This is a genomic window from Actinoallomurus sp. NBC_01490, assembly GCF_036227085.1.
Lineage (GTDB): Bacteria > Actinomycetota > Actinomycetes > Streptosporangiales > Streptosporangiaceae > Actinoallomurus > Actinoallomurus oryzae.
Genome location: NZ_CP109433.1, coordinates 7,501 through 120,572 on the forward strand (window position 1 = coordinate 7,501; position 113,072 = coordinate 120,572).

General features: G+C 70.0%; 109 protein-coding genes (2 of these 109 only partly in view). 58 read left to right on the forward strand and 51 right to left on the reverse strand.

Going from position 1 to position 113,072, the window contains the following annotated elements; translation table 11 throughout:
* On the forward strand, window positions 1–1,751 hold the 3' portion of the coding sequence (locus OG417_RS00025) for an FHA domain-containing protein (protein WP_329247807.1). Its footprint begins 583 nt before the window's first position; only the last 1,751 of its 2,334 coding nucleotides appear in the window; its start codon lies beyond the left edge, outside the window; it ends in the stop codon at window positions 1,749–1,751.
* Between the two features lie 39 nt (window positions 1,752–1,790).
* Here OG417_RS00025 and OG417_RS00030 read toward each other — a convergent pair whose 3' ends face one another.
* The 3 genes from OG417_RS00030 to OG417_RS00040 form a co-directional block, all read right to left on the reverse strand.
* On the reverse strand, window positions 1,791–2,918 hold the full coding sequence (locus tag OG417_RS00030) for a hypothetical protein (protein ID WP_329247810.1): 1,128 nt from the start codon (window positions 2,916–2,918) through the stop codon (window positions 1,791–1,793).
* Between the two features lie 66 nt (window positions 2,919–2,984).
* Window positions 2,985–4,199 carry a PP2C family protein-serine/threonine phosphatase gene (locus tag OG417_RS00035; protein WP_329247813.1) on the reverse strand — a complete coding sequence of 405 codons (1,215 nt, stop codon included), beginning with the start codon at window positions 4,197–4,199 and terminating at the stop codon, window positions 2,985–2,987.
* Window positions 4,200–4,285: 86 nt separating this feature from the next.
* Window positions 4,286–5,173, reverse strand: a complete 888-nt coding sequence (locus OG417_RS00040; RefSeq protein WP_329247817.1) for a sigma-70 family RNA polymerase sigma factor — start codon at window positions 5,171–5,173, stop codon at window positions 4,286–4,288.
* 113 nt (window positions 5,174–5,286) lie between these two features.
* Between OG417_RS00040 and OG417_RS00045 the strand changes: the two genes are divergently transcribed.
* The gene (locus tag OG417_RS00045; RefSeq protein ID WP_329247820.1) at window positions 5,287–5,994 is read left to right on the forward strand and encodes an FMN-dependent NADH-azoreductase; all 708 of its coding nucleotides are present in this window, start codon (window positions 5,287–5,289) and stop codon (window positions 5,992–5,994) included.
* Here OG417_RS00045 and OG417_RS00050 read toward each other — a convergent pair whose 3' ends face one another.
* The gene (locus tag OG417_RS00050; RefSeq protein WP_329247822.1) at window positions 5,995–6,174 is read right to left on the reverse strand and encodes a hypothetical protein; all 180 of its coding nucleotides are present in this window, start codon (window positions 6,172–6,174) and stop codon (window positions 5,995–5,997) included. It lies immediately after the preceding gene.
* A gap of 81 nt (window positions 6,175–6,255) precedes the next feature.
* Between OG417_RS00050 and OG417_RS00055 the strand changes: the two genes are divergently transcribed.
* Window positions 6,256–6,711: a MarR family winged helix-turn-helix transcriptional regulator gene (locus OG417_RS00055; protein ID WP_329247824.1), complete on the forward strand. Its 456-nt coding sequence runs from the start codon at window positions 6,256–6,258 to the stop codon at window positions 6,709–6,711.
* A 79-nt stretch (window positions 6,712–6,790) separates the two neighbouring features.
* Here OG417_RS00055 and OG417_RS00060 read toward each other — a convergent pair whose 3' ends face one another.
* Entirely contained in the window at window positions 6,791–8,386 is a 1,596-nt protein-coding gene (locus tag OG417_RS00060; RefSeq protein WP_329247827.1) for an ABC transporter permease, read from the reverse strand.
* On the reverse strand, window positions 8,383–9,300 hold the full coding sequence (locus OG417_RS00065) for an ABC transporter ATP-binding protein (protein ID WP_329247830.1): 918 nt from the start codon (window positions 9,298–9,300) through the stop codon (window positions 8,383–8,385). Before OG417_RS00065 ends, OG417_RS00060 begins: the two co-directional genes overlap by 4 nt.
* 83 nt (window positions 9,301–9,383) lie before the next feature.
* On the opposite strand from OG417_RS00065, the gene OG417_RS00070 reads away from it, so the two are divergent.
* Entirely contained in the window at window positions 9,384–9,869 is a 486-nt protein-coding gene (locus OG417_RS00070; RefSeq protein WP_329247833.1) for a GbsR/MarR family transcriptional regulator, read from the forward strand.
* Between the two features lie 188 nt (window positions 9,870–10,057).
* On the opposite strand, the gene OG417_RS00075 is transcribed toward OG417_RS00070, so the two are convergent.
* The 4 genes from OG417_RS00075 to OG417_RS00090 form a co-directional block, all read right to left on the reverse strand.
* On the reverse strand, window positions 10,058–10,819 hold the full coding sequence (locus tag OG417_RS00075; RefSeq protein WP_329247835.1) for a C40 family peptidase: 762 nt from the start codon (window positions 10,817–10,819) through the stop codon (window positions 10,058–10,060).
* 659 nt (window positions 10,820–11,478) lie between these two features.
* A complete protein-coding gene (locus OG417_RS00080) occupies window positions 11,479–13,155 on the reverse strand; it encodes a SpoIIE family protein phosphatase (protein ID WP_329247838.1) in 1,677 nt (558 codons plus the stop codon).
* Window positions 13,156–13,432: 277 nt separating this feature from the next.
* Entirely contained in the window at window positions 13,433–14,059 is a 627-nt protein-coding gene (locus OG417_RS00085) for a GOLPH3/VPS74 family protein (protein WP_329247840.1), read from the reverse strand.
* Between the two features lie 65 nt (window positions 14,060–14,124).
* Window positions 14,125–14,313, reverse strand: a complete 189-nt coding sequence (locus OG417_RS00090) for a hypothetical protein (protein ID WP_329262038.1) — start codon at window positions 14,311–14,313, stop codon at window positions 14,125–14,127.
* Between the two features lie 246 nt (window positions 14,314–14,559).
* Here OG417_RS00090 and OG417_RS00095 point away from each other — a divergent pair, with 246 nt between their 5' ends.
* A complete protein-coding gene (locus tag OG417_RS00095) occupies window positions 14,560–15,774 on the forward strand; it encodes an RNA-guided endonuclease InsQ/TnpB family protein (protein ID WP_329247843.1) in 1,215 nt (404 codons plus the stop codon).
* On the opposite strand, the gene OG417_RS00100 is transcribed toward OG417_RS00095, so the two are convergent.
* A complete protein-coding gene (locus tag OG417_RS00100; protein WP_329247845.1) occupies window positions 15,775–16,668 on the reverse strand; it encodes an SPFH domain-containing protein in 894 nt (297 codons plus the stop codon).
* Window positions 16,669–16,795: 127 nt separating this feature from the next.
* A complete protein-coding gene (locus tag OG417_RS00105) occupies window positions 16,796–17,689 on the reverse strand; it encodes an NAD-dependent epimerase/dehydratase family protein (RefSeq protein ID WP_329247848.1) in 894 nt (297 codons plus the stop codon).
* A 144-nt stretch (window positions 17,690–17,833) separates the two neighbouring features.
* Here OG417_RS00105 and OG417_RS00110 point away from each other — a divergent pair, with 144 nt between their 5' ends.
* The 3 genes from OG417_RS00110 to OG417_RS00120 are packed head-to-tail and all read left to right on the forward strand — an operon-like array spanning window position 17,834 to window position 19,498.
* On the forward strand, window positions 17,834–18,685 hold the full coding sequence (locus tag OG417_RS00110; protein ID WP_329247852.1) for a helix-turn-helix transcriptional regulator: 852 nt from the start codon (window positions 17,834–17,836) through the stop codon (window positions 18,683–18,685).
* Between the two features lie 55 nt (window positions 18,686–18,740).
* A complete protein-coding gene (locus OG417_RS00115; RefSeq protein ID WP_329247855.1) occupies window positions 18,741–19,199 on the forward strand; it encodes a hypothetical protein in 459 nt (152 codons plus the stop codon).
* Window positions 19,196–19,498: a transcriptional regulator gene (locus OG417_RS00120; RefSeq protein ID WP_329247857.1), complete on the forward strand. Its 303-nt coding sequence runs from the start codon at window positions 19,196–19,198 to the stop codon at window positions 19,496–19,498. Before OG417_RS00115 ends, OG417_RS00120 begins: the two co-directional genes overlap by 4 nt.
* 13 nt (window positions 19,499–19,511) lie before the next feature.
* Here OG417_RS00120 and OG417_RS00125 read toward each other — a convergent pair whose 3' ends face one another.
* Window positions 19,512–22,649, reverse strand: coding sequence for a S41 family peptidase (locus tag OG417_RS00125; RefSeq protein ID WP_329247860.1), 3,138 nt, complete (start codon window positions 22,647–22,649; stop codon window positions 19,512–19,514).
* 176 nt (window positions 22,650–22,825) lie between these two features.
* Here OG417_RS00125 and OG417_RS00130 point away from each other — a divergent pair, with 176 nt between their 5' ends.
* Window positions 22,826–25,336 carry a DEAD/DEAH box helicase gene (locus tag OG417_RS00130; protein WP_329247862.1) on the forward strand — a complete coding sequence of 837 codons (2,511 nt, stop codon included), beginning with the start codon at window positions 22,826–22,828 and terminating at the stop codon, window positions 25,334–25,336.
* Window positions 25,337–25,375: 39 nt separating this feature from the next.
* Here OG417_RS00130 and OG417_RS00135 read toward each other — a convergent pair whose 3' ends face one another.
* Window positions 25,376–26,575, reverse strand: a complete 1,200-nt coding sequence (locus OG417_RS00135; RefSeq protein ID WP_329247865.1) for a methyltransferase domain-containing protein — start codon at window positions 26,573–26,575, stop codon at window positions 25,376–25,378.
* A gap of 421 nt (window positions 26,576–26,996) precedes the next feature.
* Between OG417_RS00135 and OG417_RS00140 the strand changes: the two genes are divergently transcribed.
* The 3 genes from OG417_RS00140 (at window position 26,997) to OG417_RS00150 (ending at window position 31,306) form a co-directional block, all read left to right on the forward strand.
* The gene (locus OG417_RS00140; RefSeq protein WP_329247868.1) at window positions 26,997–29,924 is read left to right on the forward strand and encodes an AfsR/SARP family transcriptional regulator; all 2,928 of its coding nucleotides are present in this window, start codon (window positions 26,997–26,999) and stop codon (window positions 29,922–29,924) included.
* Window positions 29,925–29,986: 62 nt separating this feature from the next.
* The gene (locus OG417_RS00145) at window positions 29,987–30,169 is read left to right on the forward strand and encodes a hypothetical protein (protein ID WP_329247871.1); all 183 of its coding nucleotides are present in this window, start codon (window positions 29,987–29,989) and stop codon (window positions 30,167–30,169) included.
* Window positions 30,170–30,268: 99 nt separating this feature from the next.
* Complete coding sequence (locus tag OG417_RS00150; RefSeq protein WP_329247873.1) at window positions 30,269–31,306, forward strand: hypothetical protein; 1,038 nt, start codon at window positions 30,269–30,271, stop codon at window positions 31,304–31,306.
* Here the strand turns inward: OG417_RS00150 and OG417_RS00155 are convergent.
* Both OG417_RS00155 and OG417_RS00160 read right to left on the reverse strand, forming a co-directional pair.
* The gene (locus OG417_RS00155) at window positions 31,275–32,732 is read right to left on the reverse strand and encodes an alpha,alpha-trehalose-phosphate synthase (UDP-forming) (protein WP_329247876.1); all 1,458 of its coding nucleotides are present in this window, start codon (window positions 32,730–32,732) and stop codon (window positions 31,275–31,277) included. The two genes, OG417_RS00150 and OG417_RS00155, sit on opposite strands and share 32 nt — an antisense overlap.
* 143 nt (window positions 32,733–32,875) lie before the next feature.
* Complete coding sequence (locus OG417_RS00160) at window positions 32,876–33,490, reverse strand: DUF1349 domain-containing protein (protein WP_329247880.1); 615 nt, start codon at window positions 33,488–33,490, stop codon at window positions 32,876–32,878.
* 352 nt (window positions 33,491–33,842) lie between these two features.
* On the opposite strand from OG417_RS00160, the gene OG417_RS00165 reads away from it, so the two are divergent.
* From OG417_RS00165 to OG417_RS00180, 4 genes are all read left to right on the forward strand, one after another.
* Window positions 33,843–35,216: an RNA-guided endonuclease InsQ/TnpB family protein gene (locus tag OG417_RS00165; RefSeq protein ID WP_329262041.1), complete on the forward strand. Its 1,374-nt coding sequence runs from the start codon at window positions 33,843–33,845 to the stop codon at window positions 35,214–35,216.
* Between the two features lie 84 nt (window positions 35,217–35,300).
* Complete coding sequence (locus tag OG417_RS00170; RefSeq protein WP_329247883.1) at window positions 35,301–35,783, forward strand: GNAT family N-acetyltransferase; 483 nt, start codon at window positions 35,301–35,303, stop codon at window positions 35,781–35,783.
* Window positions 35,784–35,891: 108 nt separating this feature from the next.
* Window positions 35,892–37,073: an NAD(P)/FAD-dependent oxidoreductase gene (locus OG417_RS00175; RefSeq protein ID WP_329247886.1), complete on the forward strand. Its 1,182-nt coding sequence runs from the start codon at window positions 35,892–35,894 to the stop codon at window positions 37,071–37,073.
* 27 nt (window positions 37,074–37,100) lie between these two features.
* Window positions 37,101–37,982, forward strand: a complete 882-nt coding sequence (locus tag OG417_RS00180) for an RNA polymerase sigma-70 factor (RefSeq protein ID WP_329247889.1) — start codon at window positions 37,101–37,103, stop codon at window positions 37,980–37,982.
* A gap of 54 nt (window positions 37,983–38,036) precedes the next feature.
* Here OG417_RS00180 and OG417_RS00185 read toward each other — a convergent pair whose 3' ends face one another.
* From OG417_RS00185 to OG417_RS00195, 3 genes are all read right to left on the reverse strand, one after another.
* On the reverse strand, window positions 38,037–38,525 hold the full coding sequence (locus tag OG417_RS00185; protein WP_329247892.1) for a YbjN domain-containing protein: 489 nt from the start codon (window positions 38,523–38,525) through the stop codon (window positions 38,037–38,039).
* Window positions 38,526–38,910: 385 nt separating this feature from the next.
* On the reverse strand, window positions 38,911–39,075 hold the full coding sequence (locus OG417_RS00190; protein ID WP_329247894.1) for a DUF397 domain-containing protein: 165 nt from the start codon (window positions 39,073–39,075) through the stop codon (window positions 38,911–38,913).
* Between the two features lie 16 nt (window positions 39,076–39,091).
* Complete coding sequence (locus OG417_RS00195) at window positions 39,092–39,940, reverse strand: helix-turn-helix domain-containing protein (RefSeq protein ID WP_329247895.1); 849 nt, start codon at window positions 39,938–39,940, stop codon at window positions 39,092–39,094.
* Between the two features lie 352 nt (window positions 39,941–40,292).
* Here OG417_RS00195 and OG417_RS00200 point away from each other — a divergent pair, with 352 nt between their 5' ends.
* A complete protein-coding gene (locus OG417_RS00200; protein WP_329247898.1) occupies window positions 40,293–40,709 on the forward strand; it encodes an ATP-binding protein in 417 nt (138 codons plus the stop codon).
* Window positions 40,710–40,720: 11 nt separating this feature from the next.
* Here OG417_RS00200 and OG417_RS00205 read toward each other — a convergent pair whose 3' ends face one another.
* On the reverse strand, window positions 40,721–41,131 hold the full coding sequence (locus OG417_RS00205) for a MarR family winged helix-turn-helix transcriptional regulator (protein ID WP_329247900.1): 411 nt from the start codon (window positions 41,129–41,131) through the stop codon (window positions 40,721–40,723).
* A 78-nt stretch (window positions 41,132–41,209) separates the two neighbouring features.
* On the opposite strand from OG417_RS00205, the gene OG417_RS00210 reads away from it, so the two are divergent.
* Window positions 41,210–41,995, forward strand: coding sequence for an SAM-dependent methyltransferase (locus OG417_RS00210; RefSeq protein WP_329262044.1), 786 nt, complete (start codon window positions 41,210–41,212; stop codon window positions 41,993–41,995).
* Between the two features lie 3 nt (window positions 41,996–41,998).
* Here the strand turns inward: OG417_RS00210 and OG417_RS00215 are convergent, their stop codons facing one another.
* The 4 genes from OG417_RS00215 to OG417_RS00230 all read right to left on the reverse strand — a co-directional run bounded on the left by OG417_RS00215 (window position 41,999) and on the right by OG417_RS00230 (window position 44,623).
* Window positions 41,999–43,048 (reverse strand): tartrate dehydrogenase, encoded by a 1,050-nt coding sequence (locus OG417_RS00215; protein WP_329262047.1) that lies wholly within the window; start codon window positions 43,046–43,048, stop codon window positions 41,999–42,001.
* 352 nt (window positions 43,049–43,400) lie between these two features.
* Entirely contained in the window at window positions 43,401–43,775 is a 375-nt protein-coding gene (locus OG417_RS54180) for a MerR family DNA-binding transcriptional regulator (protein WP_442875641.1), read from the reverse strand.
* A gap of 54 nt (window positions 43,776–43,829) precedes the next feature.
* On the reverse strand, window positions 43,830–44,255 hold the full coding sequence (locus tag OG417_RS00225) for an ATP-binding protein (RefSeq protein ID WP_329247903.1): 426 nt from the start codon (window positions 44,253–44,255) through the stop codon (window positions 43,830–43,832).
* Window positions 44,252–44,623: a hypothetical protein gene (locus tag OG417_RS00230; protein ID WP_329247905.1), complete on the reverse strand. Its 372-nt coding sequence runs from the start codon at window positions 44,621–44,623 to the stop codon at window positions 44,252–44,254. Before OG417_RS00230 ends, OG417_RS00225 begins: the two co-directional genes overlap by 4 nt.
* Before the next feature lie 579 nt (window positions 44,624–45,202).
* Between OG417_RS00230 and OG417_RS00235 the strand changes: the two genes are divergently transcribed.
* Window positions 45,203–45,457, forward strand: a complete 255-nt coding sequence (locus OG417_RS00235) for a hypothetical protein (RefSeq protein ID WP_329247906.1) — start codon at window positions 45,203–45,205, stop codon at window positions 45,455–45,457.
* A gap of 129 nt (window positions 45,458–45,586) precedes the next feature.
* Here the strand turns inward: OG417_RS00235 and OG417_RS00240 are convergent, their stop codons facing one another.
* The 4 genes from OG417_RS00240 to OG417_RS00255 all read right to left on the reverse strand — a co-directional run bounded on the left by OG417_RS00240 (window position 45,587) and on the right by OG417_RS00255 (window position 51,532).
* Window positions 45,587–46,411: a hypothetical protein gene (locus OG417_RS00240; RefSeq protein WP_329247908.1), complete on the reverse strand. Its 825-nt coding sequence runs from the start codon at window positions 46,409–46,411 to the stop codon at window positions 45,587–45,589.
* Window positions 46,412–46,968: 557 nt separating this feature from the next.
* Window positions 46,969–48,204, reverse strand: coding sequence for a helix-turn-helix domain-containing protein (locus OG417_RS00245; RefSeq protein WP_329247910.1), 1,236 nt, complete (start codon window positions 48,202–48,204; stop codon window positions 46,969–46,971).
* A 58-nt stretch (window positions 48,205–48,262) separates the two neighbouring features.
* Complete coding sequence (locus OG417_RS00250) at window positions 48,263–49,483, reverse strand: restriction endonuclease (RefSeq protein WP_329247913.1); 1,221 nt, start codon at window positions 49,481–49,483, stop codon at window positions 48,263–48,265.
* A gap of 723 nt (window positions 49,484–50,206) precedes the next feature.
* Window positions 50,207–51,532, reverse strand: a complete 1,326-nt coding sequence (locus OG417_RS00255) for a DNA cytosine methyltransferase (RefSeq protein WP_329247916.1) — start codon at window positions 51,530–51,532, stop codon at window positions 50,207–50,209.
* A gap of 126 nt (window positions 51,533–51,658) precedes the next feature.
* Between OG417_RS00255 and OG417_RS00260 the strand changes: the two genes are divergently transcribed.
* The 3 genes from OG417_RS00260 to OG417_RS00270 all read left to right on the forward strand — a co-directional run bounded on the left by OG417_RS00260 (window position 51,659) and on the right by OG417_RS00270 (window position 54,415).
* Entirely contained in the window at window positions 51,659–52,096 is a 438-nt protein-coding gene (locus OG417_RS00260) for a very short patch repair endonuclease (RefSeq protein WP_329247918.1), read from the forward strand.
* A 377-nt stretch (window positions 52,097–52,473) separates the two neighbouring features.
* Complete coding sequence (locus OG417_RS00265; RefSeq protein WP_329247920.1) at window positions 52,474–53,337, forward strand: NgoMIV family type II restriction endonuclease; 864 nt, start codon at window positions 52,474–52,476, stop codon at window positions 53,335–53,337.
* A 946-nt stretch (window positions 53,338–54,283) separates the two neighbouring features.
* Entirely contained in the window at window positions 54,284–54,415 is a 132-nt protein-coding gene (locus OG417_RS00270; protein ID WP_329247922.1) for a hypothetical protein, read from the forward strand.
* A 155-nt stretch (window positions 54,416–54,570) separates the two neighbouring features.
* Here the strand turns inward: OG417_RS00270 and OG417_RS00275 are convergent, their stop codons facing one another.
* Window positions 54,571–55,677, reverse strand: coding sequence for a hypothetical protein (locus OG417_RS00275; RefSeq protein WP_329247926.1), 1,107 nt, complete (start codon window positions 55,675–55,677; stop codon window positions 54,571–54,573).
* Window positions 55,678–56,112: 435 nt separating this feature from the next.
* Between OG417_RS00275 and OG417_RS00280 the strand changes: the two genes are divergently transcribed.
* From OG417_RS00280 to OG417_RS00290, 3 genes are read left to right on the forward strand one after another with little or no spacing between them, the layout of a single operon-like run.
* Window positions 56,113–56,832: a trypsin-like serine peptidase gene (locus tag OG417_RS00280; protein ID WP_329247929.1), complete on the forward strand. Its 720-nt coding sequence runs from the start codon at window positions 56,113–56,115 to the stop codon at window positions 56,830–56,832.
* Window positions 56,833–56,846: 14 nt separating this feature from the next.
* Complete coding sequence (locus OG417_RS00285) at window positions 56,847–58,163, forward strand: dihydrolipoyl dehydrogenase family protein (protein WP_329247932.1); 1,317 nt, start codon at window positions 56,847–56,849, stop codon at window positions 58,161–58,163.
* A 56-nt stretch (window positions 58,164–58,219) separates the two neighbouring features.
* Entirely contained in the window at window positions 58,220–60,265 is a 2,046-nt protein-coding gene (locus tag OG417_RS00290) for a WD40 repeat domain-containing serine/threonine protein kinase (RefSeq protein ID WP_329247934.1), read from the forward strand.
* Between the two features lie 36 nt (window positions 60,266–60,301).
* Here OG417_RS00290 and qcrB read toward each other — a convergent pair whose 3' ends face one another.
* The gene (gene qcrB / locus OG417_RS00295; RefSeq protein WP_329247937.1) at window positions 60,302–61,915 is read right to left on the reverse strand and encodes a cytochrome bc1 complex cytochrome b subunit; all 1,614 of its coding nucleotides are present in this window, start codon (window positions 61,913–61,915) and stop codon (window positions 60,302–60,304) included.
* A gap of 142 nt (window positions 61,916–62,057) precedes the next feature.
* On the opposite strand from qcrB, the gene OG417_RS00300 reads away from it, so the two are divergent.
* From OG417_RS00300 to cydC, 9 genes are all read left to right on the forward strand, one after another.
* Window positions 62,058–63,176, forward strand: a complete 1,119-nt coding sequence (locus OG417_RS00300; RefSeq protein WP_329247938.1) for a sensor histidine kinase — start codon at window positions 62,058–62,060, stop codon at window positions 63,174–63,176.
* 2 nt (window positions 63,177–63,178) lie between these two features.
* Window positions 63,179–63,862, forward strand: coding sequence for a response regulator (locus OG417_RS00305; protein ID WP_442875642.1), 684 nt, complete (start codon window positions 63,179–63,181; stop codon window positions 63,860–63,862).
* Between the two features lie 82 nt (window positions 63,863–63,944).
* Window positions 63,945–64,475, forward strand: coding sequence for a PadR family transcriptional regulator (locus OG417_RS00310; RefSeq protein ID WP_329247941.1), 531 nt, complete (start codon window positions 63,945–63,947; stop codon window positions 64,473–64,475).
* Entirely contained in the window at window positions 64,472–65,140 is a 669-nt protein-coding gene (locus OG417_RS00315) for an ABC transporter ATP-binding protein (RefSeq protein ID WP_329247944.1), read from the forward strand. The genes OG417_RS00310 and OG417_RS00315 overlap by 4 nt, the downstream gene beginning before the upstream one ends.
* Complete coding sequence (locus tag OG417_RS00320) at window positions 65,140–66,462, forward strand: FtsX-like permease family protein (protein ID WP_329247947.1); 1,323 nt, start codon at window positions 65,140–65,142, stop codon at window positions 66,460–66,462. Before OG417_RS00315 ends, OG417_RS00320 begins: the two co-directional genes overlap by 1 nt.
* Before the next feature lie 406 nt (window positions 66,463–66,868).
* Window positions 66,869–68,050, forward strand: coding sequence for a cytochrome ubiquinol oxidase subunit I (locus OG417_RS00325; protein WP_329247949.1), 1,182 nt, complete (start codon window positions 66,869–66,871; stop codon window positions 68,048–68,050).
* 19 nt (window positions 68,051–68,069) lie between these two features.
* A complete protein-coding gene (locus tag OG417_RS00330; RefSeq protein WP_329247951.1) occupies window positions 68,070–68,918 on the forward strand; it encodes a cytochrome d ubiquinol oxidase subunit II in 849 nt (282 codons plus the stop codon).
* Window positions 68,919–68,923: 5 nt separating this feature from the next.
* Window positions 68,924–70,426: a thiol reductant ABC exporter subunit CydD gene (gene cydD / locus OG417_RS00335; protein ID WP_329247954.1), complete on the forward strand. Its 1,503-nt coding sequence runs from the start codon at window positions 68,924–68,926 to the stop codon at window positions 70,424–70,426.
* Window positions 70,423–72,159, forward strand: coding sequence for a thiol reductant ABC exporter subunit CydC (gene cydC / locus OG417_RS00340; RefSeq protein ID WP_329247957.1), 1,737 nt, complete (start codon window positions 70,423–70,425; stop codon window positions 72,157–72,159). Before cydD ends, cydC begins: the two co-directional genes overlap by 4 nt.
* Here cydC and OG417_RS00345 read toward each other — a convergent pair.
* Together OG417_RS00345 and OG417_RS00350 are read right to left on the reverse strand one after the other, a co-directional pair.
* Window positions 72,132–72,380, reverse strand: a complete 249-nt coding sequence (locus tag OG417_RS00345) for a TFIIB-type zinc ribbon-containing protein (protein WP_329247959.1) — start codon at window positions 72,378–72,380, stop codon at window positions 72,132–72,134. The two genes, cydC and OG417_RS00345, sit on opposite strands and share 28 nt — an antisense overlap.
* 75 nt (window positions 72,381–72,455) lie before the next feature.
* Window positions 72,456–73,796, reverse strand: coding sequence for a hypothetical protein (locus OG417_RS00350; protein ID WP_329247962.1), 1,341 nt, complete (start codon window positions 73,794–73,796; stop codon window positions 72,456–72,458).
* Window positions 73,797–74,022: 226 nt separating this feature from the next.
* Between OG417_RS00350 and OG417_RS00355 the strand changes: the two genes are divergently transcribed.
* The 4 genes from OG417_RS00355 to OG417_RS00370 all read left to right on the forward strand — a co-directional run bounded on the left by OG417_RS00355 (window position 74,023) and on the right by OG417_RS00370 (window position 77,975).
* Window positions 74,023–74,751: an IclR family transcriptional regulator gene (locus OG417_RS00355; RefSeq protein WP_442875734.1), complete on the forward strand. Its 729-nt coding sequence runs from the start codon at window positions 74,023–74,025 to the stop codon at window positions 74,749–74,751.
* A 63-nt stretch (window positions 74,752–74,814) separates the two neighbouring features.
* A complete protein-coding gene (locus tag OG417_RS00360; RefSeq protein WP_329247967.1) occupies window positions 74,815–75,687 on the forward strand; it encodes an NAD(P)-dependent oxidoreductase in 873 nt (290 codons plus the stop codon).
* A gap of 98 nt (window positions 75,688–75,785) precedes the next feature.
* Window positions 75,786–76,799, forward strand: coding sequence for a MarR family winged helix-turn-helix transcriptional regulator (locus OG417_RS00365; protein ID WP_329247969.1), 1,014 nt, complete (start codon window positions 75,786–75,788; stop codon window positions 76,797–76,799).
* A gap of 69 nt (window positions 76,800–76,868) precedes the next feature.
* Window positions 76,869–77,975, forward strand: a complete 1,107-nt coding sequence (locus OG417_RS00370; protein WP_329247972.1) for a ferritin-like domain-containing protein — start codon at window positions 76,869–76,871, stop codon at window positions 77,973–77,975.
* 51 nt (window positions 77,976–78,026) lie between these two features.
* On the opposite strand, the gene OG417_RS00375 is transcribed toward OG417_RS00370, so the two are convergent.
* Entirely contained in the window at window positions 78,027–79,022 is a 996-nt protein-coding gene (locus tag OG417_RS00375) for a CU044_5270 family protein (RefSeq protein WP_329247977.1), read from the reverse strand.
* Window positions 79,019–79,612, reverse strand: a complete 594-nt coding sequence (locus OG417_RS00380; protein ID WP_329247980.1) for an RNA polymerase sigma factor — start codon at window positions 79,610–79,612, stop codon at window positions 79,019–79,021. Before OG417_RS00380 ends, OG417_RS00375 begins: the two co-directional genes overlap by 4 nt.
* Window positions 79,613–79,923: 311 nt before the next feature.
* On the opposite strand from OG417_RS00380, the gene OG417_RS00385 reads away from it, so the two are divergent.
* The 9 genes from OG417_RS00385 (at window position 79,924) to OG417_RS00425 (ending at window position 88,025) form a co-directional block, all read left to right on the forward strand.
* Window positions 79,924–80,511 carry a septal ring lytic transglycosylase RlpA family protein gene (locus OG417_RS00385; protein ID WP_329247982.1) on the forward strand — a complete coding sequence of 196 codons (588 nt, stop codon included), beginning with the start codon at window positions 79,924–79,926 and terminating at the stop codon, window positions 80,509–80,511.
* Between the two features lie 416 nt (window positions 80,512–80,927).
* Window positions 80,928–82,064: a sensor histidine kinase gene (locus tag OG417_RS00390; RefSeq protein ID WP_442875643.1), complete on the forward strand. Its 1,137-nt coding sequence runs from the start codon at window positions 80,928–80,930 to the stop codon at window positions 82,062–82,064.
* Window positions 82,061–82,732 (forward strand): response regulator transcription factor, encoded by a 672-nt coding sequence (locus OG417_RS00395; RefSeq protein ID WP_329247988.1) that lies wholly within the window; start codon window positions 82,061–82,063, stop codon window positions 82,730–82,732. The genes OG417_RS00390 and OG417_RS00395 overlap by 4 nt, the downstream gene beginning before the upstream one ends.
* A 72-nt stretch (window positions 82,733–82,804) precedes the next feature.
* Entirely contained in the window at window positions 82,805–83,317 is a 513-nt protein-coding gene (locus OG417_RS00400) for a SigE family RNA polymerase sigma factor (protein WP_329247990.1), read from the forward strand.
* Entirely contained in the window at window positions 83,314–84,444 is a 1,131-nt protein-coding gene (locus tag OG417_RS00405; protein ID WP_329247993.1) for a hypothetical protein, read from the forward strand. Before OG417_RS00400 ends, OG417_RS00405 begins: the two co-directional genes overlap by 4 nt.
* Window positions 84,445–84,561: 117 nt before the next feature.
* Entirely contained in the window at window positions 84,562–85,443 is an 882-nt protein-coding gene (locus tag OG417_RS00410; RefSeq protein WP_329247995.1) for an ABC transporter ATP-binding protein, read from the forward strand.
* 29 nt (window positions 85,444–85,472) lie between these two features.
* Window positions 85,473–86,216: an ABC transporter permease gene (locus tag OG417_RS00415; RefSeq protein ID WP_329247998.1), complete on the forward strand. Its 744-nt coding sequence runs from the start codon at window positions 85,473–85,475 to the stop codon at window positions 86,214–86,216.
* Entirely contained in the window at window positions 86,216–87,391 is a 1,176-nt protein-coding gene (locus tag OG417_RS00420; RefSeq protein ID WP_329248001.1) for a sensor histidine kinase, read from the forward strand. Before OG417_RS00415 ends, OG417_RS00420 begins: the two co-directional genes overlap by 1 nt.
* Before the next feature lie 28 nt (window positions 87,392–87,419).
* Window positions 87,420–88,025 carry a response regulator transcription factor gene (locus OG417_RS00425; RefSeq protein WP_329248004.1) on the forward strand — a complete coding sequence of 202 codons (606 nt, stop codon included), beginning with the start codon at window positions 87,420–87,422 and terminating at the stop codon, window positions 88,023–88,025.
* A 33-nt stretch (window positions 88,026–88,058) separates the two neighbouring features.
* Here OG417_RS00425 and OG417_RS00430 read toward each other — a convergent pair whose 3' ends face one another.
* The 5 genes from OG417_RS00430 to OG417_RS00445 form a co-directional block, all read right to left on the reverse strand.
* The gene (locus tag OG417_RS00430; protein WP_329248007.1) at window positions 88,059–88,532 is read right to left on the reverse strand and encodes a MarR family winged helix-turn-helix transcriptional regulator; all 474 of its coding nucleotides are present in this window, start codon (window positions 88,530–88,532) and stop codon (window positions 88,059–88,061) included.
* 78 nt (window positions 88,533–88,610) lie between these two features.
* Window positions 88,611–91,091: an MFS transporter gene (locus OG417_RS00435; protein WP_329248010.1), complete on the reverse strand. Its 2,481-nt coding sequence runs from the start codon at window positions 91,089–91,091 to the stop codon at window positions 88,611–88,613.
* Between the two features lie 305 nt (window positions 91,092–91,396).
* Window positions 91,397–91,828: a TIGR03667 family PPOX class F420-dependent oxidoreductase gene (locus OG417_RS00440; RefSeq protein WP_329248013.1), complete on the reverse strand. Its 432-nt coding sequence runs from the start codon at window positions 91,826–91,828 to the stop codon at window positions 91,397–91,399.
* 120 nt (window positions 91,829–91,948) lie between these two features.
* Window positions 91,949–92,044 carry a DUF397 domain-containing protein gene (locus OG417_RS54185; protein ID WP_442875644.1) on the reverse strand — a complete coding sequence of 32 codons (96 nt, stop codon included), beginning with the start codon at window positions 92,042–92,044 and terminating at the stop codon, window positions 91,949–91,951.
* The gene (locus tag OG417_RS00445; protein WP_329248015.1) at window positions 92,041–92,925 is read right to left on the reverse strand and encodes a helix-turn-helix domain-containing protein; all 885 of its coding nucleotides are present in this window, start codon (window positions 92,923–92,925) and stop codon (window positions 92,041–92,043) included. Before OG417_RS00445 ends, OG417_RS54185 begins: the two co-directional genes overlap by 4 nt.
* Window positions 92,926–93,110: 185 nt before the next feature.
* Between OG417_RS00445 and OG417_RS00450 the strand changes: the two genes are divergently transcribed.
* The 3 genes from OG417_RS00450 (at window position 93,111) to OG417_RS00460 (ending at window position 94,602) form a co-directional block, all read left to right on the forward strand.
* On the forward strand, window positions 93,111–93,536 hold the full coding sequence (locus tag OG417_RS00450) for an ATP-binding protein (protein ID WP_329248017.1): 426 nt from the start codon (window positions 93,111–93,113) through the stop codon (window positions 93,534–93,536).
* A 3-nt stretch (window positions 93,537–93,539) separates the two neighbouring features.
* A complete protein-coding gene (locus tag OG417_RS00455) occupies window positions 93,540–93,902 on the forward strand; it encodes a MerR family transcriptional regulator (protein ID WP_329248020.1) in 363 nt (120 codons plus the stop codon).
* 118 nt (window positions 93,903–94,020) lie between these two features.
* Complete coding sequence (locus OG417_RS00460) at window positions 94,021–94,602, forward strand: biotin transporter BioY (RefSeq protein WP_329248023.1); 582 nt, start codon at window positions 94,021–94,023, stop codon at window positions 94,600–94,602.
* A 60-nt stretch (window positions 94,603–94,662) separates the two neighbouring features.
* Here OG417_RS00460 and OG417_RS00465 read toward each other — a convergent pair whose 3' ends face one another.
* Window positions 94,663–96,825 carry a hypothetical protein gene (locus OG417_RS00465; RefSeq protein ID WP_329248027.1) on the reverse strand — a complete coding sequence of 721 codons (2,163 nt, stop codon included), beginning with the start codon at window positions 96,823–96,825 and terminating at the stop codon, window positions 94,663–94,665.
* 230 nt (window positions 96,826–97,055) lie between these two features.
* A complete protein-coding gene (locus OG417_RS00470) occupies window positions 97,056–97,607 on the reverse strand; it encodes a TetR/AcrR family transcriptional regulator (RefSeq protein ID WP_329262053.1) in 552 nt (183 codons plus the stop codon).
* 146 nt (window positions 97,608–97,753) lie between these two features.
* Here OG417_RS00470 and OG417_RS00475 point away from each other — a divergent pair, with 146 nt between their 5' ends.
* A complete protein-coding gene (locus OG417_RS00475) occupies window positions 97,754–99,139 on the forward strand; it encodes a GH1 family beta-glucosidase (RefSeq protein WP_329248029.1) in 1,386 nt (461 codons plus the stop codon).
* On the opposite strand, the gene OG417_RS00480 is transcribed toward OG417_RS00475, so the two are convergent.
* On the reverse strand, window positions 99,056–99,979 hold the full coding sequence (locus OG417_RS00480) for an AraC family transcriptional regulator (protein ID WP_329248032.1): 924 nt from the start codon (window positions 99,977–99,979) through the stop codon (window positions 99,056–99,058). The genes OG417_RS00475 and OG417_RS00480 overlap by 84 nt on opposite strands.
* A gap of 113 nt (window positions 99,980–100,092) precedes the next feature.
* Between OG417_RS00480 and OG417_RS00485 the strand changes: the two genes are divergently transcribed.
* Window positions 100,093–101,049, forward strand: coding sequence for an alpha/beta hydrolase (locus OG417_RS00485; RefSeq protein ID WP_329248034.1), 957 nt, complete (start codon window positions 100,093–100,095; stop codon window positions 101,047–101,049).
* Here the strand turns inward: OG417_RS00485 and OG417_RS00490 are convergent.
* Entirely contained in the window at window positions 101,014–102,093 is a 1,080-nt protein-coding gene (locus OG417_RS00490) for a CapA family protein (protein WP_329248038.1), read from the reverse strand. The genes OG417_RS00485 and OG417_RS00490 overlap by 36 nt on opposite strands.
* 110 nt (window positions 102,094–102,203) lie before the next feature.
* On the opposite strand from OG417_RS00490, the gene OG417_RS00495 reads away from it, so the two are divergent.
* From OG417_RS00495 to OG417_RS00505, 3 genes are all read left to right on the forward strand, one after another.
* Window positions 102,204–103,358: an aminotransferase class V-fold PLP-dependent enzyme gene (locus tag OG417_RS00495; protein WP_329248041.1), complete on the forward strand. Its 1,155-nt coding sequence runs from the start codon at window positions 102,204–102,206 to the stop codon at window positions 103,356–103,358.
* Between the two features lie 144 nt (window positions 103,359–103,502).
* Window positions 103,503–103,958 (forward strand): Fur family transcriptional regulator, encoded by a 456-nt coding sequence (locus OG417_RS00500; protein ID WP_329248043.1) that lies wholly within the window; start codon window positions 103,503–103,505, stop codon window positions 103,956–103,958.
* Complete coding sequence (locus OG417_RS00505) at window positions 103,951–105,408, forward strand: catalase (protein WP_329248046.1); 1,458 nt, start codon at window positions 103,951–103,953, stop codon at window positions 105,406–105,408. Before OG417_RS00500 ends, OG417_RS00505 begins: the two co-directional genes overlap by 8 nt.
* Window positions 105,409–105,540: 132 nt before the next feature.
* On the opposite strand, the gene OG417_RS00510 is transcribed toward OG417_RS00505, so the two are convergent.
* Window positions 105,541–105,756 carry a hypothetical protein gene (locus tag OG417_RS00510; RefSeq protein ID WP_329248049.1) on the reverse strand — a complete coding sequence of 72 codons (216 nt, stop codon included), beginning with the start codon at window positions 105,754–105,756 and terminating at the stop codon, window positions 105,541–105,543.
* A 268-nt stretch (window positions 105,757–106,024) separates the two neighbouring features.
* Here OG417_RS00510 and OG417_RS00515 point away from each other — a divergent pair, with 268 nt between their 5' ends.
* Window positions 106,025–106,933 (forward strand): Rieske 2Fe-2S domain-containing protein, encoded by a 909-nt coding sequence (locus OG417_RS00515; RefSeq protein ID WP_329248052.1) that lies wholly within the window; start codon window positions 106,025–106,027, stop codon window positions 106,931–106,933.
* A 2-nt stretch (window positions 106,934–106,935) separates the two neighbouring features.
* Here OG417_RS00515 and OG417_RS00520 read toward each other — a convergent pair whose 3' ends face one another.
* Genes OG417_RS00520 through OG417_RS00530 form a run of 3 tightly spaced genes read right to left on the reverse strand, consistent with a single transcriptional unit; the run spans window position 106,936 to window position 108,724 of the window.
* The gene (locus OG417_RS00520) at window positions 106,936–107,979 is read right to left on the reverse strand and encodes an esterase-like activity of phytase family protein (protein WP_329248055.1); all 1,044 of its coding nucleotides are present in this window, start codon (window positions 107,977–107,979) and stop codon (window positions 106,936–106,938) included.
* A 58-nt stretch (window positions 107,980–108,037) separates the two neighbouring features.
* On the reverse strand, window positions 108,038–108,289 hold the full coding sequence (locus tag OG417_RS00525; protein ID WP_329248057.1) for a hypothetical protein: 252 nt from the start codon (window positions 108,287–108,289) through the stop codon (window positions 108,038–108,040).
* Window positions 108,290–108,310: 21 nt separating this feature from the next.
* Window positions 108,311–108,724: a hypothetical protein gene (locus OG417_RS00530; protein ID WP_329248059.1), complete on the reverse strand. Its 414-nt coding sequence runs from the start codon at window positions 108,722–108,724 to the stop codon at window positions 108,311–108,313.
* Window positions 108,725–108,811: 87 nt separating this feature from the next.
* Between OG417_RS00530 and OG417_RS00535 the strand changes: the two genes are divergently transcribed.
* Window positions 108,812–109,612, forward strand: a complete 801-nt coding sequence (locus tag OG417_RS00535) for a helix-turn-helix domain-containing protein (protein ID WP_329248062.1) — start codon at window positions 108,812–108,814, stop codon at window positions 109,610–109,612.
* Here OG417_RS00535 and OG417_RS00540 read toward each other — a convergent pair.
* Both OG417_RS00540 and OG417_RS00545 read right to left on the reverse strand, forming a co-directional pair.
* Window positions 109,599–110,342 carry a sulfite exporter TauE/SafE family protein gene (locus OG417_RS00540; protein ID WP_329248064.1) on the reverse strand — a complete coding sequence of 248 codons (744 nt, stop codon included), beginning with the start codon at window positions 110,340–110,342 and terminating at the stop codon, window positions 109,599–109,601. The genes OG417_RS00535 and OG417_RS00540 overlap by 14 nt on opposite strands.
* Window positions 110,343–110,370: 28 nt before the next feature.
* Entirely contained in the window at window positions 110,371–111,162 is a 792-nt protein-coding gene (locus OG417_RS00545) for an ABC transporter ATP-binding protein (protein WP_329248067.1), read from the reverse strand.
* Between the two features lie 114 nt (window positions 111,163–111,276).
* Between OG417_RS00545 and OG417_RS00550 the strand changes: the two genes are divergently transcribed.
* Window positions 111,277–112,050 (forward strand): hypothetical protein, encoded by a 774-nt coding sequence (locus OG417_RS00550; protein ID WP_329248070.1) that lies wholly within the window; start codon window positions 111,277–111,279, stop codon window positions 112,048–112,050.
* Window positions 112,051–112,133: 83 nt separating this feature from the next.
* Here the strand turns inward: OG417_RS00550 and OG417_RS00555 are convergent, their stop codons facing one another.
* Together OG417_RS00555 and OG417_RS00560 are read right to left on the reverse strand one after the other, a co-directional pair.
* Window positions 112,134–112,880, reverse strand: a complete 747-nt coding sequence (locus OG417_RS00555; RefSeq protein WP_329248072.1) for an RDD family protein — start codon at window positions 112,878–112,880, stop codon at window positions 112,134–112,136.
* A gap of 73 nt (window positions 112,881–112,953) precedes the next feature.
* Window positions 112,954–113,072 carry the 3' portion of a DUF2752 domain-containing protein gene (locus tag OG417_RS00560; RefSeq protein ID WP_329248075.1) on the reverse strand. 262 nt of this gene lie beyond the right edge of the window, so 119 of the gene's 381 nt are visible here — the last part of the coding sequence; its start codon lies beyond the right edge, outside the window; the stop codon is at window positions 112,954–112,956.

Here is a 113,072-nt window from a genome sequence, read left to right on the forward strand (position 1 = left end):
TCGGTCGCGCAACTTTTCGCCTCGTCGAGGATGAACTTCGCGAATTCGATGACACCGGCGATATCTCGCTGATCGCCCAGGATCTCCTCGTACGGACCGCCAAGGGCAAGGTTCTGCTCGACCACGTGAGCTTCCCGATCCCGGAGCGATGCCTCGTCGGGGTCATCGGTCCGAGCGGCGCGGGCAAGTCCACCCTGCTCGGCGCGGTGACCGGCACCCGCCCGGCCACCGAGGGCAGCGTCCAGTACGACCACCGCGACCTCTACACGCACTACCCGGAGCTGCGGCACCGCATCGGCCTGGTGCCGCAGGAGGACATCCTGCACACCCAGCTGCCCACGCGGCGGGCGCTGCGGTACGCCGCGGAGCTGCGGTTCCCGGGCGACACCAGCGCGGCCGAACGCGACCGCCGGGTGGACGAGGTCCTGGAAGAACTGGGCCTGACGCCGCACGCACGGACGCGCATCGACCGGCTGTCCGGCGGCCAGCGCAAGCGCGTGAGCGTGGCGCTCGAACTCCTCACCAAGCCGTCGCTGCTGTTCCTGGACGAGCCGACGTCCGGCCTGGACCCCGGGCTCGACAAGTCCGTCATGGAGATGATGCGCGACCTGGCGCACGACGGCCGCACCATCGTCGTCGTGACGCACAGCGTCGCCAACCTCGACACCTGCGACCGGCTGCTCGTGCTCGTCCCCGGCGGCCGGGTCGCCTTCTACGGGCCGCCGTCGGAGGGGCTGACGTTCTTCGGCAAGCAGAGCTGGGCGGAGGTCTTCCAGGCGTTCGACCGCGAGCCGGACCGCGACTGGGCCACCGAGTTCCAGGTCTCGCCGATGTACGCCCAGTACGTCGTGTCCGGTCTCGACGGCGGGGTCGGCGGGCGGAGGCGCGAGGTGCCGGCGCCGTCCAAGCCGCCGCGCCGGCAGGGCCGTCTGGCCCAGCTCGGCACGCTGTGCCGCCGCTACCTGGCCGTCATCGGCTCCGAACGCAGCTACCTCGCGGTGCTCGGCATCCTGCCGGTCGTGGTCGGCGCGCTGATCCGCGCGGTGCCGGCGCAGTACGGCCTGGCCGGGCCGCCGGGCAAGAACGCCGACGCCGCCTCGCTGCTGCTGACGCTGGTCATCGGCGCGGTCTTCGTCGGCGCCGCCAACGCCGTACGCGAGCTGGTCAAGGAGCGCGCCATCTACCGGCGCGAACGCGCGGCGGGACTGTCGTCGGGCGTCTACCTGCTGTCCAAGATCCTTATTCTCGGCCTGATCACCGGCGTCCAGGCCGTGCTGCTGGTCGTCATCGGCATGACGGGCCGCAGGATGCCCGCGCACGGCGCGGTGACCTCACCGCTCCTCGAACTGATCCTCGCGATGGCCGGGCTGGCGATCGTGTCGATGGCGATGGGCCTGCTCATCTCGGCCGCGGTGAGCACGTCGGAGAAGACCATGCCGCTGCTGGTGCTGGTGTCGCTCGCGCAGGTCATCCTGTGCGGCGCGCTGGTCGCACTGCCGGGCAAGCTCGGGCTCGAACAGCTGGCCTGGCTCGCACCGTCACGCTGGGGCATGGCCGCCACCGCCGCGACCGTCGACCTGAACCACCTGCAGCCGCCGCTGCACAACACGCCGCCCGACGCGCTCTGGCGGCACTCGCGGGCGGCGTGGGTGAAGGACATGAGTGTCCTGGCCGGCCTCGGCGTGGCCTTCCTCGCCATCGCCTGGTGGTGCCTCGAACGCCTGCGCCCCGGGCGCCGTACCCGGCTCTGACCGGCCCTCGACGGAGACCCGGCCCGGGCGGGGTCGCGGTCAGTGGCGCATCCAGGCGTAGCCCATGTTGTCCTCCTCCATGTCCGGCGTGTCGACGACGGCGACGGCGCGATTCGTGTTCGGCAGCCACGCCATGTCCTCCACCCACGCGCCTGGCGGGTTGCCGGGGACGGTCTCGCTCAGCCAGGTACGGCCGTCGAAGTGGGCGATCGGCGTCCGCACGTCCGAATCCCCGCTCCGGTCGTCGGGCTTGATGCTGGTCCAGACACCGCCGTGCCGGTCGGCCGCCAGGACGGTGAACGCGCTGATGCCCGACGGAATCGGCTGCGGACGCCAGGCCCGGCCGTCCCAGCGGAGGAGGATCGCCTGGGAGGTGCGCCCGCCGGTCGAGCCTGCCGCCCACACCTCGTTCGCGCTGACGGCGACGACCTTCTCCAGCGATCCCCAGGCGGCCGAGGGCGGCGCCGGCACACTGGTCCAGCGGTCGCCGTCCCAGTGCATGGTCATCACGCGGCCGTCGGTCGTGCCCACGGCCCACGCGTCGTCCGGCGAGCGGGCGTCCATGGCATGTATCTCGGCCTGAGGCGGCAGCGGGACCGGCGACCACTTCCCGCCCGACCAGTGGAGGAGGAAGGCCGGCTTGCCGTGCCGGGTGCCGCCTCCGGCCGCCCACGCCGCGTCCGGGCCGGCCACCGCCGCGGCGTCCACCGGGTTGTTCGAAGCGCCGACCGTACCGCCCACGCTCGACCATCCGCCGGTCCAGCGCCACGCCCGCCCGCCGGCGAACGTCCACACCTGCCCCGCCCTCGACGCGGCCAGCAGGTCGACGTGATCGCTCGCGCCGGAGGGCAACGGGGCCTGACTCCACCGCTCGCCGGTCCAGCGCAGGATGAGCGGATCGATCTCGTGGTGCCAGCCGGACGCCCAGACCTCGGCCGGACCGACCGCGATGACGCTGTTCAGGCTCGACTGGTCGCCCGCCTCCGCGGCCTGGTCCCACTTCGCCGGCCCGGGGCTCAGGGACGGCGTCGGCAACCCGCCGTCCGGCACCCCGTCACTCGGCGCGGAGCCGTGCGGTGAGGCGACCGGGCGCTCCGAGCCGCCCTCGTCCGCGCACGCCGTCAGGGCCGCCACGGCCGCCGCCGCCACGAGAATCCGAACGATCATCACGCGATCGTATAAGCGACGTTTCCCCACTTATCGACCAGCGATGAACATCGACGCGAGCGGCGACTACGCGTCCAGGCGGCGCAGGGCGAGCAGGGCGACGTCATCCGGGACGATGTCGCGACCGACGAGGGACGACATCACCGCGGCGCAGACCGCCTCGGCGGGACCCGGCACGATCGAGTCGCACAGCCGGCGAAGGTTCGTGTCGATCGAGACGTCCCGGCGCTCGATGAGCCCGTCGGTGTAGAAGCACAGCAGGCCGCCGGCGGGGATCTTCACCGTGGCCGCCATGCGCTGCGGGTCGGGATCGAGTCCGATGAGGACACCGGACGGCAGATCGACCGGCACGGCGGGTCCGCCCGGGGCGGCCAGGACCGGCGGCCAGTGCCCGGCCGAGGCGATCCTTGCCCACTCCAGCCGCGGATGGCACACGGCGTACGCCACCGTGGCGATGGCGCCGGGTTCGAAGTGCTGCATCTTGCGGTCGAGCTTGTCCAGGACCTGCGCCGGATCGCTGAACTCCAGCGCGTACGCCCGAAGGGCGCTGCGCATGCGGCCCATCACCACCGCGGCGTTCAGCCCGTGCCCGGCGACATCGCCCATCACCACTCCCAGATCACCGGAGGGAAGGGTGAACACGTCGTACCAGTCTCCGCCGACCGTGGAGACACCCGGGCTGTAGCGCGCCGCCATCTCGACGCCGGGGATGTCGGGAAGGGCCGTGGGTACCAGGCTCCGCTGGAGCGCGCCCGCCGCCGCGCGTTCCCCGCTCGTCCTCAGGGACTGTGCCGCCTGCGCGGCCCGGTCGGCGGCGAGCCGCAGCAACTCGACCTCGTGGTCGGTGAAGCGCCCGGCGCGGAACCTGCCGATGTGAAGCACGCCCACCAGGTCGCCTCCGGCCACGAGGGGCACACCGAGCAGCGAGCGGAGACCGCGCTGCACCAGCAGCGGGTTGACCACGTGTGCGGTGTCGACCGTCTGGAGCTGGACAGGCCTCCGCTCGGCCGCCACCCGTCCGGCGAATCCTCGGCCGACCGGGACGACCGCGCTCTGGCGTACCTCTTCCTCCAGCCCTCTCGCGGCGGTCGCGACGAGCCGCGTACGGGACGGGTCGAGCAACAGGACGACCGCCGTGTCGGCGTCGAGGATCTCGCGTACGCGCTCCAGCAGCTCGTCCAGCAGCTTTTCACTCGTCATCAGGGACAGAGCCGTGTCGGTGATCGACTGGATCTGCCGCAGCCGCTCCGCCTCAGGCCCGATGCCGGGAGAAGTTGTCACCTGACAAGCGTAAGTGGTGCGCATACGTACCGTTGCGCCCTGCCCTGCGTTTTGATACTGGTCGACAATCGAGTCGTCACCGTCCGCTATCGACTGTTCTCGATGTCGCGTCCGGGCGGCGGGGCGATCCGCAGCCCACGCAGCCGAGCCGGGTCGCCGATGACGTCGACGAAGGTGACGCGGTCGCCGTCGACCTTCGGCCGCAGGACGAGCAACAGCCGGCCGCGCGGGGCGACGACGAGGCCCACCTCGCCGTCCACCAGCGCCAGGGCGGCGACGCGTGCCCGGGCCGTGTTGGTGAGCGTCTCCTCGGCGATCCGCCGCGCTCCCCGTACCTCGGCCTCGCCACCCGGCGCCACGCGGTCCGTCCGCCGTACGACGTCGGGGGCCAGCACCGCGAGAAGGGCCTCCAGGTCACCCGCGCGGGAGGCGGCGAGGAAGGCGCCCACGACCTCGCGTTGCCGCATGAGGTCGGCGGCGGGGACGGCCGGAGTGCCGCGCACCCGCCCGCGGGCGCGGCTCGCCAGCTTCTTGGCGGCCACCGGCGACCGCTCCAGGATGGCGGCGACTTCGGTGAACGGCACGGCGAACAGGTCGTGGAGGACGAACGCGACCCGTTCGGCGGGTCCGAGCGTGTCGAGCACGACGAGGAGGGCGAGCCCGACCGACTCGGCCAGCACCGCCTCCTCCTCCGGGCCGGCGCCGGGCGCGGTCGCCGCGAGCGGCTCGTCCGTGAACTCCTCGCCCCGGCGGCGCCGCGCCCGGAGCATGTCGAGGCAGATCCGGCCGATGATCGTGGTCAGCCATCCCGTCACGTTGGCGATCTCGCCGATGTCCGTACGGGAGGCCCGCAGCCAGGTCTCCTGAACCGCGTCGTCGGCCTCGTCGAGCGAACCGAGCATGCGGTACGCGACCGCCCGCAGATGGCCGCGGTCGGCGTCGAACCGCTCCGCCAGCCGTACTTCGGTCTCCATGGGTCACCTTTCCGCGTCGGGCGTCGTCATAGCGGTGACTGGAGAGGAGAAACACTGATGATCCGCTGTGAGAACGTCGCGGCGCGGCGCAGCCCATCCTATGGGGGACCCCGATGAGCGAGCGAAGCGCGGGAACCAAGAACGTGAGCGGCCTGCTGCACCTGGACTCCAGCCACTCCGGCGACTCGGTGAGCAGACGGCTGAGCTCGCTGTTCGCGCGGACCTGGCGGGAGCGGCACGACGGGGCCGAGTACCGGTACCGCGACCTGGCCGCCGATCCCGTACCGCTGATCACCCCGGCCTACTGCGCTCTGGGCCGGCGGGTGGAACGGCACGGCTACGTCTCCCCCGCCAAGGTCCCGTCGCTGGTGGAGAGCGCGGCCGAGGAACGCGAGTGGGCGCTGACCCTGCCGCTGGTCGAGGAGCTGCTGGCGGCGGACACCGTGCTGGTCGGCGGCCCGATGTACAACTTCTCGGTGTCGGCCTCGCTCAAGGCGTGGATCGACCGCGTGACCTTCCCGGGAGCGTACGCCGACCCGGACAGCGGGGAGAGCCTGCTGCGCGGCACGAGGGTCGTCGTGGTCACCGCGCGGGGCGGGGCGTACGGGCCGGGCACGCCGCGCGAGGGGTTCGACTTCCAGGAGCCCTACCTGCGGACCTACTTCACCAACCTCGGTGTGGCCGAGAAGGACCTGGCGTTCGTGCACGCCGAGATGACGCTGGCCGGGCTCGTGCCGGACCTGGCCCACCTCCAGCCGGTGGCGGACCGCTCGCTGGCGGCGGCACGGGCGGCGGTCACCGAGCTGGCGGAGCGGGCGTGATCAGTGCATCCCCATCGCCATCATGACGATGAGGCCCCCGATGTGGATCACGAAGATGAAAATGATCAGCGTCACGAACAGGAACTTCGCCGGACCGTGCTCGAAGACGCGGCCCTCCTTGAGCGGGCCCTGAGCGGCCTGCCGCGCGGCGATCCGCTCCTCGAACGACCTGCGAGCCATGGGCCCTCCGAGCGAATTTGTACCCTAATGATTTGTGCACCAACTATAGTAGGGAACATTCCGCCGTACCCGGAGGCCTCCGTGAGTGACGTTCGCGACATCGATGACCCGCTCGCGCTCGAACGCCAGGTCTGCTTCGCGCTCGCGGTGGCGTCGCGCAACGTCATCGCGGTCTACCGGCCGCTCCTGGAGCCGATGGGGCTGACCCACCCGCAGTACCTGGTGATGCTCGCGCTGTGGGAGCGGTCACCGCTGTCGGTCAAGGAGCTCAGCGGGCTGCTCCAGCTCGACCCGGGCACACTGTCTCCGCTGCTCAAGCGGCTGGAGGCCAGTGGATACGTCCGGCGCGGGCGCGACAGCGGCGACGAGCGCGTGCTGGCCGTCACGCTGACCGACGCGGGCCGCGCGCTGCGCGCGGAGGCGGAGAAGATCCCGCCCACCGTCGTGCAGCGGCTCGGCATGGAGATCACCGAGCTGGAGCACCTGCGCGGCGTCCTGACCCGGCTCATCGCCGCCGCGAAGAACGCCGTACGCTGACCGGCCGGCCGCGCGACCGGACCAGCGCCGTACGCCCGGTGGGCCGGCCGCACCCGCGACCGGCCCACCGGCGGCACCCTCAGCTCAGGTCGCGGCGCCGGAAGGCGACCAGGCCGGCCGCGGTCAGCAGCCCCGCGACCGCCATCAGCCATACGACCGGCATCGTCCGCATCGGCGCGCCCGGCAGCTTCGGCACGTGGGTGAACGGTGACAGGTCCATCTCCCACTGCTTGAGCTCCAGCAGCGGGCCGAGCTCGCCCAGCAGCAAGAACACCCCGAGCAGGCCCCAGGCCGCCACGGCGAGGCGCGGCGCGAAGCCGAACAGCGCCACCGTGATCCCGGCGATGACCCAGACCGCCGGCAGCTGCACGATCGCGCTCCAGAAGATCCGCGGGAACTGGTCGCCCAGGTCGTGGCTGCGCAGCCCGTGGACCAGGCCCACCATGACGCCCTCCAGGGCCATGAGGACCGCGGGCCCGACGACGGCGAACAGCACGTGGCCCAGCGCCCAGCCGACCCGGCCGACCTTCGTCGCCAGGATGGGCTCGGCGAGCCGGCCGGTCTCCTCCGAACGCAGCCGGAGCACGGCCTGCACCGCGTACGCCGAGGCCAGCAGCGCCATGAGGCTCATCGCCGCGTTCGTGAAGGCGTCGACCATCCCCTGCCCGCCACCGAGCTTCTCGAGCACGTCGCGGCCGCTGCTGCCACCGATCATGTCCTCGACGTTCTCGGTGACACCGCCGATCGCCGCGCCGTACACGGCGAAACCGGCGGCCCAGGCGAACAGGGAGCCGCGCTGCAGCCGCCAGGCGAGCCCGAGCGGACCGCCCAGGCCGGCGCCCGCCTCGGCCGGCCCGAGCCGGTCGGGCAGCAGCCCGGCGCCGATGTCACGCCGGCCCACCAGCGCGAAGGCCACCGCGACGCAGACGGCGGAGAACGCCACCGGAAGGACGATCACCCACCAGTCGTCTCCCGCGTACGGCCGCAGGTGGGACATCCAGCCGAACGGCGAGAGCCACAGCAGCCAGGTCGGGCCGTCGTGGCCGCCCACGTCGCCGCCCGCGCGGATCAGGTAACACAGGCCCAGGAACGCGATGGCCAGCCCGCTCGCCGTACGGGAGGTCGTGGTGAGCTGCGCGGTGACGGCCGCGACGGCGGCGAACACCAGGCCGATCGTGAACCAGCCGAGCGCGAACGCGATCGACCCGGCGGTGGGCAGGCCCAGCGCGACAAGGCCGATGCTCACGAGCACCGCGAGCACCAGCTCGGTGGTCACCACCGTGATGAGTCCCGCGGTGAGCGCGGCGTAGCGTCCGATGACGCCGGCACTCACGAGTTCGAGGCGGCCCGACTCCTCGTCGCCCCGCGTGTGCCGCACGGTGAGGAAGAGGCTGACCACGCCGACGAGGGCGGCGGCGATCCCGCCGACCTTCCACAGGCTCACCGAGCCGATCGACGCGTCCTGCACCGGGCCGTACAGCGCCAGCATCGAGGGGTTCTTGTTCACCGACGCGGCGAAGTCGGCGCGCTTGGCCAGTGTGCTGAAGGCCGCCCGGCTGGTGTAGGCCGTACCGATCGCGGTGATGCCCAGGAGGTAGATCCAGAAGGGCACCACGACGCGGTCGCGGCGGAACGCCAGCCGGGTGAGCAGGCCGGTGCCCGCGAGCGCGTTCATTTGGCCGCCACCGATTCGTCTGCCGCGACCGATTCGTCCTCGTAGTGGCGGAGGAACAGCTCCTCCAGCGTCGGCGGCCGGCTGATCAGGCTCCGCACGCCGGCCTCGGTCAGCCGCGCGAGCACGCCGTCCAGCTGGGAGGTGTCGACCTCCAGGCTCACGCGCCTGCCCTCGATCTTGGCGTTGTGGACGCCGGGCAGGTCGGCCAGGCCGTCCGGGGGGTTGGCCAGCTCGACCGAGATCGAGGTGCGCGTGAGGTGGCGCAGGTCGGCCAGGGAGCCGGACTCGACCGTACGGCCCTTGCGGATGATGCTGACCCGGTCGCAGAGCGCCTCGACCTCGGACAGGATGTGGCTCGACAGCAGGACGGTACGGCCGCTGTTCCGCTCCTCCTGTACGCACCGCTGGAAGACCTCTTCCATCAGCGGGTCCAGCCCGGAGGTCGGCTCGTCGAGGATGAGGAGCTCGGCGTCGGAGGCGAGCGCCGCGATGAGCGCGACCTTCTGGCGGTTGCCCTTGGAGTACGCCCGGCCCTTCTTGCGCGGGTCGAGTTCGAACCGCTCCAGCAGCTCGGCCTTCCTCTTGGCGTCCTGCCCGCCCCGCAGCCGCCCGAGCAGGTCGATGACCTCGCCGCCCGACAGGTTCGGCCACAGGGTGACGTCACCGGGGACGTACGCGATGCGGCGGTGCAGCGTGGCGACGTCGCGCCAGGGGTCGCCGCCGAGCAGGCTCACCTCGCCGGCGTCGGCCTTCAGCAGGCCCAGCAGCACGCGGATGGTGGTCGACTTGCCCGCGCCGTTCGGGCCCAGGAAGCCGTGCACCTCGCCCGTCTGGACGGAGAGGTCCAGCCCGTCCAGCGCACGGGTCCGGCCGAAGTTCTTCACCAGGCCGGATACGGATATGGCGTCTGTCATGTTGCTGAAGGTACACTAGTTTCACAACTTCGTGAAGACAGTGAAACCGTATAGGATACTTGCGTCTACTAAGGAGTTACGGTTTGGCAGAGCGGGATCCCGAGGCGGTACGGCAGTTCGTCGAGCGGTTCGCGTCCGCCCTGGTCGACGCCGGATTTCCGCGCATGGCCGCTCGCGTCTTCGCCGTGCTGCACGGCACCGACTCCGGTCGGCTCACGGCCGCCGAGATCGCCAAGCTTCTGCAGGTCAGCCCCGCGGCCGTGTCCGGCGCGGTGCGGTTCCTGATCCAGTTCAACATGATCCGGCGCGAGCGCGAGCCGGGGTCGCGGCGTGACGTCTTCGTGGTCGAGAACGACTCCTGGTACGAGGCCATCGTCAACCGCGACGAGATCATCATGCGCTGGATCACCAGCGCCCGCGACGGTATCGAGGTCCTCGGCGCCGACACTCCGGCCGGCCGGCGGATGGCCACCTCACTGGCGTTCTTCGAGTTCATCAACGAGGAACTGCGGGATCTCATCGACAAGTGGCAGAAGGCCAAGGCCGAACGCCTCCCCGCCGACGGCTGACCTCCCCACGGCCCTCCCGAGGCTGACCCGCACGGACCGGTTTCCACCGGCCCGACCCACCCGAGACCGACCCACCCGAGACCGACCCACACGGGACGGCCCGTACGAGGCCGGCCCGTACGAGGCCGGTCCGTACGAGGCCGGTCCGTACGAGGCCGGTCCGTACGAGGCCGATCCGCGTGGTGGGTTCAGCAGTTCGGGATGACGGCGCCGTTCACGTCCTTGGCCTCGTCGTTGCCCCAGCGGGCGAGGTAGTAGGCCGAGACGTACGCGCCGCGCCCGCTCTTGCCGGGGAACGCGTGGTCCAGGTCGGTCCGCAGCCACCAGTGGTTGTACTGGCGGTCGTTCCCGACCCTCGCGCCCCGGACCTTGCAGTAGACGTAGTTGCGGCCCTTGTTCAGCACGCCCCGGGGCTCGGCGGTGTTGGGCCCGGCGTAGCCGGTCGCCGCCGCGAACGTCTCCACCCAGTGGCGGCCCGCGGCCGGAGGTGGCGTTCCGCCGCCCCCGCCGATCCGCACGGCGCCGGCGTAGTCACCGCCCAGCCGAACCGGAGCCGTACGGACGTGGGTGCCCGACTCGTAGGCCTCCACCATCTGCCCGGCGCCGAGGTAGATCGCGACGTGGTGGATGTGCCCGCGGCCCCAGAACATCAGGTCACCCGGCAGCAGCGGCCCGGTCCCCTGCCCCGGCGAGAACCGCGCGACCGCACGGCCCGTGTGGAACTGGGCGTCGGCGACACCGTTCAGGATGTCGCCGCCGGTCGCCCGGTAGTAGGCGTAACGCACCAGGCCGGAGCAGTCGAAGCCCCGGCGCTGCCCGTCCTGCCTGCTGTCGGGATCGTGGCCGTCGTAGTGGCCGAACGTCGGGCCGGGGCCGCTGCCGTGACCACCGCCCCAGGAGTACCAGACCCCGATCTGACCGCAGGCGGCGGCAACGGCGCGCTGCGCCACGGCGGAAGCACCCGGCGCGAGCACCCGGCACGCCGGCGCGGTTACGTGAGCGGCCGGCGCGGCTGCCGAAGCGGCCGACCTGGCTACCGGAGCGGCCGATGCGGGCGGCCCGATCGCCGCCACTGCGGCGCTGATCCCGGCGGAGACGATGACAAGACGAACGAACACGAAATCCCCCGAATGGTCGCGTGAAATGACCGGGGAGCGACGGTCGCTCCCGGCGCCGATCAAAGCGCGGAACCGTTCCCGCGATCTTCGACACCGAGACGTCACCGTAAGTGAACAACCGCAGGCCCAAGCGTCGCCACGCCCGCACCACGACGATCCGCCGAGCCGGGCAGACCGCCAGCTCACGGGCTGTGAGGGTCACCCTCACCGTGCCAGGCCCAGCTGAGGGGACCCTTCACCACGACACATCCCGCTGAGGGGGCCTTTCCCTTCACCATGACAGACCCCGGTGACGGTCACCCTCACCATGCCAAGCCTGCTGAGGGGCCCTACACGGGGCGGCTGCCCCTCCAGCTCGAAGAGGATCTCGCCCTGGGTCACATGGCCGAAGACCGGCCCGGGGTGACGATGCGGCGGAGCGCCGGGGTCACTGGGCGGCAGGGTGACCCGGATGGTCCTGGCCTCGGCGCCGGCCGGGGTCCGGGCGTGGATCAGCGGGCCGTCCCGGCGGTGGTGCGAGCGAGCAGCAGGGCGATGTCATCCCGGGCGCCGGCTCCGAGGCCGGCCAGGACGCTGTCGCACAGCTGGTCCAGTGATCGTGCGGAGCTGGCGGTCAGGGTGCGGGCCAGGTCGGACATGCCGGTGCCGATGTCCTGGCCGGGGCGTTCGACGAGCCCGTCGGTGTAAAGGGCCAGCACACTGTCTTCGGGGAGTTCGATGTCGGTGGCCGGGTAACGGCTTGGACCGACGCCGAGCATCATTCCGCCCGGTACATCGATGAATTCCACGCTGCCGCCGGGGTGGCGGAGTGCGGGCGGGAGGTGCCCGGCGCTGGTGAAGCGACAACGCCGGGATTCCCTGTCGTACAGGGCGTACAGGCAGGTGGCGCCGATCTCGTCGTCGTGGTCGGCCGCCACGCCGCTGAGTTGCCGCATGATGTCCTCCGGTGGGCACCCGCGGCGGGCCAGGGCCGCGGTGGTGGTGCGGAGCTGACCCATGAGCGCTGCGGCGTGGATGCTGTGGCCGGTGACGTCACCGACGACCAGCGCGACCTGCCCAGTGTCCAGCGGGATGACGTCGAACCAGTCGCCGCCCACCTCCGCGGTCTGGGTGGCGGGCTCGTAGCGGTGGGCGATCCGCAGCCCGGGCACCTGCGGGATGTGCTGGGGCAGCAGGCTGCGCTGCAAGGTGACCGCCGTGTTGTGCTCGCGGGTGTACAGGCGGGCGTTGTCGATGCACACCGCGGCGCGTGAGGCCAGGTCGCCGACCAGCCGCACATCGGCCTCGCCGTACGGCTCTGGGTGTTCGGCCCGGAAGAACGAGGCCACCCCCAAGGTGACGCCCCGGGCGACCAGCGGCACCACCATCAACGTGTGCACTCCCCGGGCGAGGAAGGCTTCCACCACGGCGGGCGTGTCGGAGAAACGCCCGCGCACCTCGGCAGGGTTCCGCACCAGGAGGGACGTTCCCCGCAGGAGCGCCACGACGAGTGGACTTGTGACCGGCACGGTGACCAGATCGCCCACCTCGTACCTGATCTTGGCGCTCGCTGCGGAGTCGCGCGCAGCCACCCGGCGAAACCGCAGGGCGTCCGAGCTGGTGCGGGGAAGCGTCTCCCCCTGTAGAACCTGGTCGAGCAGGTCGATGGAGATGCGGTCGGCGAGTTCGGGCACGGCCAGGTCGGCGAGTTCCCGGGCCGTGTGGTGAATATCGAGCGTGGCCCCGACCTGGCTGCCGGCCCGCTCGAGCAGGTCGAGCCGGGCATGCGTCTGCGTGATCGTCTGCGCATGGTTGGTGAAGTCGAGGAAGCAGAGCAGCGCCCCGAGCACCCGGCCGTTCTCTGTCACCCGGTACCCCGACCAGGAGAGGATTCGGCGCTTGCCTGCTCTGATCCACTCCACATGCATGTTGATCACGGGAACGCCTCTGTCTATCACCTGCTCGCCGAGAGTGCGCTCGTCCCAGGCCGTACCGTCCGAGGTCCGCCAGTGTATTGGTCGAGTGGTTGCCCAGTACCTGATCGACAGGTCGTCGACCTCCGAAGGCCGGCGGCCGATGATCGCCTCGTCCGGGAGGCCGATCAGCTGGCGGAACGCCGCGTTGGTGCGCCTGGCGCGCAGTTCGCGGTCGAGGAAGACCATGCCGACCGGTGACTGGTCGAACAGCACGTCCAGCTCGGGGTTGATACGAGGAGAAGATTCAAGAAGCGACGGCTCGGTCGCTCTACGCGTCGAATCATGGTCTTTTCCCATGCCTGGTTTCGGTCTGCCCACCGACGCCCCCCTCGGCCGGACATGCAGTAATCAATGCAGAAAATCGGGATTGACCTGCGAGTTTATATCCAGACGCGGGTGACGGTCCTCGGCGTGCCGTCCGGCTACGCTCGGACTTGCGCGGGTGCCGGCGCACTGCGGCGGCCGGCACCGGCCCGAGGCGGCCCCTCGGTCAGCCTCCCGCGCTTGCGGTGGCGGCGCGTTTCGTCCGTACCGCCTTGCGCAGGGCGTCGGCGACCGGGCCGGTGTAGACCGCCAACTCGTCCAGCTTTCGGCTGTACTCGCGGCGCTCACGGCGGGATACCACCGTCCTGACCTCGCCGCGCGCGGCGAGTGCGAGCACCGCGGCGGTGCGCGGGTCGGTGCGGGCGGACGAGCGGCGCAGGGCGCCGCGGACGGTCTCCGCGTACTGCTTGACCGCCCGCCGGTCGCGCGGCTCCACCCGGTCGGGCAGGAGCGCCCGGTGCTCGACCTTGAGGTGGCGATCGGCCTCCAACTGCTCGCGTACGGCGCGGACCGTGGCGCGCTCCTGCCGGCCGATCCAGCGGTGCCATGCCCGCGGCCGGTGGGCGGCGATCTGGTCAGCCAGGTCGTCGAGCACGGGATCGCCGGTGGGCCGGGCGCCCGCGGCGGCCTCGGCCCGGCCGTCGGTGTCGGTCACCCGCTCGGTCAGGTACAGCTCGGCGAGGGCGGCTGCACGCAGCACAAGCCCGAGCTGTGAACGCGAGGTGAGCCGGTTCTTGTCGGTGTCGAAGGCCAGCAGGTACATCAGCGCGGGCAGTGACTCGGGAAGGCTCACGAGTCCTCCTTCGTCGGAGAGTGATCCTGGGGGAACTGTGCCGTTGATTCGGCCACTCCGCTCATTCATGGGCCGGACTCCTCCTTCGGCGGTCGGCCCGGCCGGCGCATGCGGCCGGCGTTGCCGGGCATCCGGCCCGCGTCGCTGAGGGCGCGCCGGAGCAGAAACTCGATCTGGGCGTTGGTGCTGCGCAGCTCGTCCGAGGCCCAGCGCGCGAGCGCGTCGTGGACGGCGGGGTCGAGGCGGAGCAGCACCTTCTTGCGCTCGCCTCGCCCCGCCGGCCGCGCGTCGTCGCCGCCGGCGTCGGGACGCGGCTCGCGATCCGTCACTGGCAAGTCCGGAGGAGGACCGGTCCTTGGGAGCTGGGATGATTTCGGGCCATGGCAGGGGCGGCCCGACATAGCCGGAACAGCCCTGAACACAAAGCGTTCATAACCGTCTTTCCGTCCTGTTCTTCCGTTCGTCGTTACTGCGCTTGTGGCACTGCGAGACTTTCGAACATGCGTACGAGCTACAAGGTGCGGGCCTACCCCACCCCGGAGCAGGCGGCGGTGCTGAACCGCACGTTCGGCTGCGTACGCCTGGTGTGGAACAAGGTCCTGGAATGGCGGAAGACCCGTTACCGCACCGAGGGGCTGAGGACCTCCTACGCCGAGACCGACCGCTATTTGACCGAGCTGAAACGCGATCCGGACCTGGCGTTCTTGTCCGAGGTTTCCTGCGTGCCGCTCCAGCAGGGGCTGCGGCACCAGCACACCGCGTTCGTGAACTTCTTCGCCGGCCGTGCCCGCCACCCCAGGTTCAAGTCCCGGCAGCGTAAGCAGTCGGCGACCTTCACCCGGTCGGCGTTTCGCTGGCGGGAAGGCCGTCTGTATCTGGCCAAGATGATGGATACACCCCTGGAGATCGTCTGGTCCTGGCCGGAGGTTGATCCCGCCTCGATCGAGCCGACGTCGGTGACGGTCTCGCGTGAGTCGTGCGGACGCTGGTACCTCTCCCTCGCCGTCGAGGCTCCAGACCCCGAACAGGCACCGCCCACTGGCGCGATGGTCGGTGTGGACCTGGGCGTCAAGGACTTCGCGGTCACCTCCGACGGTGAGAAGATCACCAATGCCCGCCGTCTGGCCAGGCGGGAACGTAACCTGGCCCGCTACCAGCGGCGGATGGCCCGCAAACAGCGCGGGTCGAACAACCGGGCGAAGGCGAGGGCGAAGGTGGCCCGCGCGCATCGTAAGGTCGCCGCGTCCCGTGCGGACTTCCTGCACAAGACCAGCGCCCGGCTGGTCCGCGACCATGACGTGATCATGATTGAAGACCTGGCCGTGAAGAACATGGTCCGTAACCGGCGGCTCGCCAAAGCGATCTCCGACTGCGGCTGGGGGGAGTTCCGTCGCCAACTGGAATACAAAGCAGCCAAATACGGTCGCCATCTGGTCGTGATCGATCGCTGGTATCCCAGCTCCAAAACCTGCTCGGTGTGCGGGCATCTGCTCGCCGAGCTTTCGCTTTCTACTCGGGCGTGGTGTTGCCCGGCGTGTCGCACCCTGCATGACAGGGACATCAACGCGGCCAAGAACATCCTGGCGGCAGGTCTTGCCGTGTCGGCCTGTGGAGGTGACGTCAGACACCCGGGGTCCCCTCGGGTGCAGTCGCCACAGAAGCAGGAACCCCAGCCCGCGAGGGCCGGAATTCCCGTTCTTCAGGGCGGGGAGTAGTCAATGGTAAAGGGATCCGGTGTTGACGACGGGCTGGGCGTCACGGTCGCCGCAGAGCACGACGAGCAGGTTGCTGACCATGGTGGCCCGCCGCTCCTCGTCCAGGTCGACCACGTCACTGTCGGCGAGCCGGGTGAGAGCCGACTCCACCATGCCGACGGCGCCGTCGACGATCCGCTGGCGGGCGGCGATGACCGCACCGGCCTGCTGGCGGCGCAACATCGCCTGCGCGATCTCCGGCGCGTACGACAGGCGGGTGATGCGGGACTCGATGACCCGTACGCCGGCCGACGCGACGCGCTCGGAGATCTCGCTCGACAGCTTGCCGGTGATCTCGTCGGCGTTCTCCCGCAGGGAGAGCCGCTCGTCGCCGTGGGCGTCGTAAGGGTAGCTGCCCGCGATGTGCCGTACGGCGGTCTCGGTCTGGATGGCGACGAACTCCACGAAGTCGTCCACCTCGAACACCGCCTTGGCCGTGTCCTCCACCTGCCAGACGACGACCGCGGCCATCTCGATCGGGTTGCCGTCGGCGTCGTTGACCTTGGCGACGTCGGTCTCGTGGTTGCGGATCCGGGTGGAGATCCGCCGCCGGGTGGTCAGGGGGTTCACCCACCGCAGCCCGTCCGTACGGATCGTGCCGGCGTACCGCCCGAGCAGCTGCACAACGCGCGCCTGCCCCGGCGCGACGGCGGTCAGTCCGGGCAGGGCCAGCGCGGCGAGGATGACGATCACGACCCCGATGCCGGCGACCACGTCCGCACCCGAGTTCACCCCCGTGGCGATGAGCACGAACCCGACGATCAGGGCGACGATGACCCCGCCCAGCACCGGCCACCCCGGCAGCCCCCGTACGTCACGCTCGGCGACGTGCGCCCTCGGCATCTCCACATTCATGACCCTCATCCTCTCGGGAAGCTCAGGCAAGAATCTAGCATAGTGATATCACTTTTCCTAGAGCCGCCGCCCGATACGCGAAGAGAGCCGGACCCGCCAGGTTCCGGCTCTCTCGGGTCGGTCGATGTCAGGCGCGGCCGGCGGCCGTGTAAGACCCCGTGCGCAGGTCGTCCAGGAGACCCGGCTCGGCCGGCTTCCAGCCGAGCACCCGCTCGGCGCGAGAAGAGTCCAACGGCGAGGATCGGGTGAGCGCCCCGGCGGCCGGGCCGAACGTCCGCCGGGCGTCCTCCACGCTGATCGACCGCACGCGGGTCCCGGTGACATTGGCCACCGCCTCGGCGATCCGCCGCATGGGGATACGGCTGCGGGACGCCGCGTTGACGACGAGGCGCTGCTCGGCCCGGGTCAGCGCGGCGACGTACAACCTGGCGAGGTCATCGACGTGCACCGAGCTCCACTCGTTGCCGCCGTCGCCGATGTACGTGGCGACTCCCGTCTCACGGGCGTTCGCGATCATGCCTTGGAGCAGCCCGGAACCGCCTCGCCCGTAGATCAGCGCCGCCCGGATGACGGTCACCGCCGGCCCTTCGGCGGCCAGTACCTGCCGCTCGCCCAGCACCTTGTACGGCTGGGGCGAGTGTTCGGGTGCCACCGGGGTTTCCTCGTCGACCGTCCGGCCCTGGGTGTCCGGGTAGACCAAACCGGTGCTGGTGTAGATGAACGGACCGCCCGGCTTCAGCCCGGCGAGCATGGCCGCCAGCGCGGGCCCTTCCACCTCGCGCATGGCCGGGTCGGTGAAGTCCACCGCCGCGTGCACGACGGCGTCGGCCCCCTCGGCGGCGAGACGGAGGGTCTCGGCGTCCGCGAGACTCCCCGGCACCGCCTCCGCGCCCAGCTCCGTCACACGGTCCCGAGCCGCGTCCGATCGGGCCAGTGCCCTCACCCGGTGGCCCGACGCGATCAGGTGCTCGGTGAGAACGCCGCCGAGATATCCGCTCGCGCCGGTCAAGAAGATCCGCATGGTCATGTCCTTCGTCGTCGACGGCGACCGCCGGTTGTGCGGCCACCTCGCCATCAGCGTTGGCGCGCGGCGAGGGTCAAGCCAGGGACCGTCGGTCCATGGCTGGGTGCCGACCGTGCCGCGGCGAGCCCATAGCGTGGGGTCATGGACAAGCACGCGCTCGCGGCGTTCCTGCGCAGCAGGAGAGAGCAGATCCGGCCGGAGGACGTGGGCCTGCCGCAGGGGTCACGGCGCCGCACCCCGGGGCTGCGGCGCGAGGAGGTCGCGCAGCTCGCCCACATCTCCACCGACCACTACAGCCGTCTGGAGCAGGCCCGCGGACGGCACCCGTCACGCCCGGTGCTCCAGGGCATCGCCCGCGCACTGCGGCTGTCCGAGCAGGAGCGGTCCCACCTGTTCACGCTGGCCGGCGAGTTGGAGCACATGCCGGGCCGGCTGCCGTCGCGCGAGGTCTCCCCCTCCACGGCCGCCCTGCTGGACCGGCTCGCCGACACACCCGCGCTGCTGGTGGACGACACCTGCCGGGTGCTCGCGTGGAACCCGCTGGCCGCCGCGCTGTTCGAGGACTTCTCGGCTCTGCGGGCGGCGGACCGTAACTTCCTGCGCCGAATCTTCCTGCACGGGGACGGCGACCGCGCCATGTACGGGATCACCGATCACCGGCGCCTCGTGACCACCGCCGTCAGCTATCTGCGGGTCGCCACCACCCGCTACCCGGACAGCGCCGAGCTGCGCTCGCTCATCGCCGAACTCCTGGCCGACAGCGCGGACTTCGCCCGGCTGTGGAACTCCCAGGAACTCCGGATCGACCACCACGCCCGGCAGGTATTCCAGCACCCGCAGGTGGGCCCGATCGAGTTGGACTTCGACATCCTCACCGTCCCGGACCTGAACCAGCAAGTAGTGATCTTCACCGCCCAGCCGGGCTCCGACTCGTACCAGAACCTCCAGCTCCTCAAGGTGATCGGCACCCAGCGCATGGACGTGCCGACCTGAGAGCGCATTCCGGCATCTTGTTTCCATTTGGCAACAAGATGCTAGAGTGCAACTCATGAGCGATCATCCCCTGAGTCCGCAGGACACGCTGCGCGCCGCCGAGTCGGCGCACGCCGCCGCGGCGGCCTCGTCCGCGCCCCGTTGGTATCCCGCGACCAGCCTCGCCCTGTTCACCGGCGCCGTCGCGGTGGCCGGCGTCGCGGCCTTCACCGACGGCGCCTTCCGCCGGATCGGCGGCGTCACCGGGATCGGGCTGTTCGCCGTGTGGGTGCTGGTGTCGCTGGCGGTCTGGCGGGTCTGGCGGCGGCGTGGTGTGATCCCCCGCGACGCCGCGTCGCCGGGCCTTCTCGCCTCGCTTCCCCGGGTCCGGAGGATCGTCACGGTGCCGTTGCTCGTGCTGGCCGTCGTCGCCCTGGTCCTCGGTCTCGCGGGCCACGACTGGGCGCTCGGTGCCGCATCGCTGTTCAGCGCCCTGTCCGTGCTGTTGTGCGGGTTCCGCAGGGCGCCGCGGTGAGCGGGTTCGACGAGCTGCTCGCGACGCTGCCCCGCCTGAAGGTGGCCGCGTTCCTGTCCGGCTGCGAGCAGGCCGACTTCACCACCGTCGCGGAGGCCTGCGAGCTGAGCAGACCGACGCTGTCCAAGACCGTGGTCACCCTGGAGGAGGCCGGATACGTACGGGTCCGCAAGGGACACGTGGGCCGACGGCCACGCACCTGGCTGAGCCTGACCGAGGAGGGCACGGCGGCGTTCGACGGGCACATGTCCGCCGTCCGCCTGCTCGCCGAACACGCCGCACAGGATCTGCCCGGCTGAGACGAAGATGCCGTCAGGGACGAGGCGGTGGCGTGGCGGCCGGACGGTCGGCGAGGCGTAGGAGCGCGATCCGTACGGCGGTCTCCAACTGCGGGTCGCGGCCCGCCGCCCAGCCGTCCGGTCCCATCTCCACCTCGACGTCCGGGGCGACACCCCGGTTCTCCAGGTCCCAGCCGTGGCCGTTGAACCAGGTCGCGTAGCGCGGCACCGTGATGACGGTGCCCTCCACCAGGCGGTGCCGGTGGATGCCGATGACGCCGCCCCAGGTGCGGGTGCCGACCACGGTGCCCAGCCCGAGTTCGCGCACGGCGGCGGTCAGGATGTCCCCGTCCGAGCCGGTGTGCTCGTCGGCGAGGAAGACGACCGGCCCGCGGGGAGCGTCGGCCGGGTAGCTCATCGGGCCGCGGTGCCGGCCGACATCCCAGCCGACCACGCGCCGGGCCAGCTTCTCCACCACGAGTTCGGAGACGATGCCTCCGGAGTTGCCGCGCACGTCGACGAGGAGCCCTTCCTCGGCCATCTCCCGTCGCAGGTCGCGGTGGAACTGCGCCCAGCCGCTCGCCTGCATGTCGGGGATGTGGAGGTAGCCGAGCCGTCCCCCGCTGAGCACGCGCACCCGGTCCCGCTGCTCGGCCACCCAGGTCTGGTAACGCAGCCGCTGGTCGTCCCACAGGGGACGCACGACCACCCGCCGCGCCTGGCCACCCGAGCTCGGAACGACGGTCAGCTCGGTGAGCTTGTCCGCCGAGCCCAGAAGCAACGGGCCGGGTCCGGTGAGGTCGTCCACCGGCCGCCCGTCCACGGCGACCACCGCGTCGCCGAGTCCGATACGCGTGCCCGGGGCGGCCAGGGGTGACCGGGCTCCCGGGTCGGACGTCTCGGTGGGCAGGACACGGGTCACCCGCCAGAGCCGGTCGTCGTCGCGTTCGAGGTCGGCGCCGAGCAACCCCAGGTACGGACCGTTCGAATGGCCGCCACCTCCCACGTACGCGTGCGAGGTGCCCAGCTCGCCGAAGACCTCCCGCAGCAGGTCGGCGAAGTCGTCCGCGCTCGCGATCCGATCCAGCAGCGGACGGTACCGGTCCAGCACCGCGTCCCAGTCGACGCCGCCCAGGCCGGGGGTCCAGAAGTAGTCGCGGATGACCTGCCCGGCCTCGATGTACGCCTGCCGCCACTCGGCGTCCGGGTCGGCGGTGATCCGCAGGCGGGACAGGTCGATCTCGGCCTCATCGGCGCTGCCGTCGTCCGAGCCGTCCGTCGCCAGCACCTTGAGATCGCCGTCCGAGACGATCACCATGCGCTTGCCGTCGCCGCTCACGTCCAGCTGGTCGACCCCGGTCGTGATCTGCTCGCAGGTGCGTTTGGCCAGGTCATAGCGCTCAAGTGTGTTCTTTGGCGCGTCGCCGTCGTGGCCGAGCGTGCCGGTGAGCGGGGTCCGCAGCCACACGAGGCCGCCCTTGACCGGCAGCAGGCACGAGTACCGCGCGTCAGGCACCGGGAAGGGCACGACGCGCGAGGCGATGCCGTCGAGCGTGACCGAGGCGGAGTCCTGCTCGTCCTCCTTCTTGTCGTCGTCGCCGTCCGCCGAGGGCGCGCGGCCCTCCGGCGTCGGCTCGAACGGTGAGGGCGTGGCCGCGTCCAGCGGCACGAGATAGGGCCGGCACCCGAAGGGGAACGACAGGTCGAAGAAGTGGGAGTCGAAGACGGGGTCGAACCCCCGCCACGACAGGAACACCAGGTAGGAACCGTCGTCGCTGAACACCGGCTCGCCGTCGTCGAACCTGCCGTCCGTGACATCGGTGACCGTGCGGTCGGCCATGCGGGCGAGGCGGATCCGCGACAGCTGTTCCGGGCCCGGGTGGGTCCAGGTGAGCCACGCCGAGTCGGGCGAGAAGGACAGGTCGGCGGCCGGACCGTACTCGCCGGCCGCCAGTTCGGTGACCTCTCCCGTCGCGATCTCCACCAGCAGCAGCCGTCCGTCGTGGGCGGCCACCGCGACCGTCTTCCCGTCGGGCGCCGCGGCGAGTTCCTCGACCCGCCCGAGCCGGCCGGCGGCGAAACGGCGTCGCGTGGGGGGCTGCTCGGCTCCGGTCGCGGCCGAGACCTCCAGGCCGTCGCCGTCGCCCGCGTCGGTGACCCACACGACCTGACCGGTGTCGCCGAGCGTGCGGGGCAGCCGGGCACGCTGCCCGGGCGTCGCCGCGAGGGCGCGGGCGGGCCCGTCGCGGTGGGTGAGCCAGTAGACGCCGCCGCGTACCTCGACCGCGCTGGCCCGGCCGGTGTGGTCGCAGGACAGATCCGTGACCCGTGGGGCGGCCGGGCGACGGCGCCGCCCCGTACGCGGACCGGCGAGGCGTACGTCGAGGCGGACGGGTTCCGCGTCGAGCCCGTCCACCAGCCACAGGTCACCGGCGGCCTGGTAGACCACCCGATCGCCGTCGCCGGCGGCGTGGCGCGCATAGAAGTCCGGGTCCGCGGAGTGCCGCCGCAGATCCGTGCCGTCGGGCGCGGCGGAGTAGAGACGGCCCGTTCCCTCATGGTCGGACAGGAACGCCAGCCGTCCGGCGAACCACACCGGGCAGTCGAGGTTTCCGTCGAGGTCGGCCAGGACCCGCCGGAACCCCTCGCCCTCCCGTACCCACAGCCGCCCGGTCGCTCCGCCCCGGTAGCGCTTCCACGCGGCCGGTTCCTGACCGGCGACGGTGACCAGGGCCACGGCCCCGCCGGGCGCGACGTCGGCGCCGCCCACCGGCCCCCAGCCCATCGGCTCGGCGGGCTCGCCGTCCACCGGCACCGCGTACGCGTGGGTGCGGTGGTAGAAGGGCTGCCGCCAGGAGGTCACCGCGAGGATCCGTCCGTCGGGGGTCCAGCCGCACACCCGAGTGCCGGGGGCGCCCCAGTAGGTGAGCCGGCGGCTCTCGCCCCCTTCGGCCGGGGCGACGTGGACCTCCGGCTCGCCGTCACGCCTGCTCGTCCAGGCCACCCACTGCCCGTCGGACGAGAACCGCGGGTGGGAGACCGGAACCCCGTCGGCGGACAGGCGCCAGGCGCGCCCACCGGACAGCGGAGCGATCCAGACGTCGTCCTCGGCCACGAAGGTCAGCAGATCGCCACGGACGTGGGGATAACGCAGATATCCAGACGCTGTCACGGGCGTCGATGTTAAAGGGTGCCGCGCGGTGCCGTACCGATGTCCGCGGCAGGCGTACGCGGCTCGCGGCCTCCCGTGGAGGCCATGGGCTCGCCGGAGGGGTTCGTTTTCCATCCTCACCCGTGCCGGGGTCATTCGCCCGCGGTCGGGTCCGGGCACTCCGCACGAGGGGCAAGATGGAAGACGTGCGCCTCATCGACCGCCTGCCCGCCGCCCCCGACCCCGACGCCGTCTTCGACGCCTTCAACGCGTGGGTCGGCGAGCGTGGCATCACGCTGTACCCGGCGCAGGAGGAGGCGCTCATCGAGGTCGTCTCCGGCTCGAACGTCATCCTCAACACCCCGACCGGCTCCGGCAAGAGCCTGGTCGCGGCGGGCGCGCACTTCGCGGCGCTGGCCCGCGACGAGGTCACCTTCTACACCGCGCCGATCAAGGCGCTGGTCTCGGAGAAGTTCTTCGACCTGATCGCCATGTTCGGCAGCGAGAACGTCGGCATGATGACCGGCGACGCGAGCGTCAACGCCGACGCCCCGATCATCTGCTGCACCGCCGAGGTGCTGGCGAGCATCGCGCTGCGCGACGGCGCCGACGCCGACATCGGCCAGGTCGTGATGGATGAGTTCCACTTCTACGCCGAGCCGGACCGCGGCTGGGCGTGGCAGATCCCGCTGCTCGAGCTCCCGCAGGCGCAGTTCCTGCTGATGTCGGCGACGCTGGGCGACGTCTCGCGCTTCGAGGAGGACCTGACCCGCCGTACGGGACGGCCGACCGCCGTGGTCACCTCGGTGACGCGGCCGGTGCCGCTCAAGTACGAATACCGGGTCACGCCGCTGCACGAGACGATCGAGGAGCTGCTGGAGGACCAGAAGGCCCCGATCTACATCGTCCACTTCACCCAGGCCGCGGCGGCCGAGCGCGCCCAGGCGCTGACCAGCATCAACGTCTGCTCACGCGCGGAGAAGGACGAGATCGCGGCGCTGATCGGCAACTTCCGGTTCACCACGAAGTTCGGCCAGACGCTGTCCCGGCTCGTACGCCACGGCATCGGCATCCACCACGCCGGGATGCTGCCGAAGTACCGCCGCCTGGTCGAACGCCTCGCCCAGGCCGGGCTGCTCAAGGTCATCTGCGGCACCGACACGCTCGGCGTGGGCGTCAACGTTCCCATCCGTACGGTGCTGTTCACGGCGCTGAGCAAGTACGACGGCAGCCGGGTGCGCCGCCTGCGGGCGCGGGAGTTCCACCAGATCGCCGGGCGGGCCGGGCGGGCCGGGTTCGACGTCGTCGGATTCGTCGTCGTGCAGGCGCCCGAGCACGTCGTGGAGAACGAGAAGGCCCTCGCGAAGGCGGGCGACGACCCGAAGAAGCGGCGCAAGGTCGTGCGCAAGAAGGCGCCCGAGGGGTTCGTGAGCTGGGACGAGGAGGTGTTCAACAAGCTCATCGCCGCCGAGCCCGAGCCGCTGCAGTCGCGTTTCCAGGTCAGCCACGCGATGCTGCTCAGCGTCATCGGCCGGCCCGGCAACGCCTTCCAGGCGATGAAGAAGCTGCTCACCGACAACCACGAGGACCGCGCCCGGCAGCGCAAGCACATCTCCCAGGCGATCGCGATCTACCGCAGCCTGCTGGCCGGCGGGGTCGTGGAGCAGCTGGAGGAGCCCGACGCCGAGGGCCGGTACGCCCGCCTGACCGTCGACCTGCAGGAGGACTTCGCGCTCAACCAGCCGCTGTCGACGTTCGCGCTGGCGGCGTTCGAGCTGCTCGACCCGGCATCGCCGTCGTACGCGCTGGACGTGCTGTCGGTGATCGAGTCGATCCTGGAGAACCCGCGCCAGATCCTCGCCGCCCAGGAGAACAAGGCCAAGGCCGAGGCGGTCGCGCAGATGAAGGCCGACGGCGTGGAGTACGAGGAGCGGATGGAGCTCCTCCAGGACATCACCTATCCCAAGCCGCTGGAGGACACGCTCTACGGCGCGTACGACGTCTACCGCCGCGGGCACCCCTGGGTGGCCGACCACCCGCTCCAGCCCAAGTCGGTCGTACGCGACATGTACGAGCAGGCGATGACCTTCACCGAGTACGTCGCCAACTACCAGCTCGCCCGCGCCGAGGGCATCGTGCTGCGCTACCTCGCGAGCGCGTACAAGGCGCTCCAGCAGACCGTGCCCGACTCGGTGAAGACCGAGGACCTGCACGACCTGATCGAGTGGCTCGGCGAGCTGGTCCGCCAGGTCGACTCCAGCCTCCTGGATGAGTGGGAGCAGCTCCAGAACCCCTCGGCGGAGCCGTCCCAGGAGCGGATCGAGGAGACGCCCAACGTCGTCACCGCGAACGAGCGCGCGTTCCGCGTGCTGGTCCGCAACGCGATGTTCCGCCGGGTCGAGCTCGCCGCGCTGGAGCGCTACGACGACCTGGGCGAGCTGGACGCCGCGGACGGCTGGGACGCCGACCGCTGGGCCGACGCGCTGGACGCCTACTTCGAGGAGCACGAGGAGATCCAGACCGGCCCCGACGCCCGCGGTCCGAAGCTGCTGCAGATCGAGCAGGAGACCGAGCTCTGGCGGGTGCGCCAGGTGTTCGACGACCCGGCGGGCCACCGCGACTGGGGCATCAGCGCCGAGGTCGACCTGCGCGCCTCCGATGAGGAGGGCCGCGCCGTCATCCACGTCACGTCGGTCGACCGCCTCTGACCCAACCGGCGAAGGGAACCTGATGCGTTTCCTGCCACCTCACCGACCCGGCCCGGGCACTACGCCTGGCGCGACTCGTGCCAGCACGTTGCTCGGCGAGTCCAGCCACACCGCCTGGCCGTCTGGTGAGACCGTCAGCCCGAACCTGTCACGTTCCGGCCGCCCCCAGCCGTTCCAACGCCAGTAGGCGGCCTCGACCTCGTCCCACAGACGCCGGTCCCCATACTGCTCCACCACGAACTCGGCTTGTCCGGGAACGTAGTCCACAGACGCCCACGACCCCCGCTTCGTCTCCCGCTCAAGCACCCAGAACGTCGCCTCGCCCGTGTCGCCGTCCTCGTCGAAGTACAGACGGGTCTGCACGCCGGGCACCTGCGCGGCGACAGCGAGATCTGCCGCGTCCGAGTCCGCGACCAGCCGCCGTGGATCCAGCCTGGTCACCGTCTCGTCCGGTGTGCCGTGAACGAAGTCGAACGCCGCCCCGAGCACCGGCCGTTGCGCGCGCATGAACATGTAGCCGGCGCGGCCGGGGAACCCGCCCACCGCCGACCCGTCCGGCATCACATGCAGCCGGGTCTGCCAGCCGTACCCATAACCCGGTGACCACGGCAACACGATGATCCCGCCCGGACGGGTCTGTTGCACCCAGGAGTACGGGATGTCCGCGACCGCACACGCCACGTGCACCCGGTCGAACGGTGCCGCCTCCGTGCACCCGACCGCGCCATCACCGACGACCAGCCGCGGTTCGAACCCCGCTGCGGCGAGATTCTTCGCCGCCTGCTCCGACAGGCCCTGGTCGATCTCGACACTCGTGACGTTCACATCGCCGACCCGCCACGACAGCAGTCCCGCCGTCCACCCGGTGCCCGTACCGACTTCCAGCACCCGGTCATGGTCTTCCAGCCGGAGCTCCTCAAGGAACACGCATACGACACCGGGCGCCGAACAGGACGACGACGCGAGCCCCTCTCCGGTCGTGACATCGCCGGCGCCGTCATTCATCTGGGTGATCAGAGAGGCGTCCGAGTAGACCGCACTCCACCAGCGGTCCTCCCCCGTAGCCCGGTTGACCGGGTAGCCGTCCGCAGGGCCGTCAGGGTTCACCCACGCGACCGGTGGTGCGAACAGGTGCCGCGGAACAGCGTGCAGTGCCCGCCGCCACACAGGATCGTTCAACTCGCCCTGCGCCGCGAGCCGGGCGGCGAGACGGTCCGCCAGCACGTCCGGATCGGTCACGGTTACTTGCGGCCGTCGCTGGAGTTGCCATTCGTCTTGTTGTCACCCGACCCGCGAGATCCGCCCTGCGGCTTCGCACCGTCCGTTGGGGTCTTGTTGTCGCTGTTACCGCCGCCGTGGTCCCCCATGGTGCCCTCCATGACCATTTCGGTGAGCACCACGGTAGCGACGCAGGAAGATCGTCGGCTGTATCCGCGCGGTCACGTCGAAGTAACGGCGCTTACTCGCGTGGCGTCGCGAGAAGGCACGATCCTTGTCGCGGGACAACGGGTGGCGAGGACTCCTCGCCCGGCGACGGCGGGTGGCGGGGCGGCTCGGGAAGACGGGCACCGAATGTCGTGGATCTCACGGATGGCGCTCGATCCGTAAATCCCTATTCTCGGGAAATAATCATGTTTTGGCTTCCCCCTGAGGAACGGGTATGCACGGGCTTCGCTTCGCGGTTCTGGGCCCGGTCCGCGCATGGCGTGACGACACCGAACTCGATCTCGGTACGCCCCAGCAGCGGGCCGTGCTGGCCGTGCTCCTGCTGCGGCGTGGCCGTACGGCGACCGCCGAGGAGCTGGTCGACGCGTTGTGGGGCGAGGAGCCGCCGGTACGCGCGATGACCGCCCTGCGCACGTACGCCTCGCGACTGCGGGCCGTGCTGGAGCCCGAGCGCGCGGCGCGGCAGAAGGCGACCGTGATGGTCTCGGAGGCCGGCGGGTACGCGCTGCGGGTGCCGCGGGCCGCGCTCGACCTCAGCGTGTTCGAGGATGGGCTGGCCGACGCCGACGAGGCGCGGCGCGCGGGTGACCTCGCCGGCGCCGCCGCCGCTCTGCGCTCGGCACTGGAGGTCTGGGACGGCGAGCCGCTGTGCGGCATCCACGGCGACTGGGCCGAGGCGCAGCGCGTGCACCTGGAGGAGCAGCGGCTCACCGCGCTGGAGACCCGGTACGCCATCGACCTGGAGAGTGGCCGCGCCGCGGAGTCGGTGGCCGACCTGACCGAGCTGACCAACGCCCACCCGCTGCGCGAGCGGCTGCGCGGGCTGCTCATGCTCGCGCTGTACCGGTGCGGGCGGCAGGCCGAGGCGCTCGCGGTGTACGCCGACACGCGCCGGGTGCTCGTCGAGGAGCTGGGCATCGACCCCGGACCCGAGCTGGCCGAGCTGCACGCGAAGGTCCTCGCCGGCGACGCCTCCCTGGCCGGCAGGCCGCCCGAGCCCGTACGCCCGGCGGAGCCCGCGCGTCCGCTGCCGGTGCCCGCGCAGCTCCCGGCGGACGTCGCCGACTTCACCGGACGCTCGGCCATCGTGGCCGAGCTGACCGGCGTGCTCGCCGAGGCGGACCGTACCGCGATGCCGGTCGTGGCGGTGGCCGGCATCGGCGGGATCGGCAAGACGACCCTCGCGGTCCACGTCGGGCACGCGGTACGGCCGCACTACCCCGACGGCCAGCTGTTCGCCGAGCTGCGCGGAGCGGGACCCGACCCGGCCGGGCCCGCGGCGGTGCTCGGCGCGTTCCTGCGCGCGCTCGGCACCCCCGACAAGGACGTGCCCACCGGGCTGGAGGAGCGGGCGGCGCTCCTGCGCAGCCGCCTGGCCGACCGGCGGATGCTCGTGGTGCTGGACGACGCGCGCGACGTCGACCAGGTACGCCCGCTGTTGCCCGGCTCGGCGGGCTGTGCGGTGATCGTGACCAGCCGGTCGCGGCTCGCCGGCGTGCCCGCCGCCCGTACGGTCGACCTGGACGGCCTGGTCACCGACGAGGCCATCGCGCTGTTCGGCCGCATCGCCGGTGAGCAGCGGGTCGAGGACGAGCGGGAGATCGCGGCCGAGGTCGCGGCGGCCTGCGGGCACCTGCCCCTCGCCGTACGCATCGTGGGCTCGCGGCTGGCGTCGCGGCGGAGCTGGTCGATGGCGACGATCGCCGAACGCCTCACGGACGAGAGGCGGCGGCTCGACGAGATGCGGGTCGGCAACCACACCGTCTCGGCGACGTTCGAGCTCGGCTACGGCCAGCTGTACGACGAGCAGGCGCGGGCGTTCCGGCTGCTGGCCCTGCCGGACGTGCACGACGTACCCCTGCACGCGGCGGCGGCCGTCCTCGGCCTGCCCGCGCCGGCCACCGAGGACCTGCTGGAGTCGCTGGTCGACGCGAGCCTGCTGGAAACCCCCGCGCCGGGCCGCTACCGCTACCACGACCTGCTGCGGCTCTTCGCCCGCCGCCAGGCCGAGAAGTACGACTCGGAGGTCGCGCGGGCCCAGGTGCCGCACCGGATGCTCGACTTCTACTTCGCCTCCGCCCGCAACGCCTACCTGGCCGCCGAGTCCGCCGACGGCGGCCGGCTGAGCACCCCGGAGACCCGCGGTATCGAGTTCGCCACGGCCGAGGAGGCGCTGGCCTGGCTCGGCGGCGAGACCGCGAACCTCTGCGCGGTGATCGCCGAGTCGACTCGCGGCGGCGCCCCCGACCTGGCGGTCGCAGCCGACCTGCTGCTCAGCCTCGAACCGCTCATCATGTCCGGCACCCACCTGTGGGAGTTCGAGCAGACGGCGCGGCTCGTGGTCACCGCCGCGCTGGAGAAGAACGACGCTCGCACCCGCGGCCGGGCCGGCTACCTGCTCGGCCTCATCCTCCACGTCGCGTTCCGGCTGGACGAGGCCGAGGCCAGCCTCCGTACGACGGTCGAGCTGGCCGAGGCCTCCGGCGACGACCACGTACGCGCCGAGGCTCTCAACGGGGTCGGCGTCGTCACCTTCGAGCACCGGCGGTACGAGGACGCGTTCGCGTTCTTCGAGCGCGCGGCCGGCGTCTTCGCCGAGCTGGGCTCCCCCGAGGGCGAGGCCAACTGCCTCAGCAACATGGCGCGCGCCGCCGCCGAGCTGCACCGCGACAAGGAGGCACTCGACGCGGCGGAGCGGAGCCTGGAGCTGTTCCGCGCGCAGGGCAGCGCGATGGGCGCGGCCAAGGCGATGCAGTACCTGGGGACGATCCTCGACGGCATGGGGCGGCCCGACGACGCGATCCCGTACTACCTCGACTGCCTGGCCGTCTTCCGCTCCACCGGGCAGCGCCTGCGCGAGCACCACACGCTGTACCGGCTGGCCGAGAGCCACCTTCGGGCCGGCCGCCCCGCCGAGGCGGTCGCCCAGGCCGAGGAGGCCCTCGCGATCGCCCGCGAGATCGGCCAGCGGTTCGGCGAGGGGCGCGCCCTCGACGTCCTCGGCCGGGCGCTCACCGCCGACGGCCGCCCGGACGACGGGCGTGCCTGCTGGGAGCAGGCGCTCGCGGTGTTGCAGGCCCTGGGAGCCCCGGCCGCCGAAGACGTACGCGCCCTGCTCGACCGCGCGCCCGCACCACGTTGATCAGATGTTGATCCGGCGTCACTAGGCTCCCCGCCATCACTCGCGAAGAAAGGTGCGGAACGATGGCCGACCAGCCCGAGACCACCGACGAGACGACACCGACGAACGACGACAACGACCACCTCGTCCACCCGGACGGCATGAACCCGCACATCGTGCCGGAGAACACGTCCGACGAGGACGACTCCGTCCACACGGACAGCATGAACCCGCACGTCGCGCCCGAGCAGGCGTCCGGCGAGTAGCGGGACGCCGCGAAAGCGGGCGTGTCCTCCCGGAACAGCCCACATCCGGGAGGACACCTCCGTTCCTCACCCGGGCGGCATCTGTGCAAAAGTGATCACATGTTCGAACAGACATGTGCGGACCTGACGCGTGCCGCGATCGAGCAGGATCAGGCGGCGTTCGGCGGCCTCCTCCAGGCGGTGCAAGGTGCGGCCGGCACGGTGCCCCAGGCGGAGCTCACCGCGGGCGCGCGGCAGCTCGCCCAGGGCATCGAGCGGGCATCACTGGACCAGGCCGCCTGGCTCGCGCTGATGAGCGGGGCCCTGGTGGAGAACGGAGCCGACGCGCAGGCGCCGGGAGTCGCGGTGATCGGCCGCCTGCCCGACGTGACGACCGGCGCGCTCGCCTTCGCCGACGCCTGGGAGAAGGCCGGACGCGGCGAGCCGCCGGATCCGGAGCGGCACGAGCCGTCCCGGGAGATCTGGGAGGCCGTACGGCCCGCGCTCGGCGAGGGCGCCGGACCGGCCATGGAGGCGTGGTGGTCGCTGCCCAGGTTCGGGATGGCGGCGTTCACGGTTCTGACGTTCTCTCCCCTGGTGCGGGCCTCGGTGCCGGACCGGGAGTCGCTCGCGGCCGTGGTGGACCGCGCGGCCGGCCACTGCGAACAGCTCTCGTGGGTCGGCGACCTCCTGCGGATCCTGGAGGGCGAGCGGCTGCTCGTGCTCGACCGCGCCAGCGGCCGTGGCTGGACGGTCGTCATCGGCGGGATCGGCGACAACTTCCAGCTCCACACGCTGCTCGCGGGCGAACTCATCCGGCCGGGCGGGCTGCCCGGCGAACCCCCCGACCCGCGCTGGGTGGCCTCCTCCCGCGACCAGGACGTGCCGCCCGGCACTCCGCCGGTGGTCGGCCAGTGGAACCTCGTGGACGCGAACGGCGAGTGGATCTGGAACGAGGGCGTTCCGGCCGACATCCCCCAGGTCGGCGGCACACGCGTCGTGGTGCTCGACCCGCCCGCGTACCAGCGGTCGTGGAATCCGGGGCGTCGCTTCCCGATGGTGCCCGCGTCGATCTCGATCGAGGCCGCGTACGGCCCGGCCGACCTGCACGACTGGTGGCAGCGGATCAAACCGGCGACGGCGCGCCCGGCGAGCTGACCGCGTCCGGCCGATCGGGCGCGCCCACCGTACCCGACCGGCCGTTCTCCAGCGCGTCCAGAAATTTCTTGGCCCACAGGTCGACGTCGTGTTCGATCACCCGCCTGCGCATCGAGCGCATGCGGCGGGCGCGTTCCGCCGGGCTCGCGTGCATGGCCTCCCACATGCGGTTCTTCGTGCCGCCGATGTCGTACGGGTTGACCAGGAAGGCGCGGTGCAGCTCCTGGGCCGCGCCGGCGAACTCGCTGAGCAGCAGGGCGCCCCGCAGGTCGGACCGGCAGGCGACGTACTCCTTGGCCACGAGGTTCATGCCGTCGCGCAGCGGCGTCACCACCATCACGTCCGCCGCCAGGTAGAGCGCGGCCAGCTCCTCGCGGGTGTAGGACGTGTGCATGTAGTTGATGATCGGCGCGCCCAGCTCGGCGTACAGGCCGTTGGCGCGGCCGACCTGGAGCTCGATCTCGTCGCGCAGGATGCGGTACTCCTTGACGCGTTCCCGGCTCGGCGTCGCGACCTGGACGAACACCGCGTCGCCGCTCTTGAGCCGCTCGTCCTCGAACAGCTCGATGAACGCTTCGAGCCGCTGCTGGATGCCCTTGGTGTAGTCGAGGCGGTCGACGCCCAGCAGCACCGACGCCGGGTTGCCGAGGTCCTCGCGGATCTGCGCCGCGCGGTTCTGCACCTTCGGGTCGGCGGCCAGGGTGATGAGCTCGTTCGCGTCCACCGAGATGGGAAAGTGGTCGGCGCGTACGGTGCGGTCCGCGACCATCACCTCGTGGCCCTGCGTCCGCAGGTCGCAGAAGCGCCGGCACAGCCGGACGAAGTTGGACGCCGCGTCGCGGCTCTGGAATCCGACGAGGTCGGCGCCCAGCAGACCGTACAGGATGTCACGTCGCCAGGGCAGCTGCTGGAACAGCTCCATCGGCGGGAACGGGATGTGCAGGAAGAAGCCGATGCGCAGGTCGGGGCGGAGCTCGCGCAGCATCTGGGGGACGAGCTGGAGCTGGTAGTCCTGCACCCAGACGATCGCGCCCTCGGCCGCGACCTCGGCGGCGGCGCGGGCGAACCTCCGGTTGACCCGCTCGTAGACCTCCCACAGGCTCCGCCGGTAGACCGGCTGGGCGATCACGTCGTGGTACAGCGGCCAGAGGGTCGCGTTGGAGAATCCCTCGTAGTAGTACTCGACGTCCCGGGCCGACAGGCGCACGGGAATCAGCGACAGACCTTCGGCCTCGAACGGCTCGAGTTCCTCATCCGGCGAGCCCGGCCAGCCCACCCACGCTCCCTGACGACGCTGCATGACCGGGACGATGGCGGTGACCAGCCCGCCAGGGCTGCGCCGCCACGACGCCTCGCCGTCACCGTCGGTGACCCGATCGACCGGCAGACGGTTGGCGACAACGACGAACTCACTCTTCTTGGACACATCCACGCCTCATACTTCCCCCAAATATCGGGTCTTGACCCTAATGGGCGATTTATGTGGCGATGGTCATGTCGACGCCCTCCTGCCGCCATCGACGCGTCACTCGACGGTCACGGACGGCAGGATCCGCGCGCGGTCCCGGCTCAGGACCCGTCGATCAGCTCGGTCAGCCTCCTCGGCTCGAACGTGATCTGGTCGAAGGTCGCCGAACAGCCGTCCCCGACGGGCGACTGGGCGAAGAAGCCGTACGAGGGGGCACCGGAGGCGTACAGGGCGAAGTGACGGATCAGCCGCCAGTAGCGCCCGTCGAGCGAGGCGTGGAAGGCGTACGCGGAGTCGACGCGGGCGACGCGGAGCCAGACGTGCCCGCCGGTCACCACGAAGCCGCTGGCGCGGTCGGAGGCGCCGCGGGTGACGACCGAGACGGTCTCGGGCTCGCTCTGCGCGGACATCTCCAGGCCCAGCTTGGCCCACGCGCGGTCGTTGAGCCACACGAGCAGCCCGCCGGCGTCGTGCGGACGGCCGTGGTTCACCGTCACGCGGGCGCTGAGCAGGAAGTCGCCCTGCGCGTGTGCGAACAGGCGCGGCGCGTCGAGCGCCTCCGCGGTGCGCTGCGGGCTGATGAACAGGTCCGTACCGGGTCTGGCGTCGATCACGAGACCGTCGTCCTGCTGGAGGTAGGAGCCCGCGGCCCCTCCGCCCCACCGCAGTGACACGGGAACGCGCGGAAGTCCGACCTGCTCCGCTGCCTGCGTCACGCCCGTCTCCTTCACGTCCGTGGAACGACGTCCGGGAACGCTCCAAAAATACGGTGCAAACAGGCAGTTCGTACATAGTGAACTCGTGGTGAGCCGCGCCGGTTTCTCGCATCAGGGGCCGGACCGGGCATACCGCCGCAGCGGCTAGTGCTGCGGCAGGCAATGTTTGCTTTGTGGTGTGTGCGTCGGAACCGGTTGGGGGAGCGCGGGGCTTGTCCCGGGGGCTTGGCCGCCGTGTGTCTTGGTCTGGAGCGGTGTCGATCAGATGTTGCGGGTTGGGGGACCGAAGTTTGTCGTAGGTACTTGCTGTAATCGCCTGGTGCCTCGACGTGATGATGGTGGGCGGGTGGTCATGCGGACCGCCCGCATCGGTCTGCGGGTCTCGCCCGGGCAGCGGCGCCGGTGTTTCGCCTTGCTGGTCGCGGCCGGCGACGTGTGGGCGTGTGTGCTGGACATGAACCGGTGGCGGCGGCAACGAGGACTACGACCGATCGTGGGCTATCAGGCGTTGTGTCGGGAGTTGTCGGCGGCGGGTCCGGGCACGGTCGGGGAGTTGGACTCGGTCGGGGCACGGTCGGTGCTGCGGCGCTACAGCGACGCCTGGTTCGCCACCGCCAAACGCCGCAAAGACGGCGAAACGGCGGCGCGGTACCCGCGGCGGAAACGCCGGTTGATGCCGGTGCGTTACTATCACGGCACATTCACCCTCGATGGACGGCGGTTGCGGCTCCCGGTCGGTCGTGGGTGTGCGTCGTTGTGGGTGCGGTTGGCCCGGCCGGTCCCGTATGAGGCGGGACAGGTGCGGTCGGTGACGTTGGTGGCCGAGGGCGGCCGGTTGTTCGTCGACGTCACCGCCGAAATCCCCATCACCACCTATCCACCAGACCAGGAACCGGACCCACACCGTGTGGCGGGAGTCGACCCGGGAGTGATCCATCCGTTCGCGGTGGCGGGCCCGGACGGGGAAGGGCTGGTGGTGTCGGGACGGGCCATCCGCGCCGAAACCCACCTCCACCTGCGTGACACCAAACACCGGCAGCGCGCGATAGCACGGCGGGCACCTAAACCCGGACAGGCCGGGTCACGCCGATGGCGTAAGCAGCGAGCCCGGCAACGCAAGATCGAAGCCCGCCACAAACGTCGGGTCCGCCAAGCCCAGCACGAGGCCGCCCGTCAGGTCATCGACTGGGCGACCGCACGCCGGATCGGCACACTCGTGGTCGGCGACCCGCGCGGCGTCCTCGCTCTCAAAACCGGGCGAAGGCACAACCAGCGGATCCAGGCCTGGCGGATCGGGCACCTGCTCAAGTGTTTGACCGACAAGGCCGAACAAGCCGGAATCGACCTGGCACTGGTGGATGAACGGGGCACCTCCTCGACCTGCCCTGCCTGCCACCGGCGGGTTCCCAAACCTGCGAATCGGAACTTCACTCGTTGCGGGTTCAGTGGGCACCGCGACCTGGTCGGCGGCGCCAACATCGCCCGGCGCGGCCCGGGCGGCACCATCACCACCAACATGTTTCCGGTGGTGATCACGCACCGTCGAGCCGGACGGCACCTGCCCGGTGCCGGCCGCTCCCGGCGTGACCCCCGACGGTCCCTTCATCACGGCACCGCACCCGGGGTCCCATGGCCGGCCGTGGCCCGCCCCACACCACGTGGGGAGTCGCTCGCCCACCACAGCGAGGATCAGCCAATTTCACCTCCCCCACGAGGCAAACGTTGACTGACACGGCACTAGTCTTCGCTGATACGCGACGGGGCCGTGACCTGCGGTCCTCAGCGCGCCGACGACGGAGGGAGCGACGGCGTGGATCCTCGGATTCGCCGGGTACGGGAAGCCGATATCAAAGCCGTGGTGGAACTGGTGCACGCGCTGGCCGAATACGAGCGGATGTCCGACGAATGCACGATGACCCCGGCCCAGCTCCACGCCGCCCTGTTCGCCCCGGAACCCGCGCTGTTCGGGCACGTGGCGGAGGTGGACGGGGAGATCGTCGGCTTCACGCTGTGGTTCCTGAACTTCTCGACCTTCCACGGGGCGCACGGCATCTACCTGGAAGACCTGTTCGTCCGCCCGAACCACCGGGGTACGGGCCTCGGACGCGCCCTGCTGACGGCCCTGGCCGAGGAGTGCGTGACGAAGGGCTACTCCCGGCTGGAGTGGTCGGTCCTGGACTGGAACACACCCTCGATCGGCTTCTACGAGTCGCTGGGCGCCTCCCCGAGAGACGGCTGGACGGTGTACCGCCTGACCGGTGACGCCCTGACCGCCGCGGGCAAGGACGCATAAGCCGCACTTGTGGTGCGCGTCACATCGAGGAGGTGTCACGCCGGGCCCGAGCTGTTTGTCCCCTGAGCGTCACCGGCACCACGGTGACGTGAGCTCGGGAGGGAAGCAATGGAGCACGACCACCGCGTCGTCGTCCTCGGCGCCGGCTACACGGGCATGATGACCGCGATCCGCCTGGCCCACCGGACCCGGCGCGCTAATGTCCGAATCACCCTGGTCAACCCCTCGGCGCGGTTCACCGAGCGGCTGCGGATGCACGAGATCGCCGCCGGGCGGCAGCTGGCCGACCACCGGATCCCCGACCTGCTCGCCGGAACCGGCATCTCCTTCGTACGGGGCACGGCCACCGCCATCGACGCCGATGCCCGTACGGTGACGGTCGACGATGGTGCGGCGACACTGGACTACGACACCCTGGTGTACGCGCTGGGCAGCTCGGCCGACACCGGCCGGGTGCCGGGCGCCGGCGAGCACGCCTTCACGCTCAACAGCCCGCAGGCCGCCGTCCGCCTCGCCGGCCGGCTCAAGGAGATCGCCGCGACCGGCGGCACCGTCACGGTCTGCGGTGGCGGCCTGACCGGCGTGGAGGCGGCGACCGAGATCGCCGAGGCCCACCCCGGCCTGCACGTCACGCTGGTCGGCCTCGACGAACCGGGGGCGATGATGGGCGCCAAGGCCCGCGCCCACCTGCGCCGGGCGCTCGACCGCCTCGGCGTCACCGTCAAGGCGGGCGCGCGGGTCACCAAGGTGCTGCCCGACGCCGTCGAGCTGGAGACCGGGGAGCTCCTCCCCTCGGACGCGTGCCTGTGGACCGCGGGCGTCACCGTGTCCTCGCTCGCCGCCGACGCCGGGATCGGCGTGGACGACCGCGGCCTGGTCGTGGTCGACGCGACGCTGCGCTCGGTGTCGCACCCCGAGGTCCACGCCATCGGTGACGCCGCCGCGGTCCGGCTGGCCTGGGGGCGGATCCACGGCACCTGCCAGAGCGGCCTGCCCACCGCCCAGTACACCGCCGACACGATCGCGCGGCTGCTGCGCGGCAGGCGTGTCAGGCCGTTCCGGTTCGGCTACATCCATCAGCCCGTCAGCCTCGGCCGCCGTGACGCCGTCATCCAGTTCACCCACGCGGACGACACGCCGCGCCGGGCGTACCTCAAAGGCCGCGCCGCCGTCCTGTACAAGGAGACCGTCAGCAGCAGCCCGGTCAAGGTGTACCGGCTCAGCAAGCGCATGAACGTCACCGCGACGCTGTCCAAGGGCGGTCGCGCCACCCGCGAGCCCGCCGCGTGACGGGACGCCGCTTGAGAGTATGAGGCGATGACCGACACGACGCCTGATCCGTACCTCGAGCATCGGCGGCTGCTGTTCGCGACCGCCTACCGCATGCTGGGCAGCGTCGCCGACGCCGAGGACGTCCTCCAGGACGCGTGGCTGGCCTGGAACGCGACGGACCGCGCCACGGTCCGGAATCCGCGGGCCTACCTGGTGCGAGCGGTCACCAACCTGTCGCTGAACCGGCTCACCTCCTCCCAGGCGACCCGCGAGAAGTACGTCGGCCCGTGGCTGCCCGAACCGCTGCTCACCTCGCCCGACGCGGCCGTGGAGACCGAGGTCGCGGACACCGTCTCGACCGCGATGCTGGTCGTGCTGGAGACCCTCAGCCCGGTCGAACGCGCGGTCTTCGTGCTTCGCGAGGTCTTCGGCTACTCCCACGGTGAGATCGCCGACGTGCTGGACCGCCCGGAGCCGGCCGTCCGCCAGATCGCCCACCGTGCCCGCGAGCACGTCCAGGCCCGCCGCCCCCGCTTCGACGCCGACCCCGCCGAGCGGGAGAAGGTCACCGCGCGGTTCATCGCGGCGTGCGCGGGCGGCGACCTGAACGCGGTGATGGAGCTGCTCGCGCCGGACGTGACCGCCTGGACCGACGGTGGAGGCAAGGTCACCGCCGCCCGCCGCCCCCTGCACGGGGACAGCCAGGTCGCCCGCTGGATCCTCGGCGTGCTGGCCAAGCCCGAGTCGTCCGGCATCGTCCCGGAGCCCGCGGTCATCAACGGCGAGCTGGGCATCCTGTGCACGGTCGACGGCGTCCCCGTCGCCGTCCTCACGTACGGCATCGCCGACGGTCGCCTGCACGATCTCTGGTTCCAGGTCAATCCGGACAAGCTCCACGGGCTGCGCGCCGACAACGGTCCGGCCTGAAGGACGTGGGGCCGCGGCCGTTCAGACGGGTCGCGGCCGGTCAGACGCGGCCGGTCAGACCGGGTCGCCGGGAAGGCCGGCGAGGGACAGGCGTGGACCCAGCCACAGGTGGAAGGAGCCGGCCGCGTTGAGCCAGGCCGTCGTCGTGGCGGCGAACTGCTCGCTCGTCACGCCACCGCCGATGTGCATCGTCGCCTCGCTCACGATGATGACCGTGCCGTCGTCGTCGGTGGCGGTGTAGACCTTCAGGCCCACGGTGTCGCGGTTCCACTCGTCGAGGACGGCGCGCAGGGCGGGCTTGTCGTCCACGGTGAAGAAGCGGTCGTAGATGGTGCGGGCGGCGTAGACCTCGCCTTCCCCGTCGAAGGTGAAGAAGAGGCTGTAGCACTGCCAGCGCGTGGCGAGGCGGCCACGCGCGTCGCGCACGCTGGAGACTTGGAGTCGCTCGAGAATCCGCTCAATGCGGTCGAGATCGGGCCTGATCACGCCGGACTGGGGCGTTTCAGGCGTCGGACTCGGAGGGTCGGCTCCCACCCTTGTCACTCCCCTTCTGCTGACGGCAATGAGATTGTGCCGTACGTAAAGCAGTGTCGCGCCCGCGCTGCACTATCTGTGGAAAAGCCCCGGGCTATCTATCCGAAAATTCCGGGCGATCTGCCGTCACTCAGTACGAAGTATGTCGTTATAGCGACTAACTGGACATAATTCGCGATGTGCATTTATCGGGAGCTTCGCGAGTGGGGCGCGGGTCTGCGGGTGGCCGTCGCCCGAGGACGGCCGATGAGGGGATCGCGAATCCCGCGTCGAGCGCGAGACTCGGAGGCGATGGTACGCCCCGGTGGCGCCTGGAGCTCCGATCGTTGAGACCGGCCCTGCCCCAGCACGGGGCGTACCCCTAATTGGCTGTCATGCGCTACGGCACAGCAGGTCAGGCGTCCGCGGCGGCCAGCTCGATGCGCGCCACCTCGACGCAGTTGCCACCATTGCCGCTGCGGCTGCTCTTCTGCCATGTGATCATGGTCTCGACGCAGTTGCCGCCGTTGCCGCTGTGGCTGCTCTTGCGCCACGAGGACGCAGGCCGTGGGTTCGTCATGTCGCGAACACCCTTCTTATCGTGAGAGTTCCTTCACCTTCTCGCGAATCAACACCGCAGAGTCGCTGGTGTTGAACGCGGCCGAGCGGAGATGGTCGAAAATGAGGCGCCCTTGCTCTGTGTCGGCGGGCTTCTCCAGATAGACACACCCCACCAGGTGTTCGATGTATAGCAGGTCCGGATAGCCGTCGAAGGTCAATAGAACAAAAGGTCCATCAATCGCAGCATGAATTCCGGCCCGGTATGGGAGCACTTGGAGCGACACATTCCCGAGTTCACCGAGGTAGAGCAGGTGCTCCAACTGCTTGACCATCACCGAGTCGTCTTCGACGACACGGTGGAGGACGGCCTCGTCGATCACCGCCCACACGTGGAGCGGGTCCTTGGACTGGGTCACGCGCTTCTGCCGCGCCAGGCGTACCTCGACGCCGGCGTCGACCTCATCCTCGGGACGTGACTGGGCGCCGAGGAGGATCGCGCGGGCGTACTCGGCGCACTGGAGGATGCCGGGGATCACCTGAGCCTCGTAACCGCGGGAGGTGCGGGCCTCGGCCTCGAACGCCAGGAAGTCGATGAAGCCCTTCTTGACCTTGTCGCTGTACTCGCGCCACCAGTCGCGCTGGCGGGCGCTGCGGGCGAGCAGCACGAGTTGATCGCGCTTGTCGCCGTCGACGCCGTACGTCTCGCACAGCTCCATGACCTCGCCGGAGGTGATCCGCATCTTGGCGGTCTCCATGCGGCTGATTTTCGATTGCTCCCAGCTCATCTTCGCCGCTACCTGCTCGCCGGTCATTCCAGACTGTTCCCGCAGGTGACGAAGCTCTCGGGCGAGCTGACGCCCGCGGACCGTGGGGGTGTACGGCATTGCTTCCTCACATAATGCGCTGAATCACTTGCACTGGATCATCATTCTGGGCCAGAGTGTAATCGCACGACTACAGAACGCTTCAATATCCGCGTTATCCACCAGGGGCTGGGCGGGCCGGCGTGACCGTCCGGTGATCGGCAGCAGTCGACCACGCCGAGGCGCACCGGCGCAGCCCGCACACCGCGGCGAGGAGGGTCTCCCTCCGAGCCGCTCCGCGGAGCCGCGACCCTGGGCTCCGCTTGGGGAGAGCCGAGTCCAGGGTCGCGGTTCCCGACCAGACCGAGAAAGGGTCGCCATGGAGGAGTATCCGGACGATCGCGTACTCATATGGCGACGATCCTTTCCCGGCTTGGCCGAGCACGTCCGCCAAGCGCGCGAATTCGCCGGTTTTCTCCTGGCCGACCTACCGCGCGTGGACGACGTCATCCTGGTGGTCAGCGAGTTCGCCGCCAACGCCCTGCGCCACACGGCCTCGGCCCGGCCCGGGGGCCGCTACGTCGTGGAGGTCCGCCGCTGGCGCGACGGCGCGTCCGTGGCACTGACCGACGAGGGCAGCCACAAGGTGCCCCGCGTCCCCGACCTGGGCGACCTGGCCGAGTGCGGGCGCGGCCTGCAGACCGTCCAGGCCCTGGCCACCGAGTGGCACTGGACCGGCGACCGCCGGAGCCGCACCTTCACCGCCACCTTCCTCACCCACGCCGTGATGGTGACCTCGATCAGCCCGTCAGAGGCCTTCCACGACGACCTCCGTACGGCCGTCCTGTAGGCCCTGCGGCTTCAGAGCAGCAGCTCGGCGAGCTCGTCGAGCAGAGCCGCCACCCGAACGGCCCGCGTGTGATCCTCGACGACACGCGCGATGACCTCGTCCGCCGACCGCCCCGCCCGCGCGAGCACCGCCCGCCGCGCCGGCTCACTCAGCCGCACCCGGGTACGCCGCCGGTCCGCCGCGTCCGGCGGCGTCTCGATCAGACCGCGCTCCCGCAGACGCGCCACCGACTCCGAGACGTGACTCTGCGCGAACCCCGTCCGTACCTTGATCTCGCTCACCGCGCTGTCCGGGTGCTTGAGCACGTCCTCGATCACGGCGATCTCGGCGGGTGTGAGCTCTGCGTCACCCGCGGAGGTGGTGACCTCCCGGGACAGATCGATCAGCCGCTTCCCCAGCCGGTGCATTCGCACGCCGTCCATGTCTCGGAGAATATATCGGCACAGATGCATCGGTACCGATGTAATGTGTGCGTCGAGCGGAGGGAGTGTCCTGTGGGCATGCTTGAGGGAGTCGGCGGTACGTCACTGGGCGTGGCACGCGTGAGAGCGTGGGAGAGCCGCCGCCCGGACCGCCTGTTCGAGGACCCGTACGCCGCCGCGTTCGTCGCCGCCGATGGTTCCGGTGGCCGGGGGCCTCTCTCTCCGGCGCGGGCCCGGCTGGCCTTCCACGTCATCATCCGCACCCGCTTCTACGACGACTTCCTGCTCGCCGCCTGCGACAGCGGCTGCCGCCAGGTCGTACTCCTGGCCGCCGGCCTGGACACCCGCGCGTACCGCCTGCCGTGGCCGCCCGACGTCAGCCTGTACGAGCTGGACCTGCCGGAGGTGCTCGCCTTCAAGGACCGGGTGCTGGCCGGCGCGGGAGCCGAGCCGCGCTGCGCACGCACCGCCGTACCGGTCGACCTGCGTGACGACTGGCCGCGACGGCTGACCGACGCCGGCTTCGACGCGTCGGCGCCCACGGCGTGGCTGGTCGAGGGCCTGCTGGTCTACCTCAGCCCCGAGGACGCCGACCGGGTGCTGAGCCGCGTCGGCGCGCTGTCGGCCCCCGGCAGCCGGATCTCCTTCGAGCGCAGCAACGCCGCCTCGGTCATCGCCGAGGAGGACCGCGGCGGCATCGAGGAGTACGCCGAGCTGTGGCAGGGCGGCATCGGCGACACCGCCGGCCGCCTCGACGCCGACGGCTGGCGGACCGAGGTGCACGAGCTGACCGACGTGGCCGCCTCGTACGGCCGGCCCGCCCCGAACTCCTCCCTGAGCGGGTTCGTCACCGCCACCCGCTGACCGTCACGGCAGGGCGTCGACCAGGGCGGAGGTGACGTCCTTGGTGGTCGCCCTGCCGCCGAGGTCACGGGTGCGCAGGGCCGGGTCGGCGGTGACCGTCTCGATCGCGGTGAGGACGTCGGCCGCCGCCTTCTCCCGCCCCAGGTGGTCGAGCATCAACGCGCCGCACCACACCTGCGCGATCGGGTTGGCCACCCCGCGCCCCGCGATGTCCGGGGCCGAGCCGTGCACCGGCTCGAACATCGAGGGGCACCGCCCGGTGGGGTCCAGGTTGGCCGACGGAGCCACGCCCAGCGATCCGGACACCGCCGCGGCGATGTTGCCGAGGATGTCGCCGAACAGGTTCGAGCCCACGACGACGTCGAGATCCTGCGGATGGGTGATGAACCGCGCGGTGAGGGCGTCGATGTGCATCCGCTGCCACTTCACGTCCGGGTGCGAGGCCGCCACCTCGGCGGTGACCTCGTCCCAGAACGGCATCGTGTGCATGAGCCCGTTCGACTTGGTGGCCGAGACCAGCGCCCCACCACGCTGACGCGCCAGGTCGAAGGCGTACCGCAGCGCCCGCTCACACCCGCGCCGCGTGAAAATCGACTCTTGTACGGCCACGTCACCGTCCGGGGTGGCGAACCGCCCGCCGACGTCGGAGTACTCCCCTTCGGTGTTCTCCCGCACGATCGCCACGTCGAACGCCTCGCACTCGCGCAGCGAACTGGCCAGCCCGGGCAACAACCGCACCGGCCGCAGGTTCACGTACTGGTCGAACGCCCGCCGAATCGGGATGTGCAACCCCCACAGCGAGATATGGTCGGGCACGCCGGGCGAGCCGACGGCGCCGAGGAAGATCGCGTCCGTCTCACGGAGCCGGTCGATGCCGTCGGGCGGCATCATCGCGCCGTGCTGGGTGTACCAGGAGCAGCTCCACGGCAACTCGCACCAGCTCAGCACGAAGTCGTGCCGTACGGCGACCGCGTCGAGCACCCGCTGCGCCGCGGGCAGCACCTCCTTGCCGATGCCGTCACCCGGAATCGCCGCGATGAGATGCCCGTCCACGCCGCTCACATGACCACCGCCGGCGCGCTCACCCGGGGCACGATCCGGGCTCCTTCAGGTGGAGGCCACACGCGATGGTCACTGTCGGTACGAGCGGGATGAACTCCTCACCGGACCACGGCCGCCACCGCCCGTACGCCGCGGCCAAGTCCGGGTTGCTATTGATTTTCCAGGTCACGGTTGCACTCCAGGGGGGACTCGCATCTCGGCGACCGGGGCAAGTCACCATATCTTGCCCCCTCACCTCTTCACCAGAGTTTCCGCAGGCCAGAACGTTGCACCGACGCTCACAGGGGCCACAAAGGCACCGCCGACCCCGCACGCCATCCGTCCCGAGCGGCGCGATCGGGGGTCAAGTGCTGTCTTCGCCGGTGTAGGTTCCGCCTCGGTTGCGCAGGGCGACGCGCGTGCGGAGGGCGCGGCGCATGACGCCGTAGCCGCAGTCGAATTTCTCGGCGACCTGGCGAATGCTCCAGCCCTGGTCGTACAGGCGGGCGGCGTCTTCGGCCCACTGCCGTTCGTCCTCGGCCTCGTCCGATGTCGTGTCTTGGGCGAGTAGACGGACCACCGTGTCCCAGCGGTAGCGGCGATGGCCGCCCGGCGTACGGAGTGGGGTCAGTTTGCCTTCGCGGGTCCATCGAGCAATCGTCGTGGTACGGACGCCGAAGATCTCGGCCACTTCTCGTGGTGTGAGCAGCTGTTCGTGGTGGGGATGGTCGGTGGGCATAGGGGGACCGTGATCTTTCGTGGGGTCGTTCTGGCCGGTGACTGGACCGCCTCGTCACATCCGTGCGGCCGGCGGCGTCGCCGTAGGTGTGTGTGGCTCGGTTCCGGGGTCGGCGCAGACAGCCCAGACGGTCTTGCCGCCCTGGTCTTCCAGTCGCCAGCCCCAGTCCTTTGAGCACGCCTCGACGAGCAACAGGCCGCGTCCGTCCACCCGGTTGAGGGATTGCCGCTGGGGGTCGGGCGAGGCTTCGCTGCTGTCGGAAACCTCGATGAGGACGGTGTCGCCCTGGCAGGACAGCGTGAGGTGGAAGACGTCGCCGATTTTCGTGGCATTCGTGACGAGTTCTGCGGTGACGAGCAGAGCGTTGTCCGCAAGGTCGGCCATGTCCCATTCGGCGAGCGCGAGACGCGTCACGATGCGCGCCTGTTCGGCGGCGATCGGGTGCGGGGGAAGAGGGAACCGGTACGTGCGGCCCGTCACGCCTGCTCACCGCCTTTGACGGTCTCGGCCAGCCGGCGCTTGCTCAAGCGGGGCAGTGTGACCGGGTTGCTGACGCAGATGCCGGTGTCGCTCCGGCTCGCGAGCCAACGCCCTGAATCGAACGCCTGCGATCTCTCCGCCTGGTCCATGAGCGCGCGGAGTCGCTCCACGCTCGAATCGTCGATGATCAGGCGCTCGTTCGTGCAGGAACCGAACGCGGTGAACATCCGACGCCACGGCGACCAGATGACGACCCAGCCCGCGTACGCCGCTTGAAGCCGGAGCGCGACCTCGGCCGCGTGCGTATCGGCCGCCGACCGACGCTTCTTGCACGCCCGCGGGCCACGCGGCCGACGTCGGTCGATCACTCGTCGACTCCCGCCGGATCGTCGCGCAGCGCGAGGACCCGCCATGTGCGCGACAGCGAGGGGGTCGGACGGGCCCGCGTCGACGATGACCTTGAAACCGCGGGCTGCCAGCGTCTTCCTAATGCACGGAGTCGCCGCGGCACCGCCTCCCTAACGGCATCCGGCGTTTCGGTCTCTGATCGCACGTGGCGCTCCCATCTGTCGGCTGCGACATGACTACCGACAGTGAAGTTCCCGTAACGTATTCGTACCAGAGACGCCACGTACCACCCGCTGCGCCGGGCCCGGCCGCGGTGGTACGCCTTGTCCTACTTCACACGGCCAAGCTCTTTGCCAGGGACCGAATCGCCGGAGATGGGCGCGTTTCCTCTTCGCGGATATCCCGCACCAGCGACCGCGCGACCCCCTGGTGCCGAAACCACACGGGCGACAGATCTCGTGCCTCCTGCAGACACTCGACCGCCGCGCAGCGTAGCTCGCGACCTCTTTACCGTCCTTCGAGGCCATCCTCTGGACTTTGACATCAGAAAGCAGGATCGCCTCCTTAATGCCTGGGCCGTTGACGTCGGCTGCGACATCATGACCGCCCCCTCAGGACCCGTCGCGATCTACAGTAACGTCTGGGGCAGCGGCAACAAGCTAGCCGCCATCCCCAAGCACCCTCTGGAAGCCTCCGACTACGCCGCCGGTCCCCGCCTGACCCGGACGTTGGACGATGCCCGGGCCGCTGCTCCCCACGCCGCCGCCATCATCGCGATCGATACGTTCCTCCTAGACAGGTCCCCGACTACAGTCACCACCCACCTCGAAAAGCTCGACGGCTTGCTCACCTGAGCAAAAGGCAGATATCAGCCCTTGCCGTCGACCTTGCGGTAGATATCCATAAGGGCCTGCTTTGGCTTATTTGAACTTTCCTTTGATCACAAAATCTTCAGGAGCAAACGATAAGACTCTCTGCCTCTGTCATGACTCGCTCCTCCCCGTTACCGCTTTCAAACGTTCCGCTTCCTGACGTATTTCCTTCTCTGAGACCAAATGCACAACACCAAACTTATCCGCAGGCGCAAGCTCGACCGAATCAAATACAAAGGAAGGGACCGCGCCCGAAAGGATGGCATCTGGAGGGAACTTCCTGCCGTGGCCACCCTTTCTATATTTCTTGTTTCCAACGTAAAGGCTAAGAGCGACCCGTCCACACCAGGCATCAACTCGAAACAACGCGTCGGCTAGAGGATGGAACTGGACATCGACGCCGTTAGCCCGGAGCTGCGAGATGACATGTATCTCTCGAATAAACGAGTAGTAAAAGTTACCTATGCGCCATCGCATCGCCTTACGCGCATCCAGCAAAGACCAGCATCCTTCGCCCGCAACCTCGGCATTCTTTTTACTCGCTGGATCATAGAGCATCGCCCGCGCTTTTGAATCCGTGCGACAGAATTCGCCAAACTCTTTCCAGGTAAATACTCGGCCGATTGCCTCGAGTACATAATGGAATACGTGAGAAAAGGCGAAATCAGGCTCCCAATCTACGATCTGCTTAACCCGTTCACCCTCATAGCGTCTTACTTTGCCGAGTGCATGATTATCAGGATCTATTTGATCCCTAATCGCATAGATCTCTTCGGGCGTTACGGTGTAGAGCACCTTCGTGCGGTGAGCCAGCACATGAGGGACGACGGTGTTCCGCCGCTTCGGGTCGTCTCTCCACGCAGTGAACCTACTCCTGGCTTCATCTGTGACGTTGAACAGGCTTAGCACGTCATCCGCGGTAGTCTCCGAGATCACAAGTCGAGCATAGGACACAGGTACGACAAATCGTGACATGACAGTCGGGGTGCCCGTCTGCCAGCCCGGCGGCATAGCCGCTACAGAGGCAGAGACGGGTGACACCAGTTAGTGTTGCCCGCATGCCCGCATCGTTCGCTTCCTCCTTGCTCGGATGACACAGCCCCAGAGGCAGCGATGAAATAATTGCGAATTGCGCAGACTCTGCCAACCCTGAGTTAATCCGAATCTTCGAAGGTATGCTTTTGGCGATACCGTTGCCAGTACCGGCGCAGGTCGCCGGTGTCGTCGACGGCGAGATACACGCTCTCCGCGAGCTTGTCCGGGCCATACTCGACAGCGAGGGTGCCAGACGGGTCATCCGGGTGCAGCCGCCTGGTTGACCGCAGCCAGGAACCAGCGATCCGCGTCAATGATGACCTTGAAACCGCGAGCTGCTAGCGTCAGTCCTAATGCGCGAAGCCGCTGCGGCGAATGCCTCGTAACACGCTCGTACCAGAGACGCCACGTACCCCCGCTGCGCCGAGCCCGGCCGCAGTGGTACGTCTTGTCCTAGTTCACACGGCCAAGCTCTTTGCCAGGGACCGAATCGCCGGAGATGGGCGCGTTTCCTCTTCGCGAATATCCCGCACCAGCGACCGCGCGACCCCCTGGTGCCGGAACCACACGGGCGACAGGTCTCGTGCCTCCTGCAGACACTCGACCGCCGCGCGGCGGTGCCGGGCGTCGGTGTGCGCCTGGGCGACGTCGAGGAGGTGCCGACCGCGGGAGATGCCTTGGAGGTCACCCGGGCGAATTCGACGTGCCGCCTCGAGCGCACGGGCAGGCTCACGCCGGACGGTGTGTGCGTGAGTGGCCTGCATCGCCGCCGACGCAGGCCCGAACGACGTTTGATAGACGCTGACCCGGCCGCCGAGCCGCTCGCCAGCCGCACCGGCCATGGAGATGTATTCGGTGACGTCTCGCCGTGCCGCGGCAGCCGGCGCCAGAGCGGTCACAAGGAGATTGCCCCATGCCGCGATGCGCTGGGGATCGGCCGAGAAGGACGGCTCGATGCGGTCGGCCATGCGCGCGGCGAGGTCTTCGGCCTCGGCGAGCCGGGCCTGATGGAGCAAGATCCATGAGTACGTGGCATGCAGCGTCGCCCAGAGTAGTTCGTCATCGCCGTCGCGTGCGGTGACGATCGCTCGCTCGGAGGCGAGCGCGGCGAGGTCGTCGCGGCCAAGGTGAACCAAGAGCGACGCACCGAGATCGTAGGCGAGCGCGAGCGGTCGCACGGCCGCCGACCCAGTAGCCGCGTGTGCGTGGCGAGCCTCACCGATCAGACCGGGAAGGCGGGCGAGGAGCCCGCCGAAGTCGCCCTTCCAATAGACGTCGGTCGCCGCGTCGACGGCGCGCTGCAGCTCGGCCGCTGGCGTCGGCTCACGGTCATCTTGGCTGTCGATCCCGGGAAGGAACGTTGGGGAGACCAGGACATCCCGGAGCGCGAGCACTCGCCCGCCGTCGCGGTCAGCACCGATGCGGTCGCGCTTCCCAGTGAGCTCGGACAGGTCGACGTCGAGGGCATCGGACAGCTTCATCAGGGTTGTCGTACGCGCTGACTGGCGGCGCCCCTGCTCAAGCTTGGCGACAATCTCCCTACTGACGCCGACCGCTTCCGCCAGCTCCTCCTGCGTCAAGTTCCGCTCGCGCCGGATGACCCGAAGCCGACTTCCGATCGTGCCACTTTCGGACAAGCCACTCGCCTCCCTGATGAGGTCGCAGTCACAGGGTATGGCGGGTGGCTTTGTCATGTCAGAAGAACACAACCGGCGCCATAGATGTCAGTTCTAGGCCTAGCCCTGTGGGGCGCTACGGGAGCGGGAAGCTTTGATCGAGCCAGGCCCGGACATCGCGAGGGGTTTTGTAGCCGTGTTGGCGCAGGACATCGGTGATGTCACGTCCGCAGACCAAGGCAATCGGGTGCCCATCCTCTCGCACCTCCTCCTGGACTTGCTGAGCGAAGTAGGAGGTCGTGACGAAGACTCCGAAGTTGCGGTGGCGCAGCCTTGAGATCAGCCGGGAAACCTCACGCACGCCCACAGTGTTCGTCGGTGCGTAGCACTTGGCCTCAAGAGCAAAGTCGATGGCGATGCGGTCGGCCGGCGGGCCAATGATGTATTCGCCCACAGCGTCTCGCCCGCCGTCCCGGCTGGGGCGGGTGACCTCACAGCGTCCCGTGGCAGGAGCCAGCAGCCGCCATAGGGCCACAGCGCAGGCCTCAAACTCATGCTCACGATCGCGGAAGTGCTCTCGAATAGCACCCAGGATGGCCTTGCCTTGCAGGTCATCGGGCATCTGACTGGCCTTCGACCTGATCACGGTCGTGGCCGGCGCCAACACCGGGGTGTAGGTGCGGCTTTTGACCCAGGCGCTCCAGGCCGGAGGGCACCCTTCGGAGAGCGGATCGCCGCCCGAAAGCACGTGCCGAATCCATGTGCGGCTGATCTTCGCCTGGTCGAGGACGGTGAAGCGCGCGCGATAGTTCTGGAAACGTCGGCCGCCAGTGGCCCGCCAAACAGCGGCCAGCTCATCGTCTACGGTCATGGTCGGGCCGCCCGGTGCCAAGAGGCCACGGAACCGCACGTCCCGGCCCCTACCCCGACTAGCCTTCTCGAAGAGCAGGAAAGGTGGCACCTTCGCGCGGTCTGCCGCAGAGCCGTGCGCGGCAGCAAAGACATCTTTGAGCAGGAGATTGCCGTAACGCGGCGTGTCATGCAGTTCACGGCCCGGCGTGCGGTTATCCCCGAAGTAGGTGAAAGTACCAGTCTGAAGATCAAGGTAATCCGGCCAGTCCAGCTCACCACCAGTGGTGTAGAGCACCGAGATACGGACCGTGCCCTTGGCCGGCGAGCCACAGTGCCGGAAGCCCCCTTGATTCCCAACGCCCGGTATGAGCTTCGCGATGGGATCGTCACCTGCATGGCCGCTCGAGCCTCCCTCGTAGACGGAGTCAAGAAGCAGATCAGCGGCGCCAAGGTCAGCGAAGGGAACACGTGACTCCGCCGACGCAGTCGGAAACATAAGGGGCATGAACCCAGTTTTAGCACCACATAGTGGGATCAGATGGTATGTCGGATTCTGTCCGGGTCAGGCGCTCGGGCGTGCACGAACCGCGTAGTTCGCCAGGTCAGCTGCGACGTTGGTGCGCTTGCGCGTCGCGGACGGCATCGACGTCCACGGCCACTGCGGCGAGCCCTTCCTGTCTGCTCGGCGTACCGGCGGACGACTCCGAACCAGTCCCCGATCGACATACGGGGCGCAGGTCGATCGTCTTATCCTTTGGCCGGTCTCTCACCTACCGACCGGACTATGTGCAAGCGCGAGACGCTTTCCGGAACGCAAGGCACCCATGGTCACCTTGATGAACCGACGCAGCGCCAGAATGTGCGGGTACTGCCACCGAGCACGCAAGTAACACGGCCAAAACCGAGATGTGCTCCACGTGGGTCAACCACGTGGAGCACATCTGATCGGGGTCGCCGCCGAGACGTCGGGCCAGGGATCGGCCTCTCCTCCGGGATCGACCAAACGGGCGTGACTGCAGCCAGCGATATGTCGCATCTGCCTCTTAACCGGCCTCCCCGCCGACGAGGTCAGTTTCATGCATGTCGGCCGAGGCAGCGCCGACGTCGGTCAGGGCCAGCGTTAGACGTCGCCACCCTGAGCCTGCACCGTCCACCACGCCTTGGCTCGGCCAGTGGCCGCGCCTGTTAGCTCCTCAGACAGGAGGCAGATGTCGGCCTTGCCGATCTTTCAACTGATCTTATTAGGCTTAATGAATGCCTCGTGACGCAAGTGATCCTCCTGGCCGACGAATGCTTTAAAGGATTCAAGCCGGTATGCGGCTACCTTCCCGTCTTCGACCTCGATCTTGAAGTCTTGCTTCAGGTGATTTATATGACGCTCGAATACCGAAGCGTCGAGAGGCTGATCGAGCCTGCGATTGATCTCTTCCATGGTCAGAAAGCCGCTCGCGCTGCGCAGGACAGCGTAGAGAGGGTCGTGGGTGGTATTTGTCAGCTCGACGAGAGGCTGAGGATCGCCCTGGTGGGAGAGCGCGCGGTGGATCTGCTCCCCGATCGCACGAGCTACTGGAGGCGGGAAGGCGTTGCCGATCTGCCGGTAGTTGGAGGTCTTGCGCCCTGTGAACTCCCATTCGTAGTCCGGCCCGTTCCAACCCTGCAGCCGGGCGACCATCTCGCAGGTCAGTGGGGGCCTGAAGCCCTCCTGTTTTCCCTTAACCGGTTTCGGAGATTCCTCCGAGGGAGGGCCGTCGCCGAGTACTCGCGCATTCACGCCTAGTTCAGCCCAGGCGCGTTTGGCTCGTGTCGGCCCCAGATCAGCGCCACCGTGCTTCTTGGAGCCGCCGACGATCGTCGGAGCGATGTCATTGGCCCCGGCAGCCCAGTGCGAGGCCCATCTCCAGCCGCCTTCAGCCATCAGATCTTGGAGAGTCTCGCCCACGGTCTTGGCCTGGCCTTGCTTCTGGGGCCACTGGAAGTATTGAAAGTCGTCTGGCTTCATCGCGACCAGGACGAACCGAGGTCGGAGCTGGGGCACGCCGTAGTCTGAGGCATGCAGTAGTTGCCAGTCTCCGATGTAACCGAGTTCTCTGAGACGATCTAGTACATGTTGGCGGTAAGCGGAGAAGCGCGGCATGCTCAGCCCCCGTACGTTCTCCAGCATGAGCGCGCGGGGCTCCATGATCCCGCAGAGCTCGATCGCCCACGCGAACAGATCCCGCTCATCGGTAGCGCCGAGTTGCTTGCCTGCGATGGTGAACGGCGGGCACGGTACTCCGCCAGCGAGCAGGTCTATGCCTTTGTAGTCGGCGGGGTTCCAGATGTCAGGGTTGGCGACGTCCCCTTCGGCGATCTTCCAGTCTGGCCGGTTGTGACGGAGGGTGTTGGCTGCGTTGGCATCCAGTTCGACGGCCAGCTCGTGCTTGAACCCAGCCAGATCCAGTCCCAGAGACTGCCCGCCAGCGCCGGCGCAGATCTCGACGACCTTGAAAGTATGCACGGAATCCCCCTGCTCGTTCCACAGCGACGGTTGCAGGCCAGACGAGGAGGGACTCATGGGAGCTATCTTCTCTCATGAGACCCCCCTGCTGGCGAATCGAAGGAATCAGGCAAGATCGTGTCGAACGTTCCAGGTACCGATCCTCGCGAGGCAGCGTGGGCCAAGGGCGCCTATCCGCGTCCCATGAACGAAGGCCGATCGCGCAACATGCGGGCGAACCGCCGCGCGGACACCAAGCCAGAAGTAGCTCTGCGTAAAGCTCTTCACGGCCTGGGCTACCGGTATCGGAAAGACCTCCGTCTTGACTTGCCTGGCGGTGTCCGGGTGCGGCCTGACATCGTGTTCACGGCCAAGAAGGTCGCAGTCTTTGTTGACGGCTGCTTCTGGCACGTCTGCCCCGAGCACGGGCGCCAGCCGACGACGAACGAGTGGTACTGGACCCCGAAGTTGAGGCGGAACATAGAGCGGGACCGTGCAGCAGACGCTGCGCTCACCGCCTCTGGGTGGCAAGTCGTGCGCCTCTGGGAACATGAGCCCCTCCCTTCCGCGATCGACACGGTGGTCGAGGCGCTACGCCCCGCTCCGCCCGAACACCGGTTCGAAGGTACCGAGGGGCAGTGACAAACCAGGGGCGCCCGAAAGTTAGGTTCTGGAGCGCCCGGGTTGCGTGGAGGCCCGAGGTCGATGCCGACATGCGTCCGGGGACCACGAGCAGCGACGCGGCCGCGAGGGCCAAAGTACAAGCGTCACGCTGTGAGCCTGGGCGGCCCTCGAGGAAACCCCGCTACGGCGAAGCTACCCGACGTGCGAGGGACTCCGAACTCACCCGGAACGCTGCGTGCAGTGCCAGAGCGTCACCGCGATCAGTTAAACCTCATTGATCTCAGAGCAGCCTGCATCTACGATCAAGCCGAGATCCTTACCCATAACGGGCGAGCCGACCTCATGACACCCGCATAAGCAATTTGGCAAATATCGCAAGTAGAGGCGTTTCTCGCGTGACAGCAGCGCTTACCGCAGCAAGAGAACGATTCCACAAGAATCTTGTCGACAGGCACACTTTGTCCCTGTCGTTTGACGATGTGGCTTCAAATGCCGACGGTAGCCAGAAAACCAGCATCGCCATCGCATTGCACATAGCGCAGGATCTTGCTGCGCAAGCCGTTCCGAAAAAACTCGATGGCCAGAGAGCCGGGAAACAATTTGAGGAGGCCATAGAAAGGTTCCTAATAGAGACCTTTCCCTTCTTCCACTCTCTCCGCCCGGGCAACTGGACCATCGAGAACGTCGGCGGCTCGCGCAGCGAGTATCAGATTTCCAAGTACGAGCCTTACAGACACCTGACTGACCTGGCTCGCGCTATTGAGAACGACCGAACTCTAGCCTCCGTGCTTGGAAACTCATATGAAATCAGCCCCGACATCCTGGTACTGCGGAACCCTGAACCAGACGAGACAATAAATCGCGATCACGAGCTCGTAGACGCGGATTCCGGCCAGTATGCTGTCATCAGGTGGGCTAACCAGGACCGTCCGATCGTCCACGCCATAGTCTCGTGCAAGTGGACGCTGCGCAGTGACCGCGCCCAGAACGCACGCTCAGAGGCTCTAAACGTGATCCGGAACCGGAAAGGACGCACGCCACACATCGCGGTCGTCACCGGAGAACCCACGCCCTCCAGGCTGGCGTCACTGGCCCTGGGGACTGGCGATATCGATACGGTATATCATTTCGCTCTGCCGGAACTAATCAAGGCGGTCGACAAAACAGAAAACGACGAGGCGATCAGCATGCTCCGCACCCTGGTCGACGGGAAACGTCTCCGCGACATCAGCGACCTGCCGCTGGATTTGGCAGTATAGCGGCATGTGCTTCGCTTACCGGACCGCCTACTGATGCTTCGATCTCCCTCCTTTCGTCCCACTGACCCGATGGTCGCGAGCCGGGGCATAGCCTTATTCGGGTGCGGTGAGCAAGAAGGCCCGTTCCGATTCGACCGCATCGGGTATCGCTCGGGTGAGCGCTATGTATGACCCTCACCCACGAACACTCTTCGACCCTCCACTACCGTTCGGGAAGTGAACCATCCGCAGTGAGGTGGAAGAAGTAGCGCCATTGGAACGAATGATCACTACCGGGCGTGGCCGGAGAATCATGGTTTTAGCTTCGGGTGAGTGTTCGGCCTCGATCGTGCGGTTGATTCTGTGGCGATGACGACCGACGGCAACTGCGGCAGAGGAGCAGCCATGGAAGTAGAGCACCGGGGCGCGGCCGAGACTGATAAGCCGCCCCGACGGCGGGCAGCCCCAGCCTGATCAGAGCCCGCCGCCTGACCGGCCAGGAGCATTAGGAGCCCCATCCAGGGCCGAAAGTCACCGTGTGGCGATGGAGGCCAACCACAAGGTGCCCGAAGCCCCGACAGGCACCACCGATGACCGCAACCCCAAAGACACTCCGACAACGGCGCAGGAATTCTCAGGGCAGCAGGAGTCAGACACGGAAGACCAAGGCGAGCAGAGGCCCCCAGAGATCCGGGAAATCGAGACCACGCCACCGGATAGCACCGAGCAAACACCTTACTCTCCCTCCGACTCGCTTGAACAGCGCCCGTCGTACGGTAATTTCGCTAATCTCTCCGAAGAGTTCGAGGCTCGAGCTCAAAGTACCGCGATCGAGCCGTCAGCCCGACCGAGTTCCAATAGGACTCACAACACACGACCGCAGAGACGTCAGCGACCGGCCAGCGATACATCCACCACGTCGCGCGGCAGTCGACCGTTCATCTATTCATTCGTGAGAACAAGGGAGATGCCATACACCTACGCCGGCCCGATGCACTACCAAGACCACGAGGGTGTACGCCCCATGCGTATTCGCTGGAAGTTGGCCAACGAGCTTCCCGCTGACGTCTTCCGGTACGCCAAGGTCACGGTCGGCTGACCTACCGAGCGAGGACGTGCCGATCGCAGCCACAGCGAGCCTCCCGCATGTCCGATTGACGACCGTGGCTGTGCGGCGTGTGCGCCCGGTGCTTAACGCTCTTTCGCTGCGGGCCGCGTGTCACGCGAGATCGGCGATGGCCGGGCCTCATTGCCTCATCCGTCGAAGCGGGACCAGCGGAACCCGTGTTCGAGCAGCGGTGTCAGGATCCCGCGGTGAAGCGCGCCGAAGCTCACAACCGCCTCGTTCTGAGAGCTGCTGACCTGCGTGAGCAATCCCGGGGCCACGAAGAACCTTTCGGCGGTGAAGGTCGGTAGGAAAGGACTCAGAGGTACAGGACGCAGCATGCTCCACAACGCGTCAAGACGCGCGGGCGGCATGCAGTAGGTCCATGCGTGGTAGGGGGCGGCATTCATGGCTTCGTAGAGGGTGAACTGCAGGAGGAAGCGGCTCAGCGGTTCCTCTTCCAAGATCGTCTCTGGGGTCGCAGCATAGGGATCTTCAGTGAGCCACACGCGGGGGTCGGTTTCGCCTGATTCCTCCAGTGGCCACGGGATGGACCAATCCATTCCGGCCTCGTTCCACAGGGCGAAGACCAGCCGCTCGCCGAGCGGTCCAGAAGCGCGTTCAGGGTGCTTCAGTACGGGATCGTGGAATCTGTGAATTGCCGGACGGATGCGGGCCAGGCGATGGAAGGCGGCCAACGCCTCGGGCAGGTTGTTCAGCTCGTTCGCCGTGCTCTCTCCCTCAGCCGGCTCAGTCTCCTCGGCAGGAAACCAGCCGAGCACGAACGACTCCAGGGCCTTGATCGGATCCGTTTCCACGTGGTCGACCCAGTCCACCGCCGGCACCGGCCCGGGGACCGGGACCGGTCGGACCGCGTCCAGCATCTCTCGGGTCAGCGGCTGGTCGAGCACCAATTCGGCGCGATCAAAACTGCCCGGTTCCGACGGCCGTCCCCTGCACAGCGCGGTGCCCAAGGGGAGGCACCCCGAGCCCAGGCGGGCGAAAACGTGGATTGGAGGTGAGCCCCGGAATTCGAACCGTGAGTGGAGGTCCGGAATCCTGTCCCCGCGCAGGAGCACCTTGGTGGAGTCCTGGACGCCGCTGACTCCGGGGTTGTCTCCGGACGCGACGATGACAACGGTCGCGCCCACCCCCGCCCCGATCAGGGCCGGGCCCATCTCGTACCGGTGGAGCCCGGTCCCGGCGACGGAGAGTGCCGCCGCCTCGGTGAGCAGGGGCGGAAGCACTTGCGACACGTGGTCACCCTATCGAGGAAGACGAACAGGGAGGGCCGGTCACAATCCAAACGCGCCCTGACCGGGAGACCCCCGGAGGGGATGGATTCAGCCCTCTTGGGTTACGAGGGGTGATCTTGTCAGTGCTCGCCCTGCAGCGCGGCGCGCCGGCACCCCAGACGTACGTCTGCGGTGAGCCTCCCACGGCAGCGAGGTGGGCCGTGACAGCAACGCAGTCATCGGTACCTCGCCGTCTCTGGAGTAGCTTCGGATCGAGCGAGCACCTGCTGCGGCGAGCAAGGTCAACACTCAGGCAATCCGTAGTTTGCCGAGTTATTTCTCACGGGAAGAACCCGCTGAGGGGTGGTGATGCGCAGGGTTCTGGTGGCGGTTGGGTTGCTCGTGGCGCTGTGCGGCGGATGTGCCGGCTCCGGCATGCCGCGGCCCGTGAGCAGCATGAGCACCTGGAGTCGGGAGCGGTTTCTCCGTGCTCACCCGCCCACCGGGACGCCGACCGCCGAGCCGGCCAGCTTCGGGAAGCGCGTCGGGGCGCTCTTCTCTCACGACACCAAGGGTGATCACTTCTGTACGGCCAGCGCCGTCGACAGTCCTGCCCGTAATCTCATCATCACGGCCGCTCACTGTGTGCACGCCGGAGCGGGCGGGGGTTACCTCAGTGACCTCGTCTTCGTCCCCGGCTACCGCAACGGGAACGCGCCGTACGGGATCTGGAAGGTCAAGACGCAGTTCGTCGACGATCGGTGGGCCAAGGGGTCCGATCCCGACCTCGACGTCGGGTTCGCCGTGCTCGAACCGCTCAACGGCAAGAACATCGCCGACGTCCTCGGGGCCAACCTGCTCGGGATCAACCAAGGGTTCACCAACCTCGTCCGGGTCACCGGCTACCCCAAGAGCTCCGACAAGCCCGTCACCTGCATCAATCGCACCACCAAGAAGATGAAGTACCAGATGCGCTTCGCCTGCAACGGGTACGCGCCCGGCACCAGCGGCAGTCCCTGGTTGACCCACTACGATCCGAAGACAAAGCGGGGCGAGGTCGTCGGAGTGATCGGCGGGTACCAGCTCGGCGGTGACGAGGACGCCGTCTCCTACAGCGCCTACTTCGACGACGACGTACGGAAGCTGTACGAGCGCGCCATCGGGCAGGCGGACTAACGAAGACAGGGATCATGGACGTCGACGTCGTAGTCATCGGGATGGGTCCGGGTGGGGAAGCGGTCGCGGGGAGTCTGGCGGCGGCCGGGCTGAGCGTGGTCGGGGTCGAGAACAACCTGGTCGGCGGCGAATGCCCCTACTGGGGCTGCATCCCGAGCAAGGCCATGGTGCGGGCCGGTGACGTGCTGGCCGAGGGGCGCCGCCTGCCGCGGTTCGCCGGATCGGCGGACATCGAGGCGAGCTGGGCGCCGGTCGCGGGCCGCGTGCGGGAGGTCACCGCCGCCTGGGACGACAGTGCCGCCGCCGAGCGCTTCACCGGCAAGGGCGGCCGGCTCGTCCGTGGGGCCGGGAGGATCACCGGCCCCAAGGAGGTCACGGTCGGGGACGATGTCTTCCGCGCCCGGCGGGGTGTGGTGATCGCGACCGGTACGGTGCCGGCGGTCCCGCCCATCGACGGGCTGGAGGGCACCCCGTACTGGACGAACCGGGAGGCGATCGAGGCGGAGAAGCTGCCCGCGTCGCTCATCGTCCTGGGTGGTGGCGCGATCGGGTGCGAGCTGGCGCAGGTGTTCGCGCGGTTCGGCAGCCGGGTGACGGTGCTGGAGGCCGGGCCGCGGCTGCTCGGGCCGGAGGAGCCGGAGTCCAGCGAGCTGCTCCGTACGACCTTCGCGAACGACGGTATCGACGTGCGCGTGGGCGCCAAGGCCGAGCGCGTACGGCACGACGGCGACGGGTTCGTGATCAACGATGACCTGCGTGCCGAGCGGCTCCTGGTCGCCGTCGGCCGTCGTACGAACTTCGCCGGGCTCGGGCTCGGGGCGGTCGGGCTGGACGAGGGCGCGCGGTTCATCGACGTTGACGACCGGATGCGGGCGGCCGACGGTGTGTGGGCGGTCGGCGACCTGACCGGCAAGGGCGCGTTCACGCACGTCGCGGACTACCAGGCCCGGATCGCCGCGCGTGACATCCTCGGCGAGGACGGACCGGGAGCCGACTACCGGGCGCTGCCGCGCGTCACGTTCACCGACCCGGAGATCGGCGCGGTCGGGCTCACCGAGAGCCAGGCGCGGGAACGCCACTCCGACGTCCGCGTCCACAGCACCGACCTGGCGAACAACACCCGCGGCTGGCTGCACCGGGCCGAGGGCTTCCTCAAGCTGGTCGAGGCCGAGGGCCGGCTCGTCGGCGCCACCTCGGCCGGGCCGATGGGCGGCGAGATCCTCGGCGCGCTCGCGGTCGCGGTCCACGGCGAGGTGCCGGTCGAGCGCCTCCGGCAGATGATCTACGCCTTCCCGACCTTCCACCGCGCCATCGACGCCGCGCTCCTCTGACGCCTGACGCCTGACGTCCCGCACTGATCGGTGGCACGATGTGCGGGGAGGTGGGGATGCCGGATCCGTTGCCATTGCGACCAGGAGATCCGGAGACGATCGGGTCGTACGATCTGACCGGGTTTCTTGGTGAAGGTGGCCAGGGTGCCGTCTACCTCGGGGAGAACGCCGACGGCGATCGTGTGGCGGTCAAGGTGTTGCACGCCAGGTTCGCCGGGGACGACCGGGCCTTACGGCGGTTCGTACGAGAGGTCGATGCCACGCGCCGGGTCGCCCGGTTCTGTACCGCTCGCGTGCTGGAAGTGGCCATCAACGGCGCCCAGCCGTACATCGTCAGTGAGTACGTTCCCGGCGAATCGCTCAGAGAGCTGGTCGCTCGCGACGGTCCCCGGGAGGTCGGGGCGCTGGAGCGGCTGGCGGTCAATACGGCCGCCGCGCTCGCGGCGATCCACGGGGCCGGGATCGTCCATCGCGACGTCAAGCCCAGCAACGTTCTCATGGGGCCGGACGGGCCGCGCGTCATCGACTTCGGCATCGCCCGTGCCCTCGACCACGTCACCACCCAGTCGACCGGCCTGATCGGCACGCCCGCCTACATGTCTCCCGAACAGATCGCCGGCGGCCGGATCGGTCCGGCCTCGGACATGTTCTCCTGGGCCGTCACGCTCGTTTACGCCGCCGTCGGCAGGCCGGCGTTCGGCGGTGACAGCGTGCCCGCGGTCATGCACCGCATCCTCACCGACGAACCCGATCTGTCCGGCGTCCCCACGCCCCTGCGCGATCTCATCGCGGCGGCACTCGCCAAGGATCCCGAGCAGCGCCCGACCGCCAATGACGTACTGCCCGCCCTCGCCGGTCCACCGAAGGACGAAATCCCAGCCGACGTCCCATTCGCGGCTGTACCGTCCGACCCCACCTACGAGCCGACCGTCATCGCAACGGGCGGGGCCGACCCCGAACCGACCGTGACGGCAGCGGTCGCCGCCACCCCGCTGCCCACCGCCACCCCCGAGCCCCCCACTGCCGGCCCCGAGCCCGACGCCGCGCCCGGGGTGATGGCACCGCGAGACGCCGCTCCCGCATCGGGGGTGATGGCGCCGGGAGACACGGCCGATCGGCACCCGATGACCCGCCGTGCGGTCCTGCTGACGGGCGTCGGTGCGCTCGCCGCCGTGACCGTGCCGGCCGGCCTCTACTATCGGTTCCACGCGCGGCACGCGACGGCCTCCCATCTCGAACTCGCCGCCGTTCTTCGCGGGCACAGCGCCGAGGTCCGTGGGGTGGACTTCGGTCCCGATGGGAGGTTCCTGGTCAGCGGTGGGCACGACGGGATCCGCATCTGGAACGTCGCCACCCAGAGCGCCGTCGCCACCCTGGCGTTCAACGGCGCCGTCACGTCGGTGGCCTTCAGCCCGGACGGCAGGATCCTGGCCGCCGGCACCGAGTCACACACGGTCGAGTTGTGGAACACCTCCACGGGCCGCCTCACGGCCACGCTCGAAGGGCACACCTCCGCGGTCGGCGCTGTCGCGTTCAGCCCCGACGGCAAGACGCTGGCCAGCGGAGGCGGCGACGGCACCATCCGGCTGTGGGACCCGGTCGAGCGCCGCCACGTCGCCACCCTCACCGGGCACACCCCCGTCGTCGATGCCGCGGCGTTCGGTCCGGACGGCAAGACGCTCGCCACCAACGGCTCCAACCGGGTCTGGCTGTGGGACCCGGCCAAGCGGCGCCGCGTCGCCGCGCTCAGTGGCCACGGCGCCAGTGTCAACGCCGTGGCGTTCAGTCCCGACGGCGGAATCCTCGCCACCGGCAACGGCGACCGGACCGCACGCCTGTGGGATGTCGGACGCCGACGCATCATCGCCACACTCAGCGGGCACACCGGCGCGCTGTCGTCCGTGGCGTTCAGCCGCAATGGTGGCTTCCTCGCCACCGGCGGCACGGACAGGACCGTACGGGTGTGGGAGGTGACCGGCCGACGCGCCATCGCCACCCTCACCGGGCATACCGGTTACGTCGAGGGTGTGGCGTTCAGTCCCGACTACACGCTGGCCAGTTGCGGCGACGACAAGACGATCCGGCTGTGGCGGTTCCGATAGAACCGCCCGATGAAAAAGAACCGCCCGATGAAACCGTCAGTGGGGCGGCGGTCTCTCCGCTTCGATGGCCGGGCGTTCCTCGTGTTCGCCGTTCGGCAGCGGGACGACGTCCTCGGTGTAGAGGCGGTTGAGGCGGCGGCGGAGCCGGGCCGACGGGCGGCGGGCCTCCTTCGGCTCGACACCGGCCTGGTCCGGTCGGGGTTCGGGCAGCCTGCGGGGCACGCGGCGGCCGCGGATGACCGCCTCCGCCTCCGGGTCGAGCGGATGGTCGGGCTCCTCGTACTCGCCGGAGGGCCGGCGGAAGATCTTGCCGGACTCGACGCCGTGCCGCAGCATCGCGACCTCGCGGCGCTGGAGGCCCAGCGCGATCCGGCGGGAGATCACGAACGCGAGGACGGGCCCGACGAACACCCCGACCCGGAAGAACCACGTCGTACCGTACAGCGGGATGTAGAACGTCTTGGCGATGATGTCGTTGGCGCCGGCCATCCACAGCAGGCCGTAGAACGTCACGCCCGCCATGCCGATGCCCGTACGCACGGGCATGTCGCGCGGGCGGTCGAGCAGGTGGTGGATCTCGTAGTCGCCGAGCGCCCAGCGTTCGAGGAACGGGTACACCGCGAGCGCCGTGAACAGCAGTCCCGGGATGAACAGCGCGGGGATCAGGACGTTCATCGGCACCGTGTGGCCGAAGGCGTCGATCTCCCACCTCGGCATGAGCCGCAGCGACCCCTCGAGCCAGCCCATGTACCAGTCGGGCTGTGAGCCGGCGCTGATGGCGCCCGGGTTGTACGGGCCGAACAGCCAGATCGGGTTGACCTGGAAGGCCACCGAGAGCAGCGCGATCACGAAGAACACCCACAGCTGGTACGCCAGCGTCTTGATGATGAACGACGGCCAGAACGGCTTGCCCTCCACGACGCGGTTCGTACGGCCCCTGGCGGGGAACTGGGTGTGGGTCTGCCGCCAGGTGAGGACGACGGCGTGCAACGGGATCAGGGCGAGCAGGATGAGCGGGATCAGCAGAATGTGGACCGTGAACAGCCGCGGGATGATCGCGTCGCCGGGGAACGTCCCGTCGAACAGGAACAGCGTCAGGTAGGTCCCGACGATCGGGATCGCCAGCAGCACGCCCTCGAGGATCCGCAGGCCGGTGCCGGACAGCAGGTCGTCCGGGAGCGAGTAGCCGAACAGGCCGTTGATCATGACCAGCAGGAACAGGATGACGCCGATCACCCAGTTCAGCTCGCGCGGCTTGCGGAAGGCTCCGGTGAAGAAGTTCCGCAGCATGTGGGCGATGATCGCGCTCAGGAACACGATCGTCCCCCAGTGGTGGAGCTGTCGTACGAGGAGACCGCCGCGCACGTCGAAACTGATCTGCAGCGTCGACTCGTACGCCTCGCTCATCCGGACGCCGCGGAGCGGCACGTACGAACCGTTGTAGACGACCTCGGTCATGCTGGGCTTGAAGAAGAGCGTCAGGAAGATCCCGGTCACGACGATGATCACGAAGGAGTACATCGCGGCCTCGCCCAGCAGGAAGCTCCAGTGGTCGGGAAAGACCTTCTTCGCCGCTTTCTTCAAAAATCCGGCCAGGCCGAACCGTTCGTCGAGCCCCCGGGCCGCCTCGTTGAGCGGTCTAGCAGCCATACCGATCTCCAGATCCGACGGCCGCTCGACCGTCCTCGGTTATCGGTCCCCTCATCCAGTAATACCCGGATGACCTGCGCAAATACGCAATTGTCCGGCCACTCGCCTCGGAGCCGTCGTCCCGGTCGCGTACCTTTTCGGCGTGGACAGGTTCGTACGTCGCAGTGATCTGGTGCTCGCGGCGGTCGTCGGAGCGGTGGTGCTGGCCGGCACCGTCTTCTACACGCACGGCTTCCACACCGGTGACATCAAGGCGTACGCGATGGTCGTCCTGGGGGTCGCCGCGCTCACCGTACGGCGCCGGTTCCCCCTGTTCGCCGTCAGCCTGGCGGGTCTCTCGACGGCCTTCTATTACATCGGGCCGTTCCCCGACGGGCCGGAGATGCTCACGTTCGCGGTCGCGTCGTTCCTCGCGGTGGCGGAAGGGCACCGGCTCGCCGGCTACCTGGGTACGGCCGCCGGGCTGGCGGTGTTCGGCTCGGCGGAGTTCGCCTTCGGCCCGCCCCACATCGGGCGGTTCGTGAGTGTGCTGGCCTGGGTGCTCGTGGTGCTGTGCGCGGGCGAGGTGTTCCGCTACCACCGCGCGTACCTCATCGAGGCCCGGCAGCGCAAGGACGAGGCGGAGCGCACGCGCGAGGAGGAGTTCCGGCGGCGCGCCACCGAGGAGCGGCTGCGCATCGCCCGCGAGGTGCACGACGTGCTCGCCCACCAGATCTCGCTGATCAACGTGCAGGCCAGCGCGGCCCTCCACCGCCGCGACCCCGAACAGGCGTACGACGCCCTGGGCGCGATCAAGGACGCCAGCAAGCAGACGCTGCGGGAGCTGCGCACCACGCTCGGCGTGCTGCGGCAGGTCGACGAGGCGCAGCCGCTCAGCCCCGCGCCCTCGCTCGGCCGGATCGACGACCTGATCTCCCAGACCGAGGACGCCGGGCTGTCGGTGCGGCTCGTCGTCTCCGGCGACCGGCGAGACCTGCCCGCACCGGTCGACCTGGCGGCCTACCGCATCGTGCAGGAGGCCCTCACCAACGCCGTGCGGCACGCGGGCGAGGCGACCGCGACCGTGCTCGTGCGCTACCGGCCCGACCAGGTGGTGGTCGAGGTCTGCGACGACGGCACGGGCGCCGACGAGGCCGAGGGCAACGGGATCCGGGGCATGCGGGAGCGGGCGGCTACGCTGGGCGGCACGCTGGCCGCGGGTCCGCGCCCCGGCGGCGGCTTTCTCGTACGCGCCTCGCTTCCCCTGACCGAGACGATGTGATCATGACCGACATGGGCTCCCCGATCCGGGTCATGCTGGCCGACGACCAGAAGCTCGTACGGGCCGGCTTCCGCTCGATCCTCGACGGCGAGGACGACATCACCGTGGTCGCCGAGGCGGGTGACGGCGCGGAGGCGGTGCGGCTCGCCGAGCGGGTACGGCCCGACGTCGTCCTCATGGACGTCCGGATGCCGGTGCTCGACGGGCTGGAGGCCACGCGGCGGATCGCCGCGGACGCGCGGCTGTCCGACGTGCGGGTCGTGATCCTGACCACCTTCGACCTGGACGACTACGTCTACACCGCACTCAAGGTCGGGGCCAGCGGCTTCCTCGTCAAGGACACCGACCCGGTCGAACTGATCCACGGAGTGCGCGTCACGGCGCGCGGCGACGCGCTGCTCGCCCCCTCGGTGACCCGGCGCCTCATCGCCGAGTTCGCCACCCGCATCAAGCTTCCGCCGCCCTCGCGCGATCTCGAACAGCTCACCGAACGCGAGCGCGAGGTCATGACACTGGTCGCCGGCGGCCTGTCCAACGATGAGATCGCCGCCCGCCTCGTGGTCAGCCCGGCCACGGCGAAGACACACGTCAGCCGCGTACTGACCAAACTCGGCGCCCGCGACCGCGCCCAGCTCGTCGTTCTCGCCTACGAGTCGGGGATGGTACGGCCCGGCTGGCTCGGCTGAGCGCCCCGGCCTCACCCCTGTCGTTCGGGAGGAGAGGGCGATCTCGCCTGACCAACTATTCATTGAATGTATAGTTGCTCACATGTCTATCGGGCATGTCCTACTCGGCCTGCTTACCGAGCGGCCCAAACATGGCTACGAGCTCAAACGCGAGCACGATGATCGGTTTCCCGGAGTGAAGCCGATCGCGTACGGGCAGGTGTACGCCACCCTGCAGCGCCTTGAGCGCGACGGAAAGGTCGCCGTGAGCGGCACCGCGAAGGAGGGCGGACCCGAACGCGTCGTCTACGAGATCACCAGCGCCGGTACGGACGAGGTGCGCCGCTGGCTGGCCGAGATCGAACCGCCCGCGCCCTATGTCTCCAGCGCTCTGTTCACGCGGATCGTCCTGGCGCTGATCGCCGAGAGCGCGGCGGACGGATACCTGCTGCGGCAGCGTGCCGCCCACCTCGACCGGATGCGCGAGCTGACCGCGCGGAAGAACACCGCCGGGATCTCGGCGGGTGAACTCCTCGCCACCGACTACGCCCTGCATCACCTCGACGCCGACCTGCGCTGGCTGGAGACGGCCCGGCAGCGCATCGGCGAACTCACCAAGGAGATCCGCCCATGACTTTGCTGGAAGCCCGCCACATCGAGAAATCATTCGGTCGTACGCACGCGTTGCGCGGCGTGTCCGTCGCGATCCGGTCCGGCGAGGTCGTCGCGATCACCGGACCGAGCGGCTCGGGCAAGTCGACGCTGCTGCACTGCCTCAGCGGGATCATGTGCCCCGAGACAGGCGAGGTCCACTATGACGGGCGACGGATCGACACGCTCGACGAGGCGGCGCGTACCCGGCTGCGCCGTGAGGCGTTCGGCATCGTGTTCCAGTTCGGCAGGCTCGTCCCCGAGCTGACCGCAGCGGAGAACGTCGCGCTGCCGCTGCTGTTCAACGGTGACGGCCGTGAAAAGTCCGCGGCGGTGGCCCGTGCCTGGCTGGAGCAGATGGACTCGCTCGACGTTGCGGACGCGCGGCCCGGGGAGCTGTCCGGGGGGCAGCTCCAGCGTGTCGCGGTGGCTCGCGCCCTGGTCACCGGCCCGAAGGTGGTCTTCGCCGACGAGCCGACCGGGGCGCTGGACTCCGTCGCCGGCGAAAAGGTGCTGGGCCTGCTGCTGGCAGCCGCCCGGGTGAACGGCTCCACGGTCGTCATCGTCACCCACGACAACCAGGTCGCCGCACATGCGGACCGGGAGATCGTGGTACGCGACGGGGCCGCTGCCGGGGTGGTCGCGTGATGACCTTTCTGCGAGTCGCGGGAATGCTGGGACGCGGCGGGTCACGTGCCGAGCGCGCCCGCGCCCGACTCATCGCCGCCGGGGCGGCGCTGGCCACCTGGTTCCTGTTCGGAGCGGCCAACGTGCTCGCCCTGCACGGGCAACTCGACGACCGGCTGGGCCCCATCGCCAACCGTGGCACGCGTCCCGGCACCGCCTTCGCGCTCGGCCTGATGATGCTTCCGATCGCCGCCTTCCTCTACCAGACGGGGCGGCTGGCGTCCGCGGACCGGGAGCGACGGCTCGCCGCACTGCGCCTTGCCGGGGCGACACCGGCGGAGGTGAGGCTGCTCGGCGTGTTGCAGACGACCCGCTCCGCCGCGCTCGGCACGGTGTGCGGCGCCATCGCCTACGTCCTGCTGCAGTGGTCGATCCGCGGGCTGCTGCTCCACCTGCCGACGACGGCCTCCGGGGTGCCTCCTGCCCTGGGCCTGGCCGCGATGGCTCTGGTCATCACCGTCGCCACCGTCTCCGGCCTGCTCGCCGGGCGCCACGTCATCACCAGCCCGCTCGGCGTGACCCGCCGCGCCACCCGGCGGCCACCCGGCCCGTATGTACTCCTGGTCCCCGTACTGGGCTGCGTGCCCATGGTCGCCCGCTTCGTCGGTGTTCCGGTCCCGTACGGCCCGTACTCCCTCATACTCTGCGCCGGATTGATCCCCGTCGGGCTGATGCTCTCCACGAGCCGGCTGGTCTGGGCGTCCGCCCGAATCGCCGGGCGCCGAGCACGTTCGGCGGAAACCCTGCTCGCGGCCCGCGCCCTGGAAGCCGACGCCCGCCCCTGGGGCCGCACGATGGCCGTCCTCAGCCTGGCCGTGGCCATCGGCAGCGGCACCGGGTGGATCGAAGCGGGGATCATGGACCAACGGCACACGCTCGATCCGTTCTGGCTCACCAGCTTCACCCTCGTCAACCTGGCGCTGCTTGTGGCGATGGCCGCGGCGGCCGCTGCCCTGCTCGTGCACCAGGCCGAGTACCTCATGGAGCATGGCCCGGTGCTGGCCAATTTGCGAGCCACCGGCGTCGCCGACGGCCGGCTGCGCCGTGTTCTCGCGCGGCAGGGGATCATCGCCGCGGTCCTGCCCTGCTGCATCGCGGCGCTGATCGGCTTTGTCGGCCTGGCCGATACCGGGGCACTGTACAACGACACCTGGGCGTTGTGGCCGGTCACCAATGCCGTCCTCATGACCGCCCTCGGCCTGCTGGCTGCGACACTCACCACCAGGGCGTCGCGGAGACGGCTCGGGCGCGCGGTCTCCCCCGGCCGCCTACGCACGGAATGATCAGCGCACCGGCCGGAGGCCGAGGGCCACTCGGGAGGTCTCGGTGATCGTGCCGTTCAGCACCTGCCGGCTTTGTGCCGTGCCGTTGCAGATCAAGTTGTACTGCGTGCCGGCCGGCACGGCCGTGGCGAGGATGACCGGTGCGGTGTTTCCGGCGGCGATGGTGCGAGACCGGCCGAGGTGCCGGGATGCCGTGTCAAACGCGTCGGCGCCGAATATCGCGCGTCATATGGTCCAGCCGGGCGGGCTGAGCGGCCCGTACATTCCGCGATGTACGCCGCCAACTCCCCTGCATCTCCGGATGTACGCGCCATGTAGCGCGTAGCCGGACGCGTTCGCGAGGTTTCCTCCGGTTGAGTGAGACCGGCCGGTATCGGCTGGCCGCACACGACCTGGAGGGCTTCCGTTGAGCACACTGTCGCTCGCCCGGCTGCTGTTCGCGATCACGGCGGGCACGCACTTCCTGTTCGTCTCGCTGACGCTCGGGCTCGCCGCGCTCGTCGCGATCATGCAGACGCGGGCGGTCGTCACGGGCGACACGGTGCGGCTGCGGATGGTGCGCTACTGGGGCCAGCTCTATGTGATCAACTACGCGGTCGGGATCGTGACCGGGCTGCTCATGGAGTTCCAGTTCGGGCTGAACTGGCCGGGTCTGACCGATCACGCGCAGGACGTGTTCGGAGCGCCGCTCGCGCTGGAGACGCTCGTCGCGTTCTTCGTCGAGGCCACGTTCCTCGGCCTGTGGATCTTCGGCTGGGACCGGCTGAACCGCTACGCGCACCTCGCGGTGTTCTGGGGCGTGACGCTCACCGCGTACATCTCCGCATACTTCATCCTGGTCGCGAACGGCTTCCTGCGGCATCCCGTCGGCTTCCTCCGCGTGGGCGGCGAGCTGCGCGTCGACAGCGCGGCCGACCTGTTCACCAATCCGGCCGCGCTGCTGCCGCTCGCGCACATCACCGCCGGGGCATTCCTGGTCGCCGGGTTCTTCATGGCCGGGGTCAGCGCCTGGCACCTGCGGCGCGCCGGTCTCGGCGCGCCGGTGGACCCGGAGTTCTTCCGGCGCTCGCTGCGGATCGGGCTCGTCTCCGCCGTCGTCGCCGTGGTGCCGTCGGCCGTGTTCGGGGGCCTGCAGTTCTCCATCGTGCCGGGGTCGGAGGACAAGTCCGTGCTCAGCGGGATCGCCAGCGAACTGATGATGACGGCCTGGCTGTGGATGTTCTGGGTCGCGGTCGCGGCGCTGGTCAAGCTGCCGTTCACCGGGTGGCTGCTGCGCGGGCGGGCGTTCCTGCGCGCGGTGATGATGACCCTCCCGGTGCCGTACGTCGCGATGATGGCCGGCTGGATCTACCGCGAGGGTGCCCGGCAGCCGTGGCTGATCCGGGGAGTGCTGCGCACCGAGGACGCCGTACGGCCGATGGGGCACGGCGCGATGCTGGCCACGACGGTCGGCGTCAGCGCGCTGTTCGCCGTCCTGGCGGTCGTGAACATCGTCCTGCTGCGGCGGTTCGCCCGGCGCGGACCCGACGCGGTCACGCTGGGCGCCCCCGCGCCGGCCGAGGGCCTCGAGCCCGTTCCCTCCTTCTGAGACTCCGGAGCTGTTTTCCGTGGACACCTTCGCGTACGCGCTGCTCGGCTTCTTCGGCATCGGCTACTTCGTGCTGGGCGGCGCCGACATCGGCGTCGGCATGCTGCTGCCCTTCCTCGGCCGCGACCGGCGGCTGACGCTCGCGGCGATCGCGCCGTTCTTCCTCGGCAACGAGGTGTGGCTGGTCGCCACGGGCGGCCTGCTGACCGCGCTCTTCCCGGGCCTGGAGGCCGAGGTGTTCGGCCGGGTCTGGGGAGCGCTCGTCGTGCTGGTCGCGGGCTGGATCGTCCGCGACATGGGCCTGTGGCTGCGCGGCCGGGACGACGGCGCGGCCTGGCGCGCGTTCTGGGACGGGGCGACCGTGGCGGGAAGCTGGGCGGTCGCGGCGTCGTGGGGCGTCGCGGTCGGGCTGCTCATGGGCGGCGGGGCACCGCTGTTCGCGGTGACGTCGTGCGGACTGTTCGCGCTGCACGGGGCGGTCTTCGCGGCGCTGCGGCTCGGCACCCGCACGCCGCTCGCCCGCCGCATCGCGCCGGCCGCGCTGGTGGCCGGGGTGCCCTGCGCGCTCGGCGCCGGGGCCGACCACCTCGGACGTACCGCGCCGTACGCGGCCGGGCTCGCCCTGCTGCTGGTGCTGGCGTGGGCCGCGCTGGGGGCCGGGCGGTACGGCGCGGCGCTGGTGTCCTCCGGGCTCGCCATCGTCGTCGTGCCGCTGCTCGCGGCGGTGAACCTGCCGGACGCCACCGTCGCCGAAGGCGCCGGGCTGACCGCGACCGTGGCGGGGGTCATGCTTCCCCTGCTGGTCGCCGCGCAGGCGTGGGTGTGGTGGACGTTCCGCGGCCGGGTCGACGGGCCCTCGTACCTTTGACGTACGTGCTGCTCGCGCTCGCCCAGGGCCTCCTCGTGGTGGCCCAGGCCGACCTGCTGTCCCGGGTCCTGGCCGGGAGCGCCCTGCTGCTGCCGCTCGCCGCGGTCGTCGCCGGACGTGCCGCGCTCACGCTCGGCCAGGGCACGGTGTGCGGGTGGACCGCCGCGCGGCGCAAACGTGCGCTGCGCGGGCGGCTCCTGTCGTGGGGCGCCGACGTCACGCTGCTGGGCCGTGGCCTGGACGCCCTGGACCCGTACTACGCCGGCTACCTGCCCCAGCGGTACGCCGCCGCGGTGGTGCCCGTCGCCGTGCTCCTACGGCTGGTGGTCGCGGACCCGGCGTCGGCGCTGATCGTGGCGGTGACGCTGCCGCTGATCCCGGTCTTCGGGGCGCTCGTCGGCCTGCACACGCGGCAGGCGACCGAACGGCAGTGGGGCCTGCTCCACCGGCTCGGCGGGCACTTCCTCGACGTCGTGACCGGACTGGGGACCCTGCGCGCGTACGGCAGGGACCGGGCGCAGGCCGAGGTGGTGCGCGCGATGGCCGACGGCCACCGGAGGGCGACCCTGCGGACGCTGCGGATCGCGTTCCTGTCCTCGTTCGTGCTGGAGACCGCCGCCACGCTGTCGGTCGCGCTCGTCGCGGTGCCCGCCGGGCTGCGTCTCCTCGACGGTTCGCTGGACCTGCGGACGGCGTTGCTCGTGCTGCTGCTCGCGCCCGAGGCGTACCTGCCGCTGCGGTCGCTCGGCACCCGTTTCCACGCCGCCGCCGAGGGACGCGCGGTGCTCGGCCAGGTCGAGGCGGCACTCGCCGAGGACGGCCCTTCACCGGGTGCCGTACGGGTCCGGCCGGGGCGGATCGCGGTGGAGGACGTCGTCGTGCGTTACGCGGACGGCCGCGCGCCGGCGCTGGACGGTTTCTCGCTGACCGTGGAACCCGGAGAGCGCGTGGCACTCACCGGGCCGAGCGGCGCGGGCAAGAGCACGCTGCTGCGGGCCGTGCTCGGCTTCGCTCCTCTGGAGTCCGGCCGGATCCTCGTGGACGGGGTCGACCTCGCCGAACTCGACCTGCCCGCGTGGCGGCGGCACGTGGCGTACGTGCCGCAGGCGCCGCACCTGTTCGCCGGGACGGTCGCCGACAACATCCGGCTCGGCCGCCCGGACGCGAGCGACGCCGAGGTCCGCCGGGCCGCCGAGGCCGCGTGCGCGCACGAGTTCGTCGCGGCGCTGCCGGACGGGTACGACACTGAGCTGGGCGAACGCGGGCTCGGGCTGTCCGCCGGGCAGCGGCAGCGCATCGCGATCGCCCGCGCCCATCTCATGGACGCGCCGATCGTCGTGATGGACGAACCCACGGCCCGGCTCGACCTGCGCGGCGAGGCACTCGTCGCCGAGGCCGCACGGCGGCTCCTCGACGGGCGCACCGCGCTGCTCGTGGCGCACCGGCCGGCGCTGCTGTCGGTCGCCGACCGCGTCGTCCACCTGACCTCACGCGAGGTGGCCGCGTGATCGCCCAGCTGATCGGCAGGAGACGGCTCGCCGCGCTGGTCTGGGCGGCGACCGCCGGCGTGGGCGGAGAGCTGTCCGCGCTCGGGCTGACCGCCGGCGCCGCCTGGCTCATCGCACGGGCCGGGCAGCAGCCGCCGCTGTCCGCGCTGGCCCTTGCCATCGTGGGTGTACGGGCGTTCGCCCTGTTCCGCGGCGGTCTGCGGTACGTCGAGCGCCTCACCGGCCACGACGCCGCCCTCCGCGTCCTCGCCGACCTGCGGGTACGCGCGTACGAGGCACTACGCCGCTCCGCCGACCCGTCGCTGAACGAGACGGCTCCCGGTGGGCGGGACGCGGACCTCGTCCAGCGGATGGTCGCCGATGTTGAGTCCGTGCAGGACCTGCTGCTGCGCTGTCTGCTGCCGACGGTGGTCTCCTGGGCCGTAGGGCTCGCCGCGGTCGTGCTGAGTGTCGTGCTGCTGCCGGCCGCCGGGGCGGTGCTCGCCGCCGGGATCGTCCTTGCCGGAGCGGCTCTGCCTGCCGTGGCGGGCCTCGCGTCCCGCGCGGGTGCGCGGAGAGTCGCCGCGGCCCGCTCCGACCTGGCCGTACGCGGGCTGGACGTGGCGCGCGGCGCGACCGACCTGGCGGCGTTCGGCGCGACGGAGCGGTTCGTCGCGCGCGCGGACGAGGCCGCCGCGCGGCTGGAGCGCGCCGAACGCCGGTCCGCGGTGGTCGAGGCGACCGTGAACGCCCTGGGCGCCGCCGTACAGGGCCTGACCGCGCTCGCCGTGCTGTGGGTCGCCCGGCGCCAGGGCGCGGACGCCGTTGCGGTCACGGTGCTCACGCTGACCGCGCTCGTCGCGGTGGAGTCCGTCCTGCCGCTGGCGGACGCCGCGCGGCGGTTCGTCGAGCTGCGTCCCGCCGCCCGCCGCGTCACCGCCCTCCTCGCCTCCGCGCCACCGGAACCTGCCGCGCTTTCCGGGCGCGGCGCTCGCCGTCGACCGGTTCCCGCGCGGCCCGGGGTCGAGCTCGTCGGTGTGCGCGTCGCGTACGGGGAGGCGGTGGCGCTCGACGGCGTTGACCTGCGTGTTCCCTTCGGGCGCAAGGTGGCGATCGTGGGGGCGAGTGGGGCGGGGAAGAGCACGCTGCTCGGTGTCCTCACCGGAGAGACGCGGGCGCGCGGAGCAGTGCTGCTCGGCGGTGCGCCGCTGGACGCCTACGACGCGGCGGACGTCCGGGCGGCCGTGCGCGGGCTGACGCAGGACGCGCATGTGTTCGCCGCCTCGATCCGGGCCAATGTCGCGCTCGCGCGGCCCGGCGCCTCCGCCGCCGAGCTGGAGGATGCCGCGCGCCGTGCCGGGCTGCTCGGCTGGATCACCTCACTGCCGGACGGCTGGGACACTCTCGTGGCGAACGACCTGCTCTCGGGCGGCCAGCGTCAGCGGCTGCTGCTCGCCCGCGCGCTGCTCGCCGATCCGCCGGTGCTGCTGCTGGACGAGCCGGCGGAGGGGCTGGACCTGCCGACGGCCGACCGGCTCGTCACCGAGATGCTCGGTGACGAGCGGACGGTCGTCCTCGTCACGCACCGCCTCGCTCCCCTGAAGGCGGCCGACGAAGTCGTGGTCCTCGACCGTGGCAGGGTCCTTCAGCGCGGTCCCCACGACGCGCTGGCCGCTGTGGCCGGGCCCTACCGTGACCTGTGGGAGGCCGAACGCCTCCACACGGATCACTCGGCCGGCGTGAAGACCTGGTGAATGATGCCGCGGCGGTGCCGGCCGTGGTACGACGTGTCCGCCTCGCTCGCCGGGTCGAGCTTGGCGAGGTACTCGCTCTCGGCGTCGATGAGACGCTCGAGCTCACCACGGTCGAGGAAGACCCCCTGGCAGCCCCCGCACTCCTCGATCACCACGCCGTTGCGGTCGTGTGTGTCCCACTTTCCTGAGCATTTCGGGCAGTTCAACCCCGTGTCAGCCATCGTTCGGCTCCCCTGACTACGAATCGTGCGATTCAGCAAGATTAGTGACCATGGCGGCCACAGGGAATCGCCATTTCAAGGACGGATGCGGGACAGCAGTGGCCGGAGTGACCGGCGGCCGGACCGCCGGGAGACGGCGCCGACGCGGCGGCGGCGCATCACCGTCAGCCCCGCGACGAGCCAGAGCAGCCCGGCCTCGGTGACCACCGCGATGGCCACCAGCGTCGCCCAGGACGTGCGTCCGGCCTGCATCGCTCCGGCCGGGGAGAGCGTGTCGAGTTCGGAGACGCCGTTGTGGGAGGGCCGTGGCGCGGTGCGGGGCGTCGCCGTCTGCGGTGCGGGAAGGGTGGGCAGCGGCAGCGCCGGACCGCCGACCGGCGGAATCGCCGCCGGCGGGACCCCGGCAGGCGACGCGGGAGCCTCCGGACCCGCCGAAACGTGCGGGATGGCCGCCGCTCCCGCTCCCGCTCCCGCTCCCGCACCCGGCGTCGCGTCGGCGTGCGGCGCCGCCGACGAGGGCGTGGCGGAAGCGGTCGACGGGTGCGCCGACTGGGGCGCCGGTCTGGGTGCGGGGCGCGCCGGGCGTACGCGGCGAGGCGAGACGACCGCGGCCGACCACGGCACCTGGACCTCGGGCGAGACGGGCACGGCGGGCGAGACGGGCACGGCGGGCGAGACCGGCGCGGCGGGCGAGACCGGCGCGGCGGGCGAGACGGGCACGGAGGGGGCGGCGGAGAAGGACGGCGACGGCTCGGGCGACACGTCGGCCGCGGACGCCTCCGGGGCCGGCGACGCCTGCGGCTCCTGGGAAGCGTCCGTGGCGAACGAGGGCGACGGATCGGGTTCCCTGACGCGGTGCGCCATCCGCGGGGCGGCAGGGTGCGTGACCCGCAGGGCGGCAGGGTGCATCACCTGCGGGGCGGCAGGACGCGCGGCTCGCAGGGCGGCGGGGTGCACCACCCGCATCGCGGCGGGGTGGGTGACGCCGAGCGACGCGGTGACCGAGGGAGCGTTCGCCGCGCCGGCCTGCGCGACGACGGGCACCTGGGCAGAATCGCCCTGTCCGGGCCGGGCGGCGACGCGCAGCGTGCGGGAGCGCTGTGGGCTCAGGTCGCCCAGGTCGCAGGCCAGGGCGGTGCGGTCGGCGCTGGACAGGCAGCCCGGCGCCGCGGCCGTCCAGGCGGCCGGGGCGAACGTGCTGAGCACGAGCGTCGCCGCGTGCGCCGTGCCGCCCACCGGGCGCACCGACACCGCGAAGCGGGTGCCGTCCGGCGCGGGGCCCAGGGCCTGGATCGAGGTCACGAGGTGAACGGTGGGCGTCGCGACCGAGGCGCCGCCATCGAGCAGGGCAGGGCCCATCATCGCGCCGGCCGTGCTCATCGTCGTGGCGAGCAGCGCGCCGGATGTCACCTTCATCGCGGGACGTCCCCCAGGGTCGAGCCGGGCGGCCTCGGAGGGGACGGGCAGCGTGTGCGCCCGCAAGGCGAGTCGTTACGTCTTATAGCCGGGTCACCACGCATTGTAACCTGCGGGGCTCTCCCTGCTGTTTCGCCTGATGAAAGGTTCCTTTCGTAGGATGCCGTCAGCGGGAGAGGAGAAGCCGGTGGCGGGGGATGACACGGGAGCGCGGGCCACGTCCGGCGTGCGCTCGCTGGAGCGGGCGTTCGAACTGCTCGAACACCTCGCCGACGCGGGCGGCCGGCTGGCCCTGACCGAGCTGGCGGAGACCTCCGGGCTGCCGATGCCGACCATCTACCGGCTGATGCGCACGCTGGTCAACCGGGGATACGTCCGCCAGGAGCCGTCCAAGCGGTACGCCCTCGGCCCCCGCCTCATCCACCTCGGCGAGACGGCGGAGCGGCTGCTGGGCTCCTGGGCGCAGTCCTCGCTGGCACAGCTCGTGGACGAGGTCGGCGAGACGGCCAACATGGCGGTGCTCGAGGGCGATGAGGTGGTCTACGTCGCCCAGGTGCCCTCCAAGCACTCGATGCGCATGTTCACCGAGGTCGGCCGCCGCGTGAACCCTCACTGCACCGGTGTCGGCAAGGCCCTGCTCGCCCAGCTCTCCGACGCGGTGGCCGGCGAGATCATCGGCCGTACGGGCCTGCCCGCGCACACGCCGCACACCATCACCGACCCGGCGGCGCTGCTGAAGGAGCTGGCCACGATCCGCCGGCGCGGCTACGCCCTCGACGACGAGGAGCAGGAGATCGGCGTGCGCTGCGTCGCCGTACCCCTCACCGGCACGCCGACCCTGGCCGCGATCTCGATCTCCGGCCCGCAGGGCCGGCTGCCACTCAACGTCATCGACGACGTCGTGCCGATCATGCGCCGCACGGCCGGACGCCTGTCGGAGAGCCTCTCGGCGTAAGACCCCGGCGCGACGCCCATCCCCACCGAGGCCGCCGGTCCAGGGTGGGGTACAAGTGATCTCATGGACAATTTGACCGTTGCCGTACTGGGAACCGGGATCATGGGCGAGCCCATCGCCCGTAACCTGCTGCGCGCCGGCCTGGGCGTACGGGTCTGGAACCGTACGCGCGCCAAGGCCGAGCCCCTCGCCGAAGCCGGCGCGGACGTGTGCGGCGAGGCCGCTGAGGCGGCCGACGGCGCGGACGTGGTCGTGACCATGCTGCACGACGGCGACGCCGTCGAGCAGGTCATCGCGGGCGTGCTGCCCGCGATGGAGGAGGACGCGGTCTGGGTGCAGATGAGCACCGTCGGCGCCGAGGCCGCCGACCGGCTGGCCGAGCTCGCCCGCTCGCGCGACGTGCCGTACGTCGACTCGCCCGTGCTCGGCACCCGCAAGCCCGCCGAGGACGGCGCCCTGGTGGTGCTGGCCTCCGGCCCGCGCGACGAGCGCGTCGACCGCATCTTCGAGGCGATCGGGTCCCGCACGATGTGGATCGGTGCGGGCACCGAGGCGTCCCGGCTCAAGCTCGTCGCCAACAGCTGGGTCCTCGCCCTGACCTCGGCGGTCGGCGAGGCGGTGGCGCTCGCGGAGGCGTTCGGCCTGGACCCGCGTCTGTTCCTTCAGGCGATCGAGGGTGGCCTGATGGACACGCCGTACGCGCACCTCAAGGGCGAGGCGATCATCAAGCGGGAGTTTCCGGCGTCCTTCCCGGCGAGCGGCGCCGCCAAGGACGCGAGCCTGGTCGCGGCGGCCGGCCGCGCCGCCGGGGCGAACCCGCGGATCGCCGACGGCGTACGCGAGCAGTTCCGCCGCACCGTCGAGCTGGGCCACGGCGAGGAGGACATGGCCGCCGTCTACTACGCGGCGCGCCGCAGCTCCGGTACCGGCGAATAAGGCACCTACCGAATGCCGCTGATCGGGAGAATGGTGACCTAGCGGAACCTCAGGGCATCTGGCCGCGTCCCACCTGTCCAACCGACGGGGGAGCCAACATGACTGTATCCACCCAGCAGGTCACCAGACCGGACGCGACAGAACTCCATGTCGGAAGGCTCGGGGACGCGAAGGTACGCGTGTCGCTGGACCCGTACCTGTCCGTGCTTGCCCTCACGACCGACGCCCTCGGCGGACGCCGGCGGGGCGCGCCCGAGTCGTGGCGGCGGCGCATCCGCTCGGCCGTCTCGCCGGCGCAGGCCCAGGCGGTGTGGCCGCTCGTGGCGCCGGGGCACTCGGTCACGCCCGACTGCGTGAGCCCGCTCAGCCCCATCTTCGAGACGTCGGTCGACGAGCAGATCGAGCGGCTGCGGGACCTCTCGCCCGACGAGCTGCTCGCCGACCTCGACGGCGTCTTCGGCCGCTCCGGGCCGCCCCCGCACTGGCGTACGGTCGCCCGGCAGCCCCGGCACTGGCTGCGCGCGTACGCCTCCGCGACGAGTCAGGTCTGGGCGGCGATGCGGCCGGTGTGGCGGGACGCGCGCCCGCTGCTGGACCGCGAGGTCGCACGCGTGGGCGCGGCGGCGATGCGCGGCCGGCTCGACGTGATCCTCGGCGGCATCCACCCGAGCAGCCGGTTCGAGGACGGCGTGCTGAAGATCCGCGACCCCGAACCCGCCCGGTTCGACCTGGCCGGACGCCCGCTGGTGCTGGTGCCGATGGTCTCCGGCGGCGACGCGCTGATCTGCAGCCTCGACCGGCCGGACGCGGTGTGGCTCGGCTACCCGCTGCCGGGCGCGGGGCGGCTGTTCCGAGGCGAACCCGCGCAGGAGGGCGGCAACGCCCTCGAACTCCTGCTCGGGCCGGTCCGCGCGCAGGTGCTGACGGCGGTGTCCCGGCCGGTCACCATGGGCGAGCTGGCCACTCTGACCAGGCTCACTCCCAGCGCGGTCACGTACCACTGCGAACGCCTCGCCGCCGCAGGCCTCGTACGACGGGAACGGCACGGCCGGGAGGTCCGGGTGTCGCTCACCCCGCGCGCCGAACGGCTGACCGAACTCTTCGACGCATAACGCTGGCGGGGTCCGACTTTACGTGTTACGAAGATATGTAAAGCCCGGCGTTCGCGGGAGGTTTCCCCCATGACGATGCGTGATCGCTATACGACCCCGATCCCGGAGACGACGTGGCAGGTGCCCGTCGCGGGGGCCGCCCGGTTCAACTGGGAGTACGACGACGGCCGCGACCGGCTGCTGTCGCTCTACCAGAAGGGCAAGGACAAGCAGTGGGACGCCCAGAAGCGCATCGACTGGGACATCCCCGTCGACACGAACAACGTCGCCGGCTTCCCCGAGGAGCTCAACCCGCTGGCCGGCTCGGACCTGTGGGAGCGCATGCCGCAGGAGGCGCGCGATGAGTTCGGCCGCCACCAGGGCACCTGGCTGTTCAGCCAGTTCCTGCACGGTGAGCAGGGCGCGCTGACGGTCGCCGCGCGCATCGTGGAGTCGGTGCCCGACATGGACTCGAAGTTCTACGCCGCGACCCAGGTCATGGACGAGGCCCGCCACGTCGAGCTGTACAACAAGTTCATCCAGGACAAGATCGGGATGTACTACCCGATCAACCAGGACCTGGCCAAGCTCCTGGAGGAGTCGCTGTCCGACGGCCGCTGGGACCTGCCCTACCTCGGCATGCAGGTGCTCATCGAGGGCCTGGCGCTCGCCGCCTTCGGCGTCTACCGCGACATGTCCACCAACCCGCTCGTCAAGCAGCTTCTCGCGTACGTCATGCAGGACGAGGCGCGGCACGTGGCGTTCGGACGGCTGGCGCTCAAGGACTACTACGCGCAGCTGAGCTCCAAGGAGCGCGCCGAGCGCGAGGAGTTCGTCGTCGAGGGCTGTTACCTCATGCGCGACCGGTTCAAGGGCAAGGAGATCTTCGAGACGCTCGACATGCCGGTCAAGGAGTGCATGGACCTCGTCGACAACGGGCCGATCTACCAGCTCTACCAGTCGCTGCTGTTCACCCGCATCGTCCCGTGCGTCCGCGACATCGGGCTGTGGGGCGACAAGGTGAAGCAGGCCTACGCCGACATGGGCGTGCTCGACCACGCCAAGGCCGACCTGGTCCAGCTCATGAAGCAGGACGAGGACATCGCCGAAGAGGTCGACCGGGCCAAGGCCGAACAGGAGCTGGCCGTACGCCGCGAGGAGGTCCACGAGGCCATCGCCCAGGGATCCGAGGACTGACCGCGGGCACCGCGACCCGGTGGGGGTCGCGGTGCCCGGCCGTACGGTCGGTCAGGGCTGCTTGCCCGGACCGTCGACGACACCGATGCGGGTCTGCGCCGACCACTGCACGACCTCGCCCTTGCGGCTGCGCAGCTCGCCGTCGATGCCACGGCTGACGTGATCCTTGATCACGACCGACCGTTCCCCCAGGTAGCGGTAGGTCTTCGGGTCGAGGATGAGCTCGTCCCGCAGGTAGCCCTCCTCGACGACCGCGAACGCGACTCCGGCACGGCCGGCCGCGTCGGTGGCCTGGCGGACCAGCTGGACGCCCTGCAGGCGCGGCAGCACCTGGAAGATCGCGGCCTGCACCTTCGGCGGGATGAGCCCGTCGCGCATGAACACGCCGATGTTGCTGAACACCGCCAGGTCGCGAGAGCCCAGGGGTTCGTCGGCCGACGCGCGCAGTGTGGCGAGCAGCCGGTCCGGGTCGGTGGGCAGGCCGCTGAGATAGGCGTAGTCAGATCGAGGATCGGCGGGGAGAAGCTTGTCGATCCTCAGCTTGCCGCTCGCTTCGATCGTCGCCTGCCGTAGCCCGTCGGCGCGGGTCCACTGTGCCGTGGTGCGCCGCCGGTGCGTGGCGACCGGGCCGTTCGGCTCGGCGCGGTCGGCGAGGGGTGCGCTTCGCGTCTGGATGTAGATCCACTGTCCGGGCGTGGGCGCGGTGAACGACCAGGCTTCAGCGGCGTGTGCGGCGCGGTCACCCAGTTCGGCGACGTTGGCGACCGGCGTCGCCGGCAACGTGGATCCCGGGTGCACGTGGCCGGCACGGTCTCCGGTGTTCACGACGGTGACGGCTGCGGCGGCCGCCGCCGCGAGTCCTCCGGCGACGGCGATGCCCAGCAGCCGGCGGCGCCCGAGAACGCCGCGCCGGGTATGAGCCGGCGTCCCCCGCCGCTCCGCCTCGGCGGCGGTGAGCAGCCGCGCGCGGGCGCGGCGATCGGTCTCGGCGGTCATCGGCGGGGTTTCGCTGCGCAGCTCGGCGAGCAGCTCCAGGTCGTCCATCATCGTCCCTCCTCGATCAGGTCGGTGGCGTCGGCGAGTGCCTCGCGTGTCTTCTTGCGCGCCCGGTGGATGCGGGAGCGCACCGTCCCCGCCGGCACGTCCAAGGCCTCGGCGATCTCCTCATAACTCAGGCCGCCCCAGGCGAGCAGCAGCAGCGCGTCGCGGTCGCGCGGTGCCAGCCCGGCGAGCGCGGCCGCGAGGGCCCGCTGTCGCGACTGGGCGGTGACGCGCGCCACGACGGCGTTGTCCATCGGCTCGGGCAGCGGGTCGATACCGGTCCGTTGCAGTGCCCGGTACATCCGTTCCTCCTCGCGCTGGTGCCGGGCCAGGAGGTTGGTGGCGATCCCGTAGAGCCACGGGCGGGCCATCCGGCGGCTCGTGTCGTAGAAGCTGCGCCGGCGGAACGCGGCCAGGAACGTCTCGGCGACGATGTCGTCGGCGTGCCCGGTGCCCACTCTGCGAGCCGCGTAGCGATGGATGTCGGCGGCGTACCGGTCGTACAGGGTCGCGAAGATCTCCGGGTCCCGGTGGGACTCCACGATCAGCTCCGCGTCGTCGCACTCCCGGTCACCGACCGGACGGGCCGCCATCATGCGGGACTTCCTTGGGCCATCTCATGCCTTCCGGCTCGAAGCGAGTTGTCATCCCCTGTCTCCCGAACCGGCCGAATGGGTTCACGCCGACACTTCACCGCATTGTGGCTGCGGCGGGTAATACGATCACTGGCTGCGTGCCAATACGCCGTGAGATGGGGCACAAAAACCAGCGCCTTGTACGTGACCATGCCCCTCGGACCCCTAGTGTCGGGGACTTGTGCGCGGGGCCTGGACGGCTCGCGCCGATCGGGGACTGACGGTTCTGCCGCCGGGACCCGATGTCCTGTCCCCGACCAAAGGACCCCTTTGTGGGTAGATCCGGCCGACATCGTCAGACTGAGACACCGAAGAGACTCCGTACCGCTCTCATCGCCGCCGCCGGGCTCGCCGCGGTCGCGCTCGCCGCGATCACTGTCGCGGTGACCGGGGCCGGCTCCTCATCGGCGCAGATGAAGGCCCGCGCCGCCGCGGCCGACCCGCCGCGGCCGCTCGATCGGGCGAGCCGCGACCAGGACCGCACGCCGATCGCCTCGCCGACACCGGAGCCCAGCGACACCCCGGCACCGGCACCGGCCGCCAAGAAGAAGCGCCACACCAAGATCCTCGCGCACGGCACCTGCGACGCGTCCTACTACGGCACGGACGGAGGTCGGACCGCGAGCGGAGAGTCGATCGGCCCGGACGACCTCACCGCGGCGCACCGGTCGCTGCCGATCGGCTCGAAGGTCCGGGTGACCAACCGCAACAACGACCGTTCGGTGATCGTGCGGATCAACGACCGGGGCCCGTTCGTCGCCGGGCGCTGCCTGGACCTGTCCAGCGCGGCGATGCAGGCGGTGGGCGGCCTCGCCTCGGGGGTCATCCCGGTCAAGTACGAGGTCCTCGCGAAAGTCTGAGCGGAATCCCAAGGATTCCCCGGACCACACCAAGAAATGATCTAGAAAACGGAATGCGAGCGTTCGCGGGCGGTCGACTCCTTCCCCCAAAGAAGTCCCGACCCGCGAACGCTCGCCTTCCTGCGGCCTGGACGGGTACAGATCCAAGGCCCCTGGGAACGGCCTTCGCGTCGCGTCCCCCGTTGAATCCCCCAATTCATCGCGACGCGCCAGGCCTTTTTGTTGGTCTGTGGTCCTGCAACCACTACGTTACGTAGCCCACGAGGGTGCAGCCGTCCACCCCAGGGTGACACTTCGCCGTACAACCACGGTTGACCTGCGGGTTTGCTGGTTCGTGGGGTTCACTGGGTGGTGGGCCGAGGTTTGGCGAGGCAGGCCCGGACCAAGGAACAGACTGTGGCTGCGAAGGGGCGACCTTGAGGGCCAAACGGCTGGTCACCCCTGCCGACGTACTTTTGTCGGCCGGGGTCTTCGCCGTGTATCTACCCTATCTACACGGGCGTGGGCATAGCGTGCCAGCACTCATTCTCTCCGCGCTGGCCGCAGGGGCACTGCTGGCGCGAAAGCGTTTCCCCATTCCCACCGTCATCGTCTGTCTCGTCGTCTCGGGTTTCATCGGCGTACTCCTGCGACGCAGCTATCCCGCGACTCCCGCCGACCTCGTCGCTCTCTACGCGGTCGGCCGTTACTGCGTGCGCGGGTGGGCGCTGATCACGGCGATCGCCACCCTGGTCGTCGGGTTCGTCGTCGCGGAGGTCTCCGAGCGGATCCCCTCCTACAACTACGAGAACCTCGGCACCCTCGCGACCGTCCCGCTGGCCGTGCTCGCCGGGGCGTGGGTGCGGACCCAGCGCACGTACGTCCTGGGCGCGGAGGAGCGCGCCGAACGGGCCGAACGCGAGCGCGAGGACGAGGCGCGCCGGCGGGTCACCGAGGAGCGCCTGCGCATCGCCCGTGAGCTGCACGACATCGTGGGGCACGCGCTGATGTCGATCAGCGTGACGTCCTCGGTCAGCGCCCGGTTCGTCGAGGAGGATCCCAAGGCGGGCCGCGAGGCGCTGGAGACGATCAACAGCGTCAGCAACTCGGCTCTGGGAGAGATCCGCAGGACGCTGAGCCTGTTGCGCGGCACCGCAGAGCCGCTGAAGCGTCCCGGTCTCGGCCTGGACGACCTGCCCGACCTGGTGCAGCAGAGCCGGGCGGCCGGTCTGCCAGTGACCCTGCACGAGTCGGGGCGGCGCTGCGCGGTGCCGGCGATCGTCGGGTTCACCGTGTACCGGATCGTCCAGGAGAGCCTCACCAACGTCAAACGCCACGCCCGCGACGTCGTGAAGGTCGCGGTGACGCTCACCTTCACCCCGGACAGCCTCGACGTCGCGGTCACCAATGACGGCAAGCCGGTCGAGATGAGTGATCAGGCCTCGTACGGCCTGGGTATTCAGGGCATGCGCGAGCGCGTCGCCGCCACCGGCGGGCGTCTCAACACCACGGCACTGCCGGGCGGCGGCTTCCGCGTGCACGCCCGCCTGCCTTTGAAGGAGTCCCGTCCATGACGATCCGTGTCCTGCTGGCCGACGATCAGACGACCGTACGCGCCGGCTTCAAGCTCCTCATCGACTCGACCGAGGACATGCACGTGGTCGCCGAGGCCGCCGACGGCAAGGCGGCCGTCGAAGGCGCGCGGGCGACGTCGCCGGACGTCATCCTCATGGACATCCGGATGCCCGGGATGGACGGCATCGAGGCGACCCGCCGCATCACCGACGACCCGGCGCTACGCGGCGCTCACGTGCTGATCCTCACCACGTTCGAGCACGACGACTACATCTTCGGCGCGCTGCGGGCGGGCGCGGCCGGCTTCCTGCTCAAGGACACCGCGCCCGACGAGCTGCTGGACGCGATCCGGGTGGTCGCCTCCGGCGAGGGTCTGCTGGGCCGTGGCCTGACGGGCCGGGTGATCAGGGAGTTCGCCGCGCAGCCCGCACCCGCCGAGCCGACGCCGGAGCTGGACATCCTCAGCGAACGCGAGCGCGAGGTGCTCAAGCAGATCGCCGCCGGCCTCACCAACGAGGAGATCGCGGGCGCGCTGCACCTCAGCCCGGCGACCGCCAAGACGTACGTGCACCGGATCATGACCAAGCTCCAGGCCCGCGACCGCGTCCAGCTCGTGATCTTCGCCTACGACAAGGGTCTCGTACGGCCGCGGCCGCAGGAGCGCTGAGCACTTTCGCGGGGATGACATAGCCCCGACCACCTTCGCGCGTCTGATGTAGGGACAGACCCGGAGGTGGCGATGGACGCGACGGTCGAGCGTGACTTTCGTGAGTTCGTGGAGGCGCGGTCGCCTTCGCTGATGCGCATGGCCTTCCTGCTCACCGGGGGTGACCAGCACGCCGCCGAGGACCTGCTGCAGACGGCGCTCGCCAAGGTGGCGGCGCGCTGGCGGTCCGTCGACAGCCCGGAGAAATACGTCCGGCAGGTGATCTACCGCCAGCAGGTGAGCTGGTGGCGGCTCAAGTGGCACCGGCACGAGACCAACGTCGCCGTGCCTCCCGACGAGGCGCGCGAGGACGGCACGTCCGCGGTGGACCTGAAGATGACCGTACGGGCGGCGCTGGCGCGGCTGACGCCCCGGCAGCGCGCCATGCTCGTGCTCCGGTTCTTCGAGGACCTGCCCGAGGCGGAGGTCGCCCGGCTGCTCGACTGCAGCGTCGGCACCGTCCGCAGCACCACCCACCGGTCGCTCGCGCGCCTGCGTGCCGTGGCCCCCGAGCTGGAAGAGACCTTGAAGGAGGTCCGGCAGTGAACACCGAGACCTACGTACGGAAGGTCCTCGACGAGTGGTCCGCCGAGGCACGGGTGCCACCCGGGCTCGCCGACCGGGCGCTGGGCCGGCGCCGCGCCGGGCGGCGGATGACGAAGGCGGTGCTGGTCGCCGCGGCGGTGATGGCGCTCATCGTCGTCGCCGGAGTGACGGTCGGGGTCCAGATCGGACCGCGTCCGACGACGGCACGTCCCAGGCCCACGGACACCTCGCTGCGGACCGATCCGAACGACGCGCCGCCCCAGCGTCTCGTCGCCGCCGGTCAGGTCGCCGTCTCCGCCTACTACGTCGGTCACGGCGACCCGCGCAAGTTCACCCGCACCTGGTACCTCTACAACACCTCCACCGGCACGTACCAGAAGGTGCCCTGGGGATGGGTCGACGTGGCGCCAGGCCTGCGGCAGGCGGCCGTGCTCGACGGTCCGCTGCCCACGACGCGCCTCGGCCTCGTCAACATGAAGACGCACCGGGTCACCCGCTGGATCACGCTCCGCGCGGCGGCGGGCGGGCTGGCGTGGTCGCCGGACGGGCGGCGGCTGCTCGTGACGACGTACGCACGGAACCCCGACGCCATGGGCGCGCCCGGGACCGGCGCCCGTACCGGGTTCATCGTCGTCGACGCCAAGACCGGCGAGGCGCACTTCCACAGCCTGCTCTACGACCCCGAGAACCCTAACACGCGGCAGGACTTCGGCTGGAGCCGCGACGGGAAGCTGATCTGGGCGCCGCGCCTGCAGGTGCCGAGCAAGTTCTTCTACGACCTGAACGGTGCGCAGCGGCCCGCACCGCCGCACGAGGACCAGACGCTCCAGCAGGCCGGCCTGTCGCCGAACGGCCGCTACCTCGCCACCGATGGCACGCCGCCGGGCCCGCAGACGGCGGTGACGGACGTGACGACGGGCCGGAAGGTCGCCACCCAGCCGGTCGAACAGCTCCTGGCCTGGGCCGACGACACCCATCTGATCGCCAAGGGCTGCGACCTTAAGAAGTGCCGTGGCAAGGGGGAGTTCCACAACCGGCTGGTCCTGGTCAGCGTCGACGGCAAGACGATCATCCCGCTGACCGGCTACCGGAACGGCGGCTGGGTCCCCCTGTTCACCCACCGGTGAGCCACCCCCGGTCCCGTGGTACGAGCGAAGTCACGGGACCGGGGATGACAAATGTCATCGTGAAGCCGGTATTCGCGACACTACGCGTCTGAGCTGCGCGAACCTAGCGTTGTTCCCATGAACGCGATCACTTTCACGGGTGTGTCGAAGAGCTACGGCGACGTCCGCGCCGTCGAGACTCTGGACCTGGAGATCGCCGCGGGACAGGCCGTCGCGCTGCTGGGTCCCAACGGCGCCGGCAAGTCCACCTCCATCAACATGCTCCTCGGCCTCGCGCGGCCCACGGCCGGGACGGTCGCCGTCTTCGGCCAGAGCCCGGACGCGGCCGTGCGCGCCGGGTGGGTCGGCGCGATGCCGCAGGACGGCGCCCTCGTTCCGGGGCTGACCGTACGGGAGATCGTCGAGTTCGTCCGTGGCCTGTACCCCGAGCCGATGCCGCTCGATGAGGTGCTCTCGCTGGCGAACCTCACGCCCCTGGCCAAGCGCCGCGTCGACCAGCTGTCCGGCGGGCAGGCCCAGCGGGTGAAGTTCGCGATCGCCGTCGCGGGCGCGCCCCGGCTGCTGGTGCTGGACGAACCGACCGCGGCCATGGACGTCGAGTCCCGGCGGTCGTTCTGGGCGAGCATGCGCGCGTACGCGGCGGGCGGCCGGACCATCCTGTTCGCCACGCACTACCTGGAGGAGGCGGACGAGAACGCCGACCGGGTCATCGTGATCAGCCGCGGCCGGGTCGTCGCCGACGGGACCGCCCAGGAGATCAAGTCCGCCACCGGCGGCCGTACGGTGCGCTTCACGATCGGCGACCGGCCGACGGCCGGGCTCGACACGCTCCCCGGCGTGACCGGCATCGAGGTACGCGCCGGCTCCGTCCGGCTGCGCACCACCGACCCCGACGCGACCGTACGGGCGCTGTACGCCTCCGGCGTCGAGGTGCGGGACCTGGAGGTCAAGGGCGCCGACCTGGAAGAGGCGTTCCTGTCCCTCACCGGCGAAAACTGAACCTCCCTCGGGAAGAAGGAACCCCTCCGATGCTTCGCTACCTGCTGCTGGAGATCCGGCGGACCGCCCGCGACCGGCGCTTCGTGTTCTTCACCGTCGCCCTCCCAGTCGGCTTCTACCTGCTGTGGTCGAACATCTTCACCAAGGGCGGCGACCTCGACAGCGACACCGGCCTGGACGCCAAGACGTACCTGCTGGTCTCGATGGCCGCCTTCGGCGCCCTCGGCGCGTCGCTGACCACGACCGGCGCGCGGCTCGCCGCCGAACGCCAGAGCGGCTGGCTGCGGCAGCTCCAGGTCACTCCGCTGCGACCGTGGGCCGTGATCACCGCGAAGGTGCTCGCCTCGATGTGCCTGGCGCTCCCGGCGATCGTCATGGTCGGGCTCGTCGCGGTGCTGACCAAGCACGTGCACCTGTCGGCCGGAGAGTGGGCCGCGATGATCGGCGCGATGTGGATCGGCACGCTCCCGTTCGCCGCGCTCGGCACCCTGATCGGCTCGGTCGTCGGCGCGGACGCCGCGCAGCCGCTCACCGTCCTCTGCTACATGGGCCTGGCCGTCCTCGGCGGCATGTGGATGTCGGTGAGCATCCTGCCCAGGACGATGCGGGCCATCGCGCACTGGACGCCGTCCAACCGGTTCGCCGACCTCGGCTGGAGCATCGCCGCCGGGCACACCCCGCCCGCGTCGGACGCTCTCATCCTGGCCGGCTGGACCGTGGTCCTCGGGGGCCTTGCGACAGTGGCCTACCGCCGCGCTACCGTTCGATCCTGATGAGCGCCCTGGTGCCGTTCGATCCTGAGGAGCCGTCCGCCGCGCACGCGAAGCGGCGGGCGCTCTGGACCTCGCTCGGCCTGGTCTACCTGTTCGTGTGGCCGGCCGGCTCGATCTTCGGGCACGGCCACACGACCGTCGACGTCGTCGTGCGGGTCGCGGCGCTGCTCTCCTACATCGCCTGCTTCATCGGCCTCGTGGTGACGAACAACCCGTGGACCGGCGGCACCAACCGGGTCACGTACGTCCTGCTCGGCGTCACGACCGCGCTGGCGATCGGGTACCCGCTCCTGTTCGGAGGCGAGTGGTGCGGGCTGCCGATCTACCTCGGCGTGGCGTACGCCATGACGCTTCCGATGCGGTGGGCGGCGCGCGGTGTGCTGGCCGCGACCGTACTGACCTTCGTCCTGTGCGCCTCGCTCGGCGCCTCCGGCGGCACGCTGGCGCTGCTGACGTTCGAGACGCTGACGATCGGGCTGATGATGATGGCCTTCCGCGCCAGCCGGATGCTCGTCGTCCAGCTCCGGGAGGCACGCGGCGAGGTCGCCCGCCTCGCCGCGAACGAGGAGCGGCTGCGCATCGCCCGCGACCTGCACGACCTGCTCGGCCACACGCTCTCGCTGATCGTGCTCAAGAGCGAGGTGGCCACCCGGCTGGCCGAACGCGACCTGGACCGCAGCGTCGCCGAGATCCACGACATCGAGACGGTGGCCCGGCAGGCGCTCGCCGACGTACGCGAGGCGATCTCCGGCTACCGCCAGCGCAACCTGACCGACGAGCTCGAGAACGCCCGCAGCGTGCTGGCCGCCGACGACGTCGAGCTGACCATCAAGGCCGCCGGCACTCCGCTGCCCGACCCGGTCGACGGCCTGTTCGGCTGGGCCGTGCGCGAGGGCGTCACCAACATCGTCCGGCACGCGCACGCCCACACCGCCACGATCAGCGTCCGGCGGCAGGACGCCACGGCCGTCCTGGAGATCGTCGACGACGGCGCGGGTGAGGCCGCGACCGGTGAGACGCCGGCCGGCAACGGGCTGCGCGGCCTGAGCGAGCGCGTCACGGCCTCGGGCGGCACCGTCGACGCCGGGCCCCGCCCGGACGGCGGCTTCCGCCTGACCGTACGCGCCCCGCTGACGGCCCCGGCCCCGCGCGAGCCTGCCGAAGAATCCGCCTGATGCCGTGTCGTCCCCTAAAGTCGCTGCTGTGATCCGGGTGGTGCTCGCCGAGGACCAGGGCATGGTGCGGGGTGCGCTCGCGACCCTGCTGAACCTCGAGGACGACATCGAGGTGGTCGGCGAGGCGGCCGACGGCGACGAGGCCCTCGCGGTGGCCGCGCGCACGCGGCCCGACGTCGCACTCCTCGACATCGAGATGCCGGGCAAGGACGGCATCACCACCGCCGCGTCGCTGCGCGAGGCGCTGCCCGACTGCCGGATCGTCATCCTCACGACGTTCGGCCGGCCGGGCTACCTGCGCCGCGCGATGGAGGCGGGCGCGTCGGCGTTCCTGGTCAAGGACAGCCCGGCGCAGGAACTCGCGGCGGCGATCCGCCGCGTGCTCGCGGGCGAACGGGTCATCGACCCGGCCCTGGCCGCCGCCGCGCTGAGCGCCGGCCCCAACCCGCTGTCCCCGCGCGAACGCGACGTCCTCGCCGCCTCGGCCGACGGCTCCACGATCGGCGACGTCGCCGTACGCCTCCACCTGTCGGAGGGGACGGTGCGCAACTACCTGTCCTCGGCGATCCGCAAGACCTCCGCCCGCAACCGCATCGAGGCCGTCCAGACCGCCCAGCGCCAGGGCTGGCTCTGATCACCCGCCCCGGCGACAGACTCTCTCGCCCGCTCAGATGTGGCAGGCCTTACTCTCGGTGAGGTCGTTGAACCGGGCGAGCATCCGGCCCAGCACCCGTACGTCCTCCGCCGGCCAGGTGGCGAGCATCGCGTGGAAGCGGTTCTGCCGGGCGACGCGGGCGGTCTCCACCCTCCGGCGCCCCTCATCGGTGAGGACCAGCAGGTGGGCGCGGCCGTCGTCGGGGTCGGGCCGGCGCTCGATCAGGCCGAGCTGTTCGAGCACCTTCACCTGCCGACTGATGGTGGCCTTGCCGACGCCGAAATAGTCGGCCAGATCGCTGGGGCGCGAGCGGGCGCAGTCGTGCATGCCGATGAGCAGTCCGTACGCCGCGGGCTCGAGTTCGGGGTGCACCTCGCGTGCCACCTCGGTGGACAGCGCCCGCGCGCGACGGAACAGCACGCCGAGCTCGTGCTCGACCGCCTGGTACGCCTCGTGTTCGCGGCGGGCCGTGGTTCTTGCCGTCATCGTTCCTCCACCTGCCCTCATACCACCGGTATGGGTCCGCCGGACCGCCCCTGTGGTCGGCGGTCCGGCGGACTCATGTCATTCGGCGGGGTGGCCGAGCCACAGGTCGTGTGCGTCGCCGCCCTGGCCGGTCAGGTCGATCCCGCTCGCCACCAGCGGGTACCCGGTGGCCGTGACGGTGTACTGACCGCCCGTCAGGCCGGTGAAGGCGTACTCTCCGTCGGGGCCGGTGGTCGTGACGCCGACGACGTTCCCGGCCGCGTCGAGCAGCGTGACGCGTGCGTCGGGAATCGGGCCGCGGCCCTCGGCTCGGATCGTGCCGCGCACCTGCATGCCCGGCAGGAGTTCGACCTCCTGGCGGGTCTGGCCGCCGCCGACCTCGACCGGCATGGCGGCCGGGCGGTACGTGGTGGCGCTGACCGCGAGCGTGTAGACGCCGGGGGCCACCGCCGGGAAGAGGAAGCCACCGGCGGCATCGGTCGTGCCACCGGCGACGACCTCACCGCGTGCGTCCGTGACGACGACCATCGCGCCCTCGATGGGGGTGCCGTCCACGCTGCGGACGAGCCCGGCCAGCCCGCCGGAACCGTTGAGCGTCACGTCGAAGTCGACCGGCTGGTCGCCGACCACGAGGGTCGCGGCCTGCGGGTCGTGGTCGCCCGCCGCGGCGATCAGCACGTAGGTGCCGCTACCGGGAGCAGGCAGGGCGTACCGCCCGTCGGCGCCGGTGGTCGCGCGGCCGATCTGGTGGCCGCTGACGTCGATCAGCGTGAGCACGGCGTGGGGCACCGGAGCACCGCCGTTGCGGACGAGACCGCGGATCGTGCGGCCGGCAGGAGGCTGCCCCATCTCGGCCGAGGCGTACGCCTGCATCGGCGCGGTGACCTGGCCGTTGGCCGGGACCGGGTTGCGCACGGCGGCGGAGACCAGCTGAGGCTCCCGGTGCTGGGCGTGCCGGCCGCGCGCCGAGGCGTCGGTCACGGGCACCGAGGGGGCCGCGCCGGTCGGCGGCTCCTGGGCGTTGGACGTGCGCAGCGGCACCTCCTTGATGAACAGGATCACGATCACCGCGATCAGCACGCACGGTGCTGCGTACAGGAAGACGTTGGCGATGCCGTGACCGTAGGCGTCCTGGACGACCTTGCGGACCGGGGCGGGAAGGGCGGACAGCTTCGGGACCGAGCTACCGGTTCCGGAGGAGTGCACGCCAATGCGCGCTAGGCCGTCCATCATGTAGTGGGTGATCCGGTTGCCCAGCACGGCACCGAGCGCGGAGACGCCGATCGCGCCGCCGAGCGAGCGGAAGAAGGAGACGGTCGAGCTGGCCACTCCCAACTCGTGCGGCCGCACCTGGTTCTGTACGCACAGCACCAGGTTCTGCATGGTCATGCCCAGACCCGCCCCGACGCAGAACATGAAGATCGCGACGTGCCAGTAGGCGGTGTCGTAGCGCATCGTGCTCAGCAGGGCGTAGCCGACGGTCATCAACGAGGCGCCGAACACCAGGATGTTCTTCCAGCGTCCCGTGGTGGTGACGATGCGGCCGGAGACCGTGGAGGCCACGGCCAGGCCGCCGATCATCGGCAGGGTCATGAGGCCCGCCTTCGTCGGTGAGTCGCCGCGGGCCAGCTGGAAGTACTGGCTGAGGAACGTCGTCGCACCGAACATCGCGACACCGACGAAGAGGCTCGCCAGCGTGGAGAGGGACAGCGTGCGGATGCGGAACAGGCGCAACGGCACGATCGGCTCGCTCGCGAAGGTCTCCGCCACGACGAACAGCACCGCCAGGACGACCGCGCCGCCGATCATCACGGCGGTCTGCCACGACAGCCAGTCGTACTTGGAACCGGCGAAGGAGACCCAGATCAGCAGCAGAGCGGCCGCGCCGGAGAACAGCGTCGCGCCGAGCCAGTCGATCTTGACCTTGCGCTTGGTCATCGGCAGGTGAAGGGTCTTCTGCAGGACGATCAGCGCGATGACGGCGAACGGCACGCCGACGTAGAAGCACCACCGCCAGCCGAGCCAGGAGGTGTCGACGATGACACCGCCGATGAGCGGGCCGCCGACGGTCGCCAGGGCGAAGACCGCACCCATGTAGCCGGAGTAGCGACCACGTTCGCGTGGCGGGATCATCACCGCCAGGATCACCTGAACCAGGGCGCTGAGCCCGCCGGCACCGAGGCCCTGAATGACCCGGGCCGTGATGAGCATCGCGGGGTTGTGCGCCTGACCGGCGATGGCCGAGCCGACGACGAAGATCGCCAGGGCGAGCTGGATCAGGAGTTTCTTGCTCACCAGGTCGGCGAGCTTGCCCCAGATCGGGGTCGTGATCGTCATCGAGAGCAGCGTCCCGGTGATCACCCAGGTGTAGGTGGTCTGGCTCGCGTGCAGATCGGCGATGATCGTCGGCAGCGCGTTCGACACGACGGTGGACGACAGGATCGTCACGAACAGGCCGAGCAGCAGCCCGGACAGAGCTTCCATGATCTGCCGATGGGACATCGGGACACCTGAATCCGGTGCCGCCGCCCGCACCTCGGCCGGCGCTGCGGTTGCCATCAAACTCCTTTCCGCCCGAAGAGTCCGGGGGTGGGGACGGTGTTCGCTACGTGGCGGCTGCTCGCGTGAGCCCGGCGAGGAGGCCGGAGAGCTCAGCGACGCGCCTGCCGGCAACCGACGGTCCGACGGTGGGTCCTGATCACCACTTCCGGTCGGCCCGGCCGCGTGAGCGGCGCGCGGCATCCGTCCTCTGATGCCCCGGCGACCACACGGCTTTTGGTTGCCTGAGGCAAGTATCCATCATTTGGTTGCCGGAAGCAACTTTATTTCGCCGCCGACGCCGGGTGTCTCGGTGACCAGGCGCGTCAGAAGCCGCGGACGCGGGTGAGGTGGATGCGGATCGGGACCGAGAACCTCTCCGCGAAGCTCACGGCGTCACCGAACCGCGCGTCGATGGCCTCGCCGTACTTCTCCAGCCACGCGGGGTTGTCGGGCACCGCCGGGTGGTCGTCCAGGATTTCGGCGGTGCCGGTGAGCACGACGATGTCGTCGCCGCCGTTACCGTCGAAGTTGAGCGAGACCCGCGGCTGCCGCCGGATGTTCGCGAGCCGCCGGGCGTTCGCCTGACTGTAGATCAGCACGCTGTCCCCGCCGTCCCAGAGGAACCCGACGGGGTTCGGCTGCGGGGTGCCGTCCCGGCCGACGGTCGTCAGCCAGATCGCCATCTCCTCGGTAAGCCGCCGATGAACGCGCTCGCCGTACGCGGTGGCCCGATCAGGGATCACTTCACTCACCACGAGCCGAGGCTACCGGGGCACTATGAACCCCGTATTCCTGAATGACCCGAATGGCGAGAGGTGTCGAGGTCGATGCCGGCGATCGCTGCCCCTCAGCCGAGACCGAGGGGCAGCGCGACCTTACGCCGTGACGACGGCCACCTCGACGCATTCGCCCTCTGCGTTGCTTCGGCTGCTCTTTCGCCAGTCAACGCATGTCGGGTTCGAACTCTTCACTGCCTGAACTCCCTTGCCGCCTCATGGAGAACACCCATGCTTCGCGCCTCGTCGAACGCCGACGACCAGATGGCCTCGAACGCCGCGTCGTAGCGATCTACCTCGTTGGGTTTGTCGAGGTACAAGGCGCCGATGAAGCCGTCCACGAATACGGTGGGCGGCTCGATGCACCGACCATCTCCTGTCGTCGGGAACCGCATCAGGACGAACGGCCCCGAGATGACCCCGTGATGCAGCCCTGCCTCGAAAGCAACCACACGGAGCGAAACGTTCGGGTACTTCGCCACCTCGATTAACCGCTCAAGCTGTGCCGCCATCACCTCCCGGCCACCGACCGGACGGCGGAGGACCGCCTCGTTGAATGCCGCTTTCACGATCGGAGCCGCCGTGATCCTTGTCAACAGCGACTGCCGGGCGATCCGCATTTCCGCACGCCGCTCGATCTCCTGATCGCTAGCGTCGGGAAGTCCCTCCCGAATCAGGGCCCGCGCATACTCCTTGGTCTGGAGAAGTCCCGGCACCAGTTCGGAGGTGTACCAGGCGAGTTGTGCCGCCGCGTCCTCCAGCCCTAGGTAGAGATCGAGGCTGTCGCGGATGACATCGCTGTAGGAGTGCCACCAGCCTCGGGCCTTGGTCTCCTTCGCCAGGGCCATCAGGGCCTCGGTGAGATTTGATGGGGCGCCGTAGACGCGGCACATGGCTTCGACGTCGAGGCTGCGGAGTGAGGTCTGGCCGGTCTCGATGCGCCAGAGCTTGGTCTCGGACCACTCCAGCTCGTCCGCTGCCGTTCTTACGGTGAGACGTGCCCGGTTGCGCAGTTCGCGTAGATGGCGACCGAGTTGTCTGCGGGGCACCGTCGAGCCCGTCGGTCCGTCCGTCATCAGATCCGCCTCTCACTCGCTATGGGGGATGTCTTTCATTCGATTTGAAAGCCTCGGAGCCCTCGACTCGCAATGACTTACGCCAAATGCGTGATCGTTTTGAGGTACTTCTTGTGAAGCCTTGCAGAGCGCCTTCGTCGGCTGCTTCACTCAAGCACATCACGCACCGGGAAATGAGGATATCGATGGCCACCGTCATTTTGGGGGCGCTCGACATCGTCGGCCTACCTGCGGAGGTGGCGCCGGCGCGGCACTGGCTCCGCAAATTGCTTGCCGACGATCATGCGGCAATCGTCGATGACGTCGTGCTCATGGCATGCGAGGCGGTGACCAATTCAATCTGCCATTCCGACTCCGGACGTCATGGCCATAACGGCGACCCTGGCACCGTCACACTCGTCGTTTCCGCGACCCGCGACATAATGCGCGTCGCGGTGACCGACGCGGGCTCACGGACCAAGGTCCCGCACGTGACCGACGACGGACCGGACGCGGTGAACGGCCGTGGTCTGCACATGATCGAGCTGCTGAGCGGCGGCCGCTGGGGCACGTCCTGCCACGACGGCGAGCGTACGGTCTGGTTCGAGGTCCCGATCGGCCGGGGCGCGTAGGGGATGGACGACGACGACCTGCTCACCCCGCGAGAAGCCGCGCGGCTGCTCGGCGTCGGCGTGCCGACTCTGGGCTGGTGGGCGCGCATCGGAGCGCTCAAGTCCGCGGTCCGCACGCCCGGCGGTCACCGTCGCTATCGCCGTACCGACGTCCTGGCGTTCCGCGAAGCCGCGGACCGCGACGCGAGCCACAGCGCAGGCGGCGCCGACCCCGAACGCGAGCGCAGGGAACAGGACGCCGTGCGCCTGTACGAGCAGGGCTGGTCGATCCGGCAGGTCGCGGCGCGCTTCGACTGCGGCTACGGCGCGATGCGCCGCATCCTGATGCGCCGTACGACCCTTCGCCCCCGGAGCGGCCGAGGTTGATGACCGGTAGGCGTCGCCGCACAAACGGTGAGCACGGATATTTGGCGGGCCCGCCGAGCGCCTTCCCCACCGGCTCAGGCGACAATTGTCCGGTTAGCCCCCGAAAGGAAGGTTCCACGTGTCCAACACCCAGGCTGCAGTGGCACGTCCGGCGGTGCTCGGCGACCTTGTCCCGGGCCGCCTCGTCCGTGACGTCGCTCTCGTCCTCGGCGCGGCCGCGTTCGTCGGCATCGCCGCGCAGATCAGTGTGCCGGTGCCGGGTACCCCGGTGCCGGTGAGCGGGCAGACGTTCGCCGTGCTGCTCTCCGGCGCCGCGCTCGGGCTGAACCGCTCGGCCATCGCGATGGCCCTGTACGCGCTCGCGGGCGCGCTCGGTGTGCCGTGGTTCGCCCCGGGCGCCCCCTCCGGCTGGCACTTCGCCTCGTTCGGCTACATCCTCGGGTTCGTACTCGCGGGCGCGGCCGTGGGCGCCCTGGCCGCGCGTGGCGGTGACCGTTCGCCGCTGCGCACCGTCCTGACGATGACGTTGGGCACGGTCCTCATCTACGCCGTCGGCGTGCCGTGGCTCATGGCCATGACCCACTCCGGCTTCGGCGCCGCCCTGTCGATGGGCGTCCGCCCGTTCCTCATCGGTGACGCGCTGAAGGTGCTGCTCGCGGCGGGCCTGCTGCCCGGCGTGTGGCGTCTCGTACGCCGCTGACGCGGCTAGGTCGGCCCGGCGGACGTCGCCGGGCCGGCAAAGCCGGGTCACTCGGAGCCCCTACTCTTCCTCCCAGTCTTCGAGAAGCTCGCGCACTTCGATAACTTCGGTCGGGACGTCTTCCGTCTGCCAGCTCGCGGCGAGGGCCTGGATCATCGGACGGTGCTCTTCGAACGTCTCGTCTCGTGCGAGGACCAGGGCGGCGGCCGCCTGGATCTCCAGCTCGGGGCAGCGGATCACGCTCAACAGGACGTCGACGGAGTTGTCGCTCCGAAACTCCCCCAGCAGATACAAGGCCTGGCTGCGCTCGCTCATCGGGACGGCTTCGTCGCACACAATGTCCCCAAGGACCTGGACGATCCGGGGGTGGGAGTGGCCGACGGACCGGAGCACGCCTCTCGCGGCGTCGAGGACCTGGTCGCGGAGCGAGTCGGCGCTCTCGAGCGAGTCGGCGAGCACGGACAGGTCGTCCTTCGCGGCGATCCTCAGCGCCGACAGGGCGGTGAGGTGGGCGGCGTGGGGACCGTACTCACGGCTGAGCTCGGGCGGGGATGGCGGCTGCCGCAGGATCTCCTGGATCAGCGTGAGGACGAGCGCCCTCGCCGGTTGCCGTGCCTCTTCGCCGCCTCGTGCGAGGGCGCCTTCCGAGTCCCACCAATGGTCCAGGGCGATGCCGACGGCAGCCACGTCGCCGCTTTCCAGCATCGTGCGCATGGCGTCGTGGTACGACTCGTCCACCGTGGGGAGGCGCAGCCTTCTGTGCGCGCGATGCAGGTCCGGGTCCTGCAGCCGGTGCCCCTCCCAGTGCACGCTGTGCGGCTTCCCGAAGACCAGGTCGACGGGGTTCTGGCCCCAGAAACGCGCCGGAGGACGCTCCTCCCAGCTTTCGGCCAGGTCTTCCATGACCGCACGGTGACGGTCCAGGCCGCCGGTCTTCGCCAGGTAGGAGACCGCGTGCACCTGCACGTCCGGCTCCCCCTCGCGGATCGCGCGCAGAAGGACGTCGTCGGCGCCCGCGCCGAGCCCGTCGGCCAGGATCCGGATGGCCGTCTCCTTGGTGCCGTGGGAAGCGGGGGACGGGTCGAAGATCACATCGCTCACCACCTCGACGAGCCGGGCGTCCGCAGCCTCGGCCTCGTTGAAGAGCCCGTACGCCATCCAGATGGCCTCATACCGGACGGCGTCGGAATCCGTCCGGCCGAGGATGTCCACCAGCAGGTCGGCGTCACCCGGTTTCGCGTGCCGCGCCCCGATCATGTGCAGTGCGCTCACCTCAGCGGGCGAGATCGGACGGCGGAGCACCTCGCGGGCGCGCTCCAGAACCTCGGGCAGGTAGGCGTCCGCCAGGTCGGAGTCGTCCAGGACGTGCCGCAGCCCCTCCCCGGATTCGTAGTGGTCGAGCGCGATGCCCACGGCGACCGGGTCGTCGCTGCGCAGCAGCGTGGTGAACGCCTCCAGGCACGTCTCGTCGGTCAGCGGGAACCGCAGCTCGTCGTGAGCGTTCCGGAGGGCCGGATCGTCCAGGTGGGCGTCCTTCCAGTACGTGCTGTGGAAGCCCACGAGCGCATCACGAACGTTCCTGGAGAAGGGGCCCGCGTCCTCTGGCCAGGAGTCGACGACCCGCTGGAGCAACTCGCGGTGCGCACGAAGCCTCTTGGGAGATGTCAACTGCCCTGCGGCGCTGACCTGGACCTTGAGGTCGCCGGACTCGGTAAGGCGGACGAAGAGTGCCTCCACCTCGGGCAGGTCGAGATCGCCCAGGGCGTGGATGGCGGAGCCGCGATCCCGCGCGTCCAGGCTCTCGTCGAGGGCGATCGCGCGGACGGCCGCCAAGAGCCGAGGGTTCGGCTTCTCCGCGTCCTCGAGAGCAGTGGATGCGGCCATCACCCCATCCTCCCGCAGCCCGGGGTCCGAGGTGGTCTCGAGAATTTCGGCGATCCGGTCGGCGTCCTCGTCTCCACCGAGGTGCCACACCATGGTGAGCGACCAGGAGAGCGCCCGATGCCGGTGCTCGTCGTCGAGCGTGGAGGACCGGTCGAGGAGGTCGCGGGCGACGAAGAGCACCTCGTCGCTCAGTGGCCGGTACGGGTTGTCCACCCCCCACCTGGTGTCCGCCTGTCCCTGCTGATAATCGCTCAGCGCATCGCACACGACACCGAGGTCGCCACTGTGCAGCCGCTGACGGAACTCCCCGAGAAACGATGCTTCATCGCCGTCCGGCAAAGAACCTCCTCCATGATCGGCTCACCAGCCTGGCAGACCCGTCTGCCCCACGTCCTCCCCGGTTTCAGGGCTCCCTTCGCTCAGCCGAAGCCGGTTCGAGTGCCGGGCCCACTGGGCAGCGCACGGCTTTGAGTAGCAGGTCCTGAAGGGTTTTCTGCTCCTCGTAGGACAGGTCGGCCGGCGGCGAGTCCTCGGACAGGATTCCGACCCGGTTTCGTCTGGGCCTCGGGTCAGGACTCGAAGTGCCGGGCCAGGTAGCCCGTGATGAGTTGTTCGGCCTCGGCGAGCAGGGCCGGGTCGCCGTCGCGTTCGATGCGGAAGGCCAGTTTCAGTACGGCGTCGGCGGCCTCGACGGCGACCGCGAGGGCACGGGAGAACTCCTCGGTGTCGGGTACCGCGAACGCCTCGACCAGGAGGGCGCGCAGGCGGTCGGCGACGACCGCGTTGTTCTCCTCGCCGTCGGCCAGGAGACGGACGTCGGCGATGTCACCGAAGCGCAGCACGCGGAAGCCGGGGACGGTGCGGTGCATGTCCACGAAGATCTCGATGACCGTGCCGACGGCGTCGTACCAGTGCGGGAAGTCGCCCTCGGCCAGGGCGCGGGCCACCCGCTCGCCGAACATCTCCAGGTTGCGCAGGGCGAGTTGCTGCGCGATCGCCCGCTTGTCGGGGAAGAACTGGTAGACCGAGCCGATCGCGACGTCCGCGCGCTGGGCGACCTTGGTCGTGGAGAGGCCGTCGTAGCCGTTCTCCTCCAGGATGTCCGCGCAGGCGTCGAGCATGCGCTGCACCCGTTCGGCGCTGCGTCGCTGAGCGGGCCGGCGCCTCAGTGCCGAGGTATCCGTCGTCACACCCACAATCATGCCTTTTCCAGTGGCACACGGGCCCCGTAGGATCCGAAACCTCCTCACATTTCCGGGAGGTCGCGATGACACCGGTACCGGGGTCGCAGTCCGAGTTCCAGTGGGGTGTCGCCACGGCGGCGTTCCAGATCGAGGGAGCGACCGGTGAGGACGGCCGGGGCGTCTCGGTCTGGGACACCTTCTGCCGCGAACCGGGACGGATCCGCGACGGCCACCAGGCCGACGTCGCCTGCGACCACTATCACCGCTGGCCCGAGGACCTCGACCTGATCGCGGGCCTGGGCGCGAACGCGTACCGGTTCTCCATCGCGTGGCCGCGCGTGCAGCCGGACGGGTCCGGGCCGGTCAACGCCAAGGGCCTGGACTTCTACGACCGGCTCGTGGACGGGCTCGCCGAGCGCGGTCTGAACGCCACGGCGACGCTGTTCCACTGGGACCTCCCCCAGCCGCTCGAGGACGCCGGCGGATGGCTGAACCGCGACACGGCCGCGCGGTTCGGCGAGTACGCCGCGACCGTCGCCGAACGGCTGGCCGACCGCGTCGCGCTGTGGATAACCCTGAACGAGCCGACGGTCGTCATGGCCTACGGCTACGCGTTCGGCGTGCACGCCCCCGGCCGGGCACTCATGCTCGGCGCGCTGCCCGTCGCGCACCACCAGCTCCTCGGGCACGGCCTTGCCGTGGAGGCGCTGCGCGGCGCCGGCGCCCGGTCGATCGGGATCACCAACAACTACACGCCCGGGCAGGCGGCGAGCGACCGGCCGGAGGACACCGCCGCCACCGAGGCGTTCGACAACCTGCTGAACTGGCAGTTCACCGACCCGATCCTGCGCGGCGGCTACCCGGACCTCGGCGCGGAGCTGCCGCACGTACGCGACGGCGACCTCGCGGCCGTCTCCGCGCCCATCGACGTCCTGGGCGTCAACTACTACAACCCCGTCGGCGTCGCGGCGCCCGCCGAGGGCGACGTGCTGCCCTTCACGATGACCGAGGTACCGGGGTCGCCGCCGGTGACCGGGATGGGCTGGCCGGTCGTCCCCGAAGCGCTCCACCGGCTGCTGACCACGCTGAAGAGCCGGTACGGCGACGCGCTCCCGCCGATCCAGATCACCGAGAGCGGCTGCTCCTACGACGAGGCGCTCGACGACCGGCCGCGCATCGACTACCTGTCCGCACACGTCGACGCCGTACGGGCCGCGATGAACGACGGCGTGGACGTGCGCGGCTACTACGTCTGGTCGCTCCTGGACAACTTCGAGTGGGCCGAGGGCTACCACCCGAGGTTCGGCCTGGTCCACGTCGACTACGCGACGCAGCGCCGGACACCGCGCGCCTCCTACGCGTGGTACCGGGACCTGATCGCCGCCTCAGGACCGGACGGCCGGCCCCGTACTGCGTCGGTACCGGCTCGGGGACATGCCGACGATACGGGAGAACGCGTGGCTGAATGAGCTCTCCGAGGCGTACCCGAGGCGCTCGGCCAGTGCGGCGACCGTCGTGTCGGATTCGCGGAGGGCCCGCGAGGCGAGGCGGACACGCCAGTGCGACAGGTAGGTGAGCGGGGGTTGGCCCGAGACCTCGCGGAACCGGTGGGCGAAATGACTGCGCGACATCCCCGCGGCCGTCGCCAGGTCGGCGAGCCCCCAGGAGCGAGCGGGGTCGGCATGCATGAGAGACACGGCCGGACGCAGTTGCGGATCCGAGAGCAGGCGAAGCCAGCCAGGGTGTGAGGCGGCGTCGCGTCGAAGGCCGATGCGAAGGACCTGGAGCAGGAGGAGCTGCGCGTGCTGATCGATGGCGAAGCGTGCGCCCGGGTGGGCACTCTCGGTCTCCTCCATGATCCGCTCGAGCAGGTGACGCATCTCCGCCGCCTCGGCGCTGGACGCGCTCGCGTGGGTCACGCTGGGCAGAGCCGAGGTGAAGAGACCCGCCGCGGCCGGATCGAGATCCACGTGCCCGCCGATGATCGCGACCTCGTCGCCGCTGCCGAGGCGGCTGCACGAATCGTTCTTCGCGGCGAGGACCTCCGTCGCCTCGGACCGTAGCCGCGGGTCGCTGCAGAGCACCGCGGAGCCGACACCGTTGAACACGACGGCGTCTCCGGCGACGAGTCGCGACGGAGGGCCGTCATCGACGATCAGCCAGCAGGAGCCCCGGACGACGGCGTCCAGCTTGACCTGGACATCGGGCTGGAACCGGAACGCCCACTCTCCACCGGCTCGGAGCTCGCCGGTGATCAGGCAGCGGGCGTCGACCAGCGCGAGCATCTCGGAGAGAGGGTCCGGCGTCATTCGCCGGACTCTAGCGCAAGAATCCACCACTCTCGAGCATTCACAGTCCGCCGCGACGCGGCCAGACTCGCCTTCGGAACAGTGAACCGCAGTAGCCGAAGGCAAGGTCCGCAATGAGGGATACCAGTTTCAAGAACGGAAGCCGCGACATCGCGGGGGTGATCCATGTTCCCGCCGACTTCGAGGAGAGCGAGAAATACGCGGCGATCGTCTGCGTCCATCCGGGAAGCAGCGTGAAAGAGCAGACGGCGGGAATCTATGCCGCGCGCATGGCGGACAAGGGATACGTGGCGCTCGCCTTTGACGCCTCCTTCCAGGGCGAGAGCGGCGGCGAGCCGAGACACGTGGAGGACCCGGCCGCCCGCGTGGAGGACATTCGATGCGCCGTCGACTTCCTGACGACGCTGAGCTATGTCGATGAAAACCGGATCGGCGTACTCGGCATCTGCGCCGGAGGTGGGTACGCGGTCAACGCGGCCATGACGGAACACCGCATCAGGGCGGTCGGCACGGTCGCGGCGGTCAACATCGGCAGAGCACGCCGGGAAGCCGGTGGTGCGGGCTCTGCGATCGAAATGCTGGAGGCGGTCGGTGAGCAGCGCACGTTGGAGGCCCGCGGAGGAGAACCACTGATCACGAACTGGATTCCCAACAGCCCGAAAGAGGCGGAGGAGGCAGGCGTCACCGGTCTCGATTCGCTCGAGGCCGTCGACTACTACCGGACTCCGCGAGGCCGGCACGAGCGGGCGTCCAATCAGCTCCGTTTCACCAGCGTGGCATCAGTGCTCGCGTTCGACGCCTTTCACCTGGTGGAAGAGCTGTTGACGCAGCCTCTGCAGATCATCGTGGGGAACAGAATCGGAGAGTTCGGTTCCTACCAGGACGGACACGAACTCTTCCAACGGGCGACCGGCGAGAAGGACCTGTTCGTCATCGATGGCGCAAGTCACTATGACCTGTACGACCGGCCCGAACACGTCGGCCAGGCCGTCGAGAAACTCGCGGCCTTCTACGGAGACAACCTCGTCGCCGCGTCAGGGCCGGGCGGTCAGCCCCGTACAGCCGCGTAGGGCGTTCCACTTGCTCAGTGCCCGCACCCGCGCGGAACCGGTGAGCAGCCGGGGCACGCCGCCGGAGATCGTCCCCGGACGCCACTGCGCCTTGAGCACCTTGCGCCCACTGAGCGTCAGCTCGAGGATCCCGGTGTCGGCGGTCTTCCCGCTGGCGGCGTAGAAGAAGAAGTTGCCCAGGCCGTAGTCGATGTAGCGGCCGTGGAAGAACCCGCCGCCCAGCGGTATGTGGGCGTGGCCGCCGACGATCACGTCGGCTCCCGCGTGGACGAGCTGGTTCGCGAGGTGCTTCTGGCGCGGCAGCGGGCAGGGCTGGAGCTCCTGACCCCAGTGCAGGTAGACGATGACCGCGTCGGCCTGCTTACGCGCCTTGCGCACCTCCTGGATCAGGCGCGGGGCGTTCTTGGCCGAGGCGAGGCCGCCCTGGGTGTTCGTGGCCGACCAGGCGCTGATCAGGTTGTCGTCGAGCACCTGCGTCGCGCCGATCACCGCGATCCGGGTGCCCTTGACCGTCGCATAGTAGGGCTTGTACGCCTCGGCGGCGTTCTTGCCGATGCCGACGACCGGGTAGCCGGACCGCTTGATCGCCGCGAGCGAGTCGGCGAGGCCCACCCGGCCGTAGTCCATCCCGTGGTTGTTGGCCATGGACACCACGTCGATGCCGGCCGCCTTGAGCGCGGTGAACGCGCTGGCGGGCGCGCGGAAGTTGTACTGCTTGGGGGCCTTCGTCCCTCGCGTGGTGATCGCCGTCTCGAGGTTGGCGATGGTGAAGTCGGCCTTCTTCAGCCACGGGATGGTCGGCCCGAGCGCGGTGCGCGGGTTGGCCAGCCGGGCGGTGAGCTGGGCGTAGAAGTGCGTGTCGCCGGCGAACGCGATGGTGATCGGCTCCTTGGCCGCCTCCACTCGCGCCGACGGCGAACCATGCGCCGACGGGGTCAGCTTCATCGGCGGCATCTTCGCGTCGCTCTTGTCGCTGCATGCCGCCGCGCCGGCCGCCAGCGTGGCCACCACGGCCACGGCGATGGGCAGCGAGAATCGCCGCATCACAGTCACCACCTTGGGGTAGATCGCACAGAATGCCACGTCCGCGCCCCTTGACGCTCCTTCGCGGCCACGTAACGTGCGGGGAAGGGCGCCGTACCAGGAGGGGCGATTTGCTGGATATTGCACGTCTTCGTGGGGAAACACCGGGTTGCGCGGAGGTTGTCCATTTCAACAACGCCGGGGCATCGCTCCAGCCACGGCCGGTACTGGACACGATCCGTGCCCACCTCGACGCCGAGGCGTTGATGGGCGGGTACGAGGCGGCCGATGCCGCCATGGACCGGCTGACCGGCGTGTACGACTCCGTGGCCCGCCTCATCGGCGCCGGTCCGGACGAGATCGCCATCACCGAGAACTCCACGCGCGCCTGGGACACGGCCTTCTACGGCATGCGCTTCCGGCCCGGCGAGCGGGTGCTCACCTCCTCCAGCGAGTACGGCAGCAACGCGATCGCGTTCCTGCACGCGGCCCGCGACCGCGGCATCAAGGTCGAGGTCCTGCCCGACGACGAGCACGGCCAGGTCTCCCTCGACGCGCTCGCCGCCACGCTGGACGACGACGTACGGCTCGTCGCGGTCAACCACGTGCCGACCCACGACGGGCTGGTCAACCCGGTCGCCGAGATCGGCCGCCTGACCCGCGCGTCGGGCGCGCTGTTCCTCGTCGACGCCTGCCAGTCCGTCGGGCAGCTCGCGGTGGACGTGAACGAGATCGGGTGTGACTTCCTGTCGGCCACGGGCCGCAAGTTCCTGCGCGGGCCGCGCGGCATGGGCTTCCTCTACGTACGGCGGGCCGCGCTGGAGGCGATCGCGCCGACCTTTCTGGACGACCGCGGCGCCGAGTGGACCGGGCCGGACTCCTACACGATGCGCGACGACGCCCGCCGGCTCGAGAGCCACGAACGGTCGGCGGCGCTCCAGCTCGGGCTCGGGGCCGCGGTGGACTACGCCCTCGCGCTCGGGCCGAAGGAGATCGAACGCCGGGTGACCGCGCTCGCGGAGACGCTGCGCGCCGCCCTCACGGAGCTGCCAGGCGTGACGGTCCACGACCGCGGCGCGCGCCGGTCGGGCATCGTGACCTTCACCCGGCAGGGCCACGCGCCGGCGGACATCGTCGCCGCACTCGCCCGGCAGAGGATCAACGTACGGCTGTCCGCGCAGAGCTACCGGTACGACGGCGGCGCCACGCCGCCGCCCCGCGTCCGCGCGTCGGTCCACTACTACAACACCGAAGAGGAGATCTCCCGGCTCGTCGCGGCCCTCTGACCGGCATCCGGGGGCTCACTCCAGGCCGTAGCACTCCCTGAGGTACGCGCCCCCTGACCTGCGGATCCGCCGTCCGGCACCCAATTCAAACCAGGATCACTCGTTGTCTTGAATGATTCAGGTTTAGTGCGTACTCTCGGTCATGTGAGGGACACGGAACACCCGCGCGGCTCCGCCGCGGAGCTGCGCCGTACGGGGCTCCGGGTGACGGCCGCCCGGCTCGCCATCCTCGACACGGTGCGCGCCGGCGACCATCTGGACGTCGACGCGGTCACCTCTCGGGTGCGCGAGCGGCTCGGCCACGTGTCGTTCCAGGCCGTCTACGAGGCCTTGCACGCGTTCACCGCGGCCGGGCTCGTACGGCGGATCGAACCTGCGGGAAGCCCGGCGCGTTTCGAGTGCCGGGTCGGAGACAACCACCATCACCTCGTCTGCCGAGAGTGCGGCCACGTCACGGACGTCGACTGCACGGCCGGGGAGGCGCCATGCCTCGAACCCGCCGATGACGCCGGATTCCTGGTGGACGAGGCGGACGTCACCTTCTGGGGTTTCTGCCCTGACTGCCGTCGGGGCACTGAGGGAGGAAGTACGCATGACTGACCAAAGGCCCATCACCACCACCGACGCCGGCATCCCGGCGCCCAGTGACCACGACTCCCTGTCGGTGGGGCCGAACGGACCGCTGCTGCTCCAGGATCACTACCTGATCCAGAAGATGGCGCAGTTCAACCGCGAGCGGGTGCCCGAGCGCGTGGTTCACGCCAAGGGTGGTGGCGCCTTCGGCTTCATGGAGATCACCGAGGACGTCAGCCAGTTCACCAAGGCGAAGCTCTTCCAGAAGGGCGCCCGTACCGACCTGCTGCTGAGGTTCTCCACGGTCGCCGGCGAGCTCGGCTTTCCCGACACGGTCCGCGACCCGCGGGGCTTCGCGCTGAAGTTCTACACCGAGGACGGCAACTACGACCTCGTCGGCAACAACACACCGGTCTTCTTCATCCGCGACCCCTCGAAGTTCTCCGACTTCATCCACTCGCAGAAGCGCCGGTCCGACAACCACCTGCACGACCACAACATGCAGTGGGACTTCTGGACCCTGCGCCCCGAGTCCGCGCACCAGGTGACCTTCCTGATGACGGACCGCGGCACGCCGTACTCCTGGCGCCACATGAACGGCTACGGCAGCCACACCTTCATGTGGATCAACGCAGCGGGCGAGAAGTTCTGGGTGAAGTACCACTTCAAGACCGACCAGGGCATCAAGAACTTCACGGACGCCGAGGCCGCCGAACAGACGGCGCTCGACCGCGACTACCACGTCCGTGACCTGAGCCAGGCCATCGACGCGGGCGAGCACCCGTCGTGGACGGTGCAGGTGCAGGTCATGCCGTTCGAGGACGCGGCCGGCTACCGGTTCAACCCGTTCGACCTGACCAAGGTCTGGCCGCACGCCGACTACCCGCCGATCACCATCGGCAGGTTCGTCCTGAACCGCAACCCGGACGACTACTTCACCCAGATCGAGCAGGCCGCGTTCGAGCCGGCCAACATGGTGCCGGGCATCGCGCCGAGCCCCGACAAGATGCTCCAGGGCCGGCTGTTCTCCTACCCGGACGCCCACCGCTACCGGATCGGCCCGAACTACCTGCAGCTGCCGGTCAACCGGCCGAAGGTGCCCGTCCACTCCTACAGCAAGGACGGCGCCATGCGGTACGAGAACCACGGCGACCCGGTGTACGCGCCGAACACCGCCGGCGGGCCGCAGGCCGACCCGTCGCTGTACGAGCATGAGAGCTACAGCGTCACCGGTGAGCTCGTCCGCGCCGCGTACACCCTGCACGCCGAGGACGACGACTACGGCCAGCCGCGCGCGCTGTACGAGAACGTCCTGTCCGACACCGACCGCGCCAACCTCGCGAGCAACATCGTCGGCCACGCCTCCCGCCCGGAGGTCACCGCCGAGATGAAGGCACGGGTCGTGGAGTACTGGCGCAACGTCGCCAAGCCCCTGGGCGACGACGTCGCCAAGGGCCTGGGCGTCAACGGTCGCTGAGACCCCACCCCCCGGAGGAAGGGGCGGCCCGCACGGCGGGCCGCCCTTTTCTTGCTCTTTACCCTTTCTGTTGGGCCACGATCACACCGCGTGACCGCTCACTTCGGGGCGAGGAGCCCGAAAAGGGACCTTTCACGACGCTTGGGAGGCCACGCGCCGCTCGGCCTCGATCTCCGCGCGGATCTCGGTGTACAGCGCGTCGGAGGTGTCCGCCTGGACGATCAGCCGGCAGCCGGCGCGCAGCTGCTCGATGGTGAGAGCGCTGGCCTCGGTGCGGAAGGCCCACCATCGGCCGGTGTCGCTGATCCACAGCCGCCAGCCGGGAAACTCGGCCTCGAGCCTGCGCATCGTTACCACCCTGGGATACCGGGGGATTTCATCCACGGACCCTTCAAAGATAAACGAGCGGCGTTAATCACGCGAGACCCAGAAGGCGCCGTAATACGGACGCTTTAACGGGTTTGGCTTCCTTCAACTCGTGGAACCCCTGACAACGGTGTAAATCGTCTGCACAGGTGGGCGGCTCCTGGAGCGAACCCGGCTGTACGTGACCCCGCATGGTGCCCAGGTGGCGCGGCAGACTAATGTCCAAAGCAGAGCCATCCGAGGAGGTGCGGTGAACCGTCAGCGGGTGAGCAGGATCTCCAGGTCCCTGACCGTCCCCCGCCCACTCAAGGTCGCCGAGGATCTGGAGCACGCTCATGTCCTCGACCGGCCGGCCCGTGGGCTCACCGGGTTCCTCCTGCGGTTCCTACCGCCGGGGGCCGTCAGAGACCTTCTGCACGGGGTGCCGCTCGGCCACCCGGCCCATCCACCGCTGACCGACGTCCCGGTCGGCTGCTGGATGGCGGCGTCGGCGCTCGACCTTTTCCCCGACACCGATCGGGCCTCGCAGGTGCTGCTGGCCGCCGGGCTGGCGAGCGCGGTTCCGGTGGCGCTCACCGGCGCGGCCGACTGGTCCTCGCTCCACATCGAACAGCAGCGCGTCGGCATCGTGCACTCGATCGGCACGACCGCCGCCACCGGCCTTTTCGCCGCGTCGCTGCTCGCGCGCCTGCGCGGCCGTACGCGCCAGGGTAAGGTGCTGGGCCTCGCCGGGCTCGCGGCGCTGTTCGGCGGCACCTATCTCGGCGGTCACCTGGCCTTCCGGCTCGGCGCGGGCGCCAGCCACGCCGAGTCGATCACTCACCTGGGGCCGCTCGGCTGGCACGACCTGTGCCCGCTGGACGAGCTGCCCGAGGGCTGGCCGGTCCACCGCACGCTGGGCTACATCAGCCTGTTCGTGCTGCGCTACGGCGAAGACGTCTACGTGCTCGCCGACCGCTGCACCCACCTCGACGGGCCGCTGCACCAGGGGCGCATGGTCCGGGTGGACGATGAGATATGCGTGATCTGCCCCTGGCACGGCAGCACGTTCCAGGTCAGCGACGGCACCGTGGTGCACGGCCCGGCCACCGGCCGCCAGCCCGCCTTCGAGACGCGGGTCCTCGAGAGCGGGATGATCCAGGTGCGTCCCGCCCGCTGACCTCAGCTCCGGGGCAGCCGTACGGCCAGGGAGTACAGGCGGGTGATCTGCACCGGGTTCTGGTTGTCGTCGCTGACCAGCAGCAGGCGCAGGCGTCCGCCCGGGGCACGACCGGTGATCGTGATGCCCTCGACGTTGTCGAGCAGCGGGTTGGGTTGCGGCTGCTTGGCCGTCGCGCCGAGTGAGGGGCAGTCGCCGAGGTCGGCGAGCAGCGACTTGCCGATGAGGCGCACGCCCGGCCCGGCGGTCAGGTTCTCCGTACGGCTGACGTCCGTGGCGTGCCGGGGGTCGGCGAGGTAGAGCCGGATCGTGTTGCCGACACCGCTCGTGAAACCGCGCTCCAGCACCAGCAGCCGCCCGTCCGGTGTCGCCGTGATGTCGGAGATGCCCAGGCCGGAGTCGACGCGGTAGCCGTACTGGGCGGAGAGCCGGAAGTCACGGCCGTACCCGGCGCGCCGCCACGTCTGGACGCGCACGAGGTCGGCGTCGTCGCCGGAGAGCGCCCCCTCCATCGAGGCGACCAGCGTGCGCCCGCCGGGCTCCAGCGTGAGCCCCTCGAAGGTGAGGTTGCCGGAGGCGCGTCCGGCCGGCGCGACCCGCAGGGCGTCCGGCACCGGAAGCCGGCCCATAATCTTCCCGGTCCGGCCGTAGCGGCGGATCGACGGCTCGGTCTCGGAGGTGATCAGGCGGGTGCCGTCGCGATCGACGGCCAGACCTTCGGAGTCGAGCGCGGCGCCGTTCTCGTCGGCGAGGTTCACGACACCGACCGGCCGCAGCGTGCGGGCGTCCAGGCTGAACAGCGACGAGCGGTCCGACAGCGCCGCGATGCGCCCACCGCGGTCGACCGCGAGGGCCGACAGGTTCCCGACGTAGACGCCGTCGAAGGTGGTCTTGTCGAGGGCGTCGGAGAACCCGTCGATGTCCACCGACGCGGAGCAGGCATGGGTCGTGCCGCCACGTGACGCGGCGACGGCCGTGGTGGGCGCCGACAGGGTGGCCGCGAGCAGGCCCGCGACACCGGCGGCGAGCGGCGAGGCAACGCGCATGGCCGTCTCCAGGATCGTGGTTGGGAGGACCACGCGCCATGCTAGATCATCCGCGCCCTCAGGCCTCGCCTGGCCGGGGCGCCGATGGCTCCCTGCGGTCGTTGAAGGGGTGCTCGACCAGCGCCAGGACGCGGCTGGCCATGAAGCGCGCGGTGCGCACCGGCGTGCCGGTGCGGGTCACCTCGGTCACCTCCACGACTCCCCGCCGGGTGACGACCTCGACACGCCTGCCCGCACGCGTGGCGGCCACCTCGTACGTGCGCGTCGCACCGCCGGCGTCGATCATGATCTCGACCCTGTCGCCCTTCATGACCGCACCCTTCTCGAACGTCTATTCGATTATTACCCTCCGATGGCAGCGTTCAACCGGTCCGGCGCCGGGCACGAACAGGGCCTCGAACGGAGGCTCCCCCGCCGCGGTCGTGATGTGCCCGGACCCGGTCGTATCCGACACGTGCACCAGATCACCCGGCCCGAACCGCCGCCGGGAGCCGTCGCTGACCTCCACCTCGATCACGCCCCGCACCATCACGACCCACTGCTCCCGCGGCGCGGGGTGCGGCTCGCTGTCGAAGTCCGCGCTGCGCAGGTACGTGACGCCGCTCGCCGCCGACATCCCGGCGGTGGACATCGGCGGCACGCCCGAGCTGACCCGCCGCTCGGTGAGGACCAGCGCGGCGTCCTCGAACGCGGATCCGCCGTCGGCGGTGATCACAACCCTCGTATATGGCTTCTCGTCGCTCATGGCGGCTCATGCTCGGAGTCCCCCGGCCGCCCGGCAATACCTCACGGGGAATCGACGAGCGGCGTCGCCGCCGGATACGACTGGGGCATGCTGGCGGTGATGGAGACCAACGGGTTCGCACGCGAGCTGCGGCGATGGCGTACGGCGCGGCGCTGGAGCCAGCTGGAGCTCGCGCTGCGCGCCGGCACGACGCAGCGGCACCTCAGCTACATGGAGCGGGGGCGCTCACGGCCTGGCCGCGGCATCGTGCTGCGCCTCGCCGAGTCGCTGGAGCTGTCGCTGCGCGAGCGGAACGCCCTGCTGCTCAGCGCCGGGTACGCCCCGGTGTTCGCCGAGTCCCGCCTCGACGCACCCGAGCTGCGTCCCGTACGCGAGGCGATCGGCCGTGTCCTGGAAGGGCACCTGCCGTACCCGGCCCTCGTCGTGCGGCCGTACGGCGAGCTGGTCGCCGCGAACGCCGCGGTCACCGTGCTCACCGAGGGCGCCGCCGCGCACCTGCTGGAGCCGCCCGTCAACGTGCTCCGGCTCGCGCTGCACCCCGAGGGGCTGGCACGGCGCGTGGCGAACCTGCCCGAGTGGGGCCGGCACATCGTCGAGGCCCTGCGCGCGCTGGCGCTCAGGAGTCCCGACGACCGCCTCGACGCGTTCATCGCCGAGCTGGAGGAGTACGTGCCGCCGCTGCCGTACGGGCCCGGCGCGCCCGGTTACGTCGGCTTCGCGGTGCCGCTGCGCCTGCGCTGCGACGAAGGCGAGCTGCGGCTGGTCACGACGGTGACCTCGTTCGCGACCGCGGTCGACGTCACCTTGGCCGAACTCCGGCTGGAGGCGTTCTTGCCCGCCGACGAGGAGACCGCGCGGATCCTCCGCCGGAGGGTCACAGCATCTTGACGATGGCGGCCACGCCGACGACGACGATGACGACGCGCAGCACGATCGGCGGCAGCCGGCGGCCGATCGAGGCGCCGAGCAGGCCTCCGGCCGTCGAGCCGACGGCGATGAACAGCGCCGCCCACCAGTCCACGTGCGCGACGAAGATGAACAGCAGGGCCGCCGCGGCGTTGACCACCCCGGCCAGGACGTTCTTGACTGCGTTCACGCGCTGGAGATCCTCGTCGAGGAAGATCCCGAGCAGCGCCAGTAGCACGACGCCCTGCGCGGCCCCGAAGTAACCACCGTAGATGCCGCTCAGCAGGACCGTGAGCCACAGCCAGGGGCCGCCGTGCGGATGCCGGCGCCGGCCGCCGAGCCAGGCGCTCAGCTTCGGCTGGATGACCACGAGGACGCACGCCACGGCGATCAGCGCCGGGACGATCACCTCGAACGCCGAGGCGGGCAGGACGAGCAGCAGCAGGCCGCCGATGAGCGCGCCGACCACGGACGCCAGCCCGAGGCGGACCACCCGGACGCGCTGGCCGTTCAGCTCACGCCGGTAGCCGTACGCCCCGGAGGCGGAGCCGGGCACGAGCCCGACGGTGTTGGAGACGTTCGCCACGACCGGCGGGTAGCCGAGCCCGACCAGCACCGGAAAGGTGATCAAGGATCCCGAGCCGACGATGACGTTGATGCAGCCCGCAGCGACCCCGGCGCCGAAGATGGCGAGGGCGTGCAGAGGGGTCATCGGGCGGCCTCACGAGGGGGGCGGTTGATCACGACTTGACGGCTCGCGCGTGCCAGCGTCCCTCCTGACGCTCGATCCGCAAGGGCAGCCCGAAACACTTCGACAGGTGCTCGTCGGTGAACACCTCGTCGACCTTCCCGGTGGCGATGACCGAGCCGCGGCGGAGCAGCATCGCGTGCGTGAACCCCTCGGGCACCTCTTCGACGTGGTGGGTGACGAGCGCCATCGTCGGCGCCAGCCGGTCGATGGCCAGGCTCGTCAGCCGTGCGACGAGGTCTTCACGGCCGCCGAGGTCGAGCCCGGCGGCGGGCTCGTCGAGCAGCAGCAGCTCGGGGTCGGGCATGAGGGCGCGGGCGATCGACACGCGCTTGCGCTCGCCCTCCGAGAGGGTGGAGAAGCGGCGCCGGATGAGGTGGGCGCAGCCGAGCGCGTCGAGCAGTTCGACGGCCCGCGTCACATCGGTCGAGTCATATTCTTCTTTCCAGCGGCCGATGATCGCGTACGACGCCGTGAGGACCAGGTCGATGACCTTCTCCTCCGGCGGCACGCGATCGGCCACCGCCGAACTCGACAGTCCGATGCGCGGCCGAAGCTCGAACACATCGGTCTTACCAAGCTGTTCACCCAGGATTTGGGCACGGCCCGCGCTCGGGAACAGCATCGCACCCGCCACCTGCAACAACGTCGTCTTTCCCGCGCCGTTCGGACCGATGATCACCCATCGCTCGTCCTCCTGCACGGTCCAGTCGATGTTGCGCAGCAGCGTCGCCCCCTCGCGCCGGATCTCGACGCCCTCGAGCCTGAGTACCTCTCCGGCCATCGCATCCCTTCGCCGTCAACGAAAGCGCACGAAGCCGCAGGCGGCAGGGGCCGCCGGACTCGCGCGGGTCTCCGGCACGAACCTACGGCATTCGGACGGCTTATGGTTGACCGCATGCGTGTCACTCACCCCTCGGCCGTCCTCGTCGCCTGGGGCAACGCATGGCTGACCGGCCACGTGGGGCTCGATGAGGCCGCCGATGCCGTGGAACGCCTCGGCGGCCCGCACGTCGTCGCCGGCATCCCGGACCAACCCGGCGAGACGCCGCTGCGCGGTGGTCTCGCGGCCTTCCGGGTGGCCGGTCTGTCCGCGTTCAGGCTCGCGCTGCCGACGCCGGGCGACCCGCTCGGCCTCACCGGGCCGCCGGAGTTCAACGTCGCCGCGATCGAGGCCGAGGAGGCCGCGCTCCTGACCATCGGCGACCGGACGTTCGGCCTGATCCCGGCCGAGGACCGCCGTGGCTCCTCCTACGTCGGCACCCGCTGGACGGTGCACGAGACACGCTCGGCCGTCGCGGACACGCCGGGGCTCCCCGAGGCCGACCACAAGCTCTCCCTCGCCGTGCGCGAGGCGACCGAGTCGCTCATGACCGTCGACGGCACGCTGGAGTGGCGGCCGGAGATCGCCGAGGCCCTGGGCGCGTTGCGCGAGTCACACCACCACGAGCAGGTCGGCGGCCTCGCCCCGGGCTACCCGGCCCGTGCTCACCGGGTCGCGGCGCTGGCCGGCCGCCTGGCGGTCGTCGTGGGCCTGGCGCGCGGCACGGAGAGCGCCACGCTGTCGTCCGCCCAGGTCCAGCGCCGCACCGAGGCCCTGCGCGACCTGGACAAGGCCGTACGGCGGGCGCAGGTGGCCGCCTGCAACAGCGTCCTGGACCCGGTGCGCTGACGGAAGGCGCCGAGCCGAGGCGCTGATCCCAAAAAAGTGCGGGCGCACTCCCGGAGGAGTACGCCCGCGTGAGGGTCCGATGTTCAGGCCGTGACGACGATGGCCTTGGTGATCTTGTCGCCCCAGGTCTGGCTCTTGTCGTCCCACAGCGGCCAGAGGAATCCGAGGATGCACACCCAGGCGTCGATCGTGGAGTGGCAGAGCTGCCGGCCGAAGGCGGCGCCGCCGCCGAGGGGCTGGCCGGTCGCCTCGCTGACGACCTTGATGTTGAGGGCCTTCTTGCCGATCGTCTGGCCGCTGTTGGCTTCCTGGAGGCCGAGCGCGGCGGCGATGACGAAGAGGAAGATCAGCTCGAAGAGGTAAGTCACCGCGAGGTTCTTGGCGGCCACGTTGATGATGCCCATGATGATGCCGGCCGGGATACCGACGATCAGTCCGTCGATGAACCGCGCGCCGAGCCGCGCGCCCCAGCTGGCGTACTGGAACTGCCCGTAGCCGGAGCCGTAGCCCTGGCCGTAGGCCTGCTGCTGGCCGTAGCCCTGCTGACCGTAGGCCTGCTGCTGACCGTAGCCCTGCTGTTGGCCGTAGCCCTGCTGACCGTAGCCCTGCTGCTGGTCGTAACCGGGCTGCTGCCCATAGCCCGGCTGCTGCCCGTACCCCGGCTGCTGACCGTAGCCCTGCTGCTGGTCGTAACCGGGCTGCTGACCGTAACCCGGCTGCTGGCCGTAGCCGGGCTGCTGCCCATAGCCCGGCTGCTGCCCGTAACCGGGCTGCTGACCGTAACCCGGCTGCTGCTGACCCTGGCCGTACGGGTCGTAGGGGGTGCTCACGCTCTTTCTCCTTTGTTGAAATTACGCCCGTCCGCCAAACCGGACTCGGCAGTCGCCATGATGAGTACTGACTTCAAAGAGGCAGAAACCCGAAACGGGCGAGCTGCCAGACCCATGACAGCCCCAGCGTCACTCCGATGATCCACGCACGCATGCGCGGATCGAGCGCCCACCATCGTCGTCCGGACCCGA

What these genes read in the sequence shown, in the direction of transcription:
- OG417_RS00310 (WP_329247941.1), top strand. Translation starts at nt 63,945, where the DNA reads ATGTCTATCGGGCATGTCCTACTCGGCCTGCTTACCGAGCGGCCCAAA.
- OG417_RS00535 (WP_329248062.1), top strand. Translation starts at nt 108,812, where the DNA reads ATGCTGGCGGTGATGGAGACCAACGGGTTCGCACGCGAGCTGCGGCGA.
- OG417_RS00430 (WP_329248007.1), bottom strand. Translation starts at nt 88,532, where the DNA reads ATGACGGCAAGAACCACGGCCCGCCGCGAACACGAGGCGTACCAGGCG.
- OG417_RS00305 (WP_442875642.1), top strand. Translation starts at nt 63,179, where the DNA reads ATGACCGACATGGGCTCCCCGATCCGGGTCATGCTGGCCGACGACCAG.
- OG417_RS00505 (WP_329248046.1), top strand. Translation starts at nt 103,951, where the DNA reads ATGACTGACCAAAGGCCCATCACCACCACCGACGCCGGCATCCCGGCG.
- OG417_RS00100 (WP_329247845.1), bottom strand. Translation starts at nt 16,668, where the DNA reads ATGAATGTGGAGATGCCGAGGGCGCACGTCGCCGAGCGTGACGTACGG.
- OG417_RS00175 (WP_329247886.1), top strand. Translation starts at nt 35,892, where the DNA reads ATGGAGCACGACCACCGCGTCGTCGTCCTCGGCGCCGGCTACACGGGC.
- OG417_RS00190 (WP_329247894.1), bottom strand. Translation starts at nt 39,075, where the DNA reads ATGACGAACCCACGGCCTGCGTCCTCGTGGCGCAAGAGCAGCCACAGC.
- OG417_RS00525 (WP_329248057.1), bottom strand. Translation starts at nt 108,289, where the DNA reads ATGAAGGGCGACAGGGTCGAGATCATGATCGACGCCGGCGGTGCGACG.
- OG417_RS00205 (WP_329247900.1), bottom strand. Translation starts at nt 41,131, where the DNA reads ATGGACGGCGTGCGAATGCACCGGCTGGGGAAGCGGCTGATCGATCTG.
- OG417_RS00375 (WP_329247977.1), bottom strand. Translation starts at nt 79,022, where the DNA reads ATGATGGACGACCTGGAGCTGCTCGCCGAGCTGCGCAGCGAAACCCCG.
- OG417_RS00345 (WP_329247959.1), bottom strand. Translation starts at nt 72,380, where the DNA reads ATGGCTGACACGGGGTTGAACTGCCCGAAATGCTCAGGAAAGTGGGAC.
- OG417_RS00420 (WP_329248001.1), top strand. Translation starts at nt 86,216, where the DNA reads ATGAGCGCCCTGGTGCCGTTCGATCCTGAGGAGCCGTCCGCCGCGCAC.
- OG417_RS00150 (WP_329247873.1), top strand. Translation starts at nt 30,269, where the DNA reads ATGTTCGAACAGACATGTGCGGACCTGACGCGTGCCGCGATCGAGCAG.
- OG417_RS00210 (WP_329262044.1), top strand. Translation starts at nt 41,210, where the DNA reads ATGCTTGAGGGAGTCGGCGGTACGTCACTGGGCGTGGCACGCGTGAGA.
- qcrB (WP_329247937.1), bottom strand. Translation starts at nt 61,915, where the DNA reads ATGGCTGCTAGACCGCTCAACGAGGCGGCCCGGGGGCTCGACGAACGG.
- OG417_RS00455 (WP_329248020.1), top strand. Translation starts at nt 93,540, where the DNA reads ATGGACGACGACGACCTGCTCACCCCGCGAGAAGCCGCGCGGCTGCTC.
- OG417_RS00395 (WP_329247988.1), top strand. Translation starts at nt 82,061, where the DNA reads ATGACGATCCGTGTCCTGCTGGCCGACGATCAGACGACCGTACGCGCC.
- OG417_RS00195 (WP_329247895.1), bottom strand. Translation starts at nt 39,940, where the DNA reads ATGCCGTACACCCCCACGGTCCGCGGGCGTCAGCTCGCCCGAGAGCTT.
- OG417_RS00400 (WP_329247990.1), top strand. Translation starts at nt 82,805, where the DNA reads ATGGACGCGACGGTCGAGCGTGACTTTCGTGAGTTCGTGGAGGCGCGG.
- OG417_RS00475 (WP_329248029.1), top strand. Translation starts at nt 97,754, where the DNA reads ATGACACCGGTACCGGGGTCGCAGTCCGAGTTCCAGTGGGGTGTCGCC.
- OG417_RS00520 (WP_329248055.1), bottom strand. Translation starts at nt 107,979, where the DNA reads ATGCGCGTTGCCTCGCCGCTCGCCGCCGGTGTCGCGGGCCTGCTCGCG.
- OG417_RS00040 (WP_329247817.1), bottom strand. Translation starts at nt 5,173, where the DNA reads ATGGAGACCGAAGTACGGCTGGCGGAGCGGTTCGACGCCGACCGCGGC.
- OG417_RS00350 (WP_329247962.1), bottom strand. Translation starts at nt 73,796, where the DNA reads ATGAAGGTGACATCCGGCGCGCTGCTCGCCACGACGATGAGCACGGCC.
- OG417_RS00255 (WP_329247916.1), bottom strand. Translation starts at nt 51,532, where the DNA reads ATGAGTCCCTCCTCGTCTGGCCTGCAACCGTCGCTGTGGAACGAGCAG.
- OG417_RS00260 (WP_329247918.1), top strand. Translation starts at nt 51,659, where the DNA reads ATGAACGAAGGCCGATCGCGCAACATGCGGGCGAACCGCCGCGCGGAC.
- OG417_RS00290 (WP_329247934.1), top strand. Translation starts at nt 58,220, where the DNA reads ATGCCGGATCCGTTGCCATTGCGACCAGGAGATCCGGAGACGATCGGG.
- OG417_RS00105 (WP_329247848.1), bottom strand. Translation starts at nt 17,689, where the DNA reads ATGCGGATCTTCTTGACCGGCGCGAGCGGATATCTCGGCGGCGTTCTC.
- OG417_RS00545 (WP_329248067.1), bottom strand. Translation starts at nt 111,162, where the DNA reads ATGGCCGGAGAGGTACTCAGGCTCGAGGGCGTCGAGATCCGGCGCGAG.
- OG417_RS00410 (WP_329247995.1), top strand. Translation starts at nt 84,562, where the DNA reads ATGAACGCGATCACTTTCACGGGTGTGTCGAAGAGCTACGGCGACGTC.
- OG417_RS00510 (WP_329248049.1), bottom strand. Translation starts at nt 105,756, where the DNA reads ATGCGCAGGCTCGAGGCCGAGTTTCCCGGCTGGCGGCTGTGGATCAGC.
- OG417_RS00380 (WP_329247980.1), bottom strand. Translation starts at nt 79,612, where the DNA reads ATGATGGCGGCCCGTCCGGTCGGTGACCGGGAGTGCGACGACGCGGAG.
- OG417_RS00485 (WP_329248034.1), top strand. Translation starts at nt 100,093, where the DNA reads ATGAGGGATACCAGTTTCAAGAACGGAAGCCGCGACATCGCGGGGGTG.
- OG417_RS00550 (WP_329248070.1), top strand. Translation starts at nt 111,277, where the DNA reads ATGCGTGTCACTCACCCCTCGGCCGTCCTCGTCGCCTGGGGCAACGCA.
- OG417_RS00095 (WP_329247843.1), top strand. Translation starts at nt 14,560, where the DNA reads ATGCGTACGAGCTACAAGGTGCGGGCCTACCCCACCCCGGAGCAGGCG.
- OG417_RS00145 (WP_329247871.1), top strand. Translation starts at nt 29,987, where the DNA reads ATGGCCGACCAGCCCGAGACCACCGACGAGACGACACCGACGAACGAC.
- OG417_RS00250 (WP_329247913.1), bottom strand. Translation starts at nt 49,483, where the DNA reads ATGCCCCTTATGTTTCCGACTGCGTCGGCGGAGTCACGTGTTCCCTTC.
- OG417_RS00435 (WP_329248010.1), bottom strand. Translation starts at nt 91,091, where the DNA reads ATGGCAACCGCAGCGCCGGCCGAGGTGCGGGCGGCGGCACCGGATTCA.
- OG417_RS00115 (WP_329247855.1), top strand. Translation starts at nt 18,741, where the DNA reads ATGAGCGATCATCCCCTGAGTCCGCAGGACACGCTGCGCGCCGCCGAG.
- OG417_RS00045 (WP_329247820.1), top strand. Translation starts at nt 5,287, where the DNA reads ATGAGCGAGCGAAGCGCGGGAACCAAGAACGTGAGCGGCCTGCTGCAC.
- OG417_RS00540 (WP_329248064.1), bottom strand. Translation starts at nt 110,342, where the DNA reads ATGACCCCTCTGCACGCCCTCGCCATCTTCGGCGCCGGGGTCGCTGCG.
- OG417_RS00285 (WP_329247932.1), top strand. Translation starts at nt 56,847, where the DNA reads ATGGACGTCGACGTCGTAGTCATCGGGATGGGTCCGGGTGGGGAAGCG.
- OG417_RS00050 (WP_329247822.1), bottom strand. Translation starts at nt 6,174, where the DNA reads ATGGCTCGCAGGTCGTTCGAGGAGCGGATCGCCGCGCGGCAGGCCGCT.
- OG417_RS00450 (WP_329248017.1), top strand. Translation starts at nt 93,111, where the DNA reads ATGGCCACCGTCATTTTGGGGGCGCTCGACATCGTCGGCCTACCTGCG.
- OG417_RS00110 (WP_329247852.1), top strand. Translation starts at nt 17,834, where the DNA reads ATGGACAAGCACGCGCTCGCGGCGTTCCTGCGCAGCAGGAGAGAGCAG.
- OG417_RS00235 (WP_329247906.1), top strand. Translation starts at nt 45,203, where the DNA reads ATGACCGCCCCCTCAGGACCCGTCGCGATCTACAGTAACGTCTGGGGC.
- OG417_RS00530 (WP_329248059.1), bottom strand. Translation starts at nt 108,724, where the DNA reads ATGAGCGACGAGAAGCCATATACGAGGGTTGTGATCACCGCCGACGGC.
- OG417_RS00280 (WP_329247929.1), top strand. Translation starts at nt 56,113, where the DNA reads ATGAGCACCTGGAGTCGGGAGCGGTTTCTCCGTGCTCACCCGCCCACC.
- OG417_RS00165 (WP_329262041.1), top strand. Translation starts at nt 33,843, where the DNA reads ATGCGGACCGCCCGCATCGGTCTGCGGGTCTCGCCCGGGCAGCGGCGC.
- OG417_RS00315 (WP_329247944.1), top strand. Translation starts at nt 64,472, where the DNA reads ATGACTTTGCTGGAAGCCCGCCACATCGAGAAATCATTCGGTCGTACG.
- OG417_RS00245 (WP_329247910.1), bottom strand. Translation starts at nt 48,204, where the DNA reads ATGACAAAGCCACCCGCCATACCCTGTGACTGCGACCTCATCAGGGAG.
- OG417_RS00365 (WP_329247969.1), top strand. Translation starts at nt 75,786, where the DNA reads ATGACTGTATCCACCCAGCAGGTCACCAGACCGGACGCGACAGAACTC.
- OG417_RS00030 (WP_329247810.1), bottom strand. Translation starts at nt 2,918, where the DNA reads ATGATCGTTCGGATTCTCGTGGCGGCGGCGGCCGTGGCGGCCCTGACG.
- OG417_RS00270 (WP_329247922.1), top strand. Translation starts at nt 54,284, where the DNA reads ATGCCATACACCTACGCCGGCCCGATGCACTACCAAGACCACGAGGGT.
- OG417_RS00470 (WP_329262053.1), bottom strand. Translation starts at nt 97,607, where the DNA reads ATGCTCGACGCCTGCGCGGACATCCTGGAGGAGAACGGCTACGACGGC.
- OG417_RS00065 (WP_329247830.1), bottom strand. Translation starts at nt 9,300, where the DNA reads ATGACAGACGCCATATCCGTATCCGGCCTGGTGAAGAACTTCGGCCGG.
- OG417_RS00140 (WP_329247868.1), top strand. Translation starts at nt 26,997, where the DNA reads ATGCACGGGCTTCGCTTCGCGGTTCTGGGCCCGGTCCGCGCATGGCGT.
- OG417_RS54180 (WP_442875641.1), bottom strand. Translation starts at nt 43,775, where the DNA reads ATGCCCACCGACCATCCCCACCACGAACAGCTGCTCACACCACGAGAA.
- OG417_RS00320 (WP_329247947.1), top strand. Translation starts at nt 65,140, where the DNA reads ATGACCTTTCTGCGAGTCGCGGGAATGCTGGGACGCGGCGGGTCACGT.
- OG417_RS00445 (WP_329248015.1), bottom strand. Translation starts at nt 92,925, where the DNA reads ATGACGGACGGACCGACGGGCTCGACGGTGCCCCGCAGACAACTCGGT.
- OG417_RS00060 (WP_329247827.1), bottom strand. Translation starts at nt 8,386, where the DNA reads ATGAACGCGCTCGCGGGCACCGGCCTGCTCACCCGGCTGGCGTTCCGC.
- OG417_RS00360 (WP_329247967.1), top strand. Translation starts at nt 74,815, where the DNA reads ATGGACAATTTGACCGTTGCCGTACTGGGAACCGGGATCATGGGCGAG.
- OG417_RS00480 (WP_329248032.1), bottom strand. Translation starts at nt 99,979, where the DNA reads ATGACGCCGGACCCTCTCTCCGAGATGCTCGCGCTGGTCGACGCCCGC.
- OG417_RS00490 (WP_329248038.1), bottom strand. Translation starts at nt 102,093, where the DNA reads ATGCGGCGATTCTCGCTGCCCATCGCCGTGGCCGTGGTGGCCACGCTG.
- OG417_RS00370 (WP_329247972.1), top strand. Translation starts at nt 76,869, where the DNA reads ATGACGATGCGTGATCGCTATACGACCCCGATCCCGGAGACGACGTGG.
- OG417_RS00180 (WP_329247889.1), top strand. Translation starts at nt 37,101, where the DNA reads ATGACCGACACGACGCCTGATCCGTACCTCGAGCATCGGCGGCTGCTG.
- OG417_RS00130 (WP_329247862.1), top strand. Translation starts at nt 22,826, where the DNA reads ATGGAAGACGTGCGCCTCATCGACCGCCTGCCCGCCGCCCCCGACCCC.
- OG417_RS00415 (WP_329247998.1), top strand. Translation starts at nt 85,473, where the DNA reads ATGCTTCGCTACCTGCTGCTGGAGATCCGGCGGACCGCCCGCGACCGG.